Source organism: Vibrio diabolicus (genome assembly GCF_011801455.1).
GTDB lineage: Bacteria > Pseudomonadota > Gammaproteobacteria > Enterobacterales > Vibrionaceae > Vibrio > Vibrio diabolicus.
In genome coordinates this window covers 864364-979706 of the sequence record NZ_CP042452.1, presented here as the reverse complement: position 1 = coordinate 979706, position 115343 = coordinate 864364, and the positions used below count along the sequence as shown (strand labels likewise).

Below are 115343 nucleotides of genomic sequence, written 5' to 3'. Positions count from 1 at the left end.
CCGCAGAGAGAGAAGCAGAACGTATACAAGAGGCCATGTATTTTCTGGATTACCCACATGAGTATTCTAGTGTGTCCAGTAGAGTGACAGTGTCACAGGGTGTTTTTGTTTTTCAACCAACGGGAAAAGAGCAGCAGTCTGATTTGTATGCGACGGTGGATAGAGCGTTGTATACCTCAAAGTCTTTAGGAAGAAATACACATACGGTGGTAAATACAAGTTGAAACAAGCTGTTATCAATAGTTACGCCTTAGCTACACTGTCACTTTTCTCATTATGTTCTAAGGCTAATTCGATTCAAGATCAGATACAAAAAGAGTATGAAAGGAACTTTGCTATTGGGATCGTTCTGTCAGATAGCGATGTCTTTACGGTAGGATTTCATGATTTCGATCCGAACGAATACTTCAACATAGATAACGAAGACATTGGTACTCAAGATTCGGTTGATCTCAGAAAGAAGATCGCTGTGTCAACGCTACCATTTAGTTTTGATTTGTTTGAACAAGAGGGAATACAAACTCACTACCTATTAAATGGCCGAGTTTATGCCTTAAGTACAGAGCAAGATGTGTATGTAGACCAAAAAGGACAGATTCCAGATAAAAGTAAAGAGTTAGTCATGGGCGGATATATTGAGTTTGCTGGAGAAAAACACCTCACAGACAAACTAACGCTTAGTGGCGCAATCGGCTCACACTTAATGTACTATCAAAACGATTATAGTTATCGTAGTAATGCACTGAATGACCTAAAACCATTTCTAGAAGGTGTATACCTAAACACCAGTGCTTGGGCCGTTGTTGGAGAAGTCAACACAAAGCTCAAATACCTAGAGCATGAATCGTGGGGGAAATGGTACCTCTGGTCGGCTCCTCACTATTTTTATGGCACTGGCTGGGGTAAAGCAAATAATGGTGATATTGGCAATCCGGAAGGCTGGTATTGGGTCAATGGAATAAAGGTGTTTTATGATTTTACCCACATCGGAGATACTGTGCAGTCAGTGTATTCGAGCTTCAATCGAGTTGATATTGGTGGTGATACAAGAAAACCCATGAATACTGTACACTACTACGAAGCCAGTGTTGGATGGTTAATGACACCACCATTTGACTCCGATTGGATAGATAATATCGGGATCGGATTGACGATCAATTATGGCAGTGCGTTAAAAGGAGGAAGCTTAGTCTTGTTCTTTAATCAAGATTAGTCAGCTAACTTTCGCTCAGGGGTATTAATGAAGCCTCACGCAATTGCGTCCAGCTTTTTTCGCTTTGTAAAGCGCTTCGTCCGCTAACTTAATCACGTCCTGAGGTGCTTGCCCGTTTTTGCTGTCGGCCGCTCCGAAACTTGCGGTAACAAAGACCGACTTTCTCCTCGAACTGTCGTTACCACGCTTTTTTTGACCTTGTTTATGGTTATCTGGGCGGGATTCTTCATCACGTAAAATCATCTCATACTCTGCAATGGATTTACGTGCTTCTTCTAAAAACTCTTTACACTCATCTGCGTACTTGCCTTTAAAGACGATGGTAAATTCTTCTCCGCCAAATCGATATACTTTTGCGCCACCGGGAGTTTTAGTTAGACGCGAAGCGACCATTTTTAATACGTCATCACCCGTATCGTGACCGTAGGTATCGTTAAACTTTTTAAAGTGGTCAACATCAAGCATTGCGATCGTGAACTTTTTGCCCATGTGTTTTAAGTCAAGGTCGAGTGCGCGTCTACTCGGGATCCGCGTTAAGCTATCTGTGAAAGCCAATTGATGGCTGGCAGAGGCAGCATAAATAATGATAAGCAACCCCGTTAGCGTAAACATGGTGCTAGATATGTATTGCACATCAAAGAAAATGAACGTCGCGGACGCCAGCACCATTGCAGAGTAGGTCATCGCATGGATGATTTCATTCTTCTTTAAAACAAGAATACCGAGGAAGCAGACAATACCCACACAATATAGAACTAGAATAAAAGGCAGTTTAGAAACCGTAGGTACGATAAATAAAATGCCGCTTGTCCATTGTTCAAACCCACCTTCAACGTAATACGCTAACGTAAGGTAAGACCAAAGAACGAACATCGTTAACATCAAGAGGTAAGTAAACATGGCTCTTGAGTCGAAACCGTCTTTACTAAACAAAAATACCGCAAGAAAAGAAACAGGAAGTAGCGTGGCTAAAATGGTCAGCTCAAGTAAGGCTGTACCACTTTGAAGTGGAACTTGTAGCCTGTGCTGTATCACGAAATAGGCCAGTAACGTCGCTAAGCACACCATTGACTCCCGACCTTGCTTAAATGAATAGCAAAGGAGCAGTGCACAGCCTAACAGTATGTACGGCAAATTTGCGGCAATACCCCAGTTTGACTGAGTCATCTGAATGATGTTGTTCATGCTCGAACTCACTAATCCCAGCAACATAAATGGGAAAAGGAATCGAAAGCCTGATGAAGTCATTGATGATGAGGACATCTATTACAAATTGCCTGAAAATAGTTGATTATATAATTGGTTAGGTTAAGCGTTTCATCAATATAGATATTAATCTGCTATCGATTTTCATGCTTCGAGAACTAGCAAGAATACGTCTATTTGCTCATTTTCCCAAGTATTTTGGGAGACATTACGACAAAAAGAGAGAGATTGATTAAATTAAGAGCAATCAATAAGTTGTTATAAACAAGTCGTTGCTATACTTGTTTTCATAGAACAAGGGAGATTTGCCAATGCAGATAAGTTCAGATGTGCATAACTACATGGAAACACTTGTTGGACAAGTGCTCAGTTTGCCTCAGTTTGTAGAGCAGTATAACAACGAGCAGCTCGCAGATATTGCGTGCCTTGCACTTATTCAGCTTAAACCTGTCTATATTCGTCATGATATTGATTTTCTATCTTCGCTTCCGGAACAAAAGCTCACCCAATTTAAGCAAAGTGCAGATATCGCGGTGAAAAACGCGGCAGAAATGGTGAAAGAAGACCGGCGTAAAAACCGAGATTATGATGTACCTGTAATTTTTACCCATACCAGTTATGATGAAGACAAAGAATTGGACTGGTATGAAAAACCAATCCTCAATGTCAATATTAAGTGATACAAGCTTAATCTATCGATGAGCTTACCCAAGGAGGAACCGTGGGATTTTTTTCGCGTTTGTTTGGTGGTAGTGAAAAGACTGCTGAAGTAAAAACTGTGGAACCAGTTGAGTACAAAGGTTTCCTTATTTACCAAGAGAGCCTTTCAGAGGGTGGGCAATACCGCATTGCAGGTCGAATAGAAAAGCAATACGACGATGAAGTGAAAACGCATCGATTTATTCGTTCAGATTTGCTCGGCTCGGAACAAGATGCCAATGAACTTATGTTGAAGAAATCTCAAATGTTTATCGATCAAATGGGCGATAAAATCTTCGACTAACAATTCACCGCAACTTGATTCCAATCATCTTAAAAAGAGCCATTAGTGTATATGCTGATGGCTCTTTCTTTTTTTAGAGCTTAAATGTTTGTTAAGTCAGCATTTAATTATGATCTGGTTAGACCTCAGTCTAGTAAGGCATGGCGTTGTTATTTTTCGTGCTCAGAGCGACAATCATTCATTACTTAGCGTTATATGTAATGAAATTTAGTATTTAAATTACAAAACACTTGAAGTAATGAGACGCGTTCGATACAAACAGAATAATAACAGGGCTGTTAGTCAAGGTGTTATTGTGCAAATGGGTGGCCCCAAACACCATCTTTCGTTTGCAATTGTCTTGCGTGGTAAACAGATAGAAATAAAAAAGAGTTAGAGTAGAGCGACGCTCTGTTTTGGGACTAATTTATTGATATGTATACAAGGAGTATGCGTTTTGCAAATCGGTGTACCTAAAGAGATACTTGCGGGTGAATCGCGAGTAGCTGCATCGCCGAAGTCGGTTGAGCAGTTAATAAAGTTGGGATTCGATATCGCGATTGAATCCCAAGCGGGGGTGCTTGCGAGTTTCGATGATGCTGCTTATGAAGCTGCTGGTGCGAAAATCGTTTCTAGTGAAGAAGTTTGGGCATCTGGTCTTATTCTAAAAGTTAATGCGCCAATCGTAGATGAAGAACAAGGCATTGACGAAATCGCACTACTACAAGATGGTGCAACACTTGTTAGCTTTATTTGGCCTACTCAAAACGCAGAGTTGATGGAACAACTTTCAAGTAAGAACATTAACGTTCTTGCCATGGATTCTGTTCCTCGTATCTCTCGTGCACAAGCCTTAGACGCGCTCTCTTCGATGGCTAACATCGCTGGGTATCGTGCGGTTGTTGAAGCAGCTCATGAGTTTGGTCGTTTCTTTACAGGTCAAATCACGGCTGCCGGTAAAGTACCACCAGCGAAAGTATTGGTCGCTGGTGCGGGTGTGGCTGGTTTGGCTGCAATCGGTGCTGCGGGTAGCCTAGGGGCTATTGTTCGTGCATTTGACGTTCGCCCAGAAGTAAAAGAACAAGTTGAGTCCATGGGAGCAGAGTTCCTGACCGTGGATTTCCAAGAAGACTCTGGTTCTGGTGACGGCTACGCAAAAGAAATGTCCGATGACTTCAACAAAAAAGCGGCAGAGTTATACGCAGAGCAAGCTAAAGATGTTGATATCATTATTACGACCGCGCTCATCCCTGGTAAACCTGCGCCGAAGTTGATCACCAAAGAAATGGTCGACAGCATGAAAGCGGGCAGTGTCATTGTTGACTTGGCAGCCGCTAATGGCGGTAACTGTGAATACACAGTGAAAGACCAAGTTATCATGACAGATAATGGCGTAAAAATTGTTGGTTACACTGACATGGTCGGCCGTTTGCCAACGCAATCTTCTCAACTTTACGCGACAAACCTTGTTAACCTTCTAAAACTGCTGTGTAAAGAAAAAGACGGTAACATCAATATTGATTTCGAAGATGTTGTTATCCGTGGTGTCACCGTGGTTAAAGAAGGTGAAATTACATGGCCTGCGCCACCAATCCAGGTTTCAGCGCAGCCGCAAGTGAAACAAGAGCAACCTGCGAAACCAGAGCCTAAAGTAGAAGAACCTACCTCTCCAACGAAGAAAATTATTGGTGTAGCCGCGGCAGTAGGTGCTTTTGCTTGGATTGCATCGGTTGCGCCGGCAGCGTTCCTTTCTCACTTTACTGTATTTGTTTTAGCTTGTGTTGTCGGCTACTACGTGGTTTGGAATGTTACCCATGCACTTCATACTCCGCTTATGTCGGTAACGAATGCTATCTCCGGCATTATTGTGGTTGGTGCATTACTGCAAATTGGGCAAGGTAATGGGGTCGTTTCATTCCTATCCTTTATTGCTGTATTGATCGCCAGCATCAATATCTTCGGTGGTTTCACCGTCACCAAGCGTATGCTTGAAATGTTCCGCAAAGATAAATAGGAGTTACAATGTCTGCAGGATTAGTACAAGCAGCTTACATTGTTGCTGCATTATTTTTCATCATGAGTTTGGCGGGGCTTTCAAAGCAAGAGTCCGCTCGTAATGGTAACTACTATGGTATCGCAGGTATGACGATCGCGCTGATCGCGACGATCTTCAGCCCTGATGCTCAAGGCTTTGGGTGGATCATTATTGCGATGGCGATAGGTGGGGCGATCGGTATTTTCTATGCGAAGAAAGTAGAAATGACCGAAATGCCAGAACTGGTTGCGATACTGCACAGCTTTGTAGGTTTAGCTGCGGTTTTAGTTGGTTACAACAGTTACCTTGATGCGCCAGAAGCAGCAACTCATGCTGAACATGTTATCCACCTTGTAGAAGTATTTTTGGGTGTCTTCATTGGTGCCGTAACATTCACGGGTTCAATTGTTGCATTTGGTAAGTTACGTGGTGTGATTTCTTCTTCGCCGCTTAACCTTCCCCACAAGCACAAAATGAACCTTGCAGCGGTTGTGATTTCTACGCTTCTTATGATCTACTTCGTAAAAGCAGATGGCAGCATGTTCGCTCTGATTGTGATGACACTGATTGCGTTCGCGTTCGGTTACCACTTAGTTGCTTCAATTGGTGGTGCTGATATGCCAGTTGTCGTTTCAATGCTGAACTCATATTCAGGTTGGGCAGCAGCAGCAGCAGGTTTCATGCTCGCAAATGATCTATTAATCGTAACAGGTGCGTTGGTTGGTTCTTCAGGTGCGATTCTTTCTTACATCATGTGTAAAGCCATGAACCGTTCGTTTATCAGTGTTATTGCTGGTGGCTTTGGTCAAGAGATTGTAATTTCAGGTGACGAAGAGCAGGGCGAACATCGCGAAACAACGGCAGAAGAAGTCGCTGAAATGCTGAAGAACTCAAAATCAGTAATCATCACTCCAGGATACGGTATGGCTGTAGCGCAAGCGCAGTATCCAGTGCATGAAATTACTGACGTACTTCGTTCAAAAGGTATTGAGGTTCGCTTTGGTATTCACCCAGTAGCAGGTCGTCTTCCGGGACATATGAACGTGTTACTTGCTGAAGCGAAAGTACCGTATGATATCGTTCTTGAAATGGATGAAATCAATGATGACTTCGCTGAAACCGATACCGTACTGGTTATCGGCGCTAACGATACGGTAAACCCAGCAGCTCTTGAAGATCCGAACAGCCCGATTGCTGGTATGCCTGTACTGGAGGTTTGGAACGCGAAAAATGTAGTGGTATTCAAGCGTTCAATGAATACTGGTTACGCAGGTGTACAGAACCCACTGTTCTTCAAAGAAAATACATCAATGCTATTTGGTGATGCGAAGGAAAGTGTTGAGTCTATTTTTAAAGCACTCTAACCATTCTTGATTTAAAACTATACAGGGTCAGCAATCGCTGGCCCTTTTTTGTTCCGTTTCAATGTTATAGTAATGCAAATCCTTCTGTTAGCAGATGTCAATTGCTTGTAGATTGATGTATAGTTTTGGCTAATGTAACAAGTGACGGTAACAGTTTGATTAAAAAGTTTTTGCTCGGTTTTGCAACTGTATTGCCGCTTTTTTCGGCACCTGCATTTTCCGATTCACTACCAGAAAGAATAGATACGTTTACAGAGCTATTTAATTATGAAGTAGCTCTTAAATCGTATGATATTCGTATTCTGCAATCAAATTATCCTACCAAGTTACTTGCGCCAGATTCGCTTCTGCCGCAAACGTCTGACTATCCGTTAAAAGATATACAACAGCTTTACAGCTTAGCGAATACTTGTCGTGGTAAATTGCCACTAAGTCCTTTAATTACTGAGCCGTTAGTATTTACAAGAGCTATCTGTAAAGGGACGCAATTGACACCACGTTGGTTCTCGCGTAGTGGCCTCATTCACCCTGGTGGTGGGACTTATGCTGCACGCTATGTGGATAAGTATCCAGAACTCAAACCCAAGCTTGCTCAATACATGCATATTAAAGAGCGTGACAATGAGGAAGGGGATGAGTTGTTAGAAAGCTTGAAAAACATGGACGACGACGCCATTAATGCTTTGATTGCAGGCGCGAGCATGTTTATCGAAGGTAACGAACTTTGGTTACGACGTGGTGACCGTTACTTTGTTTTCGAGAAAGATATCTGGGAAGAAAACGTCGCTAATGCGGGTTTGTCGTACGCTCTAGCGTCTCAAAGCAAAAGTTGCTTTGTTAAACGAGGCAATATTTGTTGGGATGTAGAAGATCACTCACAAGTTTTGCGGATCAGTATGATCATACTGGTAATCGCAAATATTCTTCTAGTGATTGGTTGGGCTGTATACCGCTGGAATAGTAAGCGAGAAGAGCTCCGTAGTAGAATGCTTGTGTTGCAAATTTTAACGCATGAGCTCAGAACACCGATTGCATCTCTATCACTGACGGTTGAGGGCTTTCGCCGAGAGTTCGAGCATCTACCTGAAAGCGTGTATGACGAGTTTCGCAGATTGTGTGAAGATACACGTCGTTTGCGTCAATTGGCAGAAGCGAGTAAAGATTATTTGCAATCTGATAACCAAATGCTTGCAACAGACTGGGTTCCGTCTGTCGCAGACTGGTTAGAATTTAAGATCGAAGAAGAATTTGATAGTGCCGTGCTTTTCAACATCAATGAAGATGTGGCTGCTAAAGTTAATGTGTACTGGTTAGGAACTTGTATCGATAACTTGCTTCGTAATGCACTTAAGTACGGTATTGCACCAGTTGAATTGGATGTTTCAACTAGTGAAGAAAAAATAGTATTCCAAGTCCGAGATGCTGGTGGCCTAACGGCTAAAGATTGGGCAAATTTGAAGAAACCGTTCGTCAGTAAGAGCGGGTTAGGACTTGGGTTAACAATCGTTGAATCTATGGTAGGCCGCATGGGCGGAAAAATGTCCCTGATGGGACCACCTACAACCTTTATATTGGAGATACCTTGTGAAACAGACACTGCTTCTCGTTGAGGACGATAAAAACTTGGCTGATGGCCTGTTAGTAAGCCTGGAACAAGCAGGATATGAGTGTTTACATGTGGAACGTATTGCAGACGTAGAACCACAATGGAAAAAAGCTGACTTGGTTATTCTCGATCGCCAACTCCCAGATGGTGACTCTGTACAATGTCTCCCAGAATGGAAACAGATTAAAGACGTACCAGTTATCTTGCTAACGGCACTTGTTACCGTAAAAGATAAAGTTGCAGGCCTTGATTCCGGCGCGAACGACTACTTAACGAAGCCTTTTGCTGAAGCGGAACTCTTTGCGAGAATCCGTGCACAGCTACGAGCACCGGATTCAGCAGAGCAAAGCAGCGCTGATAAAGTGATCACAAAAGACTTAGAAATTGATCGTTCAACTCGTGAAGTTACCTATAAAGATGAGCTAATTACGTTAACTCGTACAGAGTTTGATCTACTGCTATTTTTAGCGTCGAACTTAGGTCGCGTGTTTACTCGTGATGAGCTACTTGACCACGTTTGGGGTTACAATCACTTCCCAACGACACGTACTGTGGATACGCACGTATTGCAGCTTCGTCAAAAACTGCCAGGACTGGAAATTGAAACACTTCGCGGTGTTGGCTACAAGATGAAAGCATAAGTCATAATGAAAACACTACTCCCCGTAGTTCTCTCATTAGCGTTAGTGAAACCAGTCCATGCAATGGACTGGTTTCAAACTAACACGCCTTTAACGCAGGCACATCAACACTTACTTGAAGATGATCTTGCCGGTATGTTCAACTCTCTTGTTGAACTGTGGCAAACGGAACCAAGTAAAGATTTGACTCCTCATCTCAATGACCTTCTTGGTCAGTCACTATCTAAAAACTGTGGCAAGTCTCTCACTGGTGTAACGCTGCCTGAATGGATAAGTGGCGTGAACGTTATTCGTCAGACCATCCAAAGCCCTGGGCGAGATACATTTAGGTTAGTGATCAAGCTAAGAGCTACAACTGACATCGAAAATATTTCATTTAATCGATGGGTGGATGATTCTATATCCGCAGACAGTTCATTCAGTTATGAAGAACAGCCGAGCGGTACGGAATTAGCCAATGAGCGTAGTTATTCGAAACGCTATAACCTCACGGGTAAGCTTGAAGCAGGCTTGTATCACTTAACTATTGTTTCTAAAGATAAACAAGAGTATCGAACTTGGGTAATATTAGGAGATTCCAATTCTTCGCAATATGTTCGTTGGACATCTAAAGAGAATTGGAAAGTAGAAAAGAGCGCACTTCGTAATCCCCATTGTCCATTACCGCAACTTGAAGTTGGTTTATATGACTACATTGATGGTCAATACGAGCAAATGTGGAAAAAGACTTACGAGTCTAACTATCCCAATTCACTAGAGCTTGCGGGTGTCCCAAATGATAGATACGTGCTAGCAGTGAGTATCAACAGTCGTCGTTGGCAGGGCGATATAATTGTTGAGCAAGCTCAAACTATTAGCCGAACCTATGATCTTTCCCAAGAAGAATAGTTAAAGAAATACCATTTGTGCCGATAAAGGTTCAGGAAGAACCAAAATCACAAGTGTAGTATGAAAACCAAATATAAAATTCTAGCCACCTCTGTTGCCACCACACTTTTCGCAAACGTTGCTTCGGCTGCCACTTATGCGATAGAAGCTCGTAGCGATGCGATGGGTGGCGTTGGTACGGTATCAGCAACTTATCTGACTGCTCCTTTTTTCAACCCCGCACTTACTGCAATTTATCGCCGAAACGATGATGCAGGAATGATCGTGCCAAGTTTTGGTGGTAACTACGATGATCAATATGATCTTGTCGATGAAATCGAACGCATCAGCAAATTGACTGATGTCGATGAAATCAAAAAATCGATGAATGCCATAGATGGAAAAAAAACTGACTTTGATCTTGGTGGCGTTGTCGCTATAGGTATTCCTAATAAATTTTTATCTGCAACTGCATACGGTAAGTTATACACTGAATCATTCGTGCAACCAAAAGTAGATACGTCAGGTATTAATCCGTTAGACGATAGCTACGTACAAGGTGTTTCTATTGGTGTTGCTGAAGCAGGTGTATCACTTGCTAAATACACCAACTTTATGAATCAACACCTTTCATTTGGTGTTACGCCTAAACTTCAGCGTATTTATACGTACTCTTACGCCACGAGTTTTCAGAATTTCGATACCAAAGACTTACGTGAACATGAAACAGCGGAAACGATGTTTAACTTGGATGCGGGCGCGCTTTGGTTCTTTGGCCCATATCGTGTCGGTATTTCAGCAAAAAACTTGATCGGAAGAGACGTTAAAACAAAATCGTTCATGTATGGCAGTGATACGATTAAATCATACGAATACAGCATGCGTCCCGTATATACGGTCGGGGCAGGGATTGTTGCCGATTACTTTACTATGAGTGTCGACTACGATCTTAATGAGGAAAAACGTTTTTCATCCTTCGATGATAATACGCAAATGATTCGAGCTGGTATTGAATTTGATATCTTGCGTCAAATGGCGTTGCGAGCGGGTTATATGAAAAACTTAGCTCGAAGTAGCGACGAAGGTACCATTACTGCGGGTATTGGACTGTCTCCACTTAAGTTGATCGAATTAGATATTGCTGCTCAGTACACGAACGAGAACGCAATGGGGGCATCAATTAATTTCCTTGCGACCTATTAATTGAATCGTTATAGTCTGCTCCTCAAAATGAGGAGCTTTTTTATGTTTGACGATTTACCCCCTCTATCTCACCAAGAGCAACAACAAGCTGTAGAGAAAATTCAAGAATTGATGGCGAAGGGCACAAGTACAGCAGAAGCCATCAAAATTGTTGCCGAACAGATTCGATCTGAGTACGCAGAAAAACAACAGCAACAAAACTAATTAATTCATATCAGGGCTTTGGCCCTGTTTTTTTGGTCCTCATATTTATCCTCAAATATTTTCATACCTTAACGTAGTTACGTCGTAACGTTATTTCTATACCTTTCAATTTATTCAACTTCCTCTATTCTGTACTAAGCAGTTAGTAAAATTTTACTTGTTTAAGTTAACCTTGATGCGTTCTGGCTTGAACGAATATGGGGTGAAATGCTATTTTTTAAATTAAAATTAATAAAATCAGTGACTTGTGTTGGTTTTTTTGTCTTGTGTTTCTATTTCGATCATCTTTTTGTGTAATTAAATTACAAGATGATGATTGGGTATGTTTTCAAGTAGAGGATTATGCTGTGAAGATAAAAAAGACACGTTGTAACAGAAAAATAAAATCTGAATATAGTTATATAGTTGACGTTATATAGACAGTAAGTGCTCGCAGACGTATGTCGGTTTTAGGTTGAACATAGGAGTGTTGGACTCTGTTTTAACTCTAAATCTTGTCTTTAATTCAGTGTTGTCTATGAAATAACTCTTAATCTTGATCGATGGATTACACGAAAAAATTACTTATTGCCAAGTGGTTTTACTAAACTAGGCGACGTTGTAATTAGGAATATAAAACAAGCTGCAATAGAAATTGACAGGGTTTAGAAGCGTAGTGACGGCGTAACGTGGGTTTGTTTGCTTTAGTTACATAGTTATGTACATCTTAAGGAGGAGAACAAAATGGGCCACATATCAATAACTGGTAGTTGACTTCACGAGCCTTCAATGGCTATTAGATAGCTGATCGCTCGGCTGTTTCCACATTCTTATATCAAACTCCCATATTTTCATGAAATATGAGTTTAGACATTGCATTCGCTCTTAGTGAACTAGACTTACTATAAGCACATGAAAACTAACTAGGAGAGAAAGAATGAGTTACAAGCACGTTTTAGTCGCTGTTGATTTATCTCAATCTAGCCAAGTCGTTATCGAAAAAGCAATAACTCAAGCAAAGAACTCGAACGCCAAACTTTCATTCGTTTATGTGGATGTTGATCGTGTGATCATGGAGCCGAAAGAAGAACAAAAGTTGCAAAAGGAGCTACAAGAACTCGCTGATAAATGCCTATATCCAGTACACGAGACGATGGCAGTTATCGGTGACCTTCATATCAAATTGTCGGGAATCGTAAAAAAAGAGGGAATAGACCTAGTAGTCTGCGGTCATCATCATAATTTATTGAGCCGTTTCTTTTCATCGGTACCAAGGGTAGCGAATGAGGTTGAAGCAGATTTATTGATTGTTTACTTGGATGAGTGACAGTAACGCAGGTTTGTGCCACATCTTTTGTAATCCCGTTTTTCGCATATTAAAAAGCCGAACGTTTGCGTTCGGCTTTGCGTATGATTGACAACAAAATAACTAACCAGGAATGGCAGATGCCTCTTGGGATAAAATAGATGCAGACTCTGCGTTTGACTGCAAATCAAAATGCACGTTAACTTGCACACCTTCTCGCTCAAAAGTGACATCATCAAAATCGGTCATAGCAATTTTGAATCCATTTCTAGCAAAAAAGCCAGTCACCATAGTTCGCTGCTTAATTTCTAGTGCAGACGCGAGTAGCTTATCCATGGCATTCTCCTTGGTTATTGTGGGGATATGGGTAGAAGATACACGCAGAACGGTATGAAATCAATTTAATATAAAGCTGCTTTCGATTAAATTTTTAATGTAAGTCAATCTATCGTTTAACCCACGTGATTTATTCCACGCAAAGCCTTGATAATGAAACGGTATAGCATCTCATGTTGTGATAACAAGCATAAAGTTGGGGATTTTCATAAATGCCTAACGAGGCTCTTTGAAACAATACGTTACAAAGCTTCTCGCTAGACCTCATGAGTTATCAAAGGAAAATTATAAACCTGAAAAGCCATCCTAAAGTGATTCATTTTTCAATATTTTTGATAACTCAGACCTAATAAAAGTAGATATTTCAGCTAGCTTTCTTGGTAAAGGGTTTTGATAAGGGTAGGCGATATACATGGAGCGTTCTATATCAAAATTTTGTGAAATTTGGATATTTTTGTCTATATGGTTACCTTTTACAAGGTAATTTGGAATGACGCCAACCCCAACCCCCTCAGAGACAAAGTTTATTAAAATAGAGGTGTTATCAACTTCGATAACGTCAGTGTACTGCTTTTTAATTGATTCCTTATTCGAGTGATTCTTGTAGATTAATAGCGTGTTGTTATTGGCATTGTTAACTGTAGATATTAAAACATCGTTATAATTACCGATTTTATGTGCAATCAGAGTGTCATCAATAATATTATTAAGCCTAATCGCTAAATCTACGTTGCTTTCTAATAAATTCTCAACATCGTTACTTGATGATATTTCAAAGTTAACTGCTGGATATCGCTCTTGTAAGCCTTTAAGAACAGAGCCAAAAATAGAAGAGGCTATAGAGTTGGGCATTGTAATTTTAAACTTTCCATTAATGCATTCACTCAACGAGCTAGCTCTGTAATTTAACTCCTGCAAGCTCTCTAACGTTTTGATGGCAAGCTCTCTAATGCTTTCACCATGATCAGTTAAAACGAGTTTTCTTGTTGTCCTGTGGACGAGTGTTACACCAAGTTGTTTTTCTAATGCCGCTAACTGCCTGCTGACTTGAGCTTTCGACTTTCCAAGTTCTTTTGATGCCTCTGTAAGAGAGAGGTGTTTACAAATGGCTGCAAAGCAGACCAGCTCATTGTTCATCAATTCCATGATTGTTACCTTTTTGCAACTCTGAGTCACGTTGTCTTTTAACGGGAGGGAAAGTATAACTTGCATCAACGGAGGGGGACAATGATATTTAAAAGCCGTCATGAAATAATGGCAGACTACTACCTTAATAAAACCATATTGGATATTAAGTTAAACAAATATCCTGAAGAAATTAACTCAATCGACTTAAATAACGAAACGGAAAATTTAAAAATAAAAGTTCTCTCTCGTGAACTTACTAAGTTAGATTCAGGTGATTTAATTGTCGATTGCGCATCATTGATAATGACTCATTCAAAATCGGCAAAATCAATAATAAAGATCGAACTTGAAAATAATTCTTTAAATTATAAAGTTAAAAATGTGAGAATATTTAAATATGAAGACTGCAATACAAAATTCGAAAAGATCTGTTTATCAGAAAGGTACATTGTATAGAATAATAAATGATATTAGTGCTTTGTATACAAATTCATTAGTAAAATTATTTGGTGAAGAGTTGAGAATCCATCATTGCAAACATAAAATTAATGTAAGAACCACTAGTGAGTTGAGTGAACATATGAAGAAAGATCTAGGTATAGATTGAAAAGTAGAGAGTTTACGTTCCTATAAAGCTAATGTAATAATTACACTTTTGGGGATGAACAATATGTGGCCATAAGTGAGAACATTGAATTTTCTCGTCCTTTCGATAACTTAAAACATAAGTTATCGAAAGGATATAATGAGATTTGAAGACAAAGGCTTTAAGCAATCGTTAGGTTGCTTATCTGATATAACTTAAACACTAGCTCATGCCCAGCAGAGTTAGTATCAGAACTTCAAGAACGCCAGCAAAAGATCTTGTTAACTCAGAAAATTGCAGAGAAATAATGGAATATCCAATCCAACTGTTCGTCTACTTGAATGAGCAAGATGCAGAACAAACGCGTATAGTGTCGAACGTAATCAAAGATACAGTGCAGGAACTTAATCTGCTAAACGGTTTTAAAGTTGATGACTGGTTCTTATCAAGTGGCCGCTGCGGTGAAATCGAAGTTCATGGCCCATACAATACAGCCGATGAAGCTTGCAAGGCCGCAAAAGCCAAATTCGGTGTAACTAAGCTGACATCGCCACTGCTAATCTTCTAACTCTAAAGTGCGTATTATGGGCGCTTATGTTGAATACGATTGCATATGCGTATCCTATAAAATGTCTCTCTTTTGAGGGACAATTCAATGAAGTATCACGAAATGACTAAAAACTATATTTTTCGTGAATTTGAATGTGGTTTAACCGTCGAAGAAGCTGCCAAACTTTGTTTGAAAACTGTGAGAACGGTCAAAGAATGGGACAAGGGGAAATCCATTCCTCCAGAGTGTAAACGCTTGATGAGGATGAATAAGGGTAGGGAATTGAGCTCTTGTGAAGATTGGGAAAACTTCGTAATGAGGCATGATCGATTAGAGCTGCCAACAGGACAGTTGGTTACTGCACAGCAAGTATTGATTGGGGTTGCTTTACTTGAGTTAGGTGCATCGAATGATATAAAGGTTGCTCACCAAATATTGAAGTATGCAAGAGTACTAAAGAAAATAGTGTGATTGAAGGCTCCAACAGGAGCCTTATTTTTCTATTCAACCTCTAATGACTCTGGCCAGACAAAATATGGACCGAAACGTTTGCTGTATTTAAACTCACCACCTGAGAATTTACCTTCATCGGTTAATGAGTGCTTTCCGTCATCTAACGTTAAGTATCCTTTATTAACACACAAGCTAAGAAACTCATCTGTTTTAAGTTTGTGCTTTTTAGCTAACTTAGAGGAGCTGAGTTTAATTATTTCATTCTCTGTAACAGGCTTTTCAGTAGATTCCGTATCTAAATTAGCAGCTTGAACTTTCTCTAACGAGATTCTAACTTCATCACTAATACGAATAATGCGTTGCGCTTCCTCGTAGGAATCTTTGTAGACATTGGGGTCTTCATCACGGTCAATGAAGATACCCATTTCGTTATTGTTTACTTGGCTAAACTCGTAAAGGTTTAAACTTGTAATGATACAAGCACTTTCATTCATGTAGCACTTTGCATGGAGGTTTTTGCAAAAACTGGTACGCACAAAGGAGAGACCTTTAAGCCAGTTAATCTCATCAGGTTGTAGCTCGCTTTTGCCATAGACAATTCGAATGTCTATCTTTAATCGGTCTTTGTCTTCCAAAAGCTCTCGAATACGATCATTAAGCTTAAGAAAAGGGCTGATGAGGATCAGCCTTTCAGAAGCGTTCTTGATTAATTCTTCGAGGTAGTAGTTCGTTGCGCTTGTATTTAAAAACTTAGCCATTTCATATCCTTGACATATAAAACCTAGCGAATATAGATTACGTCTAAGAAAATACTGGATCAAGTAGCAGAGATTAAAAACGCGTGGTCAAATACTACGCGTTACGAATCACGCTTAAATTACTTGTCAGTTTAGCCTACGCACCGCTCTACTTTTACGGACTTTCCTCATTCGCAAGAGGCTAAACGAGTTAAGACTAAAATTTCCACTTCCTAAGCTATTAGCAGACACAATTAGGTTATTATTCTCTTGTTCTTTTGTCGTCATTTTTAGAGAACAATGAAATTGATCTGTATCTGCAGAAATCAATGTGAAGATAAATGAATACGTTTGATTGTGAGAAAAAATTGAAGCATTAGTTTTACAAATGATTTCTTCAATTTCTCCAGGTTTTAAAAGTTTTTGTATATCTACTCTTTCACTTTCAGCGTTGATATAAGTGTTATCGCCTTTGTTTATATAGAGCTTATCGACATATAAATTTTTATTACCTGAGCATGAAATGAAAAACTTACTCTCACAGAATCTATCATCATTTTCAATTTTCCAACTAAACGAAACTAAGCGGCAGTTAAATTCAAATGAGCTCCAAATATGGGTTTTAAAGATACTGAATAGTGACAATATAAATGCGGACAATGATATCAACACAGCCCAAACCTTTGCATCCATGTAAACCTCTTTTCTTTAACTAATGCTAATGTCTATGGTAACTAACGCCCAATTAAGGTGTAAGCAACGCTACCATGAAACACAACCATAAACACAAAAACCAACGATGGAATGAAAAATGCCAAGCGTTGAGAATCACTCTTAAATGCTTTGTTATGTAAATATTCCGAAATAACCTAAGCATCCAAATACAACACCGAAAATGGGTAACCAATATTGGAGTGAACCCGCTAGATTGATTGGCTTGAGGTAAGCTAACCTCAGCTCATACGCATTTTCACCGACTATTTCTAACTCAAATGCGCCTGATGGTACAATTTGAGTTTTAATTCGATTCGCACACACGTGAACAAAAATAGCCGCTACCACAGGAACAGAGGCTAACGCAGCGATTTCATTACTATTTACATTTAATATATACAAGAAAGTGAGAGGGACTACTGTAGATAAAAAGGTTACGACCCAAATAAGCACTAGCCCTCTTCGTATGTTTGTTTCAACTCTCACATTACTACCATTTTATCCGATTTACATAACGCCGCGTTAAGTGGTGAACAACGCGACCACCAAACCCTAAACCATTGTGCTGTAAACACTAAAGCAGATTAAAACCAAAAGTGCCAAGCGTTGTGAATCCGTCTTAAACGCTTTGTTATGGCGCTACTTTGCCGATAGAAGCTTAGCCTTTCTCAATACTGACGCAAATCGTTGTAATGTAGTACTAATACCGAAACAGATTGACCAGTCTCCGTCTTTTGGAGAATAGTAATTCATTCCCTCACCAGAACGAGGATCACGTAGCAAAAGCCCTCTGTTAATGAAGTCCTCTGAATAAGCAAACAGTTCGTCTACGTCTACGCCGAGGTTTAGTTCTTCAAAATTCTGATTATTAATGACATACACTGGATAAACAGTTTCAATTTCCAGCTTTTTCAATGAGGCCAACTTGATGAACAAGTTCACCTTTAAATCGTCTATACCACTGATACAAGAGATAAACCTAGCGCTTTCGCTTTTAGTAAAACTGAACTGTCGATCATTAATAAAGGTCAAGGCTAGTGCTCTTAACCCAATCTCACTAGAAGTAGACGTAATTGCAGACGCGTAATCAGCTAAAACTTTCTTAGCACTATTACTGTTTATAAATTCGTTAAATTCTTCCCGTGTCTCGATAGTTAAGTACTCAACCTCGGAATCAACAACACTTAGAAACTGTTTTACCCTATGCTCTGCATATAAATTATGTGCTTCTTTCAAAAGATTGAAAGTCGATGTCACAAGAACGTTTGTACTATTAGGCATTTGTAAATCCAAATTTTACTCCTGCGCCATAACGCTTGTTATACGGCTATTCGCCTACTATCATCCGTACATTGTGTAGTTTCCTTGTGACATTCTCAATAGATAACTTCATAGTTTCAATAATATGAATCAATGGCATAAGTGTTCTATTACTTATTCTAACCTAATCACGATCTCATCGAAGCGTTGAAGCTTGGTGGAATTTACCCCCGTAATACAGATTCGGGGGTTTGACCTCCCGCCGCACGTCGCGCAATCGTCCTAGCCCGTCCTCACTTGCTCCGCGCGTCCGTCGGAGAGAACCCAGAAAAGAAGAATAAGCATTGCTCGACACTCGCAAAGCTTTGGCGTTGTGAGTATGCAGCGTTCCAGTAGGTTAACGCGCCTTTGGTGTGGATAGTCTCTGCAAGGCTGGTCTAGCAGGAAGGAGGGCGGCAGCATCCAAGTGGCTTTGGGCTGCTAACCGCGCCGATTAAGTGATGAGGCTAGGTTTTGCTAAGGTGGGCGGCTTGGTGCCTCGTCGTCGCTCCGCAACTCCTTATCCCTGCGGGGCTGGCACCGTGCCTTTAATTGAAGTAGTCGACCAGTTTGCCTAGGAGGTATCTCGCAAGGTCATACACGAGCACAACAATGACTGCATTCACTATCGAGAGATGATCAAACAGCTCGACTATTTCAACGAGCTGTCCATGTGTTACGTATTCATTCATTAGGTTTCGTCTCCACTAAACAAACCGCCAACGGGTTTGAGTTCAATATCTTGCTCTTGCCGTTGTGCATATTGCTCATACGGCGAACACGTGACATAGAAGTTGGATGCGCCGCGAGACAGCTGGACGAGGCAATCGTCCAGATATTCCATCTTGACGCCCAACTTGTTTAGGAATCCGTCATCGAGGTAAGTCACACCGCGCGGTGTGACAACCTCAAAATGCACGTTGACGTGTATCGAGGTGGCTTTATGCCAACGCTCCACCGCAGAGACATAGATACTCTCTGAGTTCGCCAGTGGGAACCAAGCCGGAACGGTGCCTACGTCATGATAAGACTCATTCCCGCAACCAGCACCCGTACAGCTAGAACCACTAGAACCCATGACAGAACCAGGCGAACCACTTTGACCAGGACGTGCTTGACCTTGCGAAGTCGAAACGCCACTTTGCTGCGAAGTTTGATGAAGCTGCGTTCCTTCCGCAGTTGTCGTCTCAGAATCAGAAACCATACCAATAAGCGCATAAACTAAGTACCCAAATGAAAGCACGACCAGTGCCATAGCTGCTAAGAATTTCGGGTTAAGAAAGATGTTCTTTCCAAGCCCCGACTTGGTGATTTGCCCCGTGACAGTCGAGGCGTAGAGGAGGTGGACGTCAAGCGGCACCTTGAGGTTATAAACCACATCGTCTTTGCTTGGTTTGGTGACCGTTCGAGTTGGGTCATGTTCCAAGATGCGCGGTTTGCGGTTGGAAAAGAAGATCCCATCTTTACCCTTATGTTGCTTGGCCAACTCCGCGACACCTTTTAACTCTTTCGGGATTTGAGCAAAGTCAGGCGTGAGCAACACAATGTCCCAGTTGTAGTGCCGGTGCTCCATAAAGGCGTTGTTAAAGTTCTCTGGATAGATGATGCGTCCTTGCTCATCAAAGCGTGTGCGTTGGCAATCGTCTATCTCGCCATTGTCCAAACTGGACGTATCAATCGTTAGCCAACGAGAGTGAAACAGCTCAGAGAATCCCTCCGGTAAGTGAGGCTCAAAGTCAGTGAAAGGGCGCTTGTGTATGTTCGCCATTTTAAAACCTGCATTGACCGAGAAGATTTGCTGACACTCATCAATGAGGATGAACGCCCCAATGGGCGCCCAACAGAAAAAGTATTTCCAAAGCTCGAAGCCTTCAGGATTGCGAGAGCTAATGCGAATGAGCCGAGCCGTATCAGGAAACTTCTCACCAAGGCGTTGTTCAATCACTTCAAGTGGCTGCATGCCATGAATGTTCGTAATGCAAATTCGACCTTCACGCAGTGCAGGCAGTAAGTCAAACCACACGGCGCAAGCCGATTTGTAAGAGCCACCGTGACCGTATCGAAATGAAGTAGCCATTCAATCACCAGTTAAAGAAACGCATAACTAAAGACGTAGCGAACGCATCAAAGATGACACGTAATCCAGAGGTGACGCCGTATTCGGTCAAGATATAACGGACGTCAGAGGGAAGTGCATTAAAGCGGTCTTCGACAAGCGTATAGACGCCATACTCTTCGAGCAGCAGCTGCGCAATCTTGAGTGCGATTTGTATCGAGGCAATCTTGATATCGAGCCAAACTGAGATAAGCCACATCGCGCCGTATTCAAACGCGTTCTTTATCCATTCAATCGCCACATCAAAGAAGTCGAGAAAGGTTTGCCCAATGTTGGCAATAAACTCTAATGCTGAGTAGATGTATTCCATGTTATTTACTCCGATTACCAAACAGAACCCAAAGGGCGATTAAGGCACAAATGAACAGCACGACAGGGCGCACGTAGCCCGATACCGCATCAAAACGCTGTAGTCCTGATTCAACGGTTGCGCCTTTGATATTGAAAGACTTGTCGCTTAATGTGCCGTTGTTGAAGTTGGTGCCGATAGTGATTAAGCCTTTAATGTCGTCCACATAGCCTTGGATGGATTCGGCTTTTTCATCTATCGTGGTTTGCAGGTTGGCAAAGTCTTCTGCCGTGAAGATTTCGCCAGTGATAGCGGTGCCCGTAGGTGTGCCAAACTCTGAGCCAGTCAATAGACCCTCAATCGCATTTAAGCTGCTATCGAGTTCGCCCATGGAATCACCAAGCCCTTTTAAATCGTCACGAATGCCAATAGTGGCGTTGGTATTGTTGTTCACCGCCGTAGTGATATCGCCGTTGGCCTGTTGGATGAGTGCCTTGGTGTTGTTATAAATCTTGTTGTCATTGATTTGCTGCTCTTGAATGGCTTGGGTGTTATCGACCAAAGAGCCTTTCACATCAATAACCGCGTTGGTGATGTCAGCGTGTGACTGGTTGATATCGACGTTAAGATCATGAATGCCTTTGTTCACATCCATGTTAAGCCCTTTAATGGCAGAAAGGACTGCCGTGTCTGTCGATTCATCCGTGTCAGGGTCTTCTACGTCCGGTTTATCATCAACGACACCGGGATTAACCGTGTTGGTTGAATCATCGGGTAGGACACTTGGGTCTTCAATCTCGCCTGTTGGGTCATCAGGGTCATGAGTTGGGTCTTCCGGTTCATCGGGTGGAATGATGGGTTCATCTGGCCCATTCACGCCCCAGAAAAGTGTGCCACCTTCACACTGACGACCAGTGTAAGCAAAGCGCAGAGAGCATTGAGAGTCGGGCGTGTACTGTCCATCAGGAACGCCAGTACAAATAATGGTGGATTCGTTTTTGGTCATTTCGCATCGAGTGGCACCGTAGTCACCGTAACACGCGCCCGTCACCAGTTCGCCGTAGACCGCAGGGTGCCAATGCAATTTCACCGTATCGCCAATGGACTGTTTGAACTGGCAAGCGTCCATACAGGTGCCATCGGGATTCGTCCCATAGTCACATTTAGGCTCGCAGGCTATCGTTGAGCTATTAAATCGCTCGCCAGATGGACATCTCGCTTTCTCATATATAACGTAGGTCTCGTAGTAGCCTTTATTGTTATAACAATTTGAAGCATATCGGTTGTAACCTAAATCAGTATCGTAAAGCACAACAGAACAATCACGCACACCACCGTAAAGGTTTTCACCGTAATTCTCATACAAGCACGCATGGACAGAAGAGGGATTATTCCAAGCTCTTTTCTCATAGCATCCCATCATTCCCGAACTTGCATACATTTCTAAAGCACTAGAGTGACAGGCTAAAAATAAGAGAGAGAAAAAAATAAGGTAACGAAAAGTGAGACTAATATTCATCGCAACAAACCAATAAAAAAGGGAGCCGAAGCCCCCTTTATCTATTGATTAGTGAGTATTGATGCCACTCACAAAGCCGTGGAGGAATGCCCCCGCAAAGGCAACACCTAGAACGATAGCGAGAACATCTCCAAGTAAATTACCCGATAAAGGAGGCATAGAGGTGAGCCGTTAGCGACGTAAGAAGCCAACAACCATGGTCACACCAAAGCCCAGTGCAGCCATACCAATCAGACCCGCCACAACCAGTGATACGTTAGCTTGACCACCGGATACCGCAGAGTTGATTGCGCCCGTGATATCGACTTCAGCGAACGCCGGAGAGACAGACGCGGCCATCAGTGCAGCGCCAGCTGCGGTCTTTTTGTTTACGACTGCGTGTTTTACGTTAGTTACAACAAGTTCTAGTTTTTTCATAAGATTTACCTTTTACTCATAAGGCGAACAACACGACCCACCCAGTGACCAACGACCATGTTGATCAAGAGCACGCCACTGACATACAGGAACAAGTCACCGTTGAATAGGACTGGTTCCTTATATTCTTGGTAGTCCACCGCCGAAATCAGCACGTATTCTTGGCAATCCGCAACAGGCGTTTTCGTTGCTTTCAAATTGCCATACTGGTTAACGACGGTGACGCATACAGACATTTTTTAGCCTTGAACGGGTTTCATTGAAGCCTCGAAGTGCTTCTTAATTTCTTGGTCGACTGGAATAAGCTCAGTCACGATAGCGCCCGCCAATGGGTCTTCTGGATTAATCTCCAAGCGCAATTGGTATTCACGGCGAGGAACGAGAGCACCAGTGCGCTCAAGAAGCAGGGCATATTCATGGTCAATCATCAAAGGTTGATCCCATTGGGGATTCACATCACCGGATTCACCGATAGTGCGGCGTTTGAATTTCTCCGAGTTGATTTCACGTAGAGGTCGTGACACGTTCAGTTGAGCACTGTCACCACGTGCTGAGTTCCAAGTGATATCCATGCCAAGTACAAAAACGGATTTAGCCATTTGTTAAGTCTCCAATATGTGAGTCACCAACTTGCCGTAGGTATCGGGGAAGGTGAATTTAGTTCCATCACGGACAAGGGAACCGACCACGGTTTCAATGTCACCCTCATGGAATTCGATTAAAGAGTTCAGAATTTTCCCGTACTGGCGGCGCATCCAGTGCGCAGAGGCCAACAGGTCTAACGCCGCGCGTTTAGTCGGGACGGGTTTGGTATTGAATTTCTTTGCAGTAGAAATTGACGCAGCAAAATCATTGAGCGCGGCATACGCGCCAGCTGGATTCAGCAACACATCAACATTCCATTTTTTAAGCTCGACTTCGGAGCGGTACCAGACAAGGCCAGTGTTCGCGAGTTTCTGCTCAAGTGCCTTGTTGTAGATACGCCAGTAAATGCGCGAGGTACGCGAACCAATGGAGTATTGTTCTTTGGTGTAAATCGGTTTCCCATCTTTGCCGATGCTGGCAATGGTCATATCTTCATGAAGCACAGGACCACGACCACGTTCAGCGGTTCTGAAACAGTCGTCACGCCACGCCTTGTAAGCGTACTCGCAATCAAAAATTCCGTCGTAATCGTCATAGGCCAAGTCAACACGCGCCAGAGTTTGCACACCAAGCACATTGGTCAGCCAGTCATGCAGCGACCACGCAGGACGACGGGCAAATACATGCTTGCATCCCGTTCCGTTGATTTGGAAATGCACCGTGTCATTGTTACCGCCGATACCAACGAAGCCGCAGAAGTCCTCACCATCTGGCGAAGTCAGTTTCATGGATTCGGTGTAGAACTGAAAACCCAAACCGCGAGGCGCAGACAACGACAAACCAAGCACTTGATTGGTGAAGGTGCGCAAGCAGTCTTCCAAATAGTTGCGGTAACAGATATCAAACGCTTTGTTGTACGCTTCAATTTCTTCAGATGTCTTAGCGACAGTCGGATTAAACACAGGTGGAGCAGGGAACTTAGGTGCTCGACAGTGACGCTGTAACAGTCCTGATTTGGCAAAGCCTTTGTATTCCTCATGCTTGTGCAATCGACGAACGGCGTCATGACAATGGCGTAAGTCTTTCACAGCAAACGTAAAACACAGGTAATCAATATGAACGCTTTGCTCATCGAACTTTTTGAGGATGTTAGTTGCAGTAGTCATCGAACACCCCCAAATTAATACGTTGTTCAACGGTCGTGTTGGTGATGGACACCAACTCATAAGAAGCGAACTGAGACGAAGCCCAAGACTCAAGGTGAGACATGGATTTAAGCAAATCCCATTCGTCGCAACCTTTGACCAACACAGACACCGTGTAGTCAGGCAGCAAGTCGTAATAGATGATTTGAGCTTCGTTCATGATTACTGAGCCTCTAAAGCCGTCGCTTTTGAAGGTGTCATGCCTAAGAAACGACATAGAACTTCATGCTCGTCAGATTCAAAGCGAAACTCGTAATCGCCAACCGAGAGATAACCAAAGGACTCTTGGTTGTTTTCGAATGTGCTAATGCAGTAGCCAAAGTGATTAAAAGGAACGACGACTTCTTCAAAGATGTCAGTTGTAGTGATGTAACAAAGTTTGAAAGCTGGAACGTGAGACACTGCGAAGTGACGGAGCGTTAACGTTTTAACATTGACGTTTTGAACTTCAGTTTCTAATACGATCATTACAACCACCTGACTAGTTGAGAGAGTGACCGCCAAAGCCAAGCGCGAAAGCGTCAAGGGCAAACGCCCAAAGCTAAGGCGGTCTGATACAGTAAATTCTGTAGTGATTAAATACAGATATTTCTGTACCGTCAACACAGCAAAATCTGTACTAAAAGACTAAAATCAGTCCAATAGCGTGATTAGAGGAAAAGCAGAAATGTACACAAACAAGCTCATTGATGCTTATAAAGAGCAAATGAACTACATTCAATACAAGCAGATTGCTCATGACCTAGGTGTAAGCCCTCAAATGCTCACAGAAGTAAGAAAAGGTCGAAGTTATCTCAATGAAAATCAGATACTTATGCTTGCTGAAACTATTGGTGAAGACAAAGAAAAGGCACTGATTGGCTTGGCGATGGATAAAGCAAAAACGCACGAAGCGCAGACACTATGGCAGAACATAGGAAAAAAGTTTAACGGACTTGGATTATCAAGCATTTCAATGGCTTGTGCTGGATTGGCCTTAGTGATTGCAAGTCCACAGGAACCCCTACATCAGTGCGTATTATGTATATTATGTTAAATTAGATGTGCTCGTACGCCAAATGTCGCCAATGAGCACTCCTATTCCCCTGTGGATTTGAAATTTAAGGTCTCCATCATAACCATTAAACATAATGACTATTTACCATAAAATAGCTAATATCGATCTATCAATCTGCGATTGCTTGTTCTTCAATTAGCGTATTACTTACTAAAATAAAAAATGGCGTCTATTTTTAGACACCATTCTGAGTTTTCCTGAATGCAAATTAGCCACCGGCTAATTTGACTGTCATGCCTTTCTTTTCAAGATGCGTTTTGATCTTGTCTCTAGCATCACCTTGAATTTCGATATTGCCATCTTTTACCGAGCCACCACAGCCGCAGACTTTTTTGAGTTCTGCAGCTAATAATTTTAAAGGTGCATCATCCAAGTCTAAACCTGTAACGATGCATACACCTTTACCTTTACGTCCTTTCGTTTGGCGCTGAATTCGTACAATACCGTCGCCTTTGGGGCGAGATGTTTTCTCTTCTTCCGGCTTAATTCGACCGGTTTCTGTTGAATATACCAGAGTCATTCTATTGTTTCTTTTGTTGTTGAGCTTGCATCGCTTTTTGCTTTGCAACTAAATAAGCTTCGATATGACGTTGAATAGCAGTTTTACTACCCTTAATCAGTTTACCATTAAACATACAGTACCAAGAGTTGGGCTGACCTGTATCATTTTGAATAGTATAACCGTTAAAGACTTCTGATTTTGCACCACCAACTTGCTGCGCTCTTTGTCCAAGCGCAGCAAACTCTTTGGGATCAATAATTGATGCTGTATCGCACCACCAATCAATGCTTTTCTTTACCGCCGTCAAACTACCTTGTAAGACGTGGTTTTTGATTTTAACCTTCCAAATACTGCCATCTGGTCCGCCTGACTGCAGGTTAAAACCTCTATAGTTTGAAATCGCCATACCACTGAGTCATCTGTTTAATGCGTTGATATAATCATAATTGCTACTGAGCAATATTCAAATACGGCTTGAATAAACCTTGCTCTAGAAAACAATTTCTATCATAAAACGCGCCTCGATAACGTTAATCACTTGGCACTGTTTATACAATCTTCCAAGAACTCATGGAATTTGTGCCCGTTATTTTGAAGCATTTTAGGGAACATCGAGATCGGAGTCATACCTGGGAATGTGTTTACTTCGTTTAAGTAAATCTCATCATCTTCCGTTAAGAAAAAGTCGATACGAGACAAATGGCGAAGATTCATTTGCTTAAATACCCTCTCAGATGCGTGCTGAATTGCATCTAATTGCGCTTGGGTTAGATTCTTCGCTTCAACTTCGGTGAGCGAGTGACTTGAACTGCTGTACTTTTCATCGTACGAGTAAAAAGCACCGTCAGGTGCAATAACCTCGCCTGGCTTCGTTATGTGCAGCTGGCCATTCATCTCATATGCAGCAACTTCAAGCTCTCGTGGTTTTACTGATTTTTCAACCAACACTTGGTCAGAAAACCCAAACGCATCATTTACTGCATTGGAAAGTTTATCTTTTTCTGTGACGCTGTAACATCCAACAGATGACCCTTGACGAGCGGCTTTGACAAAGACTTTTCCCCATTTTTCAAATGCTTTATGAGCTTGAGTATGAGCTTCTTCATCGTTGCGCGTTAAGAATAAGTATGGCGTATTGGGAATGCCGATAGCGTCGTACCAAAGCTTAGATGTGATTTTATTGAAGCTATTGCTACTTGCTTCTGGCCCGCAACCCAGGTAAGGAATGCCTGCGATTTCAAACAGAGATTGAATATCACCTGTCTCGCCTGGAAAACCATGTATACAAGGCACAATGAAATCGATGGTTTGATTGGATTCACTTGAGCACAACTGCTTGGTATTGAGATCCAAGTAAACCAACTCACCTTGGTTGGTCATCCAACCTTCGTTTTTAATTTCTACGCGTGTAACGTGAACGTCTTCAATAAGATTTAATTGTTGTTCGACAAAGTTTGCAGACAATAATGAAATCTCGTGCTCAGAAGAGCCGCCGCCGCATAGTAGAAGAATATTTTTAATCATGAATCAATCTTTCCGTGACCTACAAAAGATACTATTTATTATGATAAACCTTTGAAGTGTGACGTACAGTAATTTTAGTGTGAGGAATTTTGTTCGAGTAGGATTTGAACAAATAAATAAGGGAGCTATTCGCTCCCTTATTTGATGTGTTAGTTTAATTTGTTAAGCGTCGGATAAGCTGAGTTTTTAATGGCGTCAATGCTTTTAACAAATGGTCTTAACTGCTGAAATTGAGCAGGCAAAGTCGAAATCGCTTGCTTGGCTTCCGCGCTTGTTGCGTAGTCTCCGTATAAAACTGAGAACCACTTAGTACCGTTGACGACTTTGTAGTTTTCCCAAATTGGCTGACCGTTCTGTGGCAGCTTATTTGCAAACTGATCGACTTTCGCTTGGCTACCCACAGCCGCGACTTGAATGGTATAGCCGAATCGTTGAATACCTGCTTGCTTTTTACTCGGTGGTACGATCTTAACTGGCTTCGCCTGCTCTTTTGGCGTTAGCTTGACTACTTTTTTCTCTTCAGGCTTTGCCGTCATTTTCACAACAGTTGGTTGTACGTCTTTTTCTACTACAGCGTTTTCAGACGCCATAATTGGCTTAGAGATACGATCTGATTTGTAGTCCTCTCGATAACTTTCAGAAGTTACGTCTGTGATGTAAGTTTCAGATGCACAAGCAGAAAGCAGGACTGACAAGCCGATGATTGCGATTTTTTTCATGAAGTAACAAATGCTCTGGATAAATATTACGATAAATCATGCCGATAGCAGGGCCGTTTATCAAGCATCAAATACAATAATCTGTGATTTTGATGTGATGAATAACACAAACTCCATAAGCATCGCCCACATTTTATGCAATGTCTGGTCTGAAGGCGTTTTATCAATAAATTATTCGTTTATGATTGATATGAAACCGATAGGCAAACGTTACTTGCAAACGGCTAGGAGTCAGCATGAATAAACTACATAAACTCTTTAAACCCAACTCTGTGGCCGTTATTGGTGCATCTCAAAAAGCATTGCGAGCAGGGCATGTCGTTATGCGTAACCTTCTACAAAGTGGATTTGGTGGCGCGATTATGCCAGTAACGCCGCGATACAAAGCGGTATCCGGAGTTATAGCCTACCCGGATGTGGCTTCCCTACCCTATACGCCAGATATTGCGATTTTATGTACGAACGTTTCACGCAACGAGCAACTGCTTAAAGAGTTAGATGAGAGAGGCACGCCGTTTGCGATTGTTATCTCTGATGACGCTCAGCCTTTAAATATTTCATCATTGAATATTCGAGTTTTAGGACCGAACAGCTTAGGTATTATCTTGCCTTGGCACAAATTTAACTGCACGTTTTCTCCTGTTGCGGCTAAGCCCGGAAAAATTGCGTTCATCTCACAATCTGCGGCGGTTTGTACCACAGTGTTAGACTGGGCAAATGATAAGAATATTGGCTTTTCTTCGTTCATTTCGATTGGACGCGGACAGGATATCGATTTTGCAGATTTGCTTGATTACTTAAGTATGGATGGGAATACGGAAGCTATTCTGCTTTATGTGGATAACATCCAGGATGCTCGACGATTTATGTCTGCTGCGCGAGCTGCTTCACGTAACCGCCGTATATTGGTATTAAAAGCGGGTCGCTCTAAAGAGATGAATACTTTCGAACAGCAAGATGGTGATACGCTTGATGTAATTTACGATTCTGCCATCCGTCGAACTGGTATGTTACGAGTCAGCAATACGCATGAGCTCTTTGCTGCGGTAGAAACACTCACGCATTCTGTGCCACTTCGTGGGGAGCGTTTAGCGATCATCACCAATGGCGGCGGCCCTGCAGTTATGTCCGTTGATACTTTGATTGAACGTGGTGGCCAGCTCGCAACACTTGATGACGCTGCCATTGAACAATTACAAACAGTACTCCCGTCCAACTGGCGCACTCGAAATCCGATTGATCTGTCTGGTGACGCAACAAAAAAACGCTACATTGATACCATTAACGCACTGATGAATAACGACTGTGCAGATGCGATCTTGATAATGCATAGTCCTTCTGCGGTTTCCGACCCTCTTGAAACTGCTCAAGCTGTTATTGAGGCGATCAAGGCTCACCCTCGGCATAAGCATTTTAATATCTTGACCAACTGGTCAGGTGAACAAACGTCGAGAGAGGCACGACTGGCATTTACTCAAGCTGGCATTCCAACCTATCGAACGCCGGAAAGTGCGGTCGTTGCATACATGCACTTGGTTGAGTATCGACGAAACCAGAAGCAATTAATGGAAACGCCAACGACGGCTGAGCCATTGCACTCTGGAAGTGTGAGTTCTGCAAAAGAATGGGTAAATGAACGACTACTGGATAAAAATACAGTCACCTTGGATACGCATCAAACCAGCCCATTATTTAAGCTGTTCGGGTTTAATGTTCTGCCAACATGGATTGCATCTGACGAAATTGAAGCCGTGCATATGGCAGAAAATATCGGATACCCTGTTGCGGTTAAGTTGCGATCTCCAGACATTCCTCATAAATCGGATGTACACGGTGTCGCCCTGAATTTAAGAAACAGTCGAGAAGTTTCCAACGCAGCGCTATCCATTCTAGATACCGTAAAGCTCAGTTACCCTTCTGCCAATGTACACGGTCTGTTGGTACAAGGTATGGCAAAGCTCGGCAGCGCTGAAGAGCTACGGATTAGTATTGCAGTAGATAAGGTCTTTGGACCTGTGATCTTGCTTGGTCAAGGCGGCTCGGAGTGGAATATCGCCCAAGATGCCGTCGCTGCACTTCCTCCTTTGAACATGACGCTTGCACGCTACCTTGTCGTTGTTGCTTTAAAGTCTGGAAAGATTCGCCTGCAGAAACACAAAGATGCGCTCGATATTAGTGAGTTGTCGAAATTCTTAGTTCGTATCTCCCAAATGGCGGTTGAGTTGCCAGAAATACAAAGACTGGATATACATCCAGTATTAGTGTCGGGAAGCGATTTAACTATCCTCGATGCGGACATCACACTGTGTAAATACGAGGGAGATGCGCAAAAACGTCTGGCGATTCGCCCTTTCCCGGCAGAGTTTGTCGAAACTGTAACGCTTCGAGATGGCCAACCTATCCTGCTTCGCCCTATCCTGCCTGAAGATGAGCCGCTGCATGCTCAATTCATTAATAGCGTATCGAAAGAAGATCTCTATAAGCGTTTCTTTTCTGAGGTTGGTGAGTTCAACCATGAGGCTTTGGCAAACTTCACTCAAATCGACTATGACCGCGAAATGGCGTTTGTTGCGGTAGCGTTTAATACCGACGGACCGTCTATCATAGGCGTAGCCCGCGCATTGATTACCCCAGATAATAGTGATGCTGAGTTTGCTATTTTGGTTCGTTCAGATTTGAAAGGAAAAGGCTTAGGTAAAGTGCTGATGCAGAAAATTATCAGCTATTGCAAGATTAAAGGCACAAAGCAAATGTCTGGAATGACCATGCCTACAAACAGAGGGATGTTGATGTTAGCTCAAAATCTGGGATTTGAAGTCGATGTTCAGTTTGCCGATGGTACGGCAGATATGGTGCTCCCTTTAAATTGAAAAATAAAGCATTAGCGATAACTTTACTTCTTAGATTCGATAAGCAATGGGAACCTAAGAAGTAAAAGTTACGTTGTTACTTTAGTTTCCAATTCTTTTTCAAGTATTGAATACACCAGGATTTCGCCTCACCCATGGTATTTCGGCGCCATGCTAAGATAATATCCATCGGCTGCTCTTCTGTACCTTCGATTCGCTTCAATACGCCACTATCAATCAAAGGTTGTGCAATTTGGCTTGGTAACGTACCAATGCCTAAACCTGCAGTGAGCGCATCTACTTTTGCCGTAAAGTTGGTGACGGTCAAGCGAGGCTGTTTTTGAATGATATTAATTGAGAGCGCAGGTTGTTCACGTGCAGTGTCTGCAATGGCAATGATTCGGTACTTTTCTCGCGCCGCCTCATCAAACTTACCACTACGCTTGTGAACATAGTGATCAGCAGCCGCTACCCAAAACATGCTCATCTTACCAATTTTTTCTGATTTGACTTCTTGAGGAAGTGTATCCAGTGATGGGCAAATCAGTAAATCCGCTCTACCTGTATTCAGCGATTCCCAGCTACCAGCCAAGATCTCTTCTTGCAGTCTGACTCGTGTTGAGCTGACTTCAGCCAATGCATCAACCATAGGGAAGAAATTGGATATAGGAATAATGCCATCAAAGGCAATGGTAATATCCAGTTCCCAACCATTCGCCAATAACGTTGCATCATTCACTAACTTTTCACTGGCTTGTAAAATGGCTCGTCCTCTTTCAAGGATGAGCTTTCCTGCTTCAGTAAAATGGGCTTTGTGACCAGAGCGATCGAAGATAATGATGTCTAAGTCTTGCTCGAGTTTCTGGATCTGATAACTCAGTGATGACGGGGCTCTATCTAACTCATTCGCAGCAGCTGCAAAACTCCCTCTTCGGTCAATGGCATCCAGAATATGGAGCGCTTCTAACGTAATTGGACTCTGCACATGGCCTCTCTTAATGTGACTTTTGTCACATTGATTGTATTTGGATGATCTTACCAAGAACTAACGTTAAACAATATAACACACTGATAACTAAAGACTAGAAATGCTCATAACCTAAGAGTTCTACTCAAGATAAAACTACAAATGACAATGGTAATGATAGTAATTATTATTTAGATCCATTAATATCCCGTTTGTTGTTACCTATTATGGATCTAAGGTATTGAAGCCAATGTATAAAAAAACAATTTTGTCAGCCTCTATTCTGATTGCACTATCCCAAGGTGCCTACGCTGAAGATCATTCAACCTTCAATGAAGTGGTCGTGACTGCGACTCGTACTAATAGCCAAATCGAAGACACTGCTGCTTCTGTTGCGGTCGTTACTGATAAGAACATCGAAGAAAGCATGGTCACTGGCTTAGATGACCTCTTTGAGTACACGCCAGGAGTCACGGTTAAGACAAACTCTCGCCAAGGTGTCCAGAGTATCAATATCCGTGGTATCGAAGGCAATCGAATTAAAGTTCTTGTGGACGGCGTATCTCAAGGTAACCAGTTCGAATCAGGGAATACGTTCATTAACTCTGCTCGCGTTAACGTGGATACCGACCTAATAAAAGCGGTTGAAATTGTAAAAGGTGCAGCATCGTCTCTACATGGTTCTGACGCAATTGGTGGCATTGTTGCATTTGAAACTAAAGATCCGGCTGATTTCCTTAAGGGTCGTAACTTTGGTGGCCATGCGAAGTTCAACTACTCTTCCGAAGACAATACATTCAGTGAATCTGTGGCATTAGCGCACAAAATTGGTGATTTGGAATCTTTACTTGCTTATACGCGTCGTGACGGCAATGAACTGGATAACTTTGGAGATCTAGCAGATGCAGATACAGAAGCGAACAACTTACTGGTTAAACTTCAGTACCAACTCAATGATGCACATCGTATTGAGTTCAATGGGAATTATATTCGCAACAAAGGCAACGGAAAGCAGTCTTACAACGGTTATACTAATGCAACAAGTGAGGATGTAACAGAACAATATCAAGTTGGTATAAAACATATCTGGGAGATGCAAACGGCCGTAGCGGACTCCCTTACCTGGCAACTAGATTGGCTTAGCAAAGAAGAAAACGGCATTACTGATCGTGTTAAAGGTCAGAATAACCAACGTAAAGACTACATATACGAGGATGAAGGTTACCAGTTTGATTCTCAGTTCGACAAATATCTCATGCTTGGTAGTACAGAGCATTACTTTGTGTACGGTGCATCCTTTAGTGATAAAGACATTAAGAACGTCAACAAAGAGTACAACAGTGCAAGCGCAAACAAAGAAATTTTCTATATCCCTTCTGCGAGCGAGCGTCGTTACGGGCTCTTTTTACAAGACGAAATTACGGTAGGTAACTTTACGATTACCCCAGGCGTACGGTGGGATGCATTTGAAACCGATCCAGGTGACACAAGCAGCAACCCAAGTGGTAACGCGGCTAGCGACTACAAAAAGTTTTCTGATTCTGCATTTACAGGCCGCTTAGGTTCTGTTTATAAGCTTAATGAACAACATCGTTTATTCGCGCAAATCAGCCAAGGTTTCCGTGCTCCAGATTTCCAAGAGTTGTACTACTCCTTCGGCAACCCAATGCATGGCTACATTTTTAAGCCAAATCCTGATTTAAAAGCAGAAGACAGCATTTCGTACGAATTTGGTTGGCGACATAATAATGACATTTCTAGCAGTGAAGTGTCAGTTTTCTACAGCGATTACGACAACTTCATCGAGAGTAAAACCGTCTCTGGCACTTGGACACCAGTGACTGACCCTGCGATTCTGCAGTACGTAAATATTGGCAAAGCGACAATTAAAGGTATTGAGTTTTCAAACCAACTTTCGTGGAACAAGTTCATGCCAATCGAAGGCTTTAGCTCTCGTGTAGCAGCGGCATATACGGAAGGTGAAGATGGAAACAATAATCCACTAAACAGTGTTAACCCTTGGAACCTTGTTGCTGGTTTAAATTACGATTCAGAACAAAACTGGGGAACCAAGTTAACCATTAACTACACCGCTTCTAAAGATAAAAGCGACATAAATGACGATAAAGTATTGCCTATCTCCGCAGCTACGGTCGTAGATGTCACCGCGTACTACAAACCTATTAAAGACCTTACGTTGCGAGCAGGTCTGTTCAACGTGACAGATGAAGAGTACTACAATTGGAATGATGTGCGTGACCTTCAGACAGAAAACAAAGATCTGACTCAAGCTGGGCGGAACTGGTCAATTACAGCTAAATACGAGTTCTAAAGCCTCCGAAAACACAAAAGCCAGCTTAATGCTGGCTTTTTTTATGGCTTTCATTTCAAAAATGTAAAGAAAAGTATGAAAAATGAAAGTTTACTGTTTTGCCATCTCTTTTTTCACCATTACTGCTGCTGCAATGATAAAAGTGATGATCAGACCGAGTTCCATGAACTACCCCAATAGCTATGAGAAAATTTATAACCCAAATTAAGAGTCGGACATAGTTTAACAGCTCTATATAGACTTGCTACCTTTTAACCAGTAATTTACGATTTTTTCCGATTTGGATCAAAAAAGACGCAATTATGCGTCTTTTTGTTATTATTGTGTAAATCAAAATTAGACGTCTGGGTAACCTTGAGGGTTGTTAGATTGCCAACGCCATGTATCACCAGTCATTTCTTCTAGAGTGCGAGACGCTTTCCAACCTAACTCATTCATTGCTTTTGATGGATCAGCCCAACACTCCGCAATATCGCCTGGACGACGTTCAACAAGTTGGTATGGAACATCTTTACCACTTGCGGCTTCAAATGCTTTCACCATTTCAAGCACACTGTAGCCATTGCCAGTGCCAAGGTTATAGACATGAAGGCCAGCTTTGTTGCCTACTTTTTCCAAAGCAGCGACGTGACCATCGGATAAGTCCATCACATGAATGTAGTCACGCACGCCGGTGCCATCTTTCGTTGGGTAGTCGCTACCGAATACAGAGAGGAACTCTCGGCGGCCCACTGCAACTTGAGAAACAAACGGCATTAGGTTATTTGGAATACCTTGAGGATCTTCACCTAACTCACCAGTTGGATGTGAACCTACAGGGTTAAAGTAACGAAGAAGTGTGATGCTCCAATCTGGATTCGCTTTTTGGAAGTCCGTTAAACATTCTTCCACCATTAATTTACTGCGTCCATAAGGGTTAGTTGCGCTAGTTGGAAAGTCTTCTGTGATTGGAACAGATGCAGGATCGCCATAGACAGTTGCTGAGGAGCTAAATACCAACGATTTAACTCCAGCTTCGCGCATTGCATCAACCAATACCAAAGTGCCATTCACATTGTTGTCATAATACTCTAGGGGTTTTGCTACGGACTCACCGACGGCCTTTAAACCTGCAAAATGGATAACCGCTTCGATATCGTGCGATTTTAGAACCTCTACCATTGTCGATTTATCTCTGATATCGGCTTGAATGAAGGTTGGCTTTACGCCACATACCTTTTCAATGCGATCTAAGACCGTAGACTTACTGTTGTACAGGTTATCTAGAATCACTGGCGTCATACCAGCTTCGATCATTTGAATACATGTATGGCTACCAATATAGCCCATACCACCCGTAACAAGTACTTTCATTTTATCATTCCTTCTGACGCGAATGGGTTTAGTTTAAAGCTTTGACGTTACGATTTAAACTGTCTCCTGCAATTCGCATCCCATTAATATTGCTTGGCCTTTTCCGGCTTTTTTAGCTTGATACATTGCAGTATCTGCACTTTTTAACACTCGAGTGGCATCTCGCTCATTAACACCGACCAATTTTACGCCGATGCTAACGCCAACCTTGAGCGAGTTACCTTTGTACTCGATTGGTGTGCATACGCTTTCGAGCAGTTGTTCTGCAATTCGGGTGACGACTTTTTGGTTGGCAGGATTAACCAACATGACAAATTCATCACCCGAAAGTCTTGCGATTAAATCACTATGTCGAGTCGCAGATGTTAGACGCTCGGCTACTTTTTTCAGAACTTCATCACCTGCGTCATGGCCATAGGTATCATTAACCTCTTTAAAACCATCGAGATCGAGGTAAAGCACCGCAAATTCGTCACGTAAGTATCCCGACCGTTGTACTAATTCTTCCAACTCTAAATGGAACTTGGAGCGATTCGCTAACCCCGTTAGTGCATCGTGATGAGCTAAGTACTCAAGTCGTTCCATCTCTTTTGCACCAGAAAGATCGGTAAGAACAATGACTAGGTCGTAGAACCCATTGTCTTCACACTTAACGATACGATTAACCCTTGCAAACATCGGCACAAACTGGCCAAGATGGTTCTGTTCAATAACTTCCCCTTGCCATACCCCGTAGTTTTCTATCGATTCAATGATGCTAGGCATCATTTCCTGCAACTTGCGCCACTTAAGTGTTTGGATAAATGACCTCCCAATAAGCTGATCCATCTCTAGTCCAACTAACTTAGTGACCGCAGGGTTAGCCATTGTGATAACACCTCGATGATTAAGAACGATGAGGCCATCTTGGCTGCTCTCAAAAACACGCCCCGCAACACGCTGCCTGCTCATGGCCTCTTCAATTTCGGTGATATCTTGAATCGAAAACAATAAGTGTCCATGTGTGGACAAACGACGACTGGTTAAACTCAACTGCTGTTCTTTGTCTGCATTTTTGAGGTGAATGTCATCGCATTCTAGCCCCCTACTTAGGATTTGGCTCAGCTCATTCGGTGTTTTCGTTTTAATTAGATCACGGATATTGGCATGCTCAAGTTCCTCTGACTTTTTTTGAAATATCTGCCGAGTCGCAGTATTACAGTAAATAACACGCCCGAAGTTGTCGGTAATAACTAATGCGTGTTGAACAGATTCAATGACTTCTTCTGAAAACGCCCGCTTTTGTTCTAACATTTCTAATGAGTGTTGCCGCTGTTTCTCGCGTGTTGTTAACTTGTTCATCATTTGATTGAAGGAATGTGCGAGTTCTCCAATTTCATCCTTGGAGTAATAGCGAACTTGAGTATCCGTATTTTGTCCGTGTGTCACGCTCTCTATCGTATGTCTCAGCTCTATAACAGGTTTGAGAACAAGCCTATCGATACTTATGTAAAAGATAGTGCCACCAGCGAACAGCAACAGAAGAAGTACAGCACCATCTCGAAGTAAAGATTGTTGGGCTTCTATGATTGGACGATGGGAAAGCGTAACCCTCATACTGCCAATGACACGACCATCGTGAATAATTGGCTCTAGAACATAAAGAAATTTGGCTGATAAGGCATAACCTAGCGCGTGTAACTTGCTTCTTTCAGTTTGATTAGGGACGGGAGCTGATACCCCACTTCCTTCAAGAACAACGAAAGGCTGATCATCTTGGTCGTAAAGTTTAACCCGCGTAACATTCGGCTGGTTTAAAAAGTTGATGAGAGTAGTTTGAGCTTTTTGCTTGTTCTTTGTCGTTAGCGCATCTTTAATTGAGAAAGAAACATTGTTAATCAACTTTCTCGTTTGTTCGACCAACTCATGCTTAGACGATTGGTATGCAGTATACGAGGTATAACCTTTTGAGATAACAAAGATAGCCGTTATAAAGACCAAAATTGGCCAAATAAGCTTTGCTCGTAATGACATATGTATTCCTGTCGCAGACAACCACTAAAAATGACAGAAGCGTTGTTATGCAATCTATTACCCATTAAGGGCGACAAGATTAACACGATGCCAATGCAAAATAACCTTAAATTCTCAATAATTGGATGGAAAAGGAACGAAATACCTTAAAATTCGGATCAACTCAAATAACGGCAACATCTTTATGGACTAAAGTGATCTTTTTCGTCAGCCATCAGATCATAAACCTCGCTTTCATGATAGAAGAATGAAGTGAGTCACTGAACCTAGATGCATTTTCCTGCATCGTGAACCCATTGCTTGTGTAGAAATAAAACGTATGACATTGAATAAACAGCAACTTACATTGAACTGTGACATGGGTGAGAGCTTTGGCTCTTGGATTATGGGGGCAGACGAAGATGTTATGCCTCATGTTGATATGGCAAACATCGCGTGCGGTTTTCATGCTTCCGATCCTAATGTCATGCACGACACTATCACTCTCGCCAACGACAACGATGTTGATATTGGAGCACACCCGGGCTACGCCGACCTCCAAGGCTTCGGCAGGCGCAGTATAAACATGACGGGTGATGAAATTACTAACATGGTTATATACCAAGTAGGCGCTTTACAGGCACTTTGTCGGGCTCAATACACAGATATCAGCTATATAAAGCCTCATGGCGCGTTATACAACGACATGATGAAAAGTGATGCGATACTTAGAGCAGTCGTAAAGGCGGCAGCTTTGTTCAAAGTACCGTTAATGATTTTAGCGTCACAGGAAAACGAAAAATACTTAGAAATCGCAGATGATTATGACGTTCCCTTGCTGTTTGAAGCATTTGCAGACCGTTTGTATCAAGATGACGGATTACTTACACCTAGGACACAGCCTAATGCCGTGTTAAAGAATGAGCATGCGATACTTGAGCAAGTCCGTACGTTAGCAGACTCTGGGCGTGTCAAAACCGCTTCTGGCGGCTACATTTTACTGGAAGCCGATACGATTTGTGTTCATGGTGACAATGAAGAGTCGATCGCGCTGATCCAAAAGATCCGTCAAAGCCTATACGCGGGAGGAAATTAATGCATAAAGAGAAATTTAGTATCTCTTTGATCTCTGAGTGCAGTATTTTCATTAAGTTTGACGAGAATATCTCTGAAAATGCGGTCGGAGAACTTGCTCGAAACATCAAAGACACTCTAGCGTCAATCATTATGAACGTAGTCCCCTCCTATCAGACCATCCTGATTGATTACTTGCCTTTTCGAATCAATGAAAAAGATTTAGTGCATAAACTGCATCAAATGATCCGTCAGTTTGATACTCAATCGCTCAGCCTTGTTCAACCTAACCACATCACTATTCCCGTATACTACTCCGAAGAAACCGCGCTAGATTTGCCCCGCTTTCAAGATCGTGGACTATCATTAGACGCGCTCATTTCTTTACATACTCAGGCCGAGTATGCGGTTTCAGCGATTGGTTTTGCTCCAGGTTTTGCATTCCTCTCCGATGTCGATACTCAATTACATATGCCAAGGTTAGCTACACCAAGAACGCGAGTACCAGCCGGAAGCGTGGGAATCGCAGACTCTAAAACGGCCGTCTATCCATCAGATAGTCCTGGCGGATGGAACATTATCGGTAGAAGCCCGCTTCCCCTTTTCTCTGATACGCCACCTTTTATACCGTTTGAAGTAGGTGACAAGGTCACGTTTAATGCCATTTCCAAACAAAAGTTTATCGAGTTAGGAGGTGTTCTATGAGTTACGCTGGATTGCTGGTGGAAAAGTCAGGGCCACTTTCTTTGATTCAAGACTTTGGCCGTTTTGGCTTAGCGCATATTGGCGTGACTCAAGGTGGCCCCGTAGATGATTACGCCTACAGTTGGGCAAACCATTTACTTGGTAACGTAGTCAATTGTGCTGCGATTGAAATTACTTTGGGTAACGCTTGCTTTGTCGCACTACATAACTGCCATCTTGCAATATGTGGTGGTGATTTGAATGCAAAAGTAGATGGTGAGCCTATCTCAAATTGGTCTGACTTTACATTGAAGAAGGGGCAGAAGCTGCAGTTCGGAGTCGCAAAAAATGGACTTCGATCCTATCTTGCGGTTAAAGGTGGGTTCGATATTGCTCAGCACTTAGGAAGTGCCTCTACCGTCACGAGAGAATCTCTTGGTGGTTATGACTCAAATGGTGGCGCTTTAAAAGCAGGCGATATTCTTCCCTTTTTTCCTCATAACTTACCGAAACACAAACCAAGGCTGATGACGTTTCGCTTTAAGCCGGATTACAACTTACCTATCAAGCTGAGAGTGATTGAAGGCTATCAAAATGAGGACTTTGATGAAGACGCTCGCCAAGCCTTTTATAGCAACGCATTCACCATATCCCCTGATTCAAATCGTATGGGCTATCGTCTTGAGGGAAACAAAATCAAACCGCCCTACGAAGGCGTACTGTCGGAAGGAATTGCGCTAGGATCGATTCAAGTTCCTAACGATGGTAATCCCATTGTGTTGCTCAACGATCATCAAACCATCGGTGGCTATCCTAAGTTTGGCTGTGTAGCACGTATTGACCTGCCAAGGCTGGCACAGGCGAAACCCGGGCAAAAAGTGAATTTTGTGAAAGGAGATAGACAAGGCTTGCAAGAAGTATGGTGCCAATGGGCTCAGTTTTTTGGATATTAATACAACCTCTGAGCCCATACGTAACTATTATGCCGGCATCCCATAACGCTCTGCTAACGCTTGCGGATAGTCTCGCTCTTGCGTGAGTTTAATCGCGTACTGCTCAATTTCTTGCTCAGACCAATGCACAGCGACTGGATGTTGTGATTCCACGTTTTGGTTAGGTTCGATATCAAACCAGAACTGAAGCATTTTTTGCGCTGCGAGTAGTGTTGATGACGCTTTTACCACTTCTATTCGTGCGTAATGGTTGTCTTCAAAGGTCACATCGGCTGCCCTGAGTACCGGATCCGTTCCAGGAATTTGCTGGGCACCAAACAGGGCTTTTCCCCCTTTGATAGCAGAATGATAGTCGGGAATGAACTGCGCCATGTGTTTAATAGCATTATTGGTTCGTTCTTCTAAGACTTCTTCTCGCCAACCGTTACGTATCTTTGAGAGTAAAGGTACTGGCAGTTCAGGCTGAGCAGAAGACGGCGTACTCTCAACTAAGCCATCTTCAAATAGCGTAATTCCTTTCGTCATGCCGTGAAGCTGAAAATAACCATTACCATAGGGGGTCAGTTGAGCCATTCCTTTATCAGTTCCACGCGGTCCATGGAAAATAACTTCTGGCCACAGTTGTTGACAGTCTGCCCACTTGGTTACGTAAGCGGCTTTAAACTCAACTAACCTATCACGCTTGGCACCGATGGTATTGTCAATGGATCCTGTTTCAAAACCACATGCATTGACCAAGTAGTCACATGTCATAAGATAATCAATGCCATCTCGTTCGTAACCAAGTTGCCAGTGATTACCCATCCAGTCCGCTTGTTTGAGCGTTGCTTGTGTGCATACTGAGGCGTTTGGCAGAGCGTTCAACGTTAAGTTGGCAATTGCGGCAAGGCGAAAAACACTCCAGCCATATTCCTGAACCGCCACAACTGGGTACTTTAGCGCTTCTAGATCAGCATGTTGAGCAAAAGGAATACACCACTCATCAAAGGTTGCAGGGTGACTTGGTTGAGTGCGTTGTGCGAGTGCTTCTAGATCCTCTTTTGAATACAATTTGTAGTATTCACTTGGTTCACCAAGCACTTTGTTGCTTTGATCTTTATCAACGAGCGTTTTATACGCATTTTTCACCACCTCTAGTCGAGGAATAAGTGCGGATGGGTCTCCACCATCAGAATAAGGAACTGCAATGATCGTCGGGCGAATATTCAGTGAAAGCGGATATAGGCGAACGGTATCAATGGATTGTGCTAACAAATCTAAACATTGTTGCTCAGAAATCTCTCGATATAAGTTGCCACCTGCATGTAAATGGCAAATGGGCGGACCATTTACCAGTGATACGCCCTTCTCTATTACGGAAACTTTAAAACCCAGCTCCGCAAAATGAATTGCTGCTGTTGCACCTGCGACACCGCCACCAACAACAGCGATGTGCTTATCTTTGTAATTTGGAAACTCAGACTTCATTGCTTCACTAAAAATTTTATAAGGAAAATTCTTTACTAACGGTGGATTCTACTCGTGTTTGGGCTTGATTAAAATCACAAAAAGTTCATGGGTTTGCGAAATATCCAACTGCGCCTTTATGGTGCGTTAAAGTAGAAAAAAATTGCAAAAAAAGTACTTGACGACATGGTTAGGAAGACACTTTTTTATACCTATGTGAATAACAATTTCACTGTAAGACCCATGGCGCAAAGCCTGCAGAAACACCCCACTTTTTACCCCATTTAGTTATCCCAAAAGTTATCCACTGTTTTTGTGGATAACTAAAATAAAAGTGTCATGGAGTGTTCCACATTTAATAACATTTGCAGTGATTAAGTGTTTACTGGCGTTAACAATCTTTTCAACAAACTCATTACGACAAGTGCCAACGTAACAAATGTTGCCAGTGGTAAAGCTATCCACAATTCGGGGTGAATTTGTGCGTTCAGATCGAAGCCATATGTCATTACCGCGGCCACACAAACTTCCGCAGCGAATACCGCAACACCGCTAGCTATCAACGCCATAATGCCGTATTCGGCCCACAGAGTCGTATTGATCCGTTTTTTACTTGAGCCTAATGTGCGATACAAACGAATCTCCTGCTGACGTTGGGATAAGCTTAATCTCAATAGCGTGAAGATAAGTAGCAATCCCGCAACCACGCCTAAAAGAGCAAGAATAGTGATTGCCGATACGATTTGTTGAATCAAATCCTGGATTTTTTCGCCCATGGTACGAATGTCTAAAACAGATACCGTTGGGTGAGATCGAGACATAGACGTTAATAGTGCTTCGTTCCCTTCATCAATTCTATAACTGATGAGGTAAGAACCCGGTAGATTAGCCATAACGTCGGATGAGAAAATAAAGTAAAAGTTAGGCTTCATATCACGCCATTCAACATAACGAATGGTATCTACTACCGCATCGTAGTTCTGGCTATTAATAACAAAGCGCAGTTTGTCACCAAGTTCGATGTCCAAGTCATTTGCTACATCGGCTTCTACGGAGACACTCCCCTTATTTGTCCATTCACCCGCAAGCACATCATTATACTCTGGCAGGCTGTCTCCCCACGTAAGGTTCAATTCACGACGTATTGCGTCAGAGCCTTCTCCTTCGTATTCAATCTCTTTGACGTTTTGACCATTAATCTCTGTCAATCGACCACGAATAATTGGATAAGCTTGTGACCGTGTAACCCCATTTTTATCTAAGGTTTCTAGGTAGCTATCGAGTTCGTAATCACCAATATTTAATGCGAAGACATTTGGCGCGTCTGCAGGCAAGGTTCTCTCCCAATCCGCGAGAATATCGCTGCGCACAAGCCAGATAATAGATAGCAGCATCAAAGACAACGCCAAAGCACCAAACTGCAGGCCACTGGTTACTGGCGTGCGGTTGATACGACTCAACGCAAGCTTCATGGCAGGTTGTGTTGAAATACGCGCAAACAATTTTGTGAGTGCGACGCTCACTGCAGCAAGCACAACAAAAAGTACTGCAATACCAATAAGAACAATCCAAACTAAGGTATTATCAGCATAAAGCAAAAGTAATGGAACAACGGGGACTAGAACGAGCAACATTCGCTTCCAAGAACGTTGTGCTTTGCCCTGCTGTAGCACTTCTAAGGCTGGAGTTTTAATCAAGCCTAACAATGGTATGCCAAGGGCAGGAACGGTGATCAGGACCGCTGAGATAAACGACACTAGATATGGGGTGACACCGTAACTAGGTAGAGGCTCGGGTAATAAGTCTTTGAGTGGAATGCGCAATAAGTACTCCAGCCCACTCCCCAACAATAACCCAACGACACTGGCGCTAATGAGCAGGATTGTGACTTGAATAAACAGCCATTTTTCAATCCATCGTCGACTTGCGCCAAGGCTTTTTAGCATCGCAATGGTTTGTGTTCGACTATTCACATAGTTTTGGCAAGTAAGAACCAATGTTGTCGCTGCCATAATGATGACAATCGCAACCGTTAGAGACAAATACTGCGTCGTTCGTTCAAAGACCTCATTGCTACGACTGGCAGTATCTTGCGTGCGCCAGCGATCACTAGGAGAAAGAACAGTATCTTCTTGCAGGCCTTTTAGCGTTTTATCATCGGCTTGTAGAAACAGACGGTATTGAACTCGACTCCCGACTTGAATTGCTCCTGTTTTCTCAACGTCTTTTTGATGGATGTATGCAGAAGGCATTTGCTGAAATGGGTTAAAGCTTAACCCAGGTTCCATCAGCACTGCACCTGAAACCGTAAAATCGGCATCGCCTATAGTGACGCTGTCACCCGACTTGACGTCTAGTTGAGCCATAATCCGCTCATCAAGCCAGAGTTGGTTCTCTTTAACGCGACCGGATGGGTTGTTGTCTAGTACCAGTTCTCCCATTAAAGGGTAATTGTCGTCCACTGCCCTTACGGAAATCAACTGCATACCATTGTCGCTAAATGCCATCGTGGCAAATCGTGTCATCGTCGAACGTTCTAGGTTTTCAGTCGAGGATAACAACGTGTCAGGTATAGGATTAGCAGACACAAACACCGCATCCGCTGTCAATGCATCCTTCCCCTGCTTGACGATCACCTGCTCCATTCGCTCCGCTAATGCAGAAAGCGCAAAGATGCTCGCAATCACAAGAATAAGAGCAACGCTAATAGGCCAAAGGTTCCCCTGTCTTATTTCGCCGAAACTCCAACGTATTAGGCTTTTGTTTGACGAGTGTTTTATTGCACTGCTTCGTTCTGTCGATGTTGCTTCGCTTGATGATACTGCAGACATTACACCTCCTCCTTAAGCTCACCCGCCTCCATACGATAAATACGGTCACATCGACTTGCTAGGTGACCATCGTGTGTAACTAATATCAGCGTTGTTCCATGCTGCTCATTAAGATCGAATAAAAGCTCAATTACTTTGTCTGCGGTTTGATGGTCAAGATTGCCGGTAGGCTCGTCTGCGAACAACAGTTCAGGCTGTGTCATAAAGGCACGTGCTAGCGCGACACGTTGTTGTTCACCACCAGATAATTGACTTGGAAGATGATCGACACGTTTTTCCAATCCAACAGCGGTTAATAATTCGGCGGCTCTTGCTTCATCTTCGGCTTCACCACGTAAAAGACAAGGAAGCGTGACATTGCGTAATGCACTCAAGCTCGGGATTAATAAGAAACTTTGGAAAACAAAACCTAGAGAGTCAGCTCGAATTTTTGCGCGAGCTTCATCGTCAAGTTTTGATAACTCATGACCTAACAAGGTAATTTCACCTGATGTTGGTGTATCAAGGCCAGCTAACAACGTCATCAACGTTGACTTACCCGCACCGGAAGTACCGACGATGGCGATTTTTTCTCCTTTCCTGATGTCAACATTTACATCTTTGAGGATTGTTAATTGCTCTTGATTAGTAGAGACTTGTTTAGAAACCAAATTGGCTTGAACAATAGGTGCATTAAGTACAGGTGTTTGCATGATTCGTATACTTTCCTTAGTTCTATTTTTTTGTTTTTCCGCTACTGCACATGCGAGCGAAAAGCTACTTGTCTTAGGTGATAGCCTGAGCGCGGGCTATCAGATGCCGATCGAAAAGAGTTGGCCTAGCTTACTCCCTGATGCCTTGTCAGAACATGGTCAAGATGTAACAGTTATTAATGCCAGCATTTCTGGCGATACCACAGGCAACGGCTTAGCTCGATTACCACAGCTGCTAACCCAGCACAGCCCTGATATGGTGCTCATTGAGTTAGGTGCCAACGATGGCCTAAGAGGTTTCCCTCCTAAACTTATTACGTCGAATCTCTCAAAAATGATTACCATGATAAAAGATTCAGGTGCGGACGTTGTCATGATGCAAATTCGAGTGCCACCTAATTATGGTAAGCGCTATAGCGATATGTTTTACGATATCTACCCTAAGCTTGCACAACATCAACAAGTTACCTTGATGCCATTCTTCTTGGAGCATGTGGTTATCAAACCCGAGTGGATGATGGATGATGGCCTTCACCCAAAGCCTGATGCACAGCCTTGGATTGCTGACTTTGTTGCTCAAGAATTAATTAAACATCTCTAATTTTAATGGTCTAGCTCAATAAGTTTTACTTAACTTTACGTTAATCTATTTTCAATTCCACTCATCGAGGATAGATAACAACATGCGAATAGACCCTTTAATTCAAGGTGTTGTTGCTCGCTCTGCTCACCCATACGGGTGTCATGCATCCATTAAAGAGCAAATTGAATACGTAAAACACGCCCCGCAGATCAAAAGCGGTCCAAAACGGGTTTTGATTATTGGTGCTTCCTCTGGTTTCGGGTTAGCGGCTCGTATTGCCCTCACCTTCGGAGGTGCTAAAGCTGATACCATTGGTGTCTCCTTTGAGCGCGGGCCTTCAGACAAAGGCGTTGGGAGTGCGGGTTGGTATAACAACATCTTTTTTAAACAAGAAGCAAATCACGCGGGGCGTACCGCTATCAATATTGTTGGTGACGCATTCTCTGACTCTGTCCGTAATCAAGTGATTGAAGCCATTGAAACGTACTTTGAAGGTGAAGTTGATTTAGTCATCTATAGCTTAGCGACGGGTGTTCGACCTAAACCAGAGTCTGATGAGTTTTGGCGCAGCGTCATTAAGCCTATTGGTGAGCCTGTCACTGGCGCTTCAATTATGCTGGAAAACGATCAGTGGGTAGAAACCACTTTAACTCCAGCAACAGAGGAAGAGGCCGAAGCCACTATCAAAGTGATGGGCGGTGAAGACTGGGAAAGCTGGATTGATACACTGATTAATAATGACTCGATTGCACAAGGCTGCAAAACCATCGCGTTTTCTTACATGGGACCAGACGTTACGCACCCTATCTATCTCGATGGTACGTTAGGTCGAGCGAAAATAGATTTACACCAAACAAGTCACTCGTTAAATCTAAAACTTGCCAACTTTGACGGCGGTGCTTACGCAACAGTGTGTAAGGCGTTGGTGACGAAAGCCAGTGTGTTCATTCCTGCGCTAAGTCCCTACCTTTTAGCTCTTTATCGAGTGATGAAGGAAAAAGGTACTCACGAACGTTGTATTGAACAAATGCAGCGACTGTTTACCACTAAATTGTACGATCAAGATAAAGTGCCTGTTGACGGCGAACGCTTAATCCGAATAGACGACTTAGAGCTTGACCCGCAAGTACAACAAGAAGTCCATGCTCTTTTAGAGCAAATGAACGCCAATAACTTTAAAGAGATTGGTGATTACCAAGGCTTTAAAGATGAGTTTATGAAGCTAAATGGCTTTAACTTTGAAGACGTCGACTATTCGCAAGACATTTCTATTGAGTCGCTAAAATCGCTTAAACCGTAATGCTTGTTATCTGTTTCAAGTATGAGATATGTGATAACTATTCCTAGTCCTGAACACTTTTCAGGACTTTTTTTTGTTTCAAGCCCCAGCCACCCTATACTTAATTAAAAACCGAGAACAAGATAGAGCAGTCTACATTTTAAATTCACAGGAAGTGAAACCACGTAAAGGATGACCTATATGGGGAGATTGCAAACATTAGATTATGAAATCCCTGAGTCTATGCAAAAAAGTTGGCAGGAAATCGTCAACTTACTGGCTCAAATAACACATGTACCCACCACATTAATCATGCGTATCCATCCAGATCGTATTGAAGTCAACACATCCAGTGAAACTCAAGGTAACCCCTATCGTACCGGCGATGCTGAACTACTCGGGAACGGTTTGTATTGTGAGCATGTCATTGAGCATAAGAGCGAACTCATGGTTCCTAATGCGCTCGAGGATGAAGAATGGTGCAACAACCCTGACATCAAACTAGGCATGATATCTTATTGTGGTTTACCGTTATTCTGGCCAAACGGAGAGACGTTTGGAACCATCTGCATGCTTGATTCCAAGAAGAATGAATACAGCGACACTTACCGCCAATTGCTCGGAACTTTCAAAGACTCAATCGAAGCGCAGCTCTCCGTCGTGTATCAGCAACACAAGCTCCAGCGTCTTAATAATGAACTCAAAAATCGAGTTGAGAACCGTACTACGGACTTAGCGCAGTTGAGTTACTCCCTAACAAAAGAGATTGATCGTCGTAAGGCCGCAGAAAAACAAGTGAGCTACCAAAAAACACACGATCAGGGAACCGGATTCTTAAACCGCGCAGCACTTGAAAGTGTTGTCGGAGAAACGCTCGGAACGTTGGATCATAGCCAGCAATCACTGCTTGTGATAAACATTGGCTTTAGTAATGCTCGCAGTATCCAAACCCGTTATGGCTTTGAGGCCTTTGACGAGATATTAAAAGAATTTCGGTATCGCCTTGGTAAACGAGAATCGAGTTATTTCGTTACCGGAAGGCCGAGCTCGAATGACCTTGTATTACTCATTTGGGGCAACGATATTGATATGAAATTGCGGAAGCTACTGGATGATATCACCAATATTGGCTTGGGAAGCTTTTATATAAAAGACACAGAGGTTCACCTCAACTCTTACATTGGTGTTGTTCAAGCCCACCAAACCAGCAATGCCAAACAACTTCTTCAAAATGCATGCTATGCCATGCTGTTGTGTAAAGAGTCTGGCGAAGCGTATAGTTATTTTTGTGAAAGTCATTCGAATGAGCTAAACAACCACAATCAATTGGAAAGCTACTTATTGCAAGCGGTAAGAAATGACGACCTGATGCTGTACTTTCAGCCCAAAGTTCACCCCCATACTCACAAATGGATTGGCGCAGAAGCATTGTTGCGCTGGAGACACCCAATACTGGGCGACGTCTCCAACGAAGCATTAATACATATGGCCGAACAAAACGGGCTTATTTTTGAAGTGGGCTCTTTTGTTCTTCGTACCGCGATAGACAAAGCGAAGCAGTGGTCGGAGTTAATTGATAATTTCAAAATTGCCGTTAACGTCTCTCCAATTCAATTACAAAACGTGAACTTTGCGGAGCAAGTGCAACACCTACTCGAATCCTTCCATTTACCAGCACATTTTCTCGAACTCGAGGTGACCGAGAGCGCTTTAATTGCCGATGAAATAGTAGCACGCACAACGCTAAACAAATTGCACGAATTAGGCGTGACATTGTCACTTGATGACTTCGGTACAGGGTACGCCTCTTTCAGCTATTTGAAGAAATACCCATTTGATGCCATCAAGATTGATAAGAGCTTTGTCCAGCAAATGGAAAAGTCGGACGATGATCGTGCGATCATTTGCTCTATCATACACATAGCTAAAAAACTGGACCTCCAAGTGGTTATTGAGGGCATTGAATCCCCCCAACAAGAGCAGTTTCTTATTGGTGAGGGTTGTGATATTGGGCAAGGCTTTCTCTATGGTAAACCTATGCCTTGTAATGAATTTGAGCAAAGTTTGTTTAATCAGCGTCTTTCAGGCGGACAATACGCCTACTCTTCCTAAGCATTCTCTTTACTAAGGTGGCGGTGGTTTCTATAATCGCCGCCCGCTTCTATTAAAAGGCCAATATCTTCATGGATCAGTTGACTGCCACGCTTAAGAAAATTGAAAAGCAGAACTACCGCGCTTATCAGCAAATCAAAGGTCAATACGACTTCACTGATTTCACTTTGTTCATCGATCACGTACAAGGAGACCCGTATGCTTCAGCGTCACGTTTTCGTGCAACTCGCGCCTGGTCCTTGACTGGTCTGGAATGGTTAAAAGACGAGTCCCCTGCTTTTCAACGAGCAGCACGTGATTTTATTGCGCGCAGTTTTGAGCAGTTTGCTAAACAAGAAAACTCAGTATCCATTTCATTGAATGGCCAAACTGTATTGGATAGCACCGCAGTATTGTTTACCGAGGAAGGTATTGAACTGCGTTTTCGAGTTAACTTGCCTGCTGAAGGTCGTTCAGTGTTGGGGAAAAAAGCCAACAACATACTGACTTTCCATTTGCCTAAGTTTATCCGTCGAGCAACCTTAGAGCGTGAACTCGACAAAGCAGCATTGATTGAGCATTGCCAAGTTGTTGAAGACCAAGATGCCCTGCGTGCACAGTTGGAAGCCAATAACCTAGTTGCGTTTGTCGCAAATGGCAGCATTCTCCCTCGAATTGCCGGTAACTGTGATCTCCCAATGAAAGAGGCGGTTGAATTCAAAGCCCCTGAATCGCTGCAAGTGACTTTACATGCACCAAACAAAGGCCATGTCACGGGATTAGGGATTCCAAAGGGCATTACGCTAATCGTTGGTGGCGGTTTCCACGGTAAATCTACCTTACTGAATGCGATTGAGCGTTCGATTTACGACCATATTCCAGGAGATGGTCGTGAATACATCGTAGCTGATGAAAAGGCAATGAAGATCCGCGCCGAAGATGGTCGATGCGTGCATCATTTGAACCTGTCGAATTACATCAACCATTTGCCAATGGGTAAAGATACAGCGGACTTTTCGACTCAAGATGCATCAGGCTCAACATCACAAGCCGCTTGGCTTCAAGAGTCTATTGAAGCGGGTGCGAGCACGTTATTGATTGATGAAGACACCTCTGCGACGAACTTCATGATTCGAGATGAGCGTATGCAGGCATTGGTGGCAAAAGGTGATGAACCAATTACCCCTCTTGTCGATCGCATTGGTCAATTGCGAGATGATCTCGATATCTCTACCATTATCGTTATGGGTGGTTCAGGCGACTACTTAGACGTTGCCGACACAGTCATTCAGATGCACGACTACCAAGCGGTTGATGTGACAGAAAAAGCGAAAGAAGTGATCGCTCAGCACCCTACTCAACGTCATAACGAATCGGAAGAACGCTTACAAACCTTCCCGCCTCGCGCCCTGAATCGCGTTGCTTTGATGAATATTCTCACTGACGGTAAATTCCGTGTGAATGCGAAAGGCAAAGAGTCACTTCGATTTGGCAAAGAGTTTACTGACCTTAGCGCTTTGGAACAGATTGAGTCCGCTGATGAAGTCAACACGATTGGCTGGTTATGGTTCCAAATCGCTCAGCTTCCAGGCTGGTGTAATCATCCAGCGAAGGAAATTGAAGAAATGCTGTCTGGTGAGTGGCATGCATCGCTCCCTAAGCAAGGGGACTTAGCCAAACCACGCACACTAGACGTAATGGCTGCGCTTAACCGCATGAGAAAATCTCAGTTTAAGCCATCATGCTAGTTTTGATACGCTGATTGAGACAATCCAATGAAAAAAGGCAGCTAATAGTTAGCTGCCTTCCTTTATCTTTATTCATACCGAATCATTCGTTTCTCAGTACATTCCACGCTTCACAAAGAATTCTAAACCTTTCTGCATCACCATTTTCTCGATCAGGATGCCAACGAAGCGCGAGTTTTCGCCACTGCTTTCTAATTTCTGCGGGTGTTGCATCAGGGTTAAGCTCAAACAGTGAGAGTGCTTTTGTTTTATCCACGCTGACTGTAGACGAACCACCAATGAATTTTTGATAAGTGGTCCAAAATTCATTCAACAATCGACGCACTTCATCTTCGTCCGCTTCGTAGTTGCGCCAATCCAGATAATATTCACGCAAAGGGTCGTTAATATCAACGATATGCCTCGAAGCTTCTAACGAAGACATCAGCTGGATATTCATCGCTTCAACTTGCAGCCAGGCATCTGGGTAAAGCGTTTCTTGCAGTTGGTATAGCGCGTTCATGATTAAGAAATTTCGTTTGAATAAATCCTTATCAGGAGAATCATCCAATTTCGAAATGTAGCCCTGTTCACTCAACTTGCTTGCTAAGGTGTGAACTTTCCAATCGGAAGGCTGCTTTCTAAGAATTTCTAGCATTGGCCAAAGCAACGGGTTTTCTATTGCGTGAGTCTCAATACTACTGACCGTGCGTTGTCCTTCCATTCATCCTCTCTGTTTTTAATATTGAAGCATCACACTAATCTCAGAGAAAGCTGCTCATCTGTACTGGTAAAAATGCTTGCTGACGCGTGTTTCAGGCCCAATTTCTGTGGCACCGAATTAAGCGTGGGTATCATTTTGTACCATAAACAACAAAAGGCCGATAGTCATCAACCATCGGCCTTTGTAAGGAGATCACGTAAAGGTTAAATAACCCCTAGTTCACGTAAACGTTCCATAAGGTAGCTATGTGCGGTGTAGCGCTCTGACAAAACCACTTCTGGCTTTGGATGCAAGAACAACGGCAATGAAATACGCGACTTTTCTTGACGGCCACCCGTTGGGTTGATTACACGGTGAGTCGTTGAAGGAAAGTAACCGCCCGACGCTTCTTGAAGCATATCACCAATGTTGATGATTAAGTTTCCGAAGTCACATGGTACATCTATCCAATCACCCTCTTTGCTCTTTACTTGCAGTCCAGGCTCATTAGCGGCTGGCAGAACCGTTAGTAGGTTAATGTCTTCATGCGCAGCAGCACGAATAGCGCCAGGCTCTTCTTCGCCTGTCATCGGTGGGTAGTGAAGAACGCGTAGTAATGTTTTGTCGCTGTTATTGATCATTTCTGACAACGCGATAGAGAACTTCTCTTGAACGTCCTTAGGTGCGTACGCTTCAACCCAGCCTAATAGCTCCTGAGCAAATGCATTCGCCCGCTCATAGTACTCTAAGATTTCAGCTTTAAGTTGCTCTGGGATCTGGCCCCAAGGGTAAACATGAAAGTACTCTTTGATGTCTTTCACTTTGTGCCCTTTCGCTACTTCAGACACAGAAGGTGGGAAGTAGCCATCTTGGGTGTCTACGTTAAAGTGAAAATCATTCTTTTGATCTGAACAGAAAAACTCATGCCAGTTTTTGTAAATTGACTCTACAAGCTCTTGTGGAATCGGGTGGTTTTTCAACACACCGAACCCTGTTTCGCGCAGAGAGGTAACGAACTGTTGAGCAGCATCGTCAGCAAGATAATCGACAGTTTCCAGTTTCATGGCTTTACTTCTTTTTTATTAGACTGAATCACGGATTCTATGGATGGGCATGTTGTAAATCAAACTTTAATGAAAAGTGCACGCGCAAACGTTTTAATGTTGAGCAGTTTGGCAATAAATCAACATTTTCAGTGATCAAAAACACCATCAAAATAACAATTGCACACCGTTCAATTAAGTGTAATCATTACCCAAGTCTATGGAGTCCCACTGTAAGATAAATTGAAGGATCAAGTAACTCTATGAAAAGCACCTCGACACTCTTAGGATTGACGATTTTTTATGCCATCGTGTTTTTATTTTCTGCGTTAGAACCTAACTCACGTGCCGTTTGGTTTGCAGAGATTATCCCAGCAATTGGTATTCTTGTTGCTATTTGGGTAATCTCGATTCGCTATCAATTCAGTAATACGGCTTACCTTTTAATGTTCATCTGGCTCTGTTTGCACACTATCGGAGCGAAATATACGTTTTCCGAAGTACCATTTGACTGGTTTAACGACATGATTGGTTCAGATAGAAACAACTTTGATCGCGTTGCGCACTTTTCGATTGGCCTTTATGCGTATCCGATAGCTGAATACTTGATACACAAGAATAAGTTCAACAAAACGTTCTCTTGCTGGTTTGCTTTGTTTGCGATCATGTCGCTTGCAGCAGGCTATGAGATTATCGAATGGTGGTATGCAGAATTGGCTGGCGGCGATGAAGGAATCGCCTTTCTGGGCTCGCAAGGTGACATATGGGACGCCCAGAAAGATATGTTGTGCGACACCGTTGGTGCAGCGTTGTCGCTGTTTTTAATGTCGGCTCAGCGTCGATTCTCTCAGCCACTCTAAATAAGGGTTAAACCCATCAACAATTGGAACCTGTACGATCTGTGCTACTTCATATTCGTGCAGGTTTTCTATTTTCTCTTCCACCAATTCATAGAGCTCTCGACGAGTTTTAATCACCAGCAACCATTCGTTGTCAGTACAAATCTCCCCTTTCCACACATAGTGACTTTCAATAGGCATCGTTTGAATACACGCGGCTAATTGGGCATCTAGCAAACCTTTAATGATCTGATCTCGATTTTTTTCGTTGCTGGTTGTGCTTAACACCATGCAGTAGTCATGTTTTATACTCATTTTCTAGCCCTTCATTATTTCATTGTCACTTTGCCGCCAATCATTTTGTAAGCGGGCGTTCCTCTCACTAGGGTATCTCTTGCAAACTCTTGCCCGCAACTGGGACAGATGCATGGGGTTTGTGTGAAATCGTCAACAATGCGCTCTTTGAAGCATTTGACCAGTGCGCCTTTTCCGCCTTTACGGTACTTGAATAGTTGAGTTTTACACTTTGAGCAATAGATATCGACAGTTTTCGTCGGCTGTTTCTTATTCGGTTTCGCCATGATTATTTTCTATATCAGGTTTTACCCATACGTTATTAAAGTCAAACCAACCTAAGGCATTACACTTTGCATTTTGTAAGGCACCGCTGTGGTCTTTATTGACACCCAACCAGCAGTGAAACATCGGAATCACCTGACAACTTTTTACCAACTGACGTCCTAGCTCACGTGCAGGGAAGTCTGGATAAACACCAGCACGCCACTGATCAACGAGCTTCGCCCATTCGCTAAAATCGTAACCAGAACTGAATTTCTCAATATCACTGTAATCCAGAAGCCAGCCAGCCAACGCGTCATTTCGATTCGTTGCAATGCCCATGGCTTTCACCCAAATATCCACTTCCTCCGGTGCGGGCGGTTGAGAATCATAACGAATAAACTCGACCTCTATACCGTGCGGTTTTAAGAGTGTCTTGATGGCCTTGGCAACTACTGGAAACATCGGATGCTTTTTCTGATACGCCACGTAAATCACCTTATCAGCCTGCGGCACGGTTCCCGCCTCTGCTGGCCTAAGGTCAATCCAACCTGGCTTAAGGCCAAAGGCTTGCAATACTCCCAGTTCCATCACTTTATCCTGAGGAACATGAGCATAAATTTGGTGACTGTTGAGAGTTTGTGATAGGAATTCTGCCCAGCGAGGGTCTTTTGCAATCCCGGTGTTTTTGTTTAGTAATAGGAATGTACAGCCAGGATCAAGCTCGACCTCATCAGATGAACCTTGTTTATCCATCTTTGGCTTAGACAAGCTTGGATAGACCATTGAAGAGTACGCTTCATCAATTACCCACACCTCAACTTGGTCCAGTAAGGGACGAAAGCCAAAGTAGCCATCAAAAGCAGTCAAAATGAGACGCTTATCATCATTCATTTTAACTTGGAACGGCCCTGTCCCTATCGGTTGTCTATCGAAGTTTTCTGAACGCAAAGCGCTTGGTAGCAAAATTTTTGCTTGCGACTCACTCAGCGCCAAAGGCAGGTAGCGATCAGGACGAACAAGTTCAATATCGACGGTCCATTCCTGTGGTGAAGATACCTTTTTTATATGAGAAAACAGGTTCAAGCTACTTAGTGCAAGCACACTTTCAAGTACACAACTGGTTGATAACGGTTCACCATTATGAAAACGCACCCCACGACGAAGATAAAAACGCCAGTGCGTATCAGAAATGGCTTCCCATGTGTGGGCTAAATCTGGCTGAAGTTGTTCATTTTCATCAAGGCGAGTTAGCCCGCTAAAAATTTGTCTGGCGATGTGCTGTTCAGAACGTCGCATCGGTTTCTGTGGGTTTAACATCGCCAATGGTCGATAATAAGGCAAACGTACCACCTGTTCGCCCTGTCGATGCTGAAGCCCTAAATAACCCTGAATAACCTGCGTTAATCGAGCCGCGTCGTTATCAAGCGCATCTAGAGCCTGGCCAATTTTCCCTTCGTCGAGATAACGTCTGGCGAGGTTTTCACTGACATCGCTACGGTTACGTTTGAAAACGAGTTTTGAGAGTTTTCCTCGACCCGCCGCTGGATGCCATTCAATCCAGCCCTCCTCTTCTAATTTATTGAGAACAATACGAGCATTACGACGTGTACAAAACAGCGCTTCGGTGATGTCTTCAAGCTGAACGTCCGTATCGTGACCGGAAAATTTTTCAAACAGTGTTTCGAACTGAACACGTAAACGAGGGCTACTCATAAAGAGGAAATTCTTATCTTATTGTTGATAAGCTAAGTTTCCTCATTTTTATCAAAAAGTGCAAACGTCACGCAGTAAATTATTGAATATCGATGCCAATTTCTCGTGCAAGATCGGCCAGTTGTTCCTCATTATCCAGCTTGATAGACCATTTACACTCTGCACCATGAGATAAAACAACGTTCGCTCCTCTACCCAGTAACTGGATAGAATCGGTTTGCGCTTGTAAGGTTACCATTGCACTGCCGGAGAGCTTAATCACGATTTCACGCTGGGTAGCAATGATTTTTCCTAATGAAAACTCAATCACCATCTTGCTTTATACCGACTTCGTTTTATGTTGCTTCACTGCGATAGTTAAGCGACTGGTACACACTAATCGGCCTCGTTCATCAGTTATGTCGATTTGCCACACTTGTGTTGAAACGCCAAGGTGTACGGGTTTTGCCGTACCAATCACATGACCACTTCGCATTGCACGTACATGGTTCGCGTTGATATCCAAACCGACACAGTAACTCCCCTCATCAACAGAGAAATTCGCAGCTAAAGAGCCTAATGTTTCTGCGAGTACAACAGAAGCGCCACCATGAAGCATTCCTAAAGGTTGATGAGTAAAACTACATACAGGCATGGTTGCTGTAAGGGAGTCATCCGTGAAATCTGTGTATTCAATTTGTAGATGCTCGATCAGGGTATTTTTTGATGTAGCATTCAGAATCTCTATGCTAACGGGCTTTTTCCATATACTCATTGTTTTACTCTTAATTTCACAAATTGGTTTGTCGGATTGTAACGATTTATTAGAGAGCTAGCATAGACTTTACTTAGGTCTAACTTCAAGGTGTAACATCTTGGCCTCCTTGCCAGTTGATGAATAATTTGATCCATGCATCGTGTTACTATTTGGGTATATACTATTGCTTCAAAACAAAAATAATTTAGATGGAGCCTATTATGAAGGTATGGATGAAAGCCTCTGCTCTTTTAACTATCGCGGGCTTAACGGCATGTAGCGCATCACCGACTGGCCGTAACCAGATCCTGATGTTTTCAGATCAAGAAATGTCATCGCTTGGCGCCAAATCTTTCGAACAAATGAAGAAAGATATCCCAATCAGCAAAGATCGCAAAACGAATGCCTACGTACAATGCGTTGCCAAACACATCACTGACACCATTCCTGCACAAGCTGGATTTAAAGATTGGGAGGTGGTTGTTTTTGATAGTGAACAAGTCAATGCGTTTGCTCTACCTGGTGGGAAGATCGGCGTTTACACCGGGCTTTTAGGTGTCGCGAAAAACCAAGATCAGTTGGCAACAGTCATTGGTCACGAAGTGGCTCACGTCCTTGCTGACCACAGTAATGAACGCCTTTCACAAAGCCAGTTAGCAAATGCGGGATTGTCTCTGGCAAACGTTGCTATAGGAGCTTCCGAGTACAAACAGTATCAGCAAATGACGATGGCGGCACTTGGTGTCGGTGTCCAATACGGTGTTATTTTGCCATACGGTCGTACACAGGAATCCGAGGCTGATATTGTCGGGCTTGAGTTTATGGCAAAAGCAGGCTTCGACCCACGTCAAAGTGTCGATTTATGGAAAAATATGAGTGCTGCATCCGGTGGCTCTCAACCTCCTGAATTCTTCTCAACTCACCCATCGCACAGTACGCGTATTAAAGATTTACAAGCAACCATAAATAAGTTGCCTGCGTATAAGGCGAAAGCGCCAAAATGTGGCTAAACTTCTGCTACCAGTGTCTATTTTTCGCAAAAAAGCTCCCTAGGGAGCTTTTTTAATGGGTATAAGGAATAGTTTAAGTACCCAGTATCTGTAGTGGCAAGCTCAACAGGCTATCTCCAAGGGTAGCAAAATACCAAATGATAGCGACAAAACCACCGACAGAAACCAAGTACCAAGCAAGTGAGAAGAGTTGTCCGTAACGGGTTAACGGCAATAAATGACTATGATGTCGACCTCTCCATTCCATGACCACTTCTAGCATCCCCATTAACAATAAAAACCCTAGCAATGTCAGCCCGAAAGAATAGCTGATAAAAATACCCAACAAGGCAGCAGCTATACTGCCGACTAATCCAACCCAAGTGTTCATTGAGAAGGTAATGCTTTTGAGTACATGACCACCATCTAGTGGCAGAATAGGCAACAGATTAAACAGGTTTAGTAACGCGTTAAACACTGCTAGGCCAGCGAAGAGCACCTCTCCAGTCATCCAATAAAGCAAAGTAAACGCGATGCTAAGAACTAAACCAAAAAATGGTCCCATAATCGAGATAACCACATCTTGCCAGCGTGTGTTGATCTTTTCATCACTCAGCGCTAAACCGCCAAGAAATGGAATCAAATAGATGCCCTTGGTCTTCATTCCAAAGTACTTCATCGCCCTAATATGGCCATACTCATGGAAAACTAAACAGGCGATCAAAGCTAACGCGAACTCGATAGAAAATAACCAAGAATATGCAGCAAGACTTGCAGATGCTAGCGCCACTTTGATTACTTTCGCACTCTTGAGTGCTTTCATTCCAAGCGATACTAGCCCTATCACACTTAAACGCTTTTCCGTTGGCGGTTCAACTTCTGGTACTTGGCGTTCGATGTCTTTTTCATTTCGGCAACCTTCGCTAATAAGCTCATCGTTAATTGTGGCCTTGTAACTCAATTCAAACGGTTGCCATGTTAATGAACACTCCAAATCGCATACCAGGACTTCCTCCCCTGCAGAGAGTCTAAACTGGTGAAGACAAGTGTCTGCAACATTATCACTGGCATCTATTTGGGACACCAAGGTGTTATCCCAATATAACTGCTGCCAACCAGCCATCGATCCTTCGAGCCTTAACGAACGACCTAAAAATTCAACATTCAGTAATTCCAACACGATTCCTATTGCGTCTATTGAATAACAACAAAGCGAGGCGCGAATTATGCCTGCTAAGTACAGAAACGGCAAAGCCCGCTATCTCTTGGTTTGAATGCCATTTAACCATAAAGCCCGTAAAACAATTCTGGTCGTACCATTCTCTTAAAAAATATAACGATAATACATGCCCTTACGAATCACCGTTTGACCTATGCATCATATTTAAAACGCAAAATACGCTCAAACTTTGACAAGTTATTAAACATACAATTAACATTACATTTACATCACGGTTGTGTTTCACGTATTAACAACTGGTGTAAGTATCACACAACAATTACAAGGACTTCGGTCCAACACTATGACACCCTAGGAGGGTCAAGGATGAACAAGAAGCACTGCTCTCTGCTTACAATTTCAATATTGTTTGCGTGTAATGCCCATTCAGCGGGCTTCCAGGTAGCTGAGCATTCAGCATCTGGTCTTGGTCGAGCATTTTCAGGTGAAGGAGCGGTCGCAGACAATGCCAGCGTTCTTGCACGAAACCCAGCAGCGATGACGCTTTTCAAAGAAGCTCAATTCTCGGGCGCGTTATCTATCATCGATCCTGAAGTCGATGTGTATGACACGGTTAACAAAGAACATGCGAAAGATGTTGCCCCTTTACAAGTCGTGCCAGCGGGTTATTACATCAGCCCTATCAACGATAACTGGGCTTGGGGGATCGGTATGTTCACAACATACGGTGTTGCTACTGATTATCCAGATGATATTTCTGCGGGTGACATGGCGGGTGACACTTCCCTACTTTCAGTAAACATTAATCCTAATGTCGCTTACCGTATTAACGAGTCTTTCAGTGTCGGTGGCGGTATCAACCTAGTGTACGCGGAAGCGGAGCTGACTCGTCACAAAGGCGCACTCGCCCGTATTTTAGGTGGTAATAAGTCCGATAACCTTGTCGGCATGGAAGGCGAAACTTTTGCTTGGGGTTGGAATATTGGCGCTTTGTACGAGCTAAATGAAAACAACCGTTTTGGCTTTGGTTACCGTTCTAAAGTTGATCTAGATTTTGACGACGGTGAGTTTAGTAGTTACGACTCAGGCCGAGCTCCATCACCAAAAGTGGATGGCCGTTTAAAAATCTCTCTCCCTTCAATTATCGAATTATCGGCTTTCCATCAACTGAATGAACAATGGGCAGTACATTACGGCTGGCAACAGACCGATTGGAGCACATTTAAAGAACTGAAAGCGACGAGTCCTCAATGTAATGATGGAACTGCTGGTCAATGTTTCTACAAACCAGAGAAATACGAAGACAACAATCGTTATTCTATTGGTGCCACTTACACCCTCAATGCGGATTGGACATTCCGTGCGGGCTTTGCATACGACGAACAAGCAGGTGAAGCCACATTGAGCATCCCTGACAGTGACCGTTTTTGGTACAGCGCGGGCCTAACTTACGCAATGAATGAGAATTTAACTTTCGATGCAGGCTTTGCACTTGTTAAGAGTAAATCAGGCTCTTTCACCGAGACAAATGCTCAGGATGAAGAGATCAAGTTCGACTCTGAAGGTACTGCTTACATCAGCGCGGTACAGATGAACTACACCTTCAAATAATGGGATTACGGAGTAAACCAATGAAACACACGTTTAAATTATCAATGCTTTGTTCTGCAATCCTTCTTGCTGGTTGTGGTGATAATACATCAAGCTCTGGTACTTCCGACAAAGTTCAATTTGAAGATGAAGTCCAAGCACTGCTCGACCGTGAAACATCTATCAGCTTTACGCTTCAAGGGGCGAATGCGGATGTACCTGCGCCCTCTTACTTATTAATGGACACAACAGATGGCACGCTTGGTCTGCCAACTGACGGTGATGATGCCTTAACCAACCCTAGAGCCTCGATGAATACGATGGATGGATGGTCAACGTCTATGCCAATCGTTCTGAACTTTAAAGGCGATGGTTTTGCAACGGGTATGCTGCCGTCTGGTATTAAAGTCATCAAGATTAATCAACGTTTGACCGAGTGGGATGGTAAGTCTAACCCAATCGAAGAAGTTCTCGTTCAGAACCAAGACTACGTTGTTCAAGCAAAAGGCAACTCTCTATATATCCAGTTCATGGATGCGCTTGATGAGTCAAGCGAGTACATTTTTGCAGTAACACAAGATGTTACGGACGTGAATGGTGAGCCAATCGGTACATCAGCCAGTTACGCGACAGGTAAATCGAAAGAAATCGTTTATGAAACTGGTGCTCTTGCTTCTATTCAAGCGGTGACACAAGCGGTGGAAGGCATTTTTGGTCTAGCTCAAGTTAACCCTGACGACATCGTTTACTCCTCCTGGTTCAGCACTCAGTCTGTAGGTGACACTTTGGCGGCGGTTAAAGGTGTAACCGCAACCGGTTTCTCAACGGGTGCAAATACACTAAACGCCGTTTACAAAAACGATGCGAACGAAGGTTCAGTAGATTTATCAACAGCCTACACAATGACACTTGGTGCAACCCAAGACTTTAGCACTGCGCTAGACTCTGACGATGACTTTAGTAAGTACGTTAGTGACCTAGACGCGGCAAAAACGGCAATTAAAGGCCTTTATTCGAAGTCAGGTGCCGATGTAAATGTGACTCAAGGTGTGGTCAGACTGCCTCATTATCTAGAAAAAGGGGCAAACTGGAACATGCAGCCAATGGTATCTGCGATGCCAAGCCTAGCGAAGCTAAGTACAGCACTGGCGGATCCGAACGAGCAAGCGAACATGGTCCAGCAGCTATCAACCGGCGTTTTCGCAAATAACCCTGTTGACGTGACAAAGCTTGCAACCGATCCTACAGAGCAGCTAAAACTGGTGGGTGCTAAACTCACATTAAGCGATGGTACCCAACTCGACAGTGAACGTATTGTGACTCGCTACTCCCCAGTTCCAGTCGTTAAATCGGTAGAAGATGTCGAAGTACTTGTCTTCACACCTAAATCTGGTGTCGCGACCGACGTTGTGATTTATCAACACGGCATCACTTCTGCAAAAGAGGATTCATATGCCTTCGCGTTTAATATGGTGAAAGCAGGTGTGGCTGTTATTGCTATCGACTTACCTATTCACGGCACACGTAGCTTAGATGAGCAACGTTCAGCTAATTCTAATATCTTGGCGTATCTAAATCTTTCTAACTTGGCAATCGCTCGTGATAACCTACGCCAAAGTGTACTGGATGTATTGGGTTTACGCGCGAGCTTAGTGGTATCGGCGCAAGGTGGTCTGTTGGCAGAAGGGCCTCTGCAAGGCTTTAACCCAATGACGGGTTCTAAAGTCAAAATGTTAGGTCATTCACTTGGCGGTATTGTGGCTACATCTGCCGTGGCAGCAGCAAATAACACGCTAGGTAGCCCCAACGCAGATGCACTTTACACATTTAGCTCTGCTTCTGTACAGAACTCTGGTGGCCAAATCGGCAATTTGTTACTAGGTTCAGAAGCCTATGGCGCTCAGATCAGGCATAACTTAGCATATGCTGCGTCTGCAGACTACGCGAGTTATGCAGATGCGTCATGTACACAATTGGAAGATAAAACGTGTTACGAAGCTTTTGAGGCCGCAGCAACAGAAACTCAGTTAGCAACACTAGAAGCTGGCTTCTCCCAGTTTATCTACGCGGCACAAACCACGCTAGATACCGTAGACCCGTTCACAAACGCGTCAGATTTAGTTGCTTCTGGTTCACTAACAACACCATTCCTGATGACCGAGGTTGATGGCGATGGCAATGTACCAAACAGCGTTCCAAATGCACCGTTTGCCGGGACTGAGCCTCTAGCAGCTAAACTAGGTTTAACGACCGTAAACAGTGCTAATACAGCCGTGTCTCCAATGGCAAGCTTTGTGCAATATAACGCTACTGCATCGCACATTACGTTTGTTTCTCCAAATGGCACACTTTCTGATATTGACCATCACGTTGAGATGCAAATGGAAAACACAGACTTCTTAATGGATGACACTTTAACGGGTGTGACTAATACTTCCGTTCTGAAGTAATCGTATCACCTCTCTTACCAAAGCCCAGTTTCGACTGGGCTTTTTCGTTCTCTATCATAAAAAACCGTCCCGTATATCCTTTGCTATAGTTAAATCGGTGTCGTACCTAACTTACTTGTTTGAAAGGAAAACTCTATGCGCATATTCACTATAATGGCCACTGCTTTACTTCTTGCTGCATGCGGAAGTAGCCAATATCTTATGTCGACAAATGAAGGGAAAATTATTACTTCTTACGGAAAACCAGACCTTAACGAAGAAACGGGTATGTACGAGTATGAAGACGTGGATGGGAAAGAAATGAGCATTTCAAAAGATCAAATTGTGCAGATTATTGAACGCTAGCAACATGCCCTCTATGTATTTAGAGGGCTCTCCCCATACTTCTGAGCGCAGTTAATACTCCCAACGAACCTCTAACTTCCTCAAGAAATGAAGCAACCAATTCATCATTCAAAACAATCAATGCATTTTCTTATATACAGGTATTATTTGTTTATCGAATATTTTACATCTTTACCCTAATCAGGTTGGAATATTGTAAAATCTCGGCTTTAATTCGCTAACACCCTTTTATTTCTCAGGATAAAGTGGATAATACCGCCACAAAATAACATTACTAAGGTGAGTCCTTATGTCTATTGAAGCTACTCTGCTTGCGCGCTGCGAGTCAAAATGTGAACTGTGTTCTTCTGAATCTCAACTAACAGCATACGCTGTCCCACCTCACGGTAACGTGACCGTTGATACTGCTATCATGGTTTGTGATAAGTGTCTGGGTGAGATCGATGAGCCAAAAGACATTAACCATTGGCGTTGTCTAAACGAAAGCATGTGGAGCCAGGTTCCTGCAGTACAAGTGACAGCATGGCGCCAACTCACTCGCCTAAACTCTGAAAGCTGGGCTCAAGATGCTCTTGACATGATGTACATGGAAGAAGAGCAAATGAACTGGGCGATGAAGGGTATGTCTGATGATGACAAAACGCTGGATTGCAACGGCACTGAACTTAAGAAAGGTGACGATGTAACGGTAATCAAAGACCTACCAGTTAAAGGCACTAACCAAGTAATCAAACAAGGCACAGTGATCCGTGGTATCAGCCTTGGTGATGATCCGAAACTAGTTTCGGGCAAGGCAAATGGCGGTCAGTCAATGTACGTGATCGCAGAATACTGCCGTAAGAAGTAATATCGCATTACTCTACAAGTCAAAACGGGGCACTATTAGTGCCCCGTTTTCATTTCTAATGAACACCAATTTGGAATAAGCTCCTCTACTCCGGTATTGACTCCGTATAGAGTTCTAGCTCCGTTATTCGCGTTTGAGCAGCTAAAAAAATACCGGCTTATAGGCCGGTATTTTCATTCATTATTTCAAGATTAACGGTACATACCGATATCTTTTTGAATGTGAGCTGACAAATCTTCCGCATAGTAACTGCGTGGTGCAGTATTATCTACGAATAGAATGTCTAGTAAGTGAGCAATCAGTCCTTTGAAGTTAACCGCGTAGGTTTTCTTATCCATAGAGGTTGGTAAAGCTACATTTGTCATTTGCATTGCTTGTGCCATGATTGCCTCTCTTTAAAGCAGTAGTCTGTTTTGTTGGTTGTATATTAGTCAGTTTCTTATTGTTTAAGAAATGACAAATTTTACCCATTCGAATTAGATTATCTAATAAAACAATCCCATTACAAATATCAAAAATACAAATGAATAATAACAGCATAAATAGTCAGAAACTGTTTAATTATGTTGAATAACTTAACGTTACCTGCATAAGCTTACCTCAAATTACAACATATTTTTAACATTAAGTTTCGTTGTTTATTTTATTTTTAGCGCTTTACTTATATTTTTTGATTAGTAATTTTAACGCTAGAGCGACGGTTCGACTTATTTTTGAGGAGCGATGCCACAACCGCTGATGTCATCACAACGATTAAGAATGTGAGTGACCACGTTGTCGGAATCTCATACTCTGTTCCCACCAATAACATCTTTACACCGATAAACATCATGATCACCGATAATGCTGGTTTTAAGTACACAAACTTGTCTAACATCGCTTGCAGAACAAAGTACAAAGATCGCAAACCCAACAGTGCAAACACGTTCGCGGCTAAGACTAAAAATGGGTCTCGTGTTACCGCGAATATGGCAGGTATAGAATCCAGTGCAAACATTACATCCATCACTGCAATTACACCGACTACGATCAGCATTGGTGTTGCCACCCACTTACCAGCTTGCTTTAAGATTAAGTGATTTCCTTGGTAATCATCCGTAACTGGCAATATTTTGCGAATAAACTGCTCAGGATATGGGTTAACCTCTTCTGCTTCACCTTTGTCGCGAGCAAGCTTAATACCTGTCCAAATAAGGAATGCGGCAAAGAGGTACAATACCCAGTGGTACTGCGCAAGTAACTGAGCACCAACCGCAATCATGATAGCCCGTAGAACTAACGCACCAATCACGCCCCAAAGCAGCGCTCGCGGACGCAAATGCTCCGGCACACTGTATTGTGCAAAGATGATGGCAAACACAAACAAGTTATCCACGCTTAGCGACTTCTCTAGTAAGTAGCCTGTTAAGAATGAAACCGTTGCTTTATCGTTCGTATAAGTGCTGTGCGGTGCGTAAAAGTCCCAGAATAAATAGATAGAACCTGCAAAAACAAAGGCAAGTAAGAACCAAAAAACACTCCAAAGGATGGCTTTTTTCATCGTTATTACTCCACCACGCGTTTGATAGATATCAAGCGCAACAAGAACAAGCGTAAAAAGACCAAAAGCGCCATACATCGCTAATGACTCTTGAAGTGGTGCCGATTGGCTCAATTGGGTGGTACTTTCGATAAGAGACATGCTTCCTCCCATGGCGGAAGGGCATGAGTTTGGTGACCTTCCGCAGACAATAACAACAAGCAGTCACATAGTAATCATGTGCTGCCAGTCAATGAATGCGTTGGTCTCGTTGAAGTGTCGGCGTGGATGAATCACGCAACACCTTTACTTACCGGATAAGCTGATGCTTAACGAGATGACGATAAGTAAACTTGCGCTAACTACTCCCCAAACGCCGCAATAATAACGCCGAATGTAACGCTTTCCAACAAAAAAACTTTGTCCAATCGAAATAAAATTCTTATTAAAAATCAGAAAGAAATATAAAAACAAAGGAATTGGTTCAACCGCGTGAACTTTTGTTATTAGATGTAAAGATCAGCAAGTGACTCAAGGTGATACATTTAAGAGTCAGAGCGATGTCTCTGAGAACATAGACACAAAAAAGGAGCATAACTGCTCCTTTCCTAACTTCCGTGTTATTAGCAATTCAAAAACCGCTCAAAGGTACAAAGTAAACTAACGTTGACCAAATTGCGACCCAAGCAACCACCACTGCCGTATCTGTCCAATCTTTATTCCACATACTGCCACCCTCATCATCGCATGTAGCAATTGAAAGACAGCAAAATCGATACCAATATCTACTACCTGTGTTGCTGTGTATAAAGTTTGTGACTTTGATTCAAGCAGTTTGGCTCATCGGTCAGAAGTTCAATAAAACAGTCTGCCATGGATAAGTTGGTTACACGCCCCTCGCCTTTCATCTCCAGTAGCGCATCGTAACCTTCTTTCCCTTTCATGGTATAAGCGGAGGAAGTGCCTCGATACCAGGTGTCGTCTTGAACGTCGACCCATTGTTGACCATCAAAAATTGCTAATGACTGAATTCTTTCACCTTTAGGGGCATCAGCTCGGTACTCAAAGTTTAAATTGTAAGTGTATGGATAACTGCCAGAGCCAGTACCTTCCACATCATTGTTGAGTGCATTGTTTATGGCGCCTTCAAGTGCTCGGCGAATAGCACTGCCTTTTACGTCGTAAAAGCCGATCGGAACGGCAAAAGGCAACAATCGTCCGGCAATATCTGCCACTGTGATGTTGCCAGGATTCAATGATGTTCGCACGCCACCCGCATTATGAATCGCAAATTGAACCTCATGCCCGCGTTTATTTAGGCTGTACAAAAATGAACGAGCAACAGAAGAAGCCAGCTCGCTCTCACCAAACTCATCTGGGATTCGCACATGACGCTTTTTGGTGTCAATACTGGCAATGACTTGTGACTGTAACTGCCTTACCCGAGGGATGTATTTATCACTTAGGATTGCTTGAGTCTCCGGGTGTTTCTTACAGACCACCACATTAGGTTGACCATGGATAAAGTCACACGCGGTTTCGAATACGCCTTGGTCAAGCTGTTGATTTAGTGTCGAGTCCCAAAAAATACGTCGGCCAAGTAACAGTTCATTTTGACCACTCAGCATGGTTGCTTTGCCGTTTTCATCAAATTCAATGACGCAGTGCCCCATGGTCAAAGCATGAAAGCCCGCTTGCACAACGTAGGTATCTTTTACTTTGACACCATAAGGGTCATCTTGCCCTAAACCTATTGATGAGAAATCGCCTTGCAGTCGGTGGCTATGTCCACCAACAATAATACCAATCCCCTCAACTTGTTCAGCCAACTCTAAATCGCCTTCATAACCTAAGTGGCTCAGAAGAATGATATTTTTAATACCAGAGTAGTGAATTTGTTTTACGGTCGCCTTAGCGGTTTCAATTGCAGACTTAAATGGCGTATCTGCATCTGGGTTCGCGATATCGCTCATTTTATCAATGGATAATCCGAAAATCGCAACCTGCTCACCATGAAACTCTTTGACGATGTATTGTGCGCTTTGGGTCTCCGTTTGATAGCTATACACATTGTTGCTATCACTGACTCGGTGAGGCTTTTGAAGCGATTCATTTGATAGATCCCAGTTACCAGCAAGCAATGGAAACTGAGTGCGTTGACAGAATAAGGCAACAGGTTCATTACCCATATCCAATTCATGGTTGCCTAACGCCATCGCATCAATCTTTAACGCATTCAACAAATCGGCGTTGGCTTTACCTTTAAATAATGAGAAATAAAGTGTGCCTTGGAAACAGTCTCCAGCATGGAGAAATAACATCCCATGCCCTTGACGTTGCGCGTCGTCTCGTAGCTGCTCTACTCGGGTTGCGATGCGAGAAAACCCGCCAGCACTCACGTATGGCTCTAGCGTGAGTTCTTTGTTGATCTTAAGCTTTAACTGTAATGACGTTGGCTCAAAGTAGGAATGTGTGTCATTGATGTGTGCCAGTTTGATTCTCACTGGCTTATGATTGTTATTCATCTTCATCTTCTCTCTTTTCATTCCTTATAATAATAAGAAGTGAATCATGACAGAATCATGAATTTTATGAAACTGTGATTTTTTGATTTCATGTTTAAGTGATCACGATGCTATCTACACTACTTTTGAAAGCAAGCGTCGCTTGTTGCGGTCTCTATTCAGTAAGGGGCTCTCGTAATTTTGTGAACTGAGCTTAACTCCAATATTTCGAATTAATATATGCTTAGGAGTAGCAAAATAACTCTCTATAATTCAAATAATTGCAAGGAGGATTGAGATGAGACTAGAACGCATCGAAATCTCCGGGTTTAGAGGCATCAAACGCCTTTCACTCTCTTTTGACGAACTCACTACGCTCATCGGTGAGAACACGTGGGGCAAATCATCATTGCTCGATGCCCTTTCTATCGCGCTACCTGCTAATGGCTCATTATATCAATTCGAACTAAAAGATTTTCACGTTGATTACTCAATTTCTCATCCACAAACCCAACACTTGCAGATCATTGTTTGCTTTAAAGCACAAGACAAGAACGAAGTAAAAGCTGGGCGTTATCGACGGATAAAACCTGCATGGTGCACAAACGAGGATGGTGAGCAGGTCATTTACTATCGAATTAGTGCGTCTCGCGACGAGTATGATATTAAAACTGAATACGCGTTTTTGGATCATAACGGCAAGCCGAAGAAACTGCACCACTCTGAGAAACTCGCTGTAGAGTTGATGACTCTTCACCCTGTTATCCGCCTACGAGACTCCCGACGCTTCCCAGATTTAAACCACGTCAACGGCGACAGCAAAAATGCTCGGATTGAAAAACGAATCAACAACACCTGCCGACGGCTATTGGCGATGCCTGGGCACGTAAACAAGGGTGAGATTCGCAGTAGTCTCGATTCAATGCAAACACTTGTCGAACACTATTTTGCGTTCCGCAGCGTCAGCAAAGGTAACCCACGAAAACCTCGTGATGGTCTTTTTTATACGAGCCCTTCCTCTGATAAAGGATTAAGTCAATTCCTTAAGGAAACAAATGACAAACAAAGCCGCTTGCTTTTAATGGGGCTTCTCAATGCTTACCTTCAAGCAAAAGGCCCTACCGATTTAAGACGCTGCGCAAGACCGATACTGATCATCGAAGACCCGGAAGGCCGACTACATCCGACTCATCTCGCTAGAGCGTGGTCATTATTGCAGTTGTTGCCAATGCAAAAGATTTTAACTACCAACAGCGGTACGTTACTTGGCTCGGTTCCACTTTATTCAATCCGACGTTTGATTCGCTTGTCAGACCGAACCATTGCCAAGAGCTTAAACTCTGCCAAGTTTGGTAGAGATGAGTTACGCCGAATTGGTTTCCACATTCGTTTTCATCGCTCAGGGGCGTTGTTTGCGCGGTGTTGGTTGCTCGTAGAAGGCGAAACTGAAGTTTGGTTATTTCATGAATTGGCTCGTCAATGCGGATATGATTTAGCTGCGGAAGGAGTTCAAATCGTTGAATTTGCACAGTCAGGACTAAAGTCACTGATCAAAGTGGCAAAAGAGTTCGGTATCGACTGGCATGTTGTTACCGATGGTGACCCGGCAGGTAAAAAGTACGCGCATGCCGTGAGAGCGCAACTCGATCATGATCAGGAAAGGCATAGACTTACAGAGTTACCTGATCGAGATATCGAACATTTTCTATATAATCATGGGTTTGAACTTTTCTTTAAGGACATCATCAAAGTTCCTCATGATCACCCTATCCCAGCTAAAAAAGTCGTCAACCGTGTTTTGAAAAAGCATGCAAAACCGGACTTAGCTTTGGCCATTGTATCTCACTGTGAAGAGAGAGGTATGGAATGCATTCCTGTACTTCTGCGTTGGACACTTAAGCGCGTTGTCACCATGGCAAACGGCAATACATGAGTTAGAGTATTTCACACTCACACCTTGCCTTGTAATACAAAAAAAGCACACCAAATTGGTGTGCTTGTATCAAACATCATTAATTTTGATTAAAGGTATTGAGAGGGATAAAACTCAATACACAGTGGATACAAATAAGATCGGGGGTTCACTACTGTGCTTGCTCAGCAAGCGTAGAAGAAGTAGTGCTTGATTTCGTATGCAACCAAAGTCCAGTCGCTTTCATTAGATAACCAAACACACCACCTAGCAGCAAAGATGGAATGACAAGTTGCCAGTTTCCATCAGCGGCAAATGTTGCGCAGGAACCAATAAAAGTGCCTGGAATGTACGCGAGCCAAGCCTGTTTCGCTTGAATACACATGAAAAATGCCACAATAGCGGTAATCACATAACCGATAATTTCCAAACCAACGTAAGTTGAACCGTGGATAATTACCATTGCCCAGAATACACCCGTCATATTAGTGATTAAGCTGATACCAAGTCCTTTCAATCCACTAGTTGGCGCAGCAAAGTAGCTCGTGCAACCTAAAAAACCAGCCCAAGAAAGCAAACCTAAAGAAATGGCGATCCAACCCCATACGCCAGATAAAATTCCAGTAGTGATAGAGATAGCTAAAAGTGTCGTCATGGTAGTCGTACCTGCTTGGCTATTATCGTACCCATATGGCTCAATAACTGCCTTCATACATTGAAATCAAGGACACATGTTAGATACATCAGTCTTGTTTATCGGTGATAATGATCACAATAAGGTTATAACAATTTCATGACTTGCACTAAAAGTTTGACGCAACCGATAAATCAACAGATTTAGGGAGTGAGTATTTCTAGTGCTAGGTAAAAAGGATGTGTGTTGGATAGCTCCAATAGGTCACTCCAGCAAGCTTTAACGAGACTGGGAAGCTAATATCGGCGTGCAGAATCATGGGTCACCAAGTGAGTGCATAAAAGCTCCTGAATCACACTTGTTCTTCGAAGTTCAGTATACTGTACATAGAAATATGCCACTCACCATTAAGCGAGTGGCATTGCTGTGCTTCTAGAGTTTATTGCGTGTATTGAGTAGTAACTTACAATACCGAAGGCTTACCTTTCATCATTCGCAGACCTTCTCGTTTAATGCAGTCGACTAGTGGGTTTTCTGCCATATCAGCTCGCCATATAAATGACAGTGTCCTTTCCATTTTTAGCTCGGGCACATTTAACGCAACAAGATGACCCGCTTCTATATATCGCTCTACATCTAAATACGGTAAACAAGTAAGGTACTGGCCGTTAGCAACTAAGCTGCGTAACACCGGAACGTGCTCGTACTCTCGCCACACATCCAAATCTTCAATTAGATGATGAATAGAGCTATCAAATGTTTTTCGTGTGCCAGAGCCATGCTCTCTCAACACCCACTTCGCTTGTTCTAACTGAGCGAGGCTTACAGATTGATTGCGAGCAAAAGGATGATGAGAAGCAGCGACAACAGTAAGATGGTCTCGGCACCAGACTTCTTGGTGCAAACGGTTATCGTCACAACGCCCCTCGATGATCCCTAAATCATATTTATAATCTAATACGCCATCAATAACCCCTTTTGTACTCTGCACACCAAGGGAAATACGCATTTCTGGAAAGTCATTATCAATGATACTGATAAGGTCTGGAACCAGATGCTCTGCCGGAGTTTGACTCGCGCCCATGCGAATCTCACCGCTTAACAAATGTTGCTCATAAAAGCCCATTTCAATCTGCAGTGCGTCTTGTAATAAGCGTTTTGCTTTTGGTCGTAACCACATACCCCAATGGGTTAACGCCATTTGCTTGCCTTGCCTCTCAAATAAAGGCCTGCCAAGCATTTTTTCTAATTGCGCAAGCGACATACTTGTCGCTGATTGTGTCAAAGCCAGTTTCTCTGCGGCCTGGCTTACACTGCCGGTATCTGCAACTGCGTCAAAAACCGCTAATTGCTTAAGTGAGTAGCGCAAAGTGTCCTCCATTATTGGTGAGTATTTTTCATACCCTCACAATCGTTAAAAACATGCCCCAATAAGCAATAGAGTTCATTTTACCTAGCCGCATAAAGTTATCAATTAATTTGATGAGGTTTCTAAATATTATCAATTTTACCTACCAAACCCTTCTCCTTATTCTGACTGTGCGGTTCGGGAACACCGCAAGCCTCAATGACTTTGAGACTGAAGTCATTGAGGCTTCTAAATAAAAACAACAATTTCATTTTTGAGTTAATAACCAAGGAATTTTTATGCGATTACAAATTAAGGAGTCAATATGGCGGTGACCAGCTCTCAAAATCACCAGTACTTTTCTCCAAAAGAAATGATGGCTGAAGCGGAAAAATTTGCGTTAAGTAAAGCAAACAAAACCAGCAGTATGACACTGAGTCTTGCCATCATGGCGGGTGCGTTCATTGGATTGGCGTTCTTGTTTTACATCACGGTGACTACTGGCAGCGCTGGCGCTGGTTGGGGCTTAAGCCGTCTTGCTGGCGGATTAGCATTTAGTATGGGCTTGATCCTCATCGTGATCTGCGGTGGTGAACTATTTACCAGCTCAGTTCTTTCCAGTATCTCATGGGCCAATAAGCAAATCTCGTTCGGAAAAATGCTTTCTATTTGGGGCAAGGTTTACGTTGGCAACTTCATTGGTGCGATGTTCCTACTTGCGCTAGTTACTGCAGCTGGTCTTTATCAAATGGATAGCGGTCAATGGGGGTTAAATGCGCTTAACATCGCGCAGCACAAGCTTCATCACACTCTCATTCAGGCGTTTGCGCTCGGTATCCTTTGTAACCTATTGGTCTGCCTCGCGATTTGGTTAACGTTTAGCTCTGCAAATGCAATGACAAAAGCAGCAATGACAATCATGCCTGTGGCCATGTTTGTCAGTAGTGGCTTTGAACACTGTGTCGCGAACATGTTTATGGTTCCACTTGGCATTGTTATCGCGAACTTTGCACCTGAGTCTTTTTGGGCCTCCGTCGGTGTGCCCGCTTCACAGTACGCAGACTTAAATATTAGCCACTTTATTACCGCTAACTTAATTCCTGTCACGCTTGGCAACATCGTCGGCGGAGCGGTTTTAGTTGGTCTTGCAAACTGGTGTATTTTTCGCCGACCAGAACTAAAAGCAGCGAATATCTCTTCTATCACAACGACTACAACACTCTCGTCAGTTAAGGATTTCACCATGAAAAACGCATCTTTTGTTAAAGATATTATGAACCCAAAACCAGTTACCATCAGTGCAGAAACACCGATAGCAATCGCACTGGATGTGCTACTTGATAACAACGTAACTAGCGCACCTGTTGTAGACGTACAAAATCGATTGGTTGGTTTCTTCTCTGCTCACGATGTGATGGTAGAACTATGGTGTGAGGACTACATTCCGGTGAAAGACCAAAAAGTCGTCGACATCATGAGCCGCGATGTGGTCGCAATTGATGCTGGTGATCGTCTCGTTGATGTTGTCGAATTCCTATGTATCGATAAAGAGCAGTTGTACCCAACGAGCAGCATGGGCATCGCCACTCGCATGACGTCTCTATCTTTAGAGGAACGAGCAAAAAGCATCAAAGTGAGCAAGCCTCAAGTACTTCCTGTACTTGAAAATGGCCAGATGGTCGGTGTTGTTACTCGTACTGAAGTATTAACAGCACTACGCCCGATTTTTGGTGAGCGTTTAAACCTAGTAGAAAAAAACGAGTTAGAAACAGCGTAATTCATTAAACGCTTGCAACGTCTGTTGGCTTTCAATCGCTGTCACTGACTGGCTTGCCAATGTTGTCAATTGTGATTGAGGTAATAAAAAAGCGCTCTTTCGTTGAAGAGCGCTTTTACTGTATCTAAAAGAAGTTCGTTACTTCTTAACGCCTTCGATATGAAGTTCCATATCAACATAGCTTGAAGCACCCATTACTGGGATATCAAAGTCAGCAAGCTCAAGGCGAGTGTTACCAACGAAGCCAGCGCGCTCACCACCCCATGGGTCACTACCTGCGCCAACAAATTCAGCTTCGATAGTAATAGGCTTAGTAACACCGTGTAGCGTTAGATCACCAGTTACATCTAGCTTGCCATTACCTTTATCAACCACTTTTGTGCTTTTAAAGGTCGCTTCGCTGTATTTGCCAGCATCAATGAAGTCACCACTACGAATGTGCTTGTCACGTTCAGCGTGGTTGGAGTCTAAGCTAGTTGTATCAACAACAACATTCACTTTTGAATCAGCAATGTTGTTCTCATCAAAAGAAAAGTCACCAGAAAATGTATTGAAACGACCTTTGATGAAGCTGTAACCCAAGTGGCTAACTTTAAAGTTAATTGAAGCGTGAGCACCTTTGGTATCGATGACATAATCTGCAGCTTGCGCACCAAATGGTAGTGCCATAGCGATAGCTAATCCTGTAGCGAAGAGTGACTTTTTCATTTTGAAGCTCCTAACATTTTTCTTAATGTGTTGTCTTTATCGATAAAGTGGTGTTTAAGCGCAGCAATAGCGTGCAAACCTGCTATCAGGATGACGGCCCAAGCTGCGTAGAAGTGAATTTCACCCGCTATGTCTGATTGTCCTGGGAATAACTCTCCCGCTCCTGGCACGGTAAACCAATTAAACACTTCGATACCGCGTCCATCAGACGTTGAAATGAGGTAACCTGAAACAAAGATGGTGACCAATAGTAGGTACATAACACCATGCGCCGCTTTAGCAGCAAGCACTTCGTAAGGTTTGCCTTCTACCTTTGGTGACGACGTAACATGTTTCCATACAATGCGTGCCAAAGTTAAAATAGCGAGTAAAATACCGACAGAGCGATGGTAATGTGGCGCAGTTCGATACCATTCGCTGTAATAGCTAAGGTCGACCATCCACAAACCCACTGCAAATAGACCAATAATGCACAGCGCAGATAACCAGTGCATCACGCGTGCAGTAAGGTTGTAATTCTTTACCAGTGTATCCATCTCAAGTTCCTAGATATATTCCTAAGTTAATGTTGAGCAAGAAACACTACATTAACCTATTTACGTCATATGAAACAGATTATTTACCATCATTTACATCCAGCCAATGGCACCGTATCTATCAAGTTGTTCGAATTTTTTGAAGGAACTTTAAATCGTTTATAAAACTGAAACTTACAGCTTAACTTCTTGTTCTATCTCATACAGCTCTTCGGACACTTCTAACATTCTACGTTCAACCAGTGATTTTGCATCTTCCACCCCCTTGTTGTAATAGATTGGCCCTAGTTTTTCTGTAATGAAATCAATAAGAAATTCACTATCGAACTGGCCAATCTCAACATCTAGTTCGTCCTGCATATAATCTTGAATGGCGGTTGCCAGCGTTTCTTTTTGCGCACGTTCTAACTTTATCATCTTTGCCCTTTTTCAGAATTTTGTTCTATGTGTGCTTCTATCGTCTTGCTCTCTTAAAGAGTAGGCGCGATCATTTGTGAGAAATTTGGTGTTTAGATCAAGAAGTTGCCGAAGTAAATTAGTCTATTCTCAAAAGACTATGCTAACCTTTTGCAGTTCGTTTTGTTAATTATTAAGGGATATTCTTTGCTACTCGACCTAGTGATTCAAAGTGTTAATGATTTTCAAGACGACTGTCTTAAGCTGTGTGAAAAGCATTACCCTGCGGTACATAACCAAGGCATGAGTGAGCATCATCTTGGTCTCGCGTTTTCAAGACGAATGGAACACACTTTCCGTCACTTCGGATACAACAGTGTGGTAAAACCAATTGAAGTTTTAAATACGCCGGATCTGCCTCATCACTATCGTATTTCATCTGAAATAGGCACGGTTTGGGTCCTGAGTCACCATATGGTCAGTGCGGGAAAATCTTGTCGAGAAAACTTACTCTCATCAATTACGGAATGGCAAAGCGAATATGGTTATGCACTGCAACCGAATGATCTACTCTTTTTAGTTTGTGATCATTGGATCAGTCGCAGCAAAACGAGCCGAGAGTTGCTTCATTGGTGGATGGGTGAACTGCCCGATCAGATCAACGAATACACGGAGCAAGGCATCACGCTGTACACCAGCGAATCGCAGCTCACGCAATCGTTAGACACTCGATTTGGCATTAGCCCTTGTTACATTAAGTTTGGTCATCCTTTGCGTCGCTCGAACAAACAACAGTTGGTCAGAAAATACTTACAACTGTATGCAGTACTACAATGGTAACATCAAATTGCAATAGGAAGATTGTCAGTCATTTCATCAATTTGTTTGATATCACTCGACAAATCTAATCATCTCTTACCATCGTTCTTGCTTGAGTTCATGAGCCCACTTAGATTCACTGCCAATGAAATAAAAAATTAGCACGATAGCGCTGATGTAGAAGCATTGATTTAGGTTGTTGTAACAATGATGAGCACCTCGCAACTCCTTAGTTGCATCCGCAAACAAGCCGACGGGCAATATATTGCGAAATACGCAAAGCTCACTCTTCGAAGTGTCTTTCAACCTATATATAAAAAAGATATTTCTATCGTTGGCCTTGAGGCACTAGTAAGAATTACCAATGCTAATGGCACCATGATCAGGCCAGATCAGTTTTTCCAATCAAAAACCATTGCCGCTCAAGACCTACTCAATGTCGAACGCTTAAGTCGCCTAATTCATATCAAAAACTTTGCCCAATCTCACTTTCACAATAAACAACTGTTTCTTAATGTATTACCAGAAGCAGCAAAAATACTAGCCAGAGACATCACGTACAATAGGCTGCTAAAACAAACCATTTATCAATCTCATTTAGTAAATGAACAAATCGTCATGGAGTTGCTTGAGTTGAACGTAGAAGACGAGTCCTCGTTGTCGCAAGCAGCTCGTGAATTAAGCCAAGGCGGGTTTAAATTGGCGATCGACGATTATGGCGTCAATGCCTCAACAATTGAACGAGTGAAAGGCGTTCGTCCAGACATAATAAAGATGGATCGCTCGTTAATGCTGAGATACGAAAATGGTGACTGGAAAGCTCTAGTCGATGCATTATCACTAGCAAGAACGTTGCGCTCTAAAACCGTTATCGAAGGAATTGAAACCGAGCATCAACTTAACTTAATGAAAAAACTCGGTTTCGATATGTATCAAGGATACCTACTCGCTATCCCGCAAACGTTAGACGTTTATGAAGAGGCAAAAACAGCCTGACTATGTAAGAACAAAAGTTTGTGCGGTTTAGCGAGAGTTACGTGATTTACCACGGTTCTTATGAATCGCTAATTTTGCTTTTAGCTTACGCTTCTCTGATGAACGGCTTCGACGGCGCCCACTACCATTTTTCTCAGGCTCGACTTCTTCTATAAGACTTGGCTCGAAGCCTGCCAACCATTCTTGCGGTAGGCGTTGATCAAGCAAATTCTCGATAGCATGCAATAAATATTCTTCATCTCGACTCATTAGAGACACAGCTAACCCCGACTTTCCTGCACGGCCAGTACGGCCTATACGGTGGACATAATCTTCGGCTTTAAATGGCATATCAAAGTTCACCACTTGCTCTAACTCTTGAATATCCAGTCCTCGTGCTGCTACATCTGTCGCAATCAACGCACGCACCTTACCTTGCTTGAACTCATCCAACGCTCTTTGACGCGCACCCTGTGACTTATCCCCGTTAATTGAAACCGCTTTTATGCCATCTAACTTAAGCTCTTTTGCTAGCTCATCGCTACCTTGCTTAGTTTTTGTAAATACAAGCACTTGCTGCCAATTGCGCGAGCCAATCAAGTACGCCAATAATTCACGTTTACGCTTTTTGTCTACCGGATAAACCATCTGTTTTACTGTTTCAGCCGTCGTGTTTGCTGGTGACACTTCAACTTCAACCGGCGATTCCATGAGTTTGTACGCAATAGTCTTGATTCGCTTTTCAAATGTCGCAGAGAACAACAGGATCTGTTTTTCGGCGGGTAAACGTCGGAAGATGCGTTGCAAGTCAGGCCAGAATCCCATATCTAACATACGGTCGGCTTCGTCTAGAACGAGCATACTGGTTTTGGAGATGTTTACGTTGCCATTAAACAGATGATCCAAAAGGCGGCCTGGTGTTGCAATCAAAATATCAGCGCCCTCTTCTAACTTCCTCTTTTGTACGCCAATGCTTGTACCACCATAAACACACACAATGCGAAGTTCGGTTTGTGCAGAGTACTGATTCAAATTATCAAATACCTGCTGCGCAAGCTCGCGTGTTGGAACCAAAACCAATGCTTGAGGCGTACCGTTGAGTTTCTTTTGCTGAACGGTTTGTATAATAGGTAAACCAAACGCAGCTGTTTTCCCCGTACCAGTTTGTGCAGCAGCAAGTAAGTTCTTTCCTTCAAGGACATGTGGAATAGACTTTTCTTGCACTGGTGTTGGCGTCACGATATTTAGATTGCTTAGCGTCTCGATTAGCTTTTGTTCAATGCCTAAGTCAGCAAAATTAACAGACATGTGTAACCTCATTATTTTTGGAGCGCAGAGTTTACCAGAGCCCCAATTGCCATACTACTTTTCTATCTCATTGGGCTGAATCAATAAGATGTTGCTGAAAATCATACGACTGGCGTAAAACGTCTCGATAGAGTGTCGAGAACTTCTCTTCCAATTCTGTGTAATCACTCTCAATCACTTTAAATGTTGTAGTAAGGTCAGCCATTCTCGGGCTTCTTTGCGACATTCGATGTAATGCAAATTCGATATTATCCAGGTCTTGGTATGACTGAAGCCATCGACCGTGCCACATCCGGCTGTGGAGCACCAAAAAACGCGGCGGCAAATGTTCATTAACGTCACGGTTTACTCGCTCGTATGCCGAATCAACAAAGTGTTCGAGAGATACGGCATAAAAGTCGTTCCAGTGTTTTGCGAGACAATGGTCCCAGAACATATCGAGAGCGATAGGGGCAAAGCGCCGCGCAGTACCTTTGAAGTGAGGTTTGCATTCGTTAACAATAGGATGGTGATCAGTAATGCGGTCAACAAATCTATGTAATTTGATGCCGTTAGAGATATCACGTTCATACAGCTTGCTTGGATCTCCTTTTACGAAGTCTCCAAGCAAGTTTCCCAATAAATGGCTGTTACAGTGGTCTGCGATATGCAGGTGGGCTAGAAAGTTCATCCGACGCCAGTTTTGGCCTTTAAGGCTTGGTGTGACATGAACTTAGTATAACGTCAATTACGACGAGATGAGAGTGTTCCGCTATTCGGCTTCGTTGTCTGAGCCAACGTATTCCGACAAGATAATGCCAATTTCAAGCGCATCTAGCAGCTCTAGGCTCTCATCGTTTTGGTATTGGTCGCTCATTGTGACCTCCTTTATTTTAAGCTCTCTTGCTTGTACTTGCTGACGGCTTGGCCTTGCCATATCCACGTCAACAACTCCTTTTTATAGTCTTTATATGACACATTCATGACAGCGAGAAGTAAAGATTTAAAAACCTATGAGCAGAATCAAAAGTAAACGTTTGCAACCAGATTTCATATCTACTTAGCACTTCAGAGAAATAGCTCTTTTATCAATATTTATGTCAATTTAAAGATATAACATACCGTTATAGGCGTCCTTAGATCTCATTTCTTAAACTAAATTTAGTTTTCGTTACATATTTTGCTGATTAACTTCGCATATTTTGTTTCGATATAGCAATAGATTTGGTCAATATCTTTTATCTCTAATGGAGCTTTAAATGAGAGAAGTTGAGTTTAGAACGATAGACAGGCTGTTTATCAAGATGTCTATCAACGACAAAATGTGGGTTATATTCCTGCTGTTTTTAGTAGCCCTCACTTCTGTGGCTGGAAGCCGCTACTTCAATGAAATACAACAATTTAAACAACAAGCGATTTCTGCTAGCGAAGCGAAACTTTCTGGTATTGTTGACGCTCAACCAGGTCATGTTCCACAAATTGACGGCGTATCGAAATCAAGTCGCGTAAGCGAGAGCTCTTTTGTTGATGGCTCTGTCACCGCTTATGCAAAGCTGCATTCTGGCGAAGTGATCAAGTTGACTCAAAACGTATCCGCGCAATACGAATCTGCAAAGTCGTCAGCCTTAACCTCTCTGTTACTCAGCTTTTTATGGGTTGTTCCTTTTGCCCTTTTCTCTTACTGGGTTGCGACCTTTATAGGAGGCGCCCTGTGGGTTTTATATACGACAACCGAAAAAATTGGTGAAGGTGATTTAACCTCTCGCCTTGGTTTTCATCCTGGCCGAGACGAGTTTGGCACCATTGGTTGCGCGTTAGATAAATCGATGGACACCTTAAGTGAACTAGTTAACAGTGTGAAAAATAATGCGGCTACATTGAGTGAGACATCTTCTGCATTCGAAAAAGATATGCAGTTGAGCGAAACGCAGATATCTCATCAATATCAAACACTCGATTCCGTCGCGACAGCAATGGAAGAAATGACAGCCTCTGCAAAAGAAGTATCCAGTATTTCCCAACAAGCGACGATGCAATCCGATCAGGATGCTCAAAAGATCGAGCTAAGCAGAAATCGCGTGCAAAATGTGATTGGAGAAATTGAGACGTTATCCAGCTATATTGAACAGGCTTCCACGTCAGTAAACAACTTAAATGAGAACACGACACAGATCAATGACGTTATTACAACGATCAATGCCATTTCAGAACAAACCAACCTATTGGCTCTGAATGCGGCAATTGAAGCAGCACGCGCTGGTGAACAAGGTCGTGGATTTGCTGTGGTTGCTGATGAAGTGCGTACATTGGCAAGCCGAACTCAACAGGCAACAGTAGAAATTCAAGCCATGATTGAGAAACTACAAGCCGAAAGCCAGAACATTGCTTCAATCACTGATCGAACTGTTCAACAAGCGCAAACCAGTAGCCAGCTTATTGATGAAATTGGTCATGATGTGACGTCCATTGCTGAATCCGCACGCTCATTGATGGACATGAGTATCCAAATTTCCACCTCAGCAGAAGAACAAAGCGCAGTCGCCAACGATATTGCATCTGAGCTTTCAGAAATTCGCAGCCAGTCGAGTACAATCAGAGAAGTTGCAGAGCAATCTACCGTAGGGGTAGCTAATCTCACTCAGGCGTCAGTGTCTCTTGGTGAGGTATTACAACGCTACCGCACAGCATAACTTTGCAGCATTTATGATCAACAAGGGCTCCTGAGGAGCCCTTTCTTTAAACCGTTTTCAGCCGTTATCGTCGATATTTTCTACTACACACAAGTGGATATTTGAAGTGAATCTCAAGTTCTCGCTGTACCTGATGAAATAATGTTCATAAACAAAGCGTTCCGCTATGCTTAATCCTGCCAATTCCAATTTGCTGCTGGAAAACAATATGAATAATTACAAAGATACAAAAGACATCGAAAACCTAAGTTGCCCTCTCTGCCAGGGGGATGAATATCTCATTTCATCGGATGGAGAGAAATTCACATGCGCTGCTTGCGGATTTCATACAAAAAGCTTCTCATCTATCCAATGCCTACATCAAACCCCTTACCTACAGTCCAAACTTAAACATATCCATAGCTTAAGTACGGTGTGCCATTAAGAGATTAAACAGAGCAGCTAAATAGCTGCTCTTTTAATTCATCTAAATGTTGAATGCGAATTACGCGTTCATCATCAACACGATTGATTGCCTCACCATTAAATAGCTGTACGGTTTTAATGCCAGCGTTTAATCCCGCTTCTACGCCTTTAGGTGTGTCATCAATATAAAGACAGTCGCTCGGTAAAAAGCCCATGCTCATTGCACTGTACATAATTAAGTCAGGTTCAGGCTTCCAACTATTCGCATCGAATGCAGAGAACACTTTCCCTTGGAAAGCATCGAGCAATCCTGTTAACTCCAATGCGTATTCTATTTTATCTTTCGGCCCATTGGACGCGACACAATATTCGATATTATGCGAATCTAAAAACTGAATTAATCGCTTTGCGCCATCCATCGGCTGTAAGTGGCGAACAAAAAGAGACTGGACTTCTTCACGGTATTGCGGCTCTAAGACATCAATAGGGACTTTGATATCTTTCAGCTCTTTAGTATCTAAAAGGATGTCAGCGAGCTTTCCTCCTTTAAAATGAGAAACGCACTCTTCCATCGTTAATTCTGCGCCATGCAGGTTAAATACATTGACGAGAGCTTGGCAACACAATCGTTCACTATCGACCAACGTACCATCACAATCAAATATCACGCACTTAATATTGGTAATTGCCATAGCCATCTCCAGACATCTTAAAGGCTAATGCCCTAGCTGATTTTAAAAATGTTGGCTTAATCTTATTTAAGTTTGGGATTGTTGAAACGACGAGCTTGGCATTTCATGGAAATAGAGGGGAGCAATTACATTTTTTCTAAGCAAGATCACCTATCGTCATCTTGCTTTGCTTTTTATGCATTTGAGTGCGCAAATTAGCTTTCAATAATCACCGAATCTAAAAGCTTGTGTTCGATACTTAGTCTTTTAGCAAGATCCGCCACAAACGAACTCTTGTATTTTGATTCAGAAACCGCGACATCAGAGATAAGCGTGTTTCCTTCAAGGTGGCTAATAATAGCGGCACCAATTGGAGCTCCAGATTTAAAACCAACATATAATTCAAAATCTGGCGTTAGAATTATCTGAGTGAGATATTCCACAATCATATCTTTATCGTACTGTTGATCCCAACGCTGAGACTGCAGGACAGAAAACATGATAGTAAGTCGGTGAAAATCGACCAGAAAAATATCGTCAGAGCTAAATTCAGAATTACTTTCAAGTAGCGTGTCTTTGTCGACCACTTGATAGGTTGCTTGTTCTAGTGCTTTGAAATAGACATCACGCCCTTTCAGACTCTCTGGTGTTGGAAATTCAACTTCAACCAGATCATACAGCCATGTATTTTTACGCTCGATACTGGCTAACTGTTGTTCATTCATTTTGATACCTTAGTTGCAAAACGAAATGTGCAAAGTGTTTCATTCTCACATAGAGTGAAGCTTAGACAGAGCGACAAGCGATATAAAGTCATATTGGGAGAAAGTATGGTCACTCTAACTCATCATTTCGTTTAGAGCAGTACATTAGCATGAAGCCCACAACAAACCTAGCGTACGTAGACCTTTCCTTGGCTAAATTTTGTTTTAGTTGCAAACCTCTGATAGATTTCATCAATATCTTTCCTAGTTAAGGACAAAAATAATGAAAAAGATGCTGTTAAGTGCATTGCTTGCTACTACGCTGGTTGGTTGTTCAGATAACGATGTTGCTGATGTAGGACTCGGTTGGTTTACTTTGAAAGACATCAAAGTCGGTGAATTAAAAGACGAGGTAGTCACGGGGGTTACGTGTCACATCGCTTCTATCGAAGCCGATTTTAGCTTGGCGGATCCAAGTGATAGCTCAATATCATGTCGTCAGACTGGCGAAATCACACCGGAAATGATTGCAAAAATAGATAAAAGCAAGTCTGGCGAAATTGTATTTAAGAAGTCAAAAAGTATTTTCTTCAAAACAATGAAGGTTCGCCGAATTTATGATGCAGACAACCAAACCTTACTCTACCTGTCTTACACAACAAAAGAGACAGACGGTAGCTTTAAGCACAGCCTATCGACAGTTCCACTTTGGGGTACCAAGGCTTACGTTGAGCCAACTGAAGTGAAAAAGTAACGCGGCTAAATTTGGATAGCTCCAAGCTCGTTGTTAAAGAGAATAACCGCTCAACAATCTGAAAAGAGACCAATTGTAGTAATATAAGCATCAGCAATTTAGGCTATCTTGGTCGCAATTTCTCCAGCTCGCTGATTTTTTCAGCGGGCAAACTTCTTTGTAATAAAACGCCACGATTTTCATTTTTTTGTGATACAATCCCGCCTCTTTTTTTTCTCACTCAAGAACAAGCATGAAGTTTCCTGGTCAGCGTAAATCTAAACACTACTTCCCAACTCACGCTCGAGATCCATTAGTAAACCAAATCCGACAAGCGCCTAAGCTATATCGCCCAACTATTGTTGGTGTCGGTCAAACCATCGTAGATATCGAAGCGCGTGTAGATGATGCGTTTTTAGAAAAATACAACCTAAGTAAAGGACATTCACTCGTTCTTGAAGAAAGCAAAGCAGATGCACTTTACGAAGAACTGGTTGAGCAAGGCCTGATCACACACCAATACCCAGGTGACACGATTGGCAACACGCTCCACAATTACTCAGTATTGGCGGATAGCAAATCCGTTTTGCTCGGCGTGATGTCCAAGAACATTCAAGTTGGTTCTTTTGCTTACCGTTACCTTTGCCGCACGTCTTCACGCATGAACCTCAACCACCTACAAACGGTAGATGGTCCTATTGGTCGTTGTTATACCCTGATTTCTCAAGATGGCGAACGCACATTTGCTATCAATGAAGGTCACATGAACCAACTACTTCCGGAAAGCATTCCTGAAGAGATCTTTGAGAAAGCATCAGCTCTGGTTGTTTCTTCTTACCTAATGCGCGGTAAAGAAGAGGATCCAATGCCGAAAGCGGTACAAAAAGCGATCGACTTTGCCAAGAAGCACGATGTCCCTGTTGTACTGACTTTAGGCACAAAGTACGTTATCGAAGGTAACGCGCAATGGTGGCAAGAGTACATTCGCGAGAACATATCTGTTGTTGCAATGAATGAAGAAGAAGGCGCCGCATTAACAGGCGAGACAGAACCGCTTGCGGCTGCTGATAAAGCACTTGAGTGGGTCGATCTTGTTCTATGTACTGCTGGGCCAAATGGCCTATACATGGCAGGTTACACTGACGAAAAAGTAAAACGAGAAACCACACACGACATTCTTGAAGGCTCAATTGAAGCCTTTAACCAATACGAATTTAGTCGTGCGATGCGTAAAGGAGATTGTGAGAAGCCAATGAAGGTATACTCTTACATTGGTCCTTACCTAGGTGGTCCACTAGAGATTAAGAACACCAACGGCGCAGGTGATGCGGCGCTTTCTGCTTTACTGCATGATATGGCTGCAAACTCTTTCCATCAAAAAGAAGTGCCTAACTCAGAAAAGCACGAAGTACGCTGTTTGACTTACTCATCACTTTCTCAGATCTGTAAATATGCAAACCGAGTAAGCTATGAAGTGTTGACGCAACACTCTCCTCGCCTATCGCGAGCACTTCCTGAACGAGAAGATAGCTTAGAAGAAACTTACTGGGATCGTTAAGATCACAGCTTTAAAGCTAAAAATACATCAAGGTCACCATTTGGTGGCCTTTTTGTTTTGATCTGGCGCAGTAAATAGTAGATTTTGTTAGTATGTAGCACAGTATAGAGCAGTAAACTCTTTACATACCGAATCGAAACCGTACTATCACCGAGCAAACGTTTGCCTAACAATAATACTTGCTCCAACTCAGATTGTTTTTCAACACTACCTGCGAGTCACTTTAGGGATTATCCATGCAGTCAGATATTGAAATTTGTCGAAACACACCACTTTCTTCTATTGATGTTATTGCGGAAAAAGTAGGGTTACTACCCGAAGAATATGACACTCACGGGAAGCACAAAGCCAAAGTCCATCCAAAATGTTTGGAGCGGCTAAAAGAGAATGATAACGGTAAGCTTGTGCTTGTTACTGCGATCACTCCTACCCCACTTGGCGAAGGAAAAACCGTTACAACAGTCGGACTGGCGCAAGGTTTAGCTAAGCTTGAACAATCCGTTATCGCATGTATTAGACAACCTTCTATGGGACCTGTATTCGGTATTAAAGGCGGTGCTGCTGGCGGTGGTTATTCCCAAGTTGCTCCAATGGAAGAACTGAACTTACACCTTACTGGTGACATCCATGCGGTGACGGCGGCGCATAATCTAGCTTCAGCCGCGCTTGATGCTCGCTTGTATCATGAACAACGCGAAGGCTATGATGCCTTTGAAGCACGTACTGGATTAAAGGCACTTAAAATCGATACGGCAAGCATTACTTGGAAACGAGTAATGGACCATAATGATCGTGCACTACGTAAAGTCAAAATTGGGCTAAATGAGCCAGGAAAAGTCATCAATGGATACGAACGCGACGAAGGGTTCGATATTTCTGCCGCGTCTGAGTTAATGGCTATCATTGCACTGGCTAAAGATTTGAAAGATTTACGTCAGCGTATTGGGAAAATTGTCGTAGCGTACGATTTGAACGGAAACCCGGTAACCACTGAGGATCTGCAAGTTGCAGGAGCAATGGCAGTGACATTAAAAGAGGCCATAGCACCGACACTGATGCAAACTCTGGAAGGTGTTCCTACGTTGATTCACGCAGGCCCGTTTGCAAACATCGCCCATGGAAATTCATCTATTATTGCCGACGATATCGCGCTAAAGCTATCAAGTTACACAGTAACAGAGGCGGGGTTTGGTTCGGACATGGGATTTGAGAAAGCGTGTAACATTAAAGCTGCCGCCGCCAGCAAGGCGCCAGATTGTGTAGTGATAGTAGCGACATTACGCGGCCTCAAAGCAAATTCTGGACACTACGATTTACGACCAGGTATGGCCATTCCAGATTCCATTTTTAATCCAGACCAAGCAGCATTGGAAGCGGGATTTGAAAACTTAAAATGGCACATTAATAACGTCCATAAATATGGCATTCCAGCTGTTGTCGCTATTAACCAGTTTCCGCAAGATTGTGAGAAAGAGCTTAAAATACTTAAAGAGCTGGTTCAGAAGTTTAATCCGGAAGTTAAAGTCGCTATCAGCACCGCTTTTGCGCAAGGCGGGCAAGGCACAACTCAGTTAGCTCAACATGTTATTGACGCTTGTGCCCAGCCTACAGAGTTTCGTCCTTTATACAATAAAGAACAATCGTTACACGAAAAACTTATGGCTGTGTGTGAAGCTGGCTATGGTGCCGCCAATATAGAAATGAGTTCCCTTGCTACTGAACAGCTCAACCATTTTGAAAATCTAGGTTTTAACAACTTAGCGGTTTGCATAGCGAAAACTCCACTATCGATAACAACAGATTCCGCTGTCAAAGGCGCGCCGACAGGTTTTACAGTCCCTATCCGCGAGTTACGTCTGTGTGCCGGCGCTGGGTTTGTGTATGCGTTATCCGGTACGGTGATGACGATGCCAGGTTTGCCTGATAAACCTGCATTTATGAATTTAGACCTTGATGATGAAGGAAATATCGTCGGTCTCTCTTAGTGTAACGTCAACGTATAGTTGACTATAAAGGAAGGACGTTTAAAGAGTGAGTGGTTTACTTCTATATCCACTCACTTTGAACAGACGAAGAGGCGTGCTTGATTATCTTTATCTTACTGTTTTATCGTCACTTTACATTGTAAATCCATACTTATTTTCTCCCCTTCCCTATAATCTTGCGCCAATTTGATGCACGGCCTACTTAGCACTTCACTAATGTGGTGCAATTACCTTGCGATGAACTTTTAACCCCTTTGATTTTTAAAAAGATATTCTATGGCTCGAATCTTGTACTAAAGTTTGCAGTAGTAAACACATCAGCACATGCACTTTCAAAACCTCTGCGCTGTACACCACTTCCTCCTGGTTAGCACCGTTTTGATGCATGCAAAAAAGGGAAAGGGAATAATATGGAAGACGCACTCGCCGTAATTTTAGCTGGAGGGATGGGGTCTAGACTCAGCCCACTCACCGATGATAGAACCAAGCCAGCAGTACCTTTTGGCGGAAAGTATAGAATTATAGATTTCACACTAACCAACTGTTTACACTCGGGTTTACGTAAAATCCTTGTTTTGACCCAATACAAATCTCATTCACTTCAAAAACACTTGCGAGATGGTTGGTCGATATTCAATCCAGAGCTTGGCGAGTACATTACTGCTGTTCCACCTCAAATGCGCAAAGGTGGTGCATGGTATGAAGGAACCGCTGATGCGATTTATCACAACATGTGGTTACTATCGCGCAATGACGCGAAGTATGTGGTTGTGTTATCCGGCGATCATATCTATCGAATGGACTACGCCGCAATGCTTGAAGAGCATAAAGAGAAAGGTGCTAAGCTCACCGTTGCCTGTATGGATGTTCCCGTAGAGGATGCTTCAGCATTCGGGGTAATGGGCACCGCAGAAAACGGGCTAGTTACTTCATTTATAGAAAAACCAGAATGCCCACCTACCCTTCCAGGAAGCAAAACTAGAAGCCTCGTTTCCATGGGGATCTATATCTTTGATATGGATGTTTTAAAAGAAGCACTCGAAGACGACTCAAAACTCGATTCATCAAGTCATGACTTCGGAAAAGACATCATACCTAAGCTGATTGATACGGAATCCGTTTATGCTTATCAATTTTGTGGCAGTAAAGGTCGAGTTGATAAGGATTGCTACTGGCGCGACGTGGGTACCATTGATTCCTTCTATGAAGCGAATATGGATCTGCTAGAGCCAGTACCACCAATGAACCTATATCAATCCAATTGGGCGATTCGTACTTACGAGCCGCAGTTTCCACCAGCTCGTACCGTTTCTTCTGCTACGGGCAATGAAGGTATTTTTATTAACTCCATCATTGCTACCGGTGTCATCAATTCTGGAGGCTCAGTACAGCATTCCATCATTTCCTCTAACGTACGTATTCAAGACAGTGCAACGGTTGTCGATTCCATCATTTTTGATGACGTAGAGGTCGGTGAAGGAAGTCAGTTGGTCAACTGCATAGTTGATAAACATGTTCGTATTCCGCCACATACTCAAATTGGCATCAACAAACTAGAAGATGCGAAGCGATTTAAAATCTCAGACAAAGGTATTGTCGTCATACCCGAAAGTTATCAATTCGATTAAACGACAAACCATCGCAACAAAAAAGCGCACGATGATGATCGTGCGCTTTTGTTTAAGAGCCTATTAACGTTAGGCTATAACAAATAATACATAATAATTAGATGTTACATACCGTTGACCAGCTACCATCTGTGCCCGGCTCAGCCGCTGTCCACCAGTTCGCTTGGTAAACCACACCGTTGTGGATGATCTTATCACCTTGGTTAGCGTGGCTTGGGTTACCAGCCCAATCCGTTTGTGGTAGAGCTGGGTATGTCACTAAACCTGTCGTATCACACGTACCTGGTTCAGTAGTACCACCATCACCCGAGCCTGAATTTAGGTCGCCAATTGGTAGTTCTGGCTGTTCAAACTTGAACGCAAACTCTTTACCGCCAGAAATCACTGAGTAGTTAGCCGGACCAGAGATTGGTAGGTAGTAAACCATATCAAGCTCGTAAGTACCGCCCGCTGGTAAATCTTTCCAAGCAGGTAGAGAGAACGATACGCGGTGCATTACGCCATCTAAGCCACCGATGTTGTTTGCACGAGTATGTCCAGAAGCAATGACTTTCAAACCGCCACCAGATTGATCTTTCGCATTATCAGGAGCTGATACTGGGATATCAAACTGGAATTCAGTACCACCAGGGATCGCTTGACCAGTGTTGTTCGTAAACGTGATCTTCGGATTAATTGGGTAGTTTTGGTCGCCAACCTTAAAGCCGCCAACGCTGACTGTAATGTCTACCGCTTCTGTTGGTGTTGGACCCGTCGCAACTTTATTGCCGTAAGGTGTTGCAGACTTAAACTTGTCGTAGATAGCTTTGGTCATAGTGTTACCCATGTGGTACTCACCATTACCAGCTGCACAAGCTTGTTCAGTTGCATCTACTGCCGTACGATTACCATTTGCATCCAGTACGTAACAGTTGTAGTCACCTGCCAGTTCCCAGAACATAATACCGCCGATTTCTTTATCGATAACGTAATCAGCTTTCACTTCGATAGAAGCTTTATCTTCCGTAGATAGGAACACGCTCTTCTCTGCGTTCCACAACCAAGGCGCTACAGCAACGCTATCGTAATGACGTGTATATGTACCAACAAACTTATCCGAAGGATCGTTAACTGGATCAAGACCGTAAGCGGCTGCGTATGAGCCCCAGATACCATTTTCTAGGTTCTTCGCATGCCACATTGGGTTAGAGCCAGCGCCCATTTCGTTGCCTTTAGGGTCGGTATCGTGCCACATGTTGTCGATACCAATAGCGCCGTGACCACAGTTGTTCTTCTCACCTTCACCGGTACCTGGTTGACACTCAGTTTGGTTTGGCAGTGCTGCTCGGCCCCACAGACCATTTTCACCACCAGTAACACCTTGCCAACCACGGGTGTAGTAAGGAACACCAATGTTGATACGACCTGCAGGCATAGAACCACGGAAGTAATGGTAAGCCCAGTCTGTGTTCAAGTAACCGATACCACCGTATGCAGCAGTGCCGTATACGTTCCACTGCGCTAGCTCCGAGTCTTTACCTGTATCGAATAATGCCGCGTTGTGACCAACGTGATCATTCCAAGCCCCATGCAAGTCGTAAGACATGATGTTTACGTAGTCTAGGTACTTAGTTACATCGAAGGTTTCCATCCCACGTAGTAAGTAACCTGAAGATGGGGCTGCGATAGTCAGCATATAATGAATGCCATCTTGCGCGGATGCCGCATCAAGTTTCTCACGCAATACTTTCATCAGCTCTTGGTAAGACGCCCATAGATACTGACGACGTGGTTCCATGAAGTCTTTGTCGTAAGGGTTACCAGCACCAGCCATTGATGTCGGGTATTCATAGTCGATATCCAGACCATCGAACTTGTACTGACGCATCATTTCAACGGCTGAAGTTGCGAACTTCTCGATGCCTGCATGGTTAATAGAACCGTCCGCATTCGTCGTCATGGTGTAGAAGCCACCATCAGCTACACGATTGCCGTTCGTATCGAAGTGACCGCCCGTTTCAGCCCAACCACCGATAGAGATTAACGTTTTAACATCATGTTTTTGCTTGTAAGTCGCTAGCGCACCAAAGTGACCTTTAAAGCCAAGAGCAGGATCTACCTCAACGCCAGGCCAAGTTTTACCCGTAGCAGGGTTGTTAGGGTCATTAACGTCACCAACGTTTACTTTACCATCAGAACCAATGCTCACAAACGCGTAGTTAATGTGAGTAAGTTGCTCCCAAGGAATATCTTTAACAAGGTAAGTCGATTGAGGGTCCTCACCTGCGCGCCAACTAGTAAAGTAACCAATCACACGACGTGGGTGATCGGCGCCCATTTTCTCGCGACCTTCTTCGTCATAAATAGAACAGTAAGGAACGTCTACACCCGTTGTTTGATACAAGCCATCAGGGCGACAGTTAGATGTCACCGCACCACCGTTTACCGTTAACGTCGCAAGTGCAGAATCTGCAGTTGCTCCGGCATCATCGGTTGCTCTCGCATAAACACTTAGCGAACCAGCTTGTGAAGGCGTTACATCAAGCGTGTATGGTGCAGTTGTTGCGGTGCCAGCAAGGACGCCCGCCACATAGAAATCAACTTTAGCAACGGTGCCATCCGCATCTGCGGCATTCGCAGTCAGTGTGACGGAGCCACCCAAGTCAATAGAAGTCGCAGAAAGCACAACATCCACTGTCGGCGCTTCGTTACCAGGTTGTGCTGGTGCCACAGTTAACGTCACAGCACTTGCTGTGCTCACTGCACCTGCATCATCATACGCCTTAGTAGAGAATTCGTGCTGGCCTTCAGTCGCTGTCCATGACGCAGCATAAGGCGCAGACGTTGCCTGACCAACTAATACGCCATCAACAAAGAATTCTACTTTGCTAACAGTACCATCGGTATCAGCTGCATCTGCAGCTAGGTTAACAACATCCCCCGCAGTCACAGAAGCCGACGCAGAAGGCGATGTCAGAGTAACAGTCGGGACTTCATTCTGAGGTGGATCAACCGGCCCAATGCCATCACATGCGCCAAGTGTTTCCCACTCGCCCCACTCACCAGATTGCGCTGGGTTACTGTTTTGCGTCCAGTAACGTGCTTTGTAAGCATTACCTTCATGTTGAACTTGGTCACCACCGTTATAAACTTTTGATGATTGCCAAGTTTCTAGAGGGGCACAGTCAACCGCTGCGTAGCTATTGAAGGCCATAAGACAAGAAGCGGTGAGAGTGCTTAGTGTGAACACGCTTTTCACTGCGTTGCCGTTTTTAAGGTGCATAATCGCTCTTCCTTAAGTTATTGTTAAAACAATACTAAATGCGCTAAACAAAGCGCACTTATACTTTTATTTCGACGTAAAATAACTTAAGTACAAGTTGGTGATTTCACACTATCTATTTACGAGTTTTCCACACCGCCTCGCAACAATCCACTAAATGCTTGCAACAACGTACCTATTATTTGGCACCAGTAACTAATTTTATAAATCAAATAAATATGTCACTCGCAAATTAATAAAAAAGGCAAAAAAAGTCGTTATTTTGAAATAAAGATCACTAAGCCTTTGTTGACCTTGGCGTTTCATTAAAATGTCGCTTGTAATCACGACTAAACTGTGATGGGCTTGTGTACCCAACCAGTCTCGCGGCATCGTTGACTCGTCTCCCCTCCAGCTGGATCAACTCGCGCGCTTTATTAAGTCGAACTTTCTTAATGTATTGCAACGGAGATTCAAGCGTGACATTGCGAAAAGCTTGATGGAAAGCAGACACACTCATATTGGCTTCTTCTGCCAATGTTTGTACGCTCAACTGTTCATGGTACGCTTGATGAACACGATTCAGTGCTTTGGCCACTCTAGCGTAAAAGCCTTCTTGGTGTGCTAAGTCAAATAAAACATACCCTTCTTTGCTTACCAAAGTGCGATAAACAATTTCCTCAAGAAGTAGATCACCGAGCATGACAACATCCAGCTCATTACACAGCGCGCTCATTAGTCGCTTGCATGCATCCAACATACCTTCGCTCATGCGTACCGATTTAAGGCCGCAACGGGTAGCGTCCAGACACTTATTGCTGAATTTCTCAGCCTCAAGTTTTTTAACGAGCTTATGAAGAAGCGTTGGCGAAATATCTATCGAGATGCCAAGTAAAGGCTCATTGTTTGTCGCAAACGCTTCGCACTCCAGGGGCATGGGAACTCCTACGACAAGGTAATCATCGGGCCCATATTGGACAGGTGTATCACCGATATGAATGTTCTTATGTCCTTGACCTAAAACAATAATGCCAGACTGATAGACAAACGGTTGGCGATGATTTCCTTTGCTACTGCGATAAAACCATACGCCATCTATTGCGGTTTTCTTCATACCTTCTAAGTCATGCAGTCCCTGCTTTTCAACATATTGCTGCATGATATCTGCGAGAGTGTGCATTAGAGCGCTCCATCTATGACCAACGAGTTTGGTCTCTATTATTATTGTGAGCACTATACTTCCTCTCGACTTTAACTTTCTAGCACAAAAGCATCAATTTTGTAGAAATAGGCAAGATATTTGCAGAAATCGACCTGTTAACGAACGTTAATCAGGACTAATATGCACGTATTCAATCTCCTTTACTGGAAGCAAGAGGGCTAATAATGAACTTTTCTTATGTAAACCCAACCAAGATTTTCTTTGGTCAAAAACAAATCGCTGCAATCAAAGAAGCTATCCCATCCGACCAAAAAGTTTTAGTGGTATACGGCGGTGGCTCAATTAAAAAAAATGGCGTGTACGACCAAGTCTCAGAAGCACTAGAGGGACATGAATGGCTAGAGTTTTCTGGTGTTGAACCCAACCCAACCAAAGAAACGCTCGATAAAGCGGTCGCAATGGTTAAAGAACATGGTGTTGACTTTATTCTTGCTGTAGGTGGTGGTTCAGTCATTGATGGCTCTAAATACGTAGCAGCAGCATCTAAGTATGATGGTGATGGCTGGGATATCATGATTGGTAAACACCAAGTCACTGAAGCGACGCCTCTAGCTGCAATTTTGACACTGCCAGCAACAGGCTCAGAGTCAAACATGGGCGCAGTTATCACTAAAAAAGAAACTCAAGACAAACTTCCGTTCATGTCTCCAGCAGTACAGCCTAAATTTGCTGTGTTAGACCCGAATGTAATGAAAACATTGCCAGAACGCCAGCTTATCAACGGCATTGTTGACGCATGGGTGCACGTATGTGAGCAATACTTGACGCTTCCTACTGGCGCAATGGTTCAAGATGGCTATGCAGAAACACTGCTGAAAACCTTAAAAACACTCGGAGAACAGTTTGCCGAGCGAGACGACGATATGTGGCGCGCAAACTTAATGTGGTCTGCTAACCAAGCATTGAACGGGTTAATTGGTAGTGGCGTTCCACAAGACTGGGCGACACATATGATCGGCCATGAATTAACGGCTCTATGGGGCGTCGATCATGCACGTTCTCTTGCAATCGTCCAACCATCGCTACTTCGCAACCAAATGCAATTTAAACGTCCTAAGCTAGAGCAAATGGGTCGCAACGTATTTGGACTTGAAGCTGGAGACGATCTTGCTGAACGTACCATCGAAGCGATCGAAGCGTTTTATCATCAACTTGATGTCGCAACTAAGCTAGAAAACTATGGTGAAAGTCGTGAACAAGCGATCGATGCAATCATCGAACAACTCAACAAACACGGAATGACCGTTCTCGGTGAAAACCAGGCGATTACTCTTGAACGTAGTCGTGAAATTTTAGAACTCGCTGTTGCCTAACAGCAAAAACAGTTCACTGCCCTTTCTAGGGTTTAACGGTATTGTGACTTAACGGTCACAATACCGTTTTTTTATGCTATTTTGTAAGCTTCATCACGTTCAAATTCGGGAACTCCTCAAAATAACGATTAATCCCTACAAACTCATTGATCGTGTAGGTCAGTAAAGAGACAACTGTCTAGCTTTACACAAACAAAAATAAAATTGAATTCAAAGGTCTAACTTACTCATTTAATGGACCTTTTATTTGTTGTAGTTATTCACTACATTAGCTTGTCTGTTCGAGAATCCATTTTATGTGGCTAGTTGTTGTCGTATTAGCATTCATACATATCATCAGTATCCGTAAAGGTCCTAAGTGGGTCTTCTACGTATCCAAACCATTACCAGTGCTCTGTATGTTAGGGATTTTAATCCAGTCTCCTGCCTATCATATGCCATACACGCATTGGATTTTGGTTGGCTTATCGCTCTCGTTGCTTGGTGATCTACTATTAATGCTCCCTAGAGATAAGTTTATTACCGGATTAGTGCTCTTCTGCTCTGCCCATCTTTCCTATAGCTACGGTTTTACCATCATGTCCGCTTGGCATTTTACTCCTTGGCTCCCTATTGCTTTATTTGGACTCGGTGTATGTTTCTATTGGTTGTTTCGACCGGACCTTGGTCAAGAAAAGCTCCCGGTTGCCAGCTACATATTGGTATTGATGACCATGTGTTGGGCTGCTATCGAGTATTATTTGAGTGGAAAAACACAATCGTCCTCATTTGCAGTGCTCGGAAGCTTTATCTTCATCGTTTCTGGTACCGTTTTAGCTTTTGAACGCTTCGGGGGACGATCCGTATTTTCCCGACAAGTCGTCATGGTGACCTACTATTCCGCACAAACATTGATGGTAATGTCCGTTGTTGCCATCGTTGTTCGTTATCCGTATCTCAGTTGAACTGACTTATTAGTAATAGCTTTTGTGCCTAATTCTTAAAACATTACTTTATCAAACACTAAAGTGAGCAGGTTCTTAATCTTAGAACCTGAATATAAGCTTGTTCTTAATGAAATAATGCGCACAACTTGCTATTGTAGAAGGATATTTTTCCTTTATAGCGTGCCCCTTTGAAAGAGAACACTCCCGTAGTTGAATTTAGCAACGTAAACAAGTGGTATGGCGATTACCACGCTCTAAAAGATATCAACTTCTCCGTGCATTCTGGCGAGATCATCGTGGTGTGTGGCCCTTCTGGTTCAGGAAAATCAACGCTCATTCGTTGCATCAACCATCTTGAATCGATTCAAGAAGGTCAACTTCATGTGTTTGACCAGCCTTCTCATGCAAAATTTCTCAAGCCCGGTAAAATCGGCATGGTGTTCCAGCACTTCCACCTTTTTCCTCATTTGACTGTACTGGAAAACCTTACCTTAGCGCCGATTCGCACACTCAAATTGTCAAAACAAGAAGCTGAAAAACGCGCACGACATTACCTCAAGCGCGTCAATATTGAAGAACAAGCGAGCAAATACCCCATCCAGCTTTCCGGCGGTCAGCAGCAGCGCGTCGCGATTGCCCGTTCCTTATGTATGGAACCGGACTTACTCCTTTTTGACGAACCGACTTCGGCGCTTGATCCGGAAATGATCAACGAAGTGTTGGATGTCATGGTTGAACTGGCACAAAGCGGAATGACGATGATTTGCGTCACGCACGAAATGGGATTTGCCAAAAAAGTAGCGAACCGCGTGGTATTTATGGATGAAGGCCAAATTTTGGAAATGAACTCACCGACCGCCTTATTTGAAACACCACAGCATCCACGAACCCAAGCATTTTTGAACCAAATTTTAAGTTACTGATGATAGTTCGCGTAATCAAACCTGTGCTTCAAGCTTTACTGCAAATGATGCTCCTCTTCATCGCGATTGTGTGGGTGTTGGACTCTGGTGCCGATGCTATGGGCTATCAATGGCAATGGGAACGCGTACCTGATTACATCGCTTTTTATGAAGATGGCGAATGGTGGCCAGCAGAACTTATCGATGGGCTATTGGTCACGCTTAACATCTCGACTATTAGTCTATTCTTCACCTTAGTGTTGGGGTTGGTCACCGCGTTACTAAGGCTTAGCGATTCGAAAGTCGGCAATGTTATTGGCACCACTTATGTCGAGGTAATACGTAACACGCCGTTGTTGGTGCAAATCTATTTACTCTACTTCGTGTTTGGCCCCGTGATTGGTTTGGACCGATTCAACACCGCCGTTTTGGCATTGTCCCTTTTCCAAGGTGCCTACACTGCGGAAATATTCCGCGCAGGTTTAAACAGTATTCCTAAAGGGCAATTCGAAGCTGCACAAACACTCGGGTTATCACCGTTTTACACTTACAAAGACGTGATTTTGCCTCAGGTTTTACAGCGCACATTACCGCCTTTGACCAATGAAGTGGTTTCTTTGATCAAAAACTCTTCCATTGTAAGCGTGATGGCGATTTTTGATTTAACAACACAGGCACGCAACATCGTCTCTGAGACAGCGATGCCGTTTGAAATTTGGTTTACCGTGGCAGCAATTTATCTTGCTCTCACTCTATCACTTTCTGGCTTGTCTGCATGGCTAGAACACAAACTCGGAGCCAGTTGGCGCAAATTATAAGGAGATAACATGAAGTTATTCAAAGCGACCATTACTGCATTATTAGGGCTAGCCATCGCTATGCCTACTCTCGCGAAAGAAGACGTTGCCACTCCCAATGTAGATCAAATCAAAGAACGAGGCACTTTGCGCGTTGGTATGTCAACATTTGTACCTTGGGCAATGCGCAACAAGAAAGGTGAGTTAATCGGTTTTGAAATCGATGTGGCCAAACGCTTAGCACAAGATTCAGGTTTGAAAGTGGAATTTGTACCGACCGCGTGGGATGGCATTATTCCCGCACTACTGGCGAAAAAGTTCGACGTGATCATCGGTGGCATGTCGGTCACGCCCGAGCGTTCCAAAAGCGTGTTGTTTACTGAACCCTATTCACACTCCGGTGTTCAAGTAGCAGCAAATAAAAAACTGGCTTCTGGTTTTAGCGAGTTTTCGGACTTTGACTCACGACGCGTAAAAATAGCGGCCCGTCGCGGCGCATTCACCGTTCAAGTCGCCAGAGAAACCTTCCCGAAAGCGAAGATTCTGCAATTTGATGATGACGCTCAAGCGTTCCAAGAGGTGCTGAATGGTAACGCCCACGCGGTCATTGCTTCTAGCCCAAAACCAGAACATGAGACAGTGAAACACAGCGACAAGCTATTCCTTCCATTCTCTGAGCGATTATCAAAAGGTAACGAAGCCTTTGCAGTTCGCTTGGGGGAAGAAGATAAAAAAGCCTTTTTCAATAAATGGATTGAAGCAAGAACCCAAGATGGATGGTTAAAACAACGTTATGAATACTGGTTCTCGACATTAGATTGGCAAGATCAAGTCGCGCAAGGTCAGTAATCTGAGTGGCTCGTGGTCTTCGCGAGCCTATACTTTCCAATCATCCATTTTACTTTTTAATCATCTATCGGAGTCAAATTTTTGGGCGAACAAACCACCACTCGCACAGTACCCACTAATTCCAACACAGGTTCCTTTCTATCGCGGTTAAACACGCTAGATTGGGTACTGCTTATTATCTGTGGTATTGGTGGCGTTTGGCTGTACCATCGTTCCACCGTTGGTGTGCATTATTTGTGGCAATGGAAAGAGGCGTTTGAACTACTTTTTACGCCAAGAGCCGATGGTGGTTTGCCCTACTTCTTCCAAGGTTTGATTTCGACGTTAAGGCTCAGTATTTGGGGCATCAGCTTCGCGTTAGTGCTTGGCACTTTGTTAGGCCTAGCACGCTTCTCTCGCTCCGTTTGGCTGCGCACACCTGCAAACACATTTATCCAGTTGGTAAGAAACATCCCACCGTTGGTTTTTGTTTTTATTTTCTACTTTTTCATTTCTAACCAGTTGATCCCGTTACTCGGTTTGGAAGATATTCTACGAAACTATAACGGCGAACCAAATGCGCTACAGAGCTCTCTTTTTGGGCCTTATAACCTTTGGGAAAATCTTGCCTCTGGCGTGTTATGCGTCGGCCTACTCTCTTCCGCCTACGTGGCAGAAGTGGTGCGCGGTGGTTTACAAAGCATCGACCAAGGTCAGTGGGAAGCGGCGGATTCATTGGGCTTGTCTCGATGGGTGAAGTACCGATTCGTTATCGCGCCGCAAGTGCTCAAAGCCATCACCCCAGCACTTGCAGGTCAAACCATCTCTCTAGTGAAAGACACCTCTATCGTTTCACTGATCTCGATACAAGAAATGACGTTTGTTGGGACCGAGATGGCAAATTCATCAGGCTATATCTTTGAAATTTGGCTCATTGTCGGCCTTGCTTACTTTTTTATTTGTTTCGGGTTGTCACTTATTTTTCGCTACATTGAAGCAAAATCGGAATCCATTTCAAATTAACTCAACCGTATATGTAATTAGACACATTTGAACCTTCAAATCAGAATTGCATCCTGTTACATTGAAAAGATGCTAAATTTTCGGCGTTTTTCATGGAGTTAAAGAATCAATCGGACTACGAGCGATACATTAAGCAAGATAATCTTGGTGAATATTACGTAGTTCTCAATCAATTCACTTTTCACAGTGTTTATCAGCCGATTTTTGATAAGCACCAGCGTATTATTGGAATGGAAGCTCTACTGCGAATTCGTGGCATTGATGGTTCGTTAATTCGTCCTGATGTATTTCTGGCCAACAATGGCCTCGATCCCTACTTTCGATTGTGTGTTGAGTTTTTATCCAGAGCAATGCACATTCGAAATTTTGCACGCTGTTTCGCAGGAACGCCTATCAAACTGTTTCTCAATGTCATGCCTCAAACCCTACTCACCCTAACCAAAGACATGGGCTTTAAAGACAACGGCCTGCTTTACAAGCGCCTTTCCGAACTTGGTATGAGCCCATCAGACGTGGTGTTTGAAGTAGTCGAAGAATCATGCGGTGATACTGATTTACTGATCAAAGCCGTACAGTTAATGAAAGCGAATGGTTTTATCTTTGCTATCGATGATTTTGGCGCTCAACATTCTGATATCGCACGTGTTCAGCAGCTCTGCCCTGACATCATAAAAATCGATCGCTCCTATCTACTTGATTACTGCGCCGGAGAAACCTTTTCCATACATAGCGCCGTTGAGCTCGCGGCTCATATGGGAGCAAAAGTGATCATAGAAGGGGTAGAAGAAGACGTGCAGCTGCAAGCGATGTATCAACTTGATTTGGATTATTACCAAGGCTTTTACTTAGGTAAGCCTTGCGCCATTCATCACTGGACCGATAGCCTAAACATTGAGACGACACTGCATTGACACTGCCCCCTTACGATACAGTAAAACCAAAAAAGCGCCGATATATACTCGGCGCTTTTGGGTTTTGCTTGGCGATGACCTGCCTAGCTAGGTATTAATTTGCTTAGAAAAAGTCAATAGAGTTACGTCCGCTCTTCGGATCACGAGTCGCTCGCGGCTTTTCAGCTTTCTTACCTTTCTTCGCCGATTGCGAAAGCGCGTTTTGTTGTGCTTTACGCTCTTTATGCGCTGCTTTTCGGCCTGTTGACTTAGGTCCAGAGCCTTTAGCTGGCTTGCTTTGGCGAGATTTCTCTTTACGTGCAGATTGCGCTTCTTTCTTCGCTTTCTTTTCCGCTTTTTGCTCTGCCGTTTCAGGTTCGGTTACTGGCGCATCGCAAACCACAACATAATATTCTTGGTTAAACTCAAAAAAGTCACCATCATACATCTTGCGGCGCTTACGTGTTTCTAGCTCACCATTCACCGCGACGTAACCTTCTTCGATGATATGCTTTGCTTCGCCGCCACCGCTGACCAAGTTCGCGATTTTAAAAAGCTTGTACAGTTCGATCGGATGCGCATCAACGTCGATGCCAATCGCTTCGATCTCAATCTCTTCGCCTTCTAAATACTCTTCGTGGTCGTAATCTTGGGTCATGTTACTTACTCTTACTATTTGATGCCCTGAAGTTTAAACGCAATGCTTAAAAATAGAAACCTCTGCCGATGCTCAATCACTGATTAGCCTTGGCATTTGAGCACCTCTTAACCCATTTAACTTGCTGCTCGTTAGCTTGTATGTCGAGGCTTGGTTCAAACGAAGCTGCAATTACGCAGTCTGAAGGTATATACTCTTCAAGTTATTGTTGAAAAGAGCGAATACTTTGTCTCAACCAAGCAGAATTACCTTTGTCACGGCTAACTTGTTTAATTTTGTCGCACCTCCTGATGCCTACTATGATTTCGAAAACATCTACTCGTTAGAGCAATGGCAAGACAAACTTGCTTGGACGCAACGTCAAGTTGAAAAACTGGAAGGTGACGTGATTGGCGTACAAGAAGTATTCAGTATCGAGAAGACCCAGGCATTCTTTTCAACCATCGGCTACCCCTACTTTGCGACCGTTGACACCCCACATGTAGAGGATGAGTACATTTACTCAAGCCCTGTTGTGGCAATCGCATCTCGGTTTCCAATCGAAAAAGTACAAGCTGTAGAATTTGACTTAGCAACGCTTGAGCCTTTTGGAGTAAGTGTTGCTCCAGAGTTCAGTCGTAAACCTATCTATGCCCAAGTCATACATCCTGTACTCGGTCATATCGCCGTTTACGTGACGCACCTAAAATCTCAACGCCCAGCCGACTCAGAACAACCAGAAACGTCTAGCACGATTATGGGGCGCTGGTTATCCACCCAGCAAAGAGGTTGGGAAGCTGCGATGTTAAGAGACGCGATGCAAAAAAGGTATAGAAAGGAGCCAATGCCAACGGTGTTAATGGGCGATATGAATCAACCTATCACTCCAACCAGTGTTAATAGCGCATTGGTAGCCAATACTGGTGACAGCGTCACTGAGTTGCAACTCAAAGATGGATGGTCATTACAAAGTGACGCTCTGAAGGATGAACGCCCCGCTACGCATTATCATTTTTCCACTGGGAATGTGCTCGACTATATCTTGCTCTCTCAAGAGTTTGACACCTTATCAGATATATCGGTTGCCGAGGTTGTTGATTATCAGGTGTCTAACCAACATCTGATCAACCCGATTTATGACAGAGATAAAAACGCCAGCGACCACGCATTTGTGGCGCTGACGGCTGAAGTAAAGCTTTGAGTAACCTGTTTAGTGACGTTTAACAATTTTACGTGGAATCAACTCAACACCCGGTTTATAACGTTTGGCGGAAGCGTTGAGCGCTAACTCCATTGCGCTGTCCGCGATCAACTCAAATTGTTGAGGTAAAGAGTTGATTTTCACTGGCAAGAAGTCCAGCAGTCGATTATCACCAAACGTCGCTAGGCGAACTTTGCTCATGAGTTCTGGCTTTTCGAGCATCACATCCAACACACCTTCTAACAGTGTGTATGACGTTGTGACAATGGCATCTGGCAGCTCGTTCTCTCCTAGCCATCTCTCTAAGACTTTCTTGCCTTCTTCTCGGGAGAAGTGTTGTCCATAACCCACTGTTGCCGTTTTGCCACCTTGTTGAGAAGCGGATAGAAAACCGAGCTCACGCTCTTTTGAAACTTGAAGGTCTTGCAATGCGCCGATTAAGCCAATGGACTTTATATCCTCGGACAGTACTGACTGAGTGAGTTCAAGTGCGGCGTCAAAATCTTCGCTGATGACACAACAAAAGTGCTCATCATCCATTGGGCGGTCTAGCGCGATAACTGGCGTACCAGAATTTTGCAACTTAAGATAATACTCGTTTGCAGTGGGCATACCACTTGCCACAAACAACGCATCAATGCGACGACTGACTAACGCTTCCGCCACCTTTTGCTCTGTATCAGGATCATCATCAGAGCAGCCAATTAAAATTTGGTACCCTGCTTTACGCGAGTTTTGTTCAATCAGTTTTGCAAGACGCGCATAACTGGTGTTTTCTAAGTCTGGGATGATAAGCCCAAATGAGCGTGAATTACCTGCTCGCAAAGAGGACGCCGCATGATCTGGCTTATAATTGTATTCTTCTACAACGGCCATCACTTTCTTCTGAGTCTTCTCGCTAATGCGGTATTTCTGCGCTTTTCCGTTAATCACATAGCTTGCAGTTGTCTTAGAAACGCCTGCTAATTTGGCTATTTCATCCAGTGTCATATTCTAAACCTTATTCTGTGCGCGCGATCATATTAATACATCAACGATCTTTCGATAAGTTGAATTATAAGCTGAACCGATTCAGTATAAAAGCTGAAAGGATTCAGCAAAACTTAAAAATTGACGTTAATCACCTGAATACACAACAAACCAATTTGTAGGCTAGGCTATAGGACAGCACCAAAGACTCATTTGTTAACGTCAGTTTTTAAAATAGTTTTTCTGAGTCTTTTAAAAAATTTACCAATAAGCTGAATCGATTTAGCTTGAAAAATAGAATGGTTTGAGGAGTGATAAGCGCTCAGCAGAAGCAGCGTTCAACTTCTCACACAGAATACATTTTTAAATTGATACCTTAAGGCTGGAGAAGCACCATGCTTAAGCTAAATAAGAACGACATTACCCTCTCGCAATCAGCGACAGATAAGTTTGCAGCAATCAAGAATATTGCGCAAAGCCTGACAGACAAAGGCCTTGTTGAACAAGGTTATGTGGAAGGCATGCTAAACCGTGAAAACCAAAACTCTACGTTTTTGGGGAACGGTATTGCCATCCCGCACGGCACGACTGACACTCGCTCAATGGTGAAAACAACGGGTGTTGCTGTGCACCACTTTCCACAAGGTGTCGACTGGGGTGATGGTAACACGGTATTCGTCGCTATCGGCATTGCAGCTAAATCTGATGAGCACCTTGGCATTCTTAAACAGCTAACGAAAGTGCTAGGCGCTGACGGCGTAGAAGAACGCCTACGTAATGCAAAAAATGAAGACGAGATTATTGCCCTGCTCCACGGTGATGTTCAGCTTGAAGCAGACTTTGACGCTTCTTTAATTCAACTTATGTTCCCTGCGAGCGATATGCTACAAATGAGTGCTGTTGCTGGTGGTCTTTTGAAAAACACGGGCTGTGCTGATAACGAGTTCGTCGCAGATCTCGTTACCAAAACACCAACTCACTTAGGTAATGGCCTTTGGTTAATTGGCAGTGACAAACATGTAACTCGCACAGGCGTGTCATTTGTCTCGACGGCAAACGACTGCGAATATGAAGGTCAAAAAGTGCGTGCACTTGTCGCGTTTGCGGCATGTAACAATGCTCACCAGCCTATCCTAAAAACGCTTTCTAATATCGTGTTTAACAATGAGCACGGCAAGCTTTTAGATGCATCAGTAGAACAGATTCTTGCTTTGTTTAAAGGTGAAGAAGTCACAGCCGCATCCTCAGAAGAAGGCAATACCGCTGTATTTAAAATCAAAAACTCTCATGGTTTACATGCTCGTCCGGGTGCAATGTTAGTGGCGGAAGCGAAAAAATTTGAATCCACTATTCGCGTTGCCAACCTAGACGGTGATGGCAAAACAGTAAACGCGAAGAGCCTAATGAAAGTCATTGCGCTTGGCGTTAAGCACGGTCACCAACTTCAATTTACTGCGGAAGGCCCTGATGCACCGCAAGCCTTGGAGTCTATCGGGAATGCTATCGCTTCTGGCCTTGGTGAAGGTTAAGGAGCCGATATGACGAACAAAACAAGTAAAGTTGTCACTATTACGCTCAACCCGGCATTAGATTTAACAGGTTCAGTAAATGAGCTAAACGTTGGTTCCGTGAGCCTAGTGCAGCAAAGCAATCTCCATGCTGCAGGTAAAGGTGTCAACGTAGCAAAAGTGTTGAGCGATTTAGGCGCAGATGTCACGGTTACCGGCTTTCTTGGTAAAGATAACCCTGAGCTATTCCATCAGCTTTTCAATGACATCGGCGTTAAGAATGAGTTTGTAGAAGTACAAGGTGCCACTCGTATCAACGTCAAGCTCGTTGAGGCTAGTGGCAACGTTAGTGACATTAACTTCCCTGGTGTTCAAGTAACGGCTGACGAAATTGCTCGCTTTGAGGAGACGCTATTCCGTCTCGCAGAGACTCACGATTACTTTGTGCTTGCGGGTAGCTTACCTGGAGGCGTAACCGCCGAACAATGTGCTGCGTGGATAAAAGCACTGCATCAACAAGGCAAAAAGGTGTTGTTCGACAGCAGTAAAGCCGCATTGAAATCAGGTATTGAGGCTCACCCATGGTTGATTAAGCCTAACGATGAAGAACTTGGTGATTTTGTTGGCGAACACCTAGAAACGCCAGAACAATGCCAAGCCGCCGCGCAAACACTCAGTGACAAAGGCATCGAGAACATCGTGGTTTCCATGGGCGCTGACGGTGTGATGTGGCTAAACCAAGGCGAATGGCTTCGTGCACAACCCCCTCGAATGAATGTGGTAAGCACCGTTGGCGCTGGCGATACGCTAGTTGCTGGCTTGTGTTGGGGTCACATGCAACTGATGTCGAAAAACGATTTATTGCGCTTCGCTACAGCACTTTCTGCCTTGGCAGTTAGTCAAGTCGGCGTAGGGCTAACCAGTCAGGAAGAACTGGAGAACATCAAGCAGCAAACTGAAGTTAGCGAGCTTTACCCTATTACAAACTTAGAACAAAACTAAGGAACAGAAGGTTATCGTATGAATATTGCCATTATTACTGCCTGTCCGAGCGGTGTTGCAAATAGCATCCTTGCGGCAGGGTTACTAGAACAAGCAGCCGCAAAATTAACCTGGAATGCAAAAATCGAATGTCAATCAAGTGTGGTTGAACCTACACTGCTGACGGAAGCTGACGTTGAACAAGCAGAAGTCATTATCATTGCGGCAAATACTAGCGTGGATACTTCTCGTTTCGTAGGGAAAAAGGTTTACCAAGCGGAAATCAGCGAAGTAGCAAAAGACGCAACTGCGTTTCTTCAGCAAGCGGTTGAAAACGCCACTTTACTTGAAAAAGCAACCACACTTGCAGCCCCTATCACTCCTGAAGCAACATCAGCAGCGAAGAAAATTGTCGCAATCACCGCTTGTCCTACTGGCGTTGCGCATACCTTTATGGCAGCAGAAGCGCTAGAAGAAGAAGGCAAACGCCGTGGCCATCAAATCAAGGTGGAAACTCGTGGTTCAGTTGGTGCGAAAAACCAACTGACAGATCAAGACATCGCAGACGCTGATCTAGTGATCATTGCTGCCGATATCGAAGTGCCACTTGATCGCTTCAACGGCAAAAAGATGTACCGCACGAAAACAGGCCCAGCTCTGAAGAAAACAGCCGAAGAGATGGACAAAGCATTCGAGCAAGCCACGATTTACCAACATTCAGGTTCTGCAAATTCTGCTTCGGCAGCAGACGAGAAGAAAGGCGCTTACAAACACTTGATGACAGGGGTATCGCACATGCTGCCTGTGGTTGTCGCTGGTGGTTTGATCATAGCCCTATCGTTCGTGTTTGGTATTGAAGCATTTAAAGAAGAAGGCACGCTAGCAGCAGCCTTGATGAACATTGGTGGTGGCTCTGCATTCGCATTGATGATTCCTGTGCTTGCGGGTTACATCGCGTTCTCGATTGCTGACCGTCCGGGTCTGGCTCCTGGTCTTGTTGGCGGTATGCTAGCAAGTTCAACGGGTGCTGGTTTCCTAGGAGGTATCGCAGCTGGCTTCATTGCCGGTTACGCGGCGAAGCTCCTTGCGGACAAAGTAAAACTCCCACAATCGATGGAAGCGCTTAAACCAATTCTGATCATTCCATTTGTAGCAACACTGTTCACTGGCCTTGTGATGATCTACATCGTAGGTGGCCCAGTTTCAGGTATCATGAACGGCCTGACTGACTTCCTAAACAACATGGGATCTGACAGTGCAGTTCTGCTAGGTATTATCCTTGGTGCGATGATGTGTTTCGACCTAGGTGGCCCAGTCAACAAAGCCGCTTACGCATTTGGCGTCGGTCTATTGGCTTCGCAAACTTACGCGCCAATGGCAGCAATCATGGCTGCTGGTATGGTTCCTGCGCTAGGTATGGGTTTAGCGACCTTCATTGCGAAGAACAAATTTGAACAAAATGAACGTGAGGCTGGTAAAGCATCATTTGTATTGGGCCTGTGTTTCATCTCTGAAGGCGCAATTCCATTTGCCGCCAAAGATCCAATGCGTGTGATTCCATCTTGTATGGCAGGTGGCGCGCTTACTGGTGCCCTATCCATGCTGTTCGGTGCAAAATTAATGGCACCACACGGCGGTCTGTTCGTACTGTTAATCCCTAACGCCATTTCACCAGTGTTAATGTACTTAGTGGCTATCGCAGCTGGTACAGCAGTAACTGGCTTTACTTACGCTTTCTTAAAAAGCAAAGCAGAAGCCAAACAAGAAGTCGCGGCATAAACAGAATTACTCCGCTTAACAATGCCACCCTCGAATTTGGCATTCAGCACCTCCCTTTAATTCCGGTTAAGGGAGGTGTTTTTTATTCCGTAGCCGGAACGGCAACAATGTCTACTTCCCCACTGTTCATATCCACCGTCGCTTTATAAGTACTATGCGGATCACCGTAATGTTTAAAGGTGAAGTGGTATACATTGGCCGGCGTCCACAAAGTTTTCGAATCAGCGGGCATAATGTCATAGCCATCTTGCTGATAAAGCTCTGTCGCCATTACATTCGCAATTGCCGCCTGCTGGTTTGAGTCACGATCCACCTTTGGCTCCAAAGAAGGGTTACTCGGGTAAGAGTCACCGTTGTAACTCATGAGTCGATATGAGCCATTACTCCAAACGATGAAATCTTGCCAGCCATTGCTGTAACTATCTGCAAGTACAATAGGCGTGCGAGTGACAGACATTCGATTGATAACGTTCCCCTCATTATCAAACATATAAGCTGCACAACCACCGCTGCCACAGAAATAACGGTCTTGTAGCAATACAATGTGTTCTGCATTGCCATCGCTGTTTAAGTCGGCGCTACCCGATATATAACGTAGATTGTCTTGTTTGAGTGAAAGCCCCTCAGGCGCTAAAACCTTGTTATCAATCCAGTTGGAGATGACTTCAGTGCTAACGCTGTTGATTTTAGGAACGGCTTGCTTAGCCTCTTCTGTAGTCATACTGTCTGTCGTAGTACAGCCGACCAAGGTGAAAGAACCGACGAAGAAGAGTCCGTGTAATACGCGCTTGTTCATGTTATCTCGCTCTTTGATGTATCGTTCCATCAGTATACGCATGATTTGCATTGCATTCGTAAGAAAATCATTAGAATCAAGTAAATGAATGGGTTGGTGTACATTGGTAAGATCAAAAAAGCCCTGAAGAAAACCTTCAGGGCTAGGCAGGAAGCTGGCAAATAGCCAGGAGTCCCTATGCAGTGGTCGGTTTTACCCTAAACAGAATCGCAAACATTACTGGCACTACAATCAGTGTCAGTACTGTAGCAAAACCAAGACCTGCCATAATCGTTATTGCCATCGATCCAAAGAAGGCATCGAAGACGAGTGGAATCATCCCCAAGATGGTCGTCAGAGCAGCCATACTTACCGGACGAACACGACTGATCGCACTATCGACAATCGCGAGGTAAGGCTCTTTCCCTGACTCCAACTCAAGGTTAATTTGATCAAGCAACACAATACCGTTTTTCAAAATCATGCCACTTAGGCTCAGCAAACCAAGGAATGCTGTAAAGCTGAACGGCATATTAGTGGTAAGCAAACCAAAGGCAACACCAATGATCGCCAACGGCACGGTGAACCAAATGACCAACGGCTTTTTAATTGAGTTAAACAGCAAAATAGTAATGATGAACATCAACAAGTAACCCATCGGCAACGAACCAAACAGACCTTCTTGCGCATCTTTCGATGATTCATACTCACCACCCCATGTGATTTCGTAACCTTCTGGAATATGCAGTGCCATCACTTTAGGCTGCACACGCGCAAACAAGCTTGCCGCCGTGTCGTCGCTCAACACATCGTGGTCAGCGAGCACAGTTAACGTGCGCTTGCGGTCACGACGCTGAATTAGCGGCTCGCTCCAATCCAATTTAACGCCATCAATCACTTGGTCGACCGGAATATACGTTTGCAGTGATGGGCTCCAAATGGTCACGTTTTGTAGTGATTCAAAGTCCACGCGTTCTTCTTCAGGAAGGCGCGTCATAATTGGCAACGTGTGTGTACCATCACGTAAGTAACCCAACGTGCTACCACCAAACGCCATTTGCAGTGTGCTTGAAAGATCTTCTTTCGAAATGCCCAAGCGACGAGCTTTAGACTCATTGAAAACAGGCACAAGCTCCTTAGTACGCTCTCGCCAATCGTGACGAATGTTTCGGGCACCAGGGTCGGTATGAAGGATGTCTTCAACTTGCACCGCTAAATCACGTAAAACTTGCGGATCGGGACCAGTAATACGCGCTTCGATCTTAGACGCTGGTGAAGGGCCAAATTCCATCAATTTAAATTGAAATGTCGGTGCATCAAACGTCTTCGCAAGGTTAGCGTCTAACTTGTGCAACAAACCGAACATGCTCTCACGATCAGTGGCGCGAACTTGGAACTGGGCGTACGCTTCGTAGCTTTTCTCTGGCTGGTAAGTCAGAGCGAAACGCTGCAAACCCTGCCCAATTGAAGCAGAAACAAAGTCAATATCATCTTGCTGACGAATGTAGCTTTCTACCTCTTCAGCTTTTTTGATCGTTTCGCGGATGTCCGTACCTTCTGGCATCCACATATCAACGTAAAACATCGGCGTGTTCGATGGTGGGAAGAACTGCTGTTTTACATTACCAAATGCCACGACAGCACCCACTAATAGCGCGACCATGCCAGCAACCGTGAGCCAACGGAATCGCAGTGCGAATTTCAGCGATGCGCCAAATACAACAAACAGCCAACCTTTATAGGGATCTTCTTCGTTGGTATCTTGGCCCTTGTCCTCTTCTTTCAACAATAGATCTGCGAGGAATGGCGTCAGCGTAATAGCGGTAATCCAGCTCAAAAATAGTGAGAAACACAGCACCCAGAATAGAGAGCCCATGAACTCACCCGTTGCATCTTGCGACAAACCGATAGGTGCAAAAGCCGTAATCGCAATGATGGTTGCGCCAAGCAAAGGCCACTGTGTTTGCTTTACAATATCGACGGCCGCTTGAACTTTAGTGCGCCCTTTTTTTAGGCCAACCAAGATGCCTTCCACGACCACAATCGCGTTATCAACCAGCATACCCAGAGCAATAATTAACGCGCCAAGAGAAATACGGTGCAGCTCGATATTGTTGTAATTCATCAAGATGAAGGTACCGAACACCGTCAATAACAGCACGACGCCAATGATGACACCACTGCGTAAGCCCATCGTAAAAAGCAGAACGATGATAACGATCGCCACAGCCTCTGCTAGGCTAATCACAAACGCTTTAACGGACTCATCCACTTCATTGGCTTGGTTGTAAAAGTAGTTCATATCGATGCCAGCAGGCTTGATCGACTCAAGGCTCGCAAGCTCCACATCCAAACGTTCGCCAACCTCAACCACGTTCACACCTGACGCAAACGAGATACCGATATTAATTGCTTTTTGACCGTTAAAGAGTACGACGTTGCTTGGCTTCTCTTGGATACCACGAGAAATCGTTGCTACGTCTTTTAGACGAATTAGGTTCCCAGTGTCACGACCATGAATGATCAAGTTTTCTAGCGCTTCTACGGTGTTTAAGGTACCACTTGGACGAATGACAAGGCTTTCGCCATTGACCATCACTTCCCCTGCTGAAACCACATTGTTTTGTTGGTTCAACAAGCTCGCAACCACATTCATGTCTAAGTTCAGCGCGGCAAGGCGATCAAGTGAGATCTCAACGAATAGCATTTCTTGCTGATCGCCCGTGATATCCACCTTTCCTACGCCATCAACCAGCTCGATTTCACGAGTCAGGTAATCAGCATAGCGTTTTAGCTCGACATAATCGTAGTCATCGCCAGTGAGCATCAGCATCACGCCATAAACGTCACCGAAATCATCAATGATCTGCAAAGATTGTACGCCCTGAGGCAAAGTTGGTCGCAAGTCATTAATTTTACGGCGCATTTCATCCCAAATTTGCGGCAGTTCATCAGGACCATAGTCCATTTCCATACTGACCGTGATTTGAGACATACCATCAGAAGACGTAGAGGTAATTTTGTCTATATAAGGGAGTTTTCGAATCTCTTTTTCTAAAGGGTACGTCAGCTCTTCTTCAACCTCTTTCGACGTCGCGCCAGGGTATGTTGAAATGATCATGGCATCTTTAATCGTAAATGCCGGGTCTTCTAGTCGCCCAAGCTCCAAAAACGACGTTAGACCACCAACAGCAAGGATAATAATGAACAACCAGCTGATGACTTTATTTTTTATTGAGTACTCAGCAATGTTCATTATTGTTTATTCTCCACAACATCCACATGTTTACCTTCACGTAATTTACGTAGGTTTGAATTAATCAGAACGTCGCCTTGCTTAACTCCTGACGACACAATGGCTCCGTTGCCATTCACTTGGGAAATCATCACAGGCACCCGAGTGACAACGTCACCCTCTTTTTTCCATACAAAGAACTCATTCTCTTCGCTGCCCGCTTGAAGCGCCGTTACTGGAATACTGTAACCATCGATGGAGGTAATCCCCGCCTTAACCATATCGACCAGAACACTGACGCTGGTTCCCGGTAGAATCTCTGCTTTTGGCTGTGGCATCGTCAAATACATTTCGTAAGTTTGAGTTTCGGAGTTAGGCTCACTTGTGTGCTCTAAATAGTCCAAAGCAAATGTGTCACTAATGCCGGAGAAGGTTGCTCTAGGCTTGTAACTCATGTTGTCTGAATTTGGGTCCACCATAGCGAGAACATTGTCGGAAAGCTCAATACGCACGTACACCAAATCGTTTTGATATAGGTTCAACACCGGCTCCCCAACTGCCACACGTTCAAAACGCTCTTTAAAAACGCCCGACACTTTACCGGCAAACGGGGCGAATAAACGGGTGTAGTTCAATTGATTGGTGGCGTTATAGAAATTAGCCTCTGCCAACTCTTTATTAGCTGTTAGCTCATCAAGCTCGGCTTTTGAGATCATCTGACGAGCGTGTAGGTCTTCGCCGCGTTTGAGCTGACGAATCGCCAGTGTATATTGCGCTTCTGCGTCATTTACGGCTTGCTTTTCTTTGCTGTCATCCAGCTTTGCAATCATTTGGCCTTGCTTAACAACGTCGCCCGCTTTCACCAACACGTGTTGAATTTCTCCCGCGCGGCGGAATGCCATAGGCGTTTGCTCTGCTGGTACAACTATTCCTTTAAAAGCTCGATATTGGCTTTGTACCGGCGCATCCACAGAGATAGTCGACACAAAAAGCGGCTGCTCGACGACAGCTTGGTTTTCATTTTTGCAACCCGTTAAAACTGCAAGCGCAATTGCAGAGATCGTAAGTAGAGATCGTTTCATTAAATGCCTCCCTCACGAACCCAAGCTTTCACGACTTGTCCTTCGACCAGTCGTTCAACGCCAGCAACAACAACGTAATCATTGTTATCAAGCCCTGCTTTCACACCTCCAGAGGCATCAAAAGACACAGTGACTTTATTAACTTGCTGTGTGTTTCTGTCCATTACCCACACTTCGCCTTGCGTCTCTTTTTTGTTTACCCAAGCAGATTGAGGCAACGTCATCGCGTCCGATAGATGTTGTTTAGCTATGTGCACCTGCCCTGTCATACCTGTTAGCAAATTGCGATCTTCTGGTCGAGTGATGGTTACGATCGCCTCATAACTGTTGGTATCGATATTTGGCTGAGTCGAAATTTCTTTAAATTTTCCAGGGATACGTTTTCCTGGCTCGCTATCCATCGTCACCCACATATCGGAGTTTTGCAGTGACTCAAGTGATACGGATTCCGCATAACTGACTGGCAGTGTGAACGACACATCTAAGGTCGTGTTATCGATAAGATTCAGGATCTCTTGCTTCTCTGCGACCACTTGAAACGGGTTGACATAGGTGTATGACACGATGCCATCAAAAGGTGCGTGAATCTTGGTATAACTCAAATCTGTTTTGGCTTGTTCGTAGTTTGCCAATGCCGCTTTATATTGAGTTTCTTTCTGGTCGTACTCATCTGTACTAATCAGCTTTTTTCCATAAAGGTTTTTCGCGCGCTCCCATTGCGTTTTTGCTAACGCGAACTGGGCTTGAGAGGCGTCTAACGCAAGCTGAAGATCTTTAGGGTCTAACGTTGCAAGCACTTCACCTTTTTTTACCTCTTGGCCCATGCGAACAAGTAATTCATCGACCTCACCACCAACCTGAAAAGAAAGCTGTGCGCGATGTGTCGCATCAATACGCGCTAAAAAGGCATGCGAGTCTTCAACTTCTAGATCTTTCACCGCCAGTAATTTTACAGGTTTGATTAAAGGTTCAGACGGCTCGGAAATGGCTTTGTTACACCCAGTTAGCATGCCAGAGAGACTTAATGTCACCACAGCACCAACTAAAGTGCGCTTTAAATATTGTTTTCGCACCCGCTTTCTCCGTAGGCTTTATATATTACACAGTCGTGCAGTATATGCAGAATTTGAAATTGATCAACATATTTTCCAGGTGGAAAGCAAATTAATTAGTCAAAGCGTCCGGTTTCTGGTAAAAGTAAGCGCGTTGATTAATATTCGGGAAAATTCGAACTATGAATGAAAGAAAGCAGGGGCGTAGAAGTGCTGAAGCCGCAGAACAAACTAAGTGTCTGATCCTTAAGGTGGCAGCAGATATGTTTTGTGAACTTGGTTACGAGCGTGTCTCACTGCGCAATATCAGTGAAAAGGCTGGTGTTTCACATAGTTTGATCCGTCACCACTTCGGCAGCAAAGAGAAGATTTGGCAAGCGGTTAGCGACGCGATGGATGAATTCATGCAGTGCTATATGGCTGAATTAATCAATGAGATGCCTGAGAACACACCTTCGAATAGAAAAATTTATCTGTTCATGGTTCGCATGCTGGCATTTGCGCTCGTTAATCCTCACCCAGTACAGATGATTGCTGATGCTATTCGCCAAGGCGATGATGGTGCCCTGCTGCAGTATTTCTTAAAGTCAAAAGATGAGTTTGCTGCGATATTTACCGGAATTTTTGAGCAGTACAACAGTGAAAACCCTAACGCCCAATTTGATCAGTGGGAATCAAAGTGGCAGATGTTGATTTTTGCACATGGTGCAATCAGTCTTACTCCGATGATGCAAGAGACATGGCCTGACATCGCTGATAATCGCGAAAAAATGCTGATCAAACATTGGGAGCTGTTCAATACGATCATGGCGTCTCAGTTTGGGATTGCAAAAGAAGACATGATTCATCCGGAAAAACTTGAAGATATCGTTATCGACATGTGTTGTACAATCGACAAAGCGGTCGGATAAGGCTGCAGAAACTACGATAACTTCCAAGCGTATATATAAAGCCGATATACATAAAAATGCCGAGCTAGAAAGCTCGGCATTTTTGCTTGTTTCTTGCCTCGCGAATACGCGAAGAATGACAATAATGAGTAACCTAACCGCGGTAGTAACGTTGCGGTACAAACGGCATTTTCTCAACCGTCATTGGTAGCATTTTTCCGCGTACTTCAGCGAACAATTCGGTACCAATCGCAGCAAGATCAGCACGCACATAACCCATTGAGACAGGCTTACCTGCATTTGGACCCGCAGTGCCGCTGGTGACAACGCCAATTTTAACGCCATCAGCATCAAACAATTCCGCGCCTTCACGGACTGGTGCTTTAGTTTGGCCAACCAAACCGACACGCTTGCGCGCCACATCTTTGGTCTCGATCTGCTTAAGAATAATATCCGCACCTGGGAAACCACCTTCACGTTCACCGCCGATACGACGAACCTTTTGGATGCCCCATAACAAGCTCGCTTCTACAGGCGTAGTTGTTGTATCTAAGTCATGACCGTATAGGCAAAGACCACACTCAAGACGAAGTGAATCACGAGCACCAAGGCCAATCCATTCAACTTCCTCTTCTGCGGTCAGTTTACGTGCTAGTTCTTCTGCCTTGTCAGCAGGAACCGAGATCTCGTAACCATCTTCGCCAGTGTAGCCACTACGAGAAACAATGCATTCGGCGCCTAAAATATCGACTTTACGAATATCCATGAACAGCATGTCAGAAACTTCTGGGGCAAAACGCGCCAATACAGCTGCCGCTTTAGGGCCTTGGATCGCAAGCAGAGCACGGTCTTCAATAATTTCTAACTCAACACCAGATGGCAAATGCGATTGTAGGTGTGCAATGTCTTGTTCTTTGCATGCCGCGTTCACAACCACAAAAAGATGATCGCCTAGGTTCGCTACCATCAAGTCATCCATGATGCCGCCCTCTTCATTAGTGAAGAACGCATAACGCTGTTTACCAGACTCAAGATCCACAATATCTACTGGCACTAATGTTTCTAGGAACGCAGCTGCACCGTCACCAATTAGGCGAAGTTGTCCCATATGA

The 115343-nt window shown here is 43.5% G+C and carries 107 protein-coding genes (2 of these 107 only partly in view); 52 read left to right on the top strand and 55 right to left on the bottom strand.

Features of this window, described 5'->3' with window-relative positions:
• Positions 1-224, top strand: the end of a protein-coding gene (locus FR741_RS19675) for a GGDEF domain-containing response regulator (protein ID WP_167427511.1). It extends 736 nt beyond the left edge of the window; only the last 224 of its 960 coding nucleotides appear in the window; its start codon lies beyond the left edge, outside the window; it ends in the stop codon at positions 222-224.
• The gene (locus tag FR741_RS19670) at positions 221-1213 is read left to right on the top strand and encodes a Solitary outer membrane autotransporter beta-barrel domain (protein ID WP_047009190.1); all 993 of its coding nucleotides are present in this window, start codon (positions 221-223) and stop codon (positions 1211-1213) included. Before FR741_RS19675 ends, FR741_RS19670 begins: the two co-directional genes overlap by 4 nt.
• Before the next feature lie 24 nt (positions 1214-1237).
• Here the strand turns inward: FR741_RS19670 and FR741_RS19665 are convergent, their stop codons facing one another.
• On the bottom strand, positions 1238-2476 hold the full coding sequence (locus FR741_RS19665; protein ID WP_053808401.1) for a GGDEF domain-containing protein: 1239 nt from the start codon (positions 2474-2476) through the stop codon (positions 1238-1240).
• Positions 2477-2730: 254 nt separating this feature from the next.
• Between FR741_RS19665 and FR741_RS19660 the strand changes: the two genes are divergently transcribed.
• From FR741_RS19660 to FR741_RS19615, 10 genes are all read left to right on the top strand, one after another.
• Positions 2731-3099, top strand: coding sequence for a late competence development ComFB family protein (locus tag FR741_RS19660; RefSeq protein ID WP_085343796.1), 369 nt, complete (start codon positions 2731-2733; stop codon positions 3097-3099).
• Positions 3100-3140: 41 nt separating this feature from the next.
• Entirely contained in the window at positions 3141-3422 is a 282-nt protein-coding gene (locus FR741_RS19655) for an HlyU family transcriptional regulator (protein ID WP_005394488.1), read from the top strand.
• Positions 3423-3858: 436 nt separating this feature from the next.
• Entirely contained in the window at positions 3859-5415 is a 1557-nt protein-coding gene (locus FR741_RS19650; protein WP_167427510.1) for a Re/Si-specific NAD(P)(+) transhydrogenase subunit alpha, read from the top strand.
• A gap of 8 nt (positions 5416-5423) precedes the next feature.
• Positions 5424-6800 carry a Re/Si-specific NAD(P)(+) transhydrogenase subunit beta gene (pntB, locus tag FR741_RS19645; RefSeq protein ID WP_005394484.1) on the top strand — a complete coding sequence of 459 codons (1377 nt, stop codon included), beginning with the start codon at positions 5424-5426 and terminating at the stop codon, positions 6798-6800.
• Between the two features lie 155 nt (positions 6801-6955).
• Positions 6956-8410 (top strand): sensor histidine kinase VxrA, encoded by a 1455-nt coding sequence (vxrA, locus tag FR741_RS19640; RefSeq protein ID WP_005394482.1) that lies wholly within the window; start codon positions 6956-6958, stop codon positions 8408-8410.
• Positions 8385-9047: a response regulator transcription factor VxrB gene (vxrB, locus tag FR741_RS19635; protein ID WP_005394480.1), complete on the top strand. Its 663-nt coding sequence runs from the start codon at positions 8385-8387 to the stop codon at positions 9045-9047. Before vxrA ends, vxrB begins: the two co-directional genes overlap by 26 nt.
• A gap of 6 nt (positions 9048-9053) precedes the next feature.
• Positions 9054-9935 (top strand): DUF2861 family protein, encoded by an 882-nt coding sequence (locus tag FR741_RS19630; RefSeq protein ID WP_005394478.1) that lies wholly within the window; start codon positions 9054-9056, stop codon positions 9933-9935.
• Between the two features lie 60 nt (positions 9936-9995).
• Positions 9996-11117 carry a conjugal transfer protein TraF gene (locus tag FR741_RS19625; RefSeq protein WP_167427509.1) on the top strand — a complete coding sequence of 374 codons (1122 nt, stop codon included), beginning with the start codon at positions 9996-9998 and terminating at the stop codon, positions 11115-11117.
• A gap of 42 nt (positions 11118-11159) precedes the next feature.
• On the top strand, positions 11160-11321 hold the full coding sequence (locus FR741_RS19620) for a YoaH family protein (RefSeq protein ID WP_005394474.1): 162 nt from the start codon (positions 11160-11162) through the stop codon (positions 11319-11321).
• Between the two features lie 916 nt (positions 11322-12237).
• A complete protein-coding gene (locus tag FR741_RS19615) occupies positions 12238-12627 on the top strand; it encodes a universal stress protein (RefSeq protein WP_012842271.1) in 390 nt (129 codons plus the stop codon).
• A 102-nt stretch (positions 12628-12729) separates the two neighbouring features.
• Here FR741_RS19615 and FR741_RS19610 read toward each other — a convergent pair whose 3' ends face one another.
• A complete protein-coding gene (locus FR741_RS19610; protein ID WP_012842272.1) occupies positions 12730-12942 on the bottom strand; it encodes a hypothetical protein in 213 nt (70 codons plus the stop codon).
• A gap of 306 nt (positions 12943-13248) precedes the next feature.
• Complete coding sequence (locus FR741_RS19605) at positions 13249-14088, bottom strand: LysR family transcriptional regulator (protein ID WP_167427508.1); 840 nt, start codon at positions 14086-14088, stop codon at positions 13249-13251.
• Between the two features lie 81 nt (positions 14089-14169).
• Between FR741_RS19605 and FR741_RS19600 the strand changes: the two genes are divergently transcribed.
• The 3 genes from FR741_RS19600 (at position 14170) to FR741_RS19590 (ending at position 15677) form a co-directional block, all read left to right on the top strand.
• A complete protein-coding gene (locus tag FR741_RS19600; RefSeq protein WP_167427507.1) occupies positions 14170-14526 on the top strand; it encodes a hypothetical protein in 357 nt (118 codons plus the stop codon).
• 437 nt (positions 14527-14963) lie between these two features.
• Positions 14964-15224 carry a hypothetical protein gene (locus FR741_RS19595; RefSeq protein ID WP_167427506.1) on the top strand — a complete coding sequence of 87 codons (261 nt, stop codon included), beginning with the start codon at positions 14964-14966 and terminating at the stop codon, positions 15222-15224.
• 87 nt (positions 15225-15311) lie between these two features.
• Positions 15312-15677, top strand: coding sequence for a phage protein (locus FR741_RS19590; protein ID WP_045624244.1), 366 nt, complete (start codon positions 15312-15314; stop codon positions 15675-15677).
• 29 nt (positions 15678-15706) lie between these two features.
• Here FR741_RS19590 and FR741_RS19585 read toward each other — a convergent pair whose 3' ends face one another.
• From FR741_RS19585 to FR741_RS19525, 13 genes are all read right to left on the bottom strand, one after another.
• On the bottom strand, positions 15707-16417 hold the full coding sequence (locus FR741_RS19585; protein WP_167427505.1) for a phospholipase D family protein: 711 nt from the start codon (positions 16415-16417) through the stop codon (positions 15707-15709).
• Positions 16418-16543: 126 nt separating this feature from the next.
• Positions 16544-17089, bottom strand: coding sequence for a hypothetical protein (locus FR741_RS19580; RefSeq protein WP_167427504.1), 546 nt, complete (start codon positions 17087-17089; stop codon positions 16544-16546).
• Between the two features lie 660 nt (positions 17090-17749).
• On the bottom strand, positions 17750-18403 hold the full coding sequence (locus FR741_RS19575; protein ID WP_167427503.1) for a hypothetical protein: 654 nt from the start codon (positions 18401-18403) through the stop codon (positions 17750-17752).
• A gap of 554 nt (positions 18404-18957) precedes the next feature.
• Positions 18958-19101 carry a hypothetical protein gene (locus FR741_RS19570; RefSeq protein WP_017636214.1) on the bottom strand — a complete coding sequence of 48 codons (144 nt, stop codon included), beginning with the start codon at positions 19099-19101 and terminating at the stop codon, positions 18958-18960.
• Positions 19101-20486, bottom strand: coding sequence for a zonular occludens toxin domain-containing protein (locus FR741_RS19565; protein WP_167427502.1), 1386 nt, complete (start codon positions 20484-20486; stop codon positions 19101-19103). Before FR741_RS19565 ends, FR741_RS19570 begins: the two co-directional genes overlap by 1 nt.
• Positions 20487-20490: 4 nt before the next feature.
• The gene (locus tag FR741_RS19560) at positions 20491-20835 is read right to left on the bottom strand and encodes a DUF2523 family protein (protein ID WP_005477634.1); all 345 of its coding nucleotides are present in this window, start codon (positions 20833-20835) and stop codon (positions 20491-20493) included.
• Position 20836: 1 nt separating this feature from the next.
• Positions 20837-22333 carry a hypothetical protein gene (locus tag FR741_RS19555; protein WP_332871191.1) on the bottom strand — a complete coding sequence of 499 codons (1497 nt, stop codon included), beginning with the start codon at positions 22331-22333 and terminating at the stop codon, positions 20837-20839.
• Positions 22334-22504: 171 nt separating this feature from the next.
• On the bottom strand, positions 22505-22750 hold the full coding sequence (locus tag FR741_RS19550; protein WP_005477614.1) for a hypothetical protein: 246 nt from the start codon (positions 22748-22750) through the stop codon (positions 22505-22507).
• Between the two features lie 5 nt (positions 22751-22755).
• Positions 22756-22986 carry a hypothetical protein gene (locus tag FR741_RS19545; RefSeq protein WP_005477619.1) on the bottom strand — a complete coding sequence of 77 codons (231 nt, stop codon included), beginning with the start codon at positions 22984-22986 and terminating at the stop codon, positions 22756-22758.
• Positions 22987-22989: 3 nt separating this feature from the next.
• A complete protein-coding gene (locus FR741_RS19540; RefSeq protein ID WP_005477647.1) occupies positions 22990-23349 on the bottom strand; it encodes a DUF1293 family protein in 360 nt (119 codons plus the stop codon).
• Positions 23350-23352: 3 nt separating this feature from the next.
• Positions 23353-24501 (bottom strand): replication initiation factor domain-containing protein, encoded by a 1149-nt coding sequence (locus tag FR741_RS19535; RefSeq protein WP_233059810.1) that lies wholly within the window; start codon positions 24499-24501, stop codon positions 23353-23355.
• A complete protein-coding gene (locus tag FR741_RS19530) occupies positions 24485-24700 on the bottom strand; it encodes a hypothetical protein (protein WP_029826510.1) in 216 nt (71 codons plus the stop codon). Before FR741_RS19530 ends, FR741_RS19535 begins: the two co-directional genes overlap by 17 nt.
• Before the next feature lie 2 nt (positions 24701-24702).
• Positions 24703-25008 (bottom strand): hypothetical protein, encoded by a 306-nt coding sequence (locus tag FR741_RS19525; protein ID WP_012842283.1) that lies wholly within the window; start codon positions 25006-25008, stop codon positions 24703-24705.
• A gap of 199 nt (positions 25009-25207) precedes the next feature.
• On the opposite strand from FR741_RS19525, the gene FR741_RS19520 reads away from it, so the two are divergent.
• Complete coding sequence (locus tag FR741_RS19520; RefSeq protein WP_167427500.1) at positions 25208-25576, top strand: DUF3693 domain-containing protein; 369 nt, start codon at positions 25208-25210, stop codon at positions 25574-25576.
• Between the two features lie 229 nt (positions 25577-25805).
• On the opposite strand, the gene yciH is transcribed toward FR741_RS19520, so the two are convergent.
• The 4 genes from yciH to FR741_RS19500 form a co-directional block, all read right to left on the bottom strand.
• Positions 25806-26117, bottom strand: a complete 312-nt coding sequence (yciH, locus tag FR741_RS19515; protein WP_167427499.1) for a stress response translation initiation inhibitor YciH — start codon at positions 26115-26117, stop codon at positions 25806-25808.
• 1 nt (position 26118) lies between these two features.
• A complete protein-coding gene (locus tag FR741_RS19510) occupies positions 26119-26505 on the bottom strand; it encodes a DUF3319 domain-containing protein (RefSeq protein ID WP_005395460.1) in 387 nt (128 codons plus the stop codon).
• A 128-nt stretch (positions 26506-26633) separates the two neighbouring features.
• Positions 26634-27623: a D-alanine--D-alanine ligase gene (locus FR741_RS19505; protein ID WP_012842287.1), complete on the bottom strand. Its 990-nt coding sequence runs from the start codon at positions 27621-27623 to the stop codon at positions 26634-26636.
• A gap of 149 nt (positions 27624-27772) precedes the next feature.
• The gene (locus FR741_RS19500; protein ID WP_005390018.1) at positions 27773-28342 is read right to left on the bottom strand and encodes an SPOR domain-containing protein; all 570 of its coding nucleotides are present in this window, start codon (positions 28340-28342) and stop codon (positions 27773-27775) included.
• A 236-nt stretch (positions 28343-28578) separates the two neighbouring features.
• Here FR741_RS19500 and FR741_RS19495 point away from each other — a divergent pair, with 236 nt between their 5' ends.
• Complete coding sequence (locus FR741_RS19495) at positions 28579-31212, top strand: bifunctional acetate--CoA ligase family protein/GNAT family N-acetyltransferase (RefSeq protein ID WP_167427498.1); 2634 nt, start codon at positions 28579-28581, stop codon at positions 31210-31212.
• Between the two features lie 76 nt (positions 31213-31288).
• Here the strand turns inward: FR741_RS19495 and FR741_RS19490 are convergent, their stop codons facing one another.
• Complete coding sequence (locus FR741_RS19490) at positions 31289-32176, bottom strand: LysR family transcriptional regulator (protein WP_005395465.1); 888 nt, start codon at positions 32174-32176, stop codon at positions 31289-31291.
• 232 nt (positions 32177-32408) lie between these two features.
• On the opposite strand from FR741_RS19490, the gene FR741_RS19485 reads away from it, so the two are divergent.
• Entirely contained in the window at positions 32409-34490 is a 2082-nt protein-coding gene (locus FR741_RS19485) for a TonB-dependent hemoglobin/transferrin/lactoferrin family receptor (RefSeq protein ID WP_167427497.1), read from the top strand.
• Between the two features lie 336 nt (positions 34491-34826).
• Here FR741_RS19485 and galE read toward each other — a convergent pair whose 3' ends face one another.
• On the bottom strand, positions 34827-35843 hold the full coding sequence (gene galE, locus FR741_RS19480; RefSeq protein WP_053808414.1) for a UDP-glucose 4-epimerase GalE: 1017 nt from the start codon (positions 35841-35843) through the stop codon (positions 34827-34829).
• Between the two features lie 54 nt (positions 35844-35897).
• Positions 35898-37856 carry a diguanylate cyclase domain-containing protein gene (locus FR741_RS19475; RefSeq protein WP_167427496.1) on the bottom strand — a complete coding sequence of 653 codons (1959 nt, stop codon included), beginning with the start codon at positions 37854-37856 and terminating at the stop codon, positions 35898-35900.
• Between the two features lie 319 nt (positions 37857-38175).
• Between FR741_RS19475 and FR741_RS19470 the strand changes: the two genes are divergently transcribed.
• From FR741_RS19470 to FR741_RS19460, 3 genes are read left to right on the top strand one after another with little or no spacing between them, the layout of a single operon-like run.
• On the top strand, positions 38176-38931 hold the full coding sequence (locus tag FR741_RS19470) for a 5-oxoprolinase subunit PxpA (RefSeq protein ID WP_167427495.1): 756 nt from the start codon (positions 38176-38178) through the stop codon (positions 38929-38931).
• Positions 38931-39614 (top strand): 5-oxoprolinase subunit B family protein, encoded by a 684-nt coding sequence (locus FR741_RS19465; protein WP_046876111.1) that lies wholly within the window; start codon positions 38931-38933, stop codon positions 39612-39614. Before FR741_RS19470 ends, FR741_RS19465 begins: the two co-directional genes overlap by 1 nt.
• Positions 39611-40546: a 5-oxoprolinase subunit C family protein gene (locus tag FR741_RS19460; RefSeq protein WP_046876110.1), complete on the top strand. Its 936-nt coding sequence runs from the start codon at positions 39611-39613 to the stop codon at positions 40544-40546. The genes FR741_RS19465 and FR741_RS19460 overlap by 4 nt, the downstream gene beginning before the upstream one ends.
• A gap of 27 nt (positions 40547-40573) precedes the next feature.
• On the opposite strand, the gene FR741_RS19455 is transcribed toward FR741_RS19460, so the two are convergent.
• The 3 genes from FR741_RS19455 to FR741_RS19445 all read right to left on the bottom strand — a co-directional run bounded on the left by FR741_RS19455 (position 40574) and on the right by FR741_RS19445 (position 45515).
• Entirely contained in the window at positions 40574-42013 is a 1440-nt protein-coding gene (locus FR741_RS19455) for an FAD-dependent oxidoreductase (RefSeq protein WP_152814685.1), read from the bottom strand.
• A 353-nt stretch (positions 42014-42366) separates the two neighbouring features.
• Complete coding sequence (locus FR741_RS19450; protein WP_167427494.1) at positions 42367-44823, bottom strand: ABC transporter permease; 2457 nt, start codon at positions 44821-44823, stop codon at positions 42367-42369.
• Positions 44823-45515, bottom strand: a complete 693-nt coding sequence (locus FR741_RS19445; RefSeq protein WP_005395482.1) for an ABC transporter ATP-binding protein — start codon at positions 45513-45515, stop codon at positions 44823-44825. Before FR741_RS19445 ends, FR741_RS19450 begins: the two co-directional genes overlap by 1 nt.
• Between FR741_RS19445 and tesA the strand changes: the two genes are divergently transcribed.
• The 4 genes from tesA (at position 45514) to FR741_RS19425 (ending at position 51216) form a co-directional block, all read left to right on the top strand.
• Entirely contained in the window at positions 45514-46116 is a 603-nt protein-coding gene (tesA, locus tag FR741_RS19440; protein ID WP_005395483.1) for a multifunctional acyl-CoA thioesterase I/protease I/lysophospholipase L1, read from the top strand. The genes FR741_RS19445 and tesA overlap by 2 nt on opposite strands.
• 82 nt (positions 46117-46198) lie before the next feature.
• On the top strand, positions 46199-47398 hold the full coding sequence (fabV, locus tag FR741_RS19435) for an enoyl-ACP reductase FabV (RefSeq protein ID WP_012842298.1): 1200 nt from the start codon (positions 46199-46201) through the stop codon (positions 47396-47398).
• 180 nt (positions 47399-47578) lie between these two features.
• On the top strand, positions 47579-49489 hold the full coding sequence (locus FR741_RS19430) for a bifunctional diguanylate cyclase/phosphodiesterase (protein ID WP_053808423.1): 1911 nt from the start codon (positions 47579-47581) through the stop codon (positions 49487-49489).
• 71 nt (positions 49490-49560) lie between these two features.
• On the top strand, positions 49561-51216 hold the full coding sequence (locus FR741_RS19425) for an ABC-ATPase domain-containing protein (protein ID WP_167427493.1): 1656 nt from the start codon (positions 49561-49563) through the stop codon (positions 51214-51216).
• Between the two features lie 82 nt (positions 51217-51298).
• Here the strand turns inward: FR741_RS19425 and FR741_RS19420 are convergent, their stop codons facing one another.
• Positions 51299-51919 carry a DNA-J related domain-containing protein gene (locus FR741_RS19420; protein WP_012842300.1) on the bottom strand — a complete coding sequence of 207 codons (621 nt, stop codon included), beginning with the start codon at positions 51917-51919 and terminating at the stop codon, positions 51299-51301.
• Positions 51920-52122: 203 nt separating this feature from the next.
• Positions 52123-52962: an isopenicillin N synthase family dioxygenase gene (locus FR741_RS19415; protein WP_005376329.1), complete on the bottom strand. Its 840-nt coding sequence runs from the start codon at positions 52960-52962 to the stop codon at positions 52123-52125.
• A gap of 242 nt (positions 52963-53204) precedes the next feature.
• Here FR741_RS19415 and FR741_RS19410 point away from each other — a divergent pair, with 242 nt between their 5' ends.
• On the top strand, positions 53205-53801 hold the full coding sequence (locus tag FR741_RS19410) for a DUF2238 domain-containing protein (RefSeq protein WP_074190660.1): 597 nt from the start codon (positions 53205-53207) through the stop codon (positions 53799-53801).
• Here the strand turns inward: FR741_RS19410 and cutA are convergent.
• The 5 genes from cutA to FR741_RS19385 all read right to left on the bottom strand — a co-directional run bounded on the left by cutA (position 53763) and on the right by FR741_RS19385 (position 56808).
• The gene (gene cutA / locus FR741_RS19405; protein ID WP_031780471.1) at positions 53763-54095 is read right to left on the bottom strand and encodes a divalent-cation tolerance protein CutA; all 333 of its coding nucleotides are present in this window, start codon (positions 54093-54095) and stop codon (positions 53763-53765) included. The genes FR741_RS19410 and cutA overlap by 39 nt on opposite strands.
• Positions 54096-54109: 14 nt before the next feature.
• Positions 54110-54361 (bottom strand): hypothetical protein, encoded by a 252-nt coding sequence (locus FR741_RS19400; RefSeq protein WP_053349877.1) that lies wholly within the window; start codon positions 54359-54361, stop codon positions 54110-54112.
• Positions 54345-56054, bottom strand: a complete 1710-nt coding sequence (locus FR741_RS19395) for an SgrR family transcriptional regulator (RefSeq protein WP_167427492.1) — start codon at positions 56052-56054, stop codon at positions 54345-54347. Before FR741_RS19395 ends, FR741_RS19400 begins: the two co-directional genes overlap by 17 nt.
• Before the next feature lie 79 nt (positions 56055-56133).
• Positions 56134-56367: a DUF3389 domain-containing protein gene (locus FR741_RS19390; RefSeq protein WP_005395503.1), complete on the bottom strand. Its 234-nt coding sequence runs from the start codon at positions 56365-56367 to the stop codon at positions 56134-56136.
• 6 nt (positions 56368-56373) lie between these two features.
• On the bottom strand, positions 56374-56808 hold the full coding sequence (locus tag FR741_RS19385) for a hotdog fold thioesterase (protein WP_012842307.1): 435 nt from the start codon (positions 56806-56808) through the stop codon (positions 56374-56376).
• Between the two features lie 203 nt (positions 56809-57011).
• On the opposite strand from FR741_RS19385, the gene FR741_RS19380 reads away from it, so the two are divergent.
• Positions 57012-57800, top strand: coding sequence for a M48 family metallopeptidase (locus FR741_RS19380; RefSeq protein WP_152814675.1), 789 nt, complete (start codon positions 57012-57014; stop codon positions 57798-57800).
• A 73-nt stretch (positions 57801-57873) separates the two neighbouring features.
• Here FR741_RS19380 and FR741_RS19375 read toward each other — a convergent pair whose 3' ends face one another.
• Positions 57874-58902, bottom strand: a complete 1029-nt coding sequence (locus FR741_RS19375; protein WP_233059830.1) for a site-2 protease family protein — start codon at positions 58900-58902, stop codon at positions 57874-57876.
• Between the two features lie 423 nt (positions 58903-59325).
• Here FR741_RS19375 and FR741_RS19370 point away from each other — a divergent pair, with 423 nt between their 5' ends.
• From FR741_RS19370 to FR741_RS19355, 4 genes are all read left to right on the top strand, one after another.
• The gene (locus FR741_RS19370; RefSeq protein WP_012842310.1) at positions 59326-60570 is read left to right on the top strand and encodes an outer membrane protein transport protein; all 1245 of its coding nucleotides are present in this window, start codon (positions 59326-59328) and stop codon (positions 60568-60570) included.
• Positions 60571-60590: 20 nt separating this feature from the next.
• Complete coding sequence (locus FR741_RS19365; protein WP_167427489.1) at positions 60591-62999, top strand: VolA/Pla-1 family phospholipase; 2409 nt, start codon at positions 60591-60593, stop codon at positions 62997-62999.
• 135 nt (positions 63000-63134) lie between these two features.
• Entirely contained in the window at positions 63135-63344 is a 210-nt protein-coding gene (locus FR741_RS19360) for a YgdI/YgdR family lipoprotein (protein ID WP_167427488.1), read from the top strand.
• Positions 63345-63633: 289 nt separating this feature from the next.
• Positions 63634-64191 (top strand): PhnA domain-containing protein, encoded by a 558-nt coding sequence (locus FR741_RS19355; protein ID WP_005395511.1) that lies wholly within the window; start codon positions 63634-63636, stop codon positions 64189-64191.
• Positions 64192-64382: 191 nt separating this feature from the next.
• Here the strand turns inward: FR741_RS19355 and FR741_RS19350 are convergent, their stop codons facing one another.
• The 3 genes from FR741_RS19350 to FR741_RS19340 all read right to left on the bottom strand — a co-directional run bounded on the left by FR741_RS19350 (position 64383) and on the right by FR741_RS19340 (position 68241).
• Positions 64383-64574, bottom strand: a complete 192-nt coding sequence (locus FR741_RS19350) for a hypothetical protein (RefSeq protein ID WP_005376351.1) — start codon at positions 64572-64574, stop codon at positions 64383-64385.
• Between the two features lie 278 nt (positions 64575-64852).
• Positions 64853-65872 (bottom strand): TerC family protein, encoded by a 1020-nt coding sequence (locus tag FR741_RS19345; protein ID WP_167427487.1) that lies wholly within the window; start codon positions 65870-65872, stop codon positions 64853-64855.
• A 626-nt stretch (positions 65873-66498) separates the two neighbouring features.
• The gene (locus FR741_RS19340) at positions 66499-68241 is read right to left on the bottom strand and encodes a bifunctional metallophosphatase/5'-nucleotidase (protein ID WP_167427486.1); all 1743 of its coding nucleotides are present in this window, start codon (positions 68239-68241) and stop codon (positions 66499-66501) included.
• A 271-nt stretch (positions 68242-68512) separates the two neighbouring features.
• Between FR741_RS19340 and FR741_RS19335 the strand changes: the two genes are divergently transcribed.
• Positions 68513-70147 carry an ATP-dependent endonuclease gene (locus tag FR741_RS19335; protein WP_012842315.1) on the top strand — a complete coding sequence of 545 codons (1635 nt, stop codon included), beginning with the start codon at positions 68513-68515 and terminating at the stop codon, positions 70145-70147.
• Between the two features lie 151 nt (positions 70148-70298).
• On the opposite strand, the gene FR741_RS19330 is transcribed toward FR741_RS19335, so the two are convergent.
• Positions 70299-70781: a DUF1097 domain-containing protein gene (locus tag FR741_RS19330; RefSeq protein WP_005395520.1), complete on the bottom strand. Its 483-nt coding sequence runs from the start codon at positions 70779-70781 to the stop codon at positions 70299-70301.
• 442 nt (positions 70782-71223) lie between these two features.
• Entirely contained in the window at positions 71224-72129 is a 906-nt protein-coding gene (locus FR741_RS19325) for a LysR substrate-binding domain-containing protein (RefSeq protein ID WP_005395522.1), read from the bottom strand.
• 304 nt (positions 72130-72433) lie between these two features.
• Between FR741_RS19325 and focA the strand changes: the two genes are divergently transcribed.
• A complete protein-coding gene (focA, locus tag FR741_RS19320) occupies positions 72434-73885 on the top strand; it encodes a formate transporter FocA (protein WP_167427485.1) in 1452 nt (483 codons plus the stop codon).
• Between the two features lie 138 nt (positions 73886-74023).
• Here the strand turns inward: focA and FR741_RS19315 are convergent, their stop codons facing one another.
• The 3 genes from FR741_RS19315 to FR741_RS19305 all read right to left on the bottom strand — a co-directional run bounded on the left by FR741_RS19315 (position 74024) and on the right by FR741_RS19305 (position 75546).
• Positions 74024-74593: a YceI family protein gene (locus tag FR741_RS19315; protein WP_005395526.1), complete on the bottom strand. Its 570-nt coding sequence runs from the start codon at positions 74591-74593 to the stop codon at positions 74024-74026.
• Positions 74590-75129, bottom strand: coding sequence for a cytochrome b (locus FR741_RS19310; protein ID WP_048625024.1), 540 nt, complete (start codon positions 75127-75129; stop codon positions 74590-74592). The genes FR741_RS19315 and FR741_RS19310 overlap by 4 nt, the downstream gene beginning before the upstream one ends.
• 174 nt (positions 75130-75303) lie before the next feature.
• Positions 75304-75546: a DUF2164 domain-containing protein gene (locus FR741_RS19305; protein ID WP_005395529.1), complete on the bottom strand. Its 243-nt coding sequence runs from the start codon at positions 75544-75546 to the stop codon at positions 75304-75306.
• A 186-nt stretch (positions 75547-75732) separates the two neighbouring features.
• Here FR741_RS19305 and FR741_RS19300 point away from each other — a divergent pair, with 186 nt between their 5' ends.
• Both FR741_RS19300 and FR741_RS19295 read left to right on the top strand, forming a co-directional pair.
• Positions 75733-76365 carry a hypothetical protein gene (locus FR741_RS19300; protein WP_005395531.1) on the top strand — a complete coding sequence of 211 codons (633 nt, stop codon included), beginning with the start codon at positions 75733-75735 and terminating at the stop codon, positions 76363-76365.
• 186 nt (positions 76366-76551) lie between these two features.
• On the top strand, positions 76552-77340 hold the full coding sequence (locus FR741_RS19295) for an EAL domain-containing protein (RefSeq protein WP_005395532.1): 789 nt from the start codon (positions 76552-76554) through the stop codon (positions 77338-77340).
• A 27-nt stretch (positions 77341-77367) separates the two neighbouring features.
• Here FR741_RS19295 and FR741_RS19290 read toward each other — a convergent pair whose 3' ends face one another.
• Positions 77368-78627: a DEAD/DEAH box helicase gene (locus FR741_RS19290; RefSeq protein WP_085343685.1), complete on the bottom strand. Its 1260-nt coding sequence runs from the start codon at positions 78625-78627 to the stop codon at positions 77368-77370.
• Positions 78628-78694: 67 nt separating this feature from the next.
• A complete protein-coding gene (locus FR741_RS19285; protein WP_167427484.1) occupies positions 78695-79297 on the bottom strand; it encodes an acyl carrier protein phosphodiesterase in 603 nt (200 codons plus the stop codon).
• A gap of 568 nt (positions 79298-79865) precedes the next feature.
• Here FR741_RS19285 and FR741_RS19280 point away from each other — a divergent pair.
• Positions 79866-81296: a methyl-accepting chemotaxis protein gene (locus FR741_RS19280; protein WP_167427483.1), complete on the top strand. Its 1431-nt coding sequence runs from the start codon at positions 79866-79868 to the stop codon at positions 81294-81296.
• 428 nt (positions 81297-81724) lie between these two features.
• On the opposite strand, the gene FR741_RS19275 is transcribed toward FR741_RS19280, so the two are convergent.
• Together FR741_RS19275 and FR741_RS19270 are read right to left on the bottom strand one after the other, a co-directional pair.
• Complete coding sequence (locus FR741_RS19275) at positions 81725-82393, bottom strand: HAD-IA family hydrolase (RefSeq protein ID WP_005397612.1); 669 nt, start codon at positions 82391-82393, stop codon at positions 81725-81727.
• A 194-nt stretch (positions 82394-82587) separates the two neighbouring features.
• Positions 82588-83097: a flavodoxin gene (locus FR741_RS19270; RefSeq protein WP_167427482.1), complete on the bottom strand. Its 510-nt coding sequence runs from the start codon at positions 83095-83097 to the stop codon at positions 82588-82590.
• A gap of 262 nt (positions 83098-83359) precedes the next feature.
• On the opposite strand from FR741_RS19270, the gene FR741_RS19265 reads away from it, so the two are divergent.
• The 4 genes from FR741_RS19265 (at position 83360) to glgC (ending at position 88980) form a co-directional block, all read left to right on the top strand.
• Positions 83360-83830 carry a CreA family protein gene (locus FR741_RS19265; protein WP_005397614.1) on the top strand — a complete coding sequence of 157 codons (471 nt, stop codon included), beginning with the start codon at positions 83360-83362 and terminating at the stop codon, positions 83828-83830.
• A 232-nt stretch (positions 83831-84062) separates the two neighbouring features.
• Complete coding sequence (locus tag FR741_RS19260) at positions 84063-85367, top strand: inosine/guanosine kinase (protein ID WP_005397615.1); 1305 nt, start codon at positions 84063-84065, stop codon at positions 85365-85367.
• A 236-nt stretch (positions 85368-85603) separates the two neighbouring features.
• Positions 85604-87352 (top strand): formate--tetrahydrofolate ligase, encoded by a 1749-nt coding sequence (locus tag FR741_RS19255; protein WP_167427481.1) that lies wholly within the window; start codon positions 85604-85606, stop codon positions 87350-87352.
• A 410-nt stretch (positions 87353-87762) separates the two neighbouring features.
• Positions 87763-88980 (top strand): glucose-1-phosphate adenylyltransferase, encoded by a 1218-nt coding sequence (gene glgC, locus FR741_RS19250; RefSeq protein WP_006742254.1) that lies wholly within the window; start codon positions 87763-87765, stop codon positions 88978-88980.
• Positions 88981-89077: 97 nt separating this feature from the next.
• Here glgC and FR741_RS19245 read toward each other — a convergent pair whose 3' ends face one another.
• Both FR741_RS19245 and FR741_RS19240 read right to left on the bottom strand, forming a co-directional pair.
• Complete coding sequence (locus tag FR741_RS19245) at positions 89078-92242, bottom strand: chitinase C-terminal domain-containing protein (RefSeq protein ID WP_167427480.1); 3165 nt, start codon at positions 92240-92242, stop codon at positions 89078-89080.
• 277 nt (positions 92243-92519) lie between these two features.
• A complete protein-coding gene (locus tag FR741_RS19240) occupies positions 92520-93401 on the bottom strand; it encodes an AraC family transcriptional regulator (RefSeq protein WP_167427479.1) in 882 nt (293 codons plus the stop codon).
• A 206-nt stretch (positions 93402-93607) separates the two neighbouring features.
• On the opposite strand from FR741_RS19240, the gene FR741_RS19235 reads away from it, so the two are divergent.
• The 7 genes from FR741_RS19235 to FR741_RS19205 all read left to right on the top strand — a co-directional run bounded on the left by FR741_RS19235 (position 93608) and on the right by FR741_RS19205 (position 100143).
• On the top strand, positions 93608-94756 hold the full coding sequence (locus FR741_RS19235) for an iron-containing alcohol dehydrogenase (RefSeq protein ID WP_139060991.1): 1149 nt from the start codon (positions 93608-93610) through the stop codon (positions 94754-94756).
• A 296-nt stretch (positions 94757-95052) separates the two neighbouring features.
• The gene (locus FR741_RS19230) at positions 95053-95700 is read left to right on the top strand and encodes a lysoplasmalogenase (RefSeq protein ID WP_104972557.1); all 648 of its coding nucleotides are present in this window, start codon (positions 95053-95055) and stop codon (positions 95698-95700) included.
• Positions 95701-95870: 170 nt separating this feature from the next.
• Positions 95871-96605, top strand: a complete 735-nt coding sequence (locus FR741_RS19225) for an amino acid ABC transporter ATP-binding protein (protein WP_167427478.1) — start codon at positions 95871-95873, stop codon at positions 96603-96605.
• On the top strand, positions 96605-97402 hold the full coding sequence (locus tag FR741_RS19220) for an amino acid ABC transporter permease (protein WP_017447591.1): 798 nt from the start codon (positions 96605-96607) through the stop codon (positions 97400-97402). Before FR741_RS19225 ends, FR741_RS19220 begins: the two co-directional genes overlap by 1 nt.
• Positions 97403-97411: 9 nt before the next feature.
• Entirely contained in the window at positions 97412-98230 is an 819-nt protein-coding gene (locus FR741_RS19215) for a transporter substrate-binding domain-containing protein (RefSeq protein ID WP_167427477.1), read from the top strand.
• Between the two features lie 81 nt (positions 98231-98311).
• Entirely contained in the window at positions 98312-99232 is a 921-nt protein-coding gene (locus FR741_RS19210; RefSeq protein ID WP_167427476.1) for an amino acid ABC transporter permease, read from the top strand.
• A gap of 92 nt (positions 99233-99324) precedes the next feature.
• A complete protein-coding gene (locus FR741_RS19205; protein ID WP_167427475.1) occupies positions 99325-100143 on the top strand; it encodes an EAL domain-containing protein in 819 nt (272 codons plus the stop codon).
• Positions 100144-100246: 103 nt separating this feature from the next.
• Here the strand turns inward: FR741_RS19205 and FR741_RS19200 are convergent, their stop codons facing one another.
• The gene (locus tag FR741_RS19200) at positions 100247-100780 is read right to left on the bottom strand and encodes an RNA-binding S4 domain-containing protein (protein WP_167427474.1); all 534 of its coding nucleotides are present in this window, start codon (positions 100778-100780) and stop codon (positions 100247-100249) included.
• A 226-nt stretch (positions 100781-101006) separates the two neighbouring features.
• Between FR741_RS19200 and FR741_RS19195 the strand changes: the two genes are divergently transcribed.
• On the top strand, positions 101007-101960 hold the full coding sequence (locus FR741_RS19195; protein ID WP_167427473.1) for an endonuclease/exonuclease/phosphatase family protein: 954 nt from the start codon (positions 101007-101009) through the stop codon (positions 101958-101960).
• Positions 101961-101969: 9 nt separating this feature from the next.
• Here the strand turns inward: FR741_RS19195 and cra are convergent, their stop codons facing one another.
• Positions 101970-102950, bottom strand: a complete 981-nt coding sequence (gene cra / locus FR741_RS19190; protein ID WP_167427472.1) for a catabolite repressor/activator — start codon at positions 102948-102950, stop codon at positions 101970-101972.
• A 374-nt stretch (positions 102951-103324) separates the two neighbouring features.
• On the opposite strand from cra, the gene fruB reads away from it, so the two are divergent.
• From fruB to fruA, 3 genes are read left to right on the top strand one after another with little or no spacing between them, the layout of a single operon-like run.
• The gene (gene fruB, locus FR741_RS19185; RefSeq protein ID WP_005397987.1) at positions 103325-104458 is read left to right on the top strand and encodes a fused PTS fructose transporter subunit IIA/HPr protein; all 1134 of its coding nucleotides are present in this window, start codon (positions 103325-103327) and stop codon (positions 104456-104458) included.
• 9 nt (positions 104459-104467) lie between these two features.
• Positions 104468-105439, top strand: a complete 972-nt coding sequence (gene pfkB / locus FR741_RS19180) for a 1-phosphofructokinase (RefSeq protein ID WP_167427471.1) — start codon at positions 104468-104470, stop codon at positions 105437-105439.
• Positions 105440-105457: 18 nt separating this feature from the next.
• Complete coding sequence (gene fruA, locus FR741_RS19175) at positions 105458-107197, top strand: PTS fructose transporter subunit IIBC (protein ID WP_167427470.1); 1740 nt, start codon at positions 105458-105460, stop codon at positions 107195-107197.
• A gap of 82 nt (positions 107198-107279) precedes the next feature.
• Here the strand turns inward: fruA and FR741_RS19170 are convergent, their stop codons facing one another.
• From FR741_RS19170 to FR741_RS19155, 4 genes are all read right to left on the bottom strand, one after another.
• Positions 107280-107993 carry a hypothetical protein gene (locus tag FR741_RS19170; protein ID WP_167427867.1) on the bottom strand — a complete coding sequence of 238 codons (714 nt, stop codon included), beginning with the start codon at positions 107991-107993 and terminating at the stop codon, positions 107280-107282.
• A 175-nt stretch (positions 107994-108168) separates the two neighbouring features.
• Positions 108169-111228 (bottom strand): efflux RND transporter permease subunit, encoded by a 3060-nt coding sequence (locus FR741_RS19165; protein WP_167427469.1) that lies wholly within the window; start codon positions 111226-111228, stop codon positions 108169-108171.
• Positions 111228-112289 (bottom strand): efflux RND transporter periplasmic adaptor subunit, encoded by a 1062-nt coding sequence (locus FR741_RS19160; protein WP_167427468.1) that lies wholly within the window; start codon positions 112287-112289, stop codon positions 111228-111230. Before FR741_RS19160 ends, FR741_RS19165 begins: the two co-directional genes overlap by 1 nt.
• Positions 112289-113362 carry an efflux RND transporter periplasmic adaptor subunit gene (locus tag FR741_RS19155; RefSeq protein ID WP_167427467.1) on the bottom strand — a complete coding sequence of 358 codons (1074 nt, stop codon included), beginning with the start codon at positions 113360-113362 and terminating at the stop codon, positions 112289-112291. The genes FR741_RS19160 and FR741_RS19155 overlap by 1 nt, the downstream gene beginning before the upstream one ends.
• A 161-nt stretch (positions 113363-113523) precedes the next feature.
• Between FR741_RS19155 and vdeR the strand changes: the two genes are divergently transcribed.
• Positions 113524-114252: an efflux transporter transcriptional repressor VdeR gene (vdeR, locus tag FR741_RS19150; RefSeq protein WP_006742273.1), complete on the top strand. Its 729-nt coding sequence runs from the start codon at positions 113524-113526 to the stop codon at positions 114250-114252.
• A 133-nt stretch (positions 114253-114385) separates the two neighbouring features.
• Here the strand turns inward: vdeR and gcvT are convergent, their stop codons facing one another.
• On the bottom strand, positions 114386-115343 hold the 3' portion of the coding sequence (gcvT, locus tag FR741_RS19145) for a glycine cleavage system aminomethyltransferase GcvT (protein WP_167427466.1). 161 nt of this gene lie beyond the right edge of the window; the window shows 958 of its 1119 coding nt (coding positions 162-1119); its start codon lies off the right edge, out of view — the gene reads right to left on this strand; it ends in the stop codon at positions 114386-114388.

What these genes read in the sequence shown, in the direction of transcription:
- FR741_RS19220 (WP_017447591.1), top strand. Translation starts at nt 96,605, where the DNA reads ATGATAGTTCGCGTAATCAAACCTGTGCTTCAAGCTTTACTGCAAATG.
- FR741_RS19525 (WP_012842283.1), bottom strand. Translation starts at nt 25,008, where the DNA reads ATGATCGTATTAGAAACTGAAGTTCAAAACGTCAATGTTAAAACGTTA.
- FR741_RS19510 (WP_005395460.1), bottom strand. Translation starts at nt 26,505, where the DNA reads ATGGCGATTTCAAACTATAGAGGTTTTAACCTGCAGTCAGGCGGACCA.
- glgC (WP_006742254.1), top strand. Translation starts at nt 87,763, where the DNA reads ATGGAAGACGCACTCGCCGTAATTTTAGCTGGAGGGATGGGGTCTAGA.
- FR741_RS19315 (WP_005395526.1), bottom strand. Translation starts at nt 74,593, where the DNA reads ATGAAAAAGTCACTCTTCGCTACAGGATTAGCTATCGCTATGGCACTA.
- FR741_RS19625 (WP_167427509.1), top strand. Translation starts at nt 9,996, where the DNA reads ATGAAAACCAAATATAAAATTCTAGCCACCTCTGTTGCCACCACACTT.
- FR741_RS19240 (WP_167427479.1), bottom strand. Translation starts at nt 93,401, where the DNA reads ATGCACACTCTCGCAGATATCATGCAGCAATATGTTGAAAAGCAGGGA.
- FR741_RS19475 (WP_167427496.1), bottom strand. Translation starts at nt 37,856, where the DNA reads ATGTCATTACGAGCAAAGCTTATTTGGCCAATTTTGGTCTTTATAACG.
- FR741_RS19410 (WP_074190660.1), top strand. Translation starts at nt 53,205, where the DNA reads ATGAAAAGCACCTCGACACTCTTAGGATTGACGATTTTTTATGCCATC.
- FR741_RS19295 (WP_005395532.1), top strand. Translation starts at nt 76,552, where the DNA reads ATGATGAGCACCTCGCAACTCCTTAGTTGCATCCGCAAACAAGCCGAC.
- yciH (WP_167427499.1), bottom strand. Translation starts at nt 26,117, where the DNA reads ATGACTCTGGTATATTCAACAGAAACCGGTCGAATTAAGCCGGAAGAA.
- FR741_RS19535 (WP_233059810.1), bottom strand. Translation starts at nt 24,501, where the DNA reads ATGACTACTGCAACTAACATCCTCAAAAAGTTCGATGAGCAAAGCGTT.
- FR741_RS19345 (WP_167427487.1), bottom strand. Translation starts at nt 65,872, where the DNA reads ATGTCTCTTATCGAAAGTACCACCCAATTGAGCCAATCGGCACCACTT.
- FR741_RS19580 (WP_167427504.1), bottom strand. Translation starts at nt 17,089, where the DNA reads ATGGATGCAAAGGTTTGGGCTGTGTTGATATCATTGTCCGCATTTATA.
- FR741_RS19395 (WP_167427492.1), bottom strand. Translation starts at nt 56,054, where the DNA reads ATGAGTAGCCCTCGTTTACGTGTTCAGTTCGAAACACTGTTTGAAAAA.
- FR741_RS19665 (WP_053808401.1), bottom strand. Translation starts at nt 2,476, where the DNA reads ATGTCCTCATCATCAATGACTTCATCAGGCTTTCGATTCCTTTTCCCA.
- FR741_RS19560 (WP_005477634.1), bottom strand. Translation starts at nt 20,835, where the DNA reads ATGGAATACATCTACTCAGCATTAGAGTTTATTGCCAACATTGGGCAA.
- FR741_RS19235 (WP_139060991.1), top strand. Translation starts at nt 93,608, where the DNA reads ATGAACTTTTCTTATGTAAACCCAACCAAGATTTTCTTTGGTCAAAAA.
- FR741_RS19520 (WP_167427500.1), top strand. Translation starts at nt 25,208, where the DNA reads ATGTACACAAACAAGCTCATTGATGCTTATAAAGAGCAAATGAACTAC.
- FR741_RS19400 (WP_053349877.1), bottom strand. Translation starts at nt 54,361, where the DNA reads ATGGCGAAACCGAATAAGAAACAGCCGACGAAAACTGTCGATATCTAT.
- FR741_RS19540 (WP_005477647.1), bottom strand. Translation starts at nt 23,349, where the DNA reads ATGGCTAAATCCGTTTTTGTACTTGGCATGGATATCACTTGGAACTCA.
- FR741_RS19340 (WP_167427486.1), bottom strand. Translation starts at nt 68,241, where the DNA reads ATGAAGATGAATAACAATCATAAGCCAGTGAGAATCAAACTGGCACAC.
- cra (WP_167427472.1), bottom strand. Translation starts at nt 102,950, where the DNA reads ATGACACTGGATGAAATAGCCAAATTAGCAGGCGTTTCTAAGACAACT.
- focA (WP_167427485.1), top strand. Translation starts at nt 72,434, where the DNA reads ATGGCGGTGACCAGCTCTCAAAATCACCAGTACTTTTCTCCAAAAGAA.
- FR741_RS19445 (WP_005395482.1), bottom strand. Translation starts at nt 45,515, where the DNA reads ATGCAAACACCTGTACTTAATGCACCTATTGTTCAAGCCAATTTGGTT.
- FR741_RS19460 (WP_046876110.1), top strand. Translation starts at nt 39,611, where the DNA reads ATGAGTTACGCTGGATTGCTGGTGGAAAAGTCAGGGCCACTTTCTTTG.
- FR741_RS19245 (WP_167427480.1), bottom strand. Translation starts at nt 92,242, where the DNA reads ATGCACCTTAAAAACGGCAACGCAGTGAAAAGCGTGTTCACACTAAGC.
- FR741_RS19230 (WP_104972557.1), top strand. Translation starts at nt 95,053, where the DNA reads ATGTGGCTAGTTGTTGTCGTATTAGCATTCATACATATCATCAGTATC.
- FR741_RS19370 (WP_012842310.1), top strand. Translation starts at nt 59,326, where the DNA reads ATGAACAAGAAGCACTGCTCTCTGCTTACAATTTCAATATTGTTTGCG.
- FR741_RS19420 (WP_012842300.1), bottom strand. Translation starts at nt 51,919, where the DNA reads ATGGAAGGACAACGCACGGTCAGTAGTATTGAGACTCACGCAATAGAA.
- FR741_RS19620 (WP_005394474.1), top strand. Translation starts at nt 11,160, where the DNA reads ATGTTTGACGATTTACCCCCTCTATCTCACCAAGAGCAACAACAAGCT.
- FR741_RS19455 (WP_152814685.1), bottom strand. Translation starts at nt 42,013, where the DNA reads ATGAAGTCTGAGTTTCCAAATTACAAAGATAAGCACATCGCTGTTGTT.
- FR741_RS19365 (WP_167427489.1), top strand. Translation starts at nt 60,591, where the DNA reads ATGAAACACACGTTTAAATTATCAATGCTTTGTTCTGCAATCCTTCTT.
- FR741_RS19550 (WP_005477614.1), bottom strand. Translation starts at nt 22,750, where the DNA reads ATGAAAAAACTAGAACTTGTTGTAACTAACGTAAAACACGCAGTCGTA.
- FR741_RS19350 (WP_005376351.1), bottom strand. Translation starts at nt 64,574, where the DNA reads ATGGCACAAGCAATGCAAATGACAAATGTAGCTTTACCAACCTCTATG.
- FR741_RS19170 (WP_167427867.1), bottom strand. Translation starts at nt 107,993, where the DNA reads ATGAACAAGCGCGTATTACACGGACTCTTCTTCGTCGGTTCTTTCACC.
- vdeR (WP_006742273.1), top strand. Translation starts at nt 113,524, where the DNA reads ATGAATGAAAGAAAGCAGGGGCGTAGAAGTGCTGAAGCCGCAGAACAA.
- tesA (WP_005395483.1), top strand. Translation starts at nt 45,514, where the DNA reads ATGATTCGTATACTTTCCTTAGTTCTATTTTTTTGTTTTTCCGCTACT.
- FR741_RS19415 (WP_005376329.1), bottom strand. Translation starts at nt 52,962, where the DNA reads ATGAAACTGGAAACTGTCGATTATCTTGCTGACGATGCTGCTCAACAG.
- FR741_RS19385 (WP_012842307.1), bottom strand. Translation starts at nt 56,808, where the DNA reads ATGAGTATATGGAAAAAGCCCGTTAGCATAGAGATTCTGAATGCTACA.
- FR741_RS19360 (WP_167427488.1), top strand. Translation starts at nt 63,135, where the DNA reads ATGCGCATATTCACTATAATGGCCACTGCTTTACTTCTTGCTGCATGC.
- cutA (WP_031780471.1), bottom strand. Translation starts at nt 54,095, where the DNA reads ATGAGTATAAAACATGACTACTGCATGGTGTTAAGCACAACCAGCAAC.
- FR741_RS19485 (WP_167427497.1), top strand. Translation starts at nt 32,409, where the DNA reads ATGTATAAAAAAACAATTTTGTCAGCCTCTATTCTGATTGCACTATCC.
- FR741_RS19290 (WP_085343685.1), bottom strand. Translation starts at nt 78,627, where the DNA reads ATGTCTGTTAATTTTGCTGACTTAGGCATTGAACAAAAGCTAATCGAG.
- FR741_RS19430 (WP_053808423.1), top strand. Translation starts at nt 47,579, where the DNA reads ATGGGGAGATTGCAAACATTAGATTATGAAATCCCTGAGTCTATGCAA.
- FR741_RS19470 (WP_167427495.1), top strand. Translation starts at nt 38,176, where the DNA reads ATGACATTGAATAAACAGCAACTTACATTGAACTGTGACATGGGTGAG.
- FR741_RS19265 (WP_005397614.1), top strand. Translation starts at nt 83,360, where the DNA reads ATGAAAAAGATGCTGTTAAGTGCATTGCTTGCTACTACGCTGGTTGGT.
- FR741_RS19280 (WP_167427483.1), top strand. Translation starts at nt 79,866, where the DNA reads ATGAGAGAAGTTGAGTTTAGAACGATAGACAGGCTGTTTATCAAGATG.
- FR741_RS19615 (WP_012842271.1), top strand. Translation starts at nt 12,238, where the DNA reads ATGAGTTACAAGCACGTTTTAGTCGCTGTTGATTTATCTCAATCTAGC.
- FR741_RS19600 (WP_167427507.1), top strand. Translation starts at nt 14,170, where the DNA reads ATGATATTTAAAAGCCGTCATGAAATAATGGCAGACTACTACCTTAAT.
- fruA (WP_167427470.1), top strand. Translation starts at nt 105,458, where the DNA reads ATGAATATTGCCATTATTACTGCCTGTCCGAGCGGTGTTGCAAATAGC.
- FR741_RS19425 (WP_167427493.1), top strand. Translation starts at nt 49,561, where the DNA reads ATGGATCAGTTGACTGCCACGCTTAAGAAAATTGAAAAGCAGAACTAC.
- FR741_RS19505 (WP_012842287.1), bottom strand. Translation starts at nt 27,623, where the DNA reads ATGATTAAAAATATTCTTCTACTATGCGGCGGCGGCTCTTCTGAGCAC.
- FR741_RS19660 (WP_085343796.1), top strand. Translation starts at nt 2,731, where the DNA reads ATGCAGATAAGTTCAGATGTGCATAACTACATGGAAACACTTGTTGGA.
- FR741_RS19530 (WP_029826510.1), bottom strand. Translation starts at nt 24,700, where the DNA reads ATGAACGAAGCTCAAATCATCTATTACGACTTGCTGCCTGACTACACG.
- FR741_RS19335 (WP_012842315.1), top strand. Translation starts at nt 68,513, where the DNA reads ATGAGACTAGAACGCATCGAAATCTCCGGGTTTAGAGGCATCAAACGC.
- FR741_RS19200 (WP_167427474.1), bottom strand. Translation starts at nt 100,780, where the DNA reads ATGACCCAAGATTACGACCACGAAGAGTATTTAGAAGGCGAAGAGATT.
- FR741_RS19380 (WP_152814675.1), top strand. Translation starts at nt 57,012, where the DNA reads ATGAAGGTATGGATGAAAGCCTCTGCTCTTTTAACTATCGCGGGCTTA.
- FR741_RS19450 (WP_167427494.1), bottom strand. Translation starts at nt 44,823, where the DNA reads ATGTCTGCAGTATCATCAAGCGAAGCAACATCGACAGAACGAAGCAGT.
- FR741_RS19260 (WP_005397615.1), top strand. Translation starts at nt 84,063, where the DNA reads ATGAAGTTTCCTGGTCAGCGTAAATCTAAACACTACTTCCCAACTCAC.
- FR741_RS19160 (WP_167427468.1), bottom strand. Translation starts at nt 112,289, where the DNA reads ATGAAACGATCTCTACTTACGATCTCTGCAATTGCGCTTGCAGTTTTA.
- FR741_RS19330 (WP_005395520.1), bottom strand. Translation starts at nt 70,781, where the DNA reads ATGACGACACTTTTAGCTATCTCTATCACTACTGGAATTTTATCTGGC.
- FR741_RS19465 (WP_046876111.1), top strand. Translation starts at nt 38,931, where the DNA reads ATGCATAAAGAGAAATTTAGTATCTCTTTGATCTCTGAGTGCAGTATT.
- FR741_RS19270 (WP_167427482.1), bottom strand. Translation starts at nt 83,097, where the DNA reads ATGAATGAACAACAGTTAGCCAGTATCGAGCGTAAAAATACATGGCTG.
- FR741_RS19585 (WP_167427505.1), bottom strand. Translation starts at nt 16,417, where the DNA reads ATGGCTAAGTTTTTAAATACAAGCGCAACGAACTACTACCTCGAAGAA.
- fabV (WP_012842298.1), top strand. Translation starts at nt 46,199, where the DNA reads ATGCGAATAGACCCTTTAATTCAAGGTGTTGTTGCTCGCTCTGCTCAC.
- FR741_RS19285 (WP_167427484.1), bottom strand. Translation starts at nt 79,297, where the DNA reads ATGAACTTTCTAGCCCACCTGCATATCGCAGACCACTGTAACAGCCAT.
- FR741_RS19355 (WP_005395511.1), top strand. Translation starts at nt 63,634, where the DNA reads ATGTCTATTGAAGCTACTCTGCTTGCGCGCTGCGAGTCAAAATGTGAA.
- FR741_RS19605 (WP_167427508.1), bottom strand. Translation starts at nt 14,088, where the DNA reads ATGGAATTGATGAACAATGAGCTGGTCTGCTTTGCAGCCATTTGTAAA.
- FR741_RS19555 (WP_332871191.1), bottom strand. Translation starts at nt 22,333, where the DNA reads ATGAATATTAGTCTCACTTTTCGTTACCTTATTTTTTTCTCTCTCTTA.
- FR741_RS19565 (WP_167427502.1), bottom strand. Translation starts at nt 20,486, where the DNA reads ATGGCTACTTCATTTCGATACGGTCACGGTGGCTCTTACAAATCGGCT.
- FR741_RS19310 (WP_048625024.1), bottom strand. Translation starts at nt 75,129, where the DNA reads ATGGATACACTGGTAAAGAATTACAACCTTACTGCACGCGTGATGCAC.
- FR741_RS19390 (WP_005395503.1), bottom strand. Translation starts at nt 56,367, where the DNA reads ATGGTGATTGAGTTTTCATTAGGAAAAATCATTGCTACCCAGCGTGAA.
- FR741_RS19570 (WP_017636214.1), bottom strand. Translation starts at nt 19,101, where the DNA reads ATGAATGAATACGTAACACATGGACAGCTCGTTGAAATAGTCGAGCTG.
- FR741_RS19545 (WP_005477619.1), bottom strand. Translation starts at nt 22,986, where the DNA reads ATGTCTGTATGCGTCACCGTCGTTAACCAGTATGGCAATTTGAAAGCA.
- FR741_RS19215 (WP_167427477.1), top strand. Translation starts at nt 97,412, where the DNA reads ATGAAGTTATTCAAAGCGACCATTACTGCATTATTAGGGCTAGCCATC.
- fruB (WP_005397987.1), top strand. Translation starts at nt 103,325, where the DNA reads ATGCTTAAGCTAAATAAGAACGACATTACCCTCTCGCAATCAGCGACA.
- FR741_RS19590 (WP_045624244.1), top strand. Translation starts at nt 15,312, where the DNA reads ATGAAGTATCACGAAATGACTAAAAACTATATTTTTCGTGAATTTGAA.
- galE (WP_053808414.1), bottom strand. Translation starts at nt 35,843, where the DNA reads ATGAAAGTACTTGTTACGGGTGGTATGGGCTATATTGGTAGCCATACA.
- FR741_RS19375 (WP_233059830.1), bottom strand. Translation starts at nt 58,902, where the DNA reads ATGGCTGGTTGGCAGCAGTTATATTGGGATAACACCTTGGTGTCCCAA.
- FR741_RS19595 (WP_167427506.1), top strand. Translation starts at nt 14,964, where the DNA reads ATGGAATATCCAATCCAACTGTTCGTCTACTTGAATGAGCAAGATGCA.
- FR741_RS19165 (WP_167427469.1), bottom strand. Translation starts at nt 111,228, where the DNA reads ATGAACATTGCTGAGTACTCAATAAAAAATAAAGTCATCAGCTGGTTG.
- pntB (WP_005394484.1), top strand. Translation starts at nt 5,424, where the DNA reads ATGTCTGCAGGATTAGTACAAGCAGCTTACATTGTTGCTGCATTATTT.
- pfkB (WP_167427471.1), top strand. Translation starts at nt 104,468, where the DNA reads ATGACGAACAAAACAAGTAAAGTTGTCACTATTACGCTCAACCCGGCA.
- FR741_RS19610 (WP_012842272.1), bottom strand. Translation starts at nt 12,942, where the DNA reads ATGGATAAGCTACTCGCGTCTGCACTAGAAATTAAGCAGCGAACTATG.
- FR741_RS19205 (WP_167427475.1), top strand. Translation starts at nt 99,325, where the DNA reads ATGGAGTTAAAGAATCAATCGGACTACGAGCGATACATTAAGCAAGAT.
- FR741_RS19500 (WP_005390018.1), bottom strand. Translation starts at nt 28,342, where the DNA reads ATGAAAAAAATCGCAATCATCGGCTTGTCAGTCCTGCTTTCTGCTTGT.
- FR741_RS19255 (WP_167427481.1), top strand. Translation starts at nt 85,604, where the DNA reads ATGCAGTCAGATATTGAAATTTGTCGAAACACACCACTTTCTTCTATT.
- FR741_RS19275 (WP_005397612.1), bottom strand. Translation starts at nt 82,393, where the DNA reads ATGGCAATTACCAATATTAAGTGCGTGATATTTGATTGTGATGGTACG.
- FR741_RS19495 (WP_167427498.1), top strand. Translation starts at nt 28,579, where the DNA reads ATGAATAAACTACATAAACTCTTTAAACCCAACTCTGTGGCCGTTATT.
- FR741_RS19630 (WP_005394478.1), top strand. Translation starts at nt 9,054, where the DNA reads ATGAAAACACTACTCCCCGTAGTTCTCTCATTAGCGTTAGTGAAACCA.
- FR741_RS19305 (WP_005395529.1), bottom strand. Translation starts at nt 75,546, where the DNA reads ATGATAAAGTTAGAACGTGCGCAAAAAGAAACGCTGGCAACCGCCATT.